This window comes from Mesorhizobium sp. M0633 (assembly GCF_040320645.1).
In the GTDB taxonomy this organism is placed as follows: Bacteria; Pseudomonadota; Alphaproteobacteria; order Rhizobiales; family Rhizobiaceae; genus Mesorhizobium.
The window spans coordinates 1-115,343 of the sequence record NZ_JAMYQC010000016.1; the positions used below are offsets into that span (position 1 = coordinate 1).

Below are 115,343 nucleotides of genomic sequence, written 5' to 3' on the forward strand. Positions count from 1 at the left end.
ATAGATTGCAGCGATGGGCGCGGACTTGATCATGTGCCGATGCATAAAGGACTTTATCCGCACCTGCAAGCAATCTGAAATGGCTACTTCGGGGAGCTGCCGAACCTTTGTCGCGACCCATTTTGCGACTTTCGCACCGTCGCAGAACTCAACTTTTGCGACAACATTTCCTGCTTCCCGCTTTCCTTCTGATGTCGAGCCCAGACGCGCTTCACCTGCGCTTCGCTGCAGCAGCCGGTCAGCTTTGCCGTCCTGCCGATACTGTTGCCGCCAGACCGGAAGACAATAATGCGTTCGTGTGTCACCAGTCAGCTTGGTCCGGCATATTTCCCGGTTCCGTCGCAAACTCCAGCTGAGGTCGGGCAGGTTGATCGTCACGCGGCGCTCATGCGGCGAGCATTTCGAACTGCTTGGGATCAATCGAGGCGGGAACCCTAGAGAGTCAGCCCTCAGAGCCTTTGGTATTAGACCGACCCCTCGCACCGGTTTGGGCTGGGTGTACAAGTCAGGTTTTCATCAGGTTCGACGAGTATGTCTGGCAGCCAGAGCGCGACCACTTCCGTGCCCGCCCGCTCGTCTGGCAGACACACACAGGAGAAAGATATGCTAAGGCGTTATCAACTTAACTTTCGGCATAGACCGATGGCCTGAACATCGCGACCGTCAGCTACAAGCAGCGCCATCGTTTCCTGCCGCAGATCATCGCCCATGCGGTCTGGCTCTCCTTCAGGTTCCCCTTGAGCCTGTGTCTGGTCGAGGAAATGGCGCTGGAGCGGGATCGTGGTTTCGTATGAGACAATCCGCCGGTGGGGCAACAAATGCGGTCCGCATACGGAGCCATTACGTGACGGCACTTGATATTGCAGTGCAGCAAGCGTAGAGCACCGCGCGCTTATCGGAGTGTCGTCCATGGCCCTTACCAATGCTGGTAACGAGGCAGAACCCGTCGAACAATCGAGCCATTCTGAGGTCGAGCAGCACAGCACCAAGGTGCTGATGCTGGGCGCACTCGGCGTGGTTTACGGCGATATTGGCACCAGCCCGATCTATGCTTTCCGCGAGGCATTGGTGGCATCGTCGGGGGGCGAAGTCGCCAACCGTGGCGACATCCTCGGCGTGTTGTCGCTGATCATCTGGTCGCTGACGATCATCGTCACCATCAAATACATCATGTTCGTGCTCAGGGCCGACAATCGCGGCGAGGGCGGTGTGCTGTCGCTGATGGCGCTGGCGCGCAACAGTTTCCCGACCCGCTCGGCGGTGATCCTCGGCATCGGCATCGTCGGTGCCTCGCTGTTTTTTGGTGACGCCGTCATCACGCCGGCGATCTCGGTGCTGTCGGCGGTCGAAGGCATGAACGTCGTCACGCCGACGTTCCAGCCCTATGTGGTGCCGCTGACGCTGGTCATCCTGGCGATTCTGTTTTCGGCACAGCGGTTTGGAACCGGCGGCGTCGCCCTGATCTTCGGCCCGATCACGGCAGTCTGGTTCCTGGCCATCGGCCTTTCCGGTCTCAACCACATCATCGCCGATCCGGAAATCCTGCTGGCAGTCAGCCCGCATTACATCGTCGCGTTCCTGATCAATTCACCCGACGTCGCCTTCGTGACGATCGGCGCCATCTTCCTCGCCGTCACCGGCGCCGAGGCGCTCTATGCCGATCTCGGCCACTTCGGCCGTAAGCCCATCGTGCTCGCCTGGCTGGCCATCGTGTTCCCTTGCCTGCTGCTGAACTATGCCGGGCAGGGCGCATTCGTGCTGGCGAAAAACGGAGTGGTCGGTCATCCCTTCTTCGAGATGAACGAAGGCTGGACGCTTATTCCGATGGTCGTTCTCGCCACCGCTGCGACCGTCATCGCCAGCCAGGCGGTGATCTCCGGCGCTTTCTCGCTGACCAGGCAAGCGGTGCAGCTCAACATGCTGCCGCGCCTGGAAATCCTGCATACGTCGGAAAGACAGTCCGGCCAGATCTACATGCCGCGCGTCAACATGCTGCTGGCGTTGGTGGTGATGCTGCTGGTGGTCGGCTTTGGCGAATCCAGCAAGCTTGCCTCAGCCTACGGCATTTCGGTGACCGGCAACATGCTGGTGACGACGGTGCTGCTGTACGTGATCATGAGCCGCATCTGGAAATGGCAGCTCTGGCTGGCCATCTCCCTGACAGTGGTATTCGCGTTCATCGACATTGGTTTCTTTGCCTCGAACATCGTCAAAGTGTTCGAAGGTGGCTGGGCTTCGCTGGCGGTAGCCTTCACCATCGTGCTGGCGATGTGGACATGGATCCGCGGCAGCCGCTATTTGTTCGACAAGACCCGCCGGAACGAGATCCCGCTGGATTTCCTCGCCGGCAATCTGCTGAAGAAGAAGCCGCATCTGGTGTCGGGCACCGCGGTGTTCCTGACCAGCGATCCGCTGAGCGCGCCGACGGCACTGATGCACAGCCTCAAGCACTACAAGGTGCTGCATGAGCAGAACGTCATCCTTTCGGTTGTGACGGCGCCGCAGCCTGTCGTGCCCGACAGCGAGCGGGTGAAGATGGAGACCGTCGACGAGCTGTTCATGCGGGTGACGCTGACCTTCGGCTACATGGAACAGCCGAACATCCCGCGCGCGCTGGCGATCTGCCGCAAACAGGGCTGGAAGTTCGACATCATGACGACATCCTTCTTCCTGTCGCGGCGCTCGCTCAAGGCATCGCCCAATTCCGGCATGCCGGTCTGGCAGGACAAGCTGTTCATCGGGCTGGCGCGCACGGCGGCCGATGCGACCGAGTATTTCCAGATCCCGACCGGACGCGTCGTCGAGATCGGAACGCAAGTGACGATTTAGGGCATGCCGCGGTTGAGAAGAATCGGTGCTGTCACATTGATTGAGCGGTAAGGAAATTGAGGTAGCAGCGCGCCCGGCACTGTAGAGTTTCAGCGGCTTGATGCAGCGATAGCTGGCCGGGACGGCTGTCACGCTGCGGCGACACACGCGCCAACGGCCAGTCGGGTGTCGCGAATTGAGGCGCGCTGAAGCCGTCCGGCTCAGCCGATCATGGCGCTTCGGTTGCCGGGTTCGAGGTCGTGGCCTCTGCCGCTGCGCGATTCTAGCATTTGCGCCTTGGAGAGCTCTGCTTCAGCCTCGGCGAGGCATGGCTCGGCTGTGGTTCTCTGCCGCAGAAGGTCCGATTGCGAATTCTTGAGGTTGTCACGACGTAGGCGGGCGGCCTTGGCGAACGTCGGATAAGCGAAATGATTGATATCGGAGATGCCGGCCTTCGTTTCCTCGGCGTTTATCTGGAAGTCCAGTTCTCGCGCCATGCGTTCGAAATCGGCAATCATCATGTCTAGCTGCTGCAACTGTCGCCGCTTCTCATTCACCTGAAATTGCTTCAGTCGGACCAGATTACCTCGTGGCTTCATGACTCGGTACTCCGGTACACATTTCGTCCAATCAAACCGCTCTCTCCCAGCCCCTTAACGTTAGGCCTACAGCGACTCTCACGGTTTCTGCTGCGAGAGGAAACATATTTTCCAAAATCCTTGGCCGATGGCTATGAGTTCAATGGCATCGACAAGCATGCGAGCGAGGGACTTAAGGGGCGGTAAAAAAAGGCGGAATAGGGCGATTTCACATTGTCTGCATATGAACGCGTTGAGACCTGCGGCGGGCTTGTCACACAAACCAATCGTCAAGATTTGCGACATAGACGCCGGGGGCATGAATACGCCCGCCGTCAGCTACACGCCCCCCCGATTCCGCCGCCTATTATCGCCCACGCGGTCTGGCTTTATTTCCGGTTTCCGCTGAGCCTGCGCCTGGTTGAGGAAATGCTGCTGGAACGCGGCATCGTGGTTTCGTATGAGACAATTCGCCGGTGGGGCATCAAGTTCGGGCCGGACTACGCTCGCTGCTTGCGCCGCAAGCCGCCGTGCCGGAATGATGTCTGGTACCTGAACGAAGTGGTCGTCACCATCGCCGGCAAAAAGCTTTGGTTGTGGCGCGCCGTCGACCAGGATGGATATGTGCTGGACGAAATCGTGCAAAACCGCCGCAACACCAAAGCCGCCAAGCGCTTGCTGACGCGGCTGTTGAAGAAGCAGGGGCTCGCGCCGAAGCGCATGATCACCGACACGCTGCGCTCGTATGGAGCGGCAAAGCGACAGGTGATGCCGGACGTCGAGCACCGGTCGCACAAGGGGTTGAACAACAGAGCGGAGAATTCCCATGTGCCGCCGCGAAAACGGGAGCGGATGATGGAGGGGGTCCGATCGCCGGGAGGCCTGCAACGCTTCGTCTCGACCTTGTCAGCCCTCCGCAACCTCTTCGTCCCGCCCCGCCCCAAACGTTCTTGTCGAGCCGCTTCTGGCGATCGTGGCAACGATGTTGCGCGAGTTCGGGCGACTGACAGAGCAGGTCTTCAATATCGCCCGCAAGGAGCAAGTCTGCCGGCGCCTCATGTCCGTGCCCGGTGTGGGACCCATCACCGCGCTCGCCTTTCGTGCCACGGTCGATCAGCCGGACCGCTTTCGCCGATCGAGGGATGTCGGCGCGCATCTGGGTCTGACCCCGGCACGCTACCAATCTGGCGAGACGGACTTTCAGGGCAAGGTGAGCCGATGCGGTGACGAGCTCGCCCGCACGGCCCTCTATGAGGCGGCTCATTCACTGCTTGTGCTCAGCAAGAAATGGTCGAGCCTCAGAGCGTGGGGTATGAACGTCGCCAAGCGGCGCGGTATCACGCGGCTTCCTACTCCAGAACGAGCATGCCCCTCCTCCTTCGCGGCCTCGTCAAAGGCCTACGGACATCCTCGGGTGACACTTGGTCCTCAAAGGCGTCGATGCAGGACAGCACCGCCAGCTTCCACTTAGGTCCCTTCTTGGTCCACTTCATGAGTTCCTCGGCGGCACCCTCGACGTGGCTAATGCCAGGTCTGTCGCTCCTGACATAGACTGGAGGGTTGAACCAATGGAGAGCCATACAGGGAAATTGGAGCGGAACCAGACTGCCGACCAACCCAGGTTGTAAGGAAGAACGCAGGCCCTCGCGGGTTTAGAGTTTAGAGGTGGCAGCGGGTTCTTCTTGGATGTGCAGCCGCTGTGGGGGTCCGTCGCCTTTCTCACGGGCGGCGGGCTCCTTTCGCGAAGGCGGTGTTGGTCAGAGGTCAGAGAACCTTTACCGCAGTTCAAGTTAGCTGGTTGTCATTGGGGGAAGTAATGTCCCCTCCTCTTTTGCAGCAGCCAGGAATGCCTTACGAGCCTCCTCAGGTTCCATCTCGTCGAATATCACGGCCATGCAAACGCGCACCGCGAGGTCCCAGCGAGGGCCACGCCTGGTCCACTTCATCAGCTCCTCGCCGGCTGTCTCGGCGTTCTCGACGTTGCGGATTTCCCCTGGACGCTCGGTCTTGACGGGGACCGGAGGGTTGAACCAATGGCGAGCCATGAGAACTCCTAATCAGGAAAGATCATGCCCTCCTCCTTGGCAGCCTCCTCGAACGTGTCACGGGCCTGTTGGGGGGACACCTTGCCGCTCATGGCATCCACGCAGGCGCGCTCCGCCTCTAGCCACTTAGGGCCACGCTTGGTCCATAAGACGAGTTCCTCGGCCGCAGCCTCAACGTGGTGGACCCCGTAGTTCGGCGGCTAATTTCAGCCGAGCCTTCAGCAAGGAATTCGGTTACAGCCCCCGCGAAGGTCGCAGTGCTGTGGTGTTGTCGCGCCCCGCCCACTCTGTTTCGCATGCCGGATACGAGGAGGCCTCTTCCTTTGAACGTTGGCTCAAAGCGCTCGGAAGCTGAGTACAAGATCGGCGGTGGTTGAGATGGGGCGGGCTCAAAACAGGGGAAGACCACGCCGCCTCATGGACCAGAATATTTCGTGTCGCGTCCACCACGCCATCAATCATATAGCCAATTCGCAACAATTCCCGATTTAATAACCAACTGCGATTGTTCATCGTTGTCGCTGCCAATCACAGCGGAGCACACATTGCAACTACGCAGCATGCGGCAGTTGTTGAGACTGCGACTTGCAGGTTTGCCAAGCTTGACAGTTATGCTATTTCTGGGCTGGGGACGTGGATTCTCACCGCCTATGGAGATGGCTATTGCACCCGGAGGCATCAGGCGTGGGCACGGAGAGCGAGGGGGCTTCCTCAAGCGATGCACGTCCCGCCGAAGCGCTGCTTGTTGTTCTTTTGGCGAACACGACCGAACTTTTGTCGTTCTATGATCGCGACTTCTGTCTGACCCACTACGCAGCTAAGCTCAAAAGCGTGTATGGGAGCGCGGTGGTGCCGGGTGCCGCCATTTGGGAGATCTACCCGAGCTTCCTCGATGCGAGATATCGCGACGAATTTCTTCGTGTGTTCCAGGGCGGCTCTCCGGCAAGCATCGACCTGCCGCGATCGTCGGGCGAAGCGCCCCGGTCCGTTTTCGTCTTCGGCACTGCAAATGGTGTGGGAATCATCGAATCAAGGGAACGCGGCGGGCGGAGCGCGGCGGAAGAGCAGGAGCATGTAGTTCTGCTCCATCAGGCGACGCACGACGTGCTGACCGGACTGCAGAATCGGCGGCGATTCGGTGAACGGCTGCAGCAAGCACTGGCGGCCATCGGCGGACCAAAGCGGAAAGCCGCCCTGCTGCAAATCGACCTCGACGATTTTAAAGCGGTCAACGACACGCTCGGTCATGGAGCAGGCGATACGCTTCTTCAACTCGCGGCAGGTCGAATCCGCGACGCGCTGCAGGACGGCGAATCCGCGTATCGGTATGCGGGCGATGAGTTCGCTGTCATCCAATTGGGAAAGGAGCAGCCAGCAGAGGCTGAACGCCTCGCCGGATCTCTAGTCGACGCGTTCAAGGACCCGTTCGTCATCAACGGCATTCCCGTGTTCGTCGGCTCGAGTATCGGAATTGCTTTCGGGCCGGAGCACGGGACCGATGGCGAACAGTTGATGAAAGCCGCTGACATTGCTCTTTACGCGGCCAAGACAGATGGACGCGGCTGCGCTCGAACATTCAACCGTTCGATGCTGCTCTTGCTCGAGCAACGCGAGAATCTCAGGCGCAGCCTTCGAACCGCGCTGGAGCGCGGCGAGCTTTATTTGGAGTATCAGCCGCTCATTCGGCCTCCCTCGTCAGTGACCGGTTTCGAAGCGCTGCTGCGGTGGCGGCACCCTGAGGTCGGAATCATTCCACCCAACGTGTTCATACCGATCGCCGAAGCCGACGGTCTGATGGACGAGATTGGACGATGGGTGCTCGAGGAAGCCTGTCGCCAGGCGTTGACGTGGCCTTCCTCGCTGACAGTCGCAGTGAACCTGTCGCCGGCTCAGTTCCTTAGCGGTTCGCTGACGGACACCGTCGCTCAGGTCATCGACGCAGTTGGGATTGAAGCCGACAGACTTGAACTTGAGATAACCGAGAGGGTTCTACTTGAGAAGACGATCGACAATATAGACACATTGAATACGCTGAATGTCCTGGGAATACGAATATCGCTAGACGATTTTGGAACATACTATTCATCGTTGAGCTACCTTAAAAATTTTCCCTTCGATACTTTGAAGATCGATCAGTACTTTATTGCGGACTTGGAGACCGATCTCAAAAGCCAAACGATCGTGCGATCGATCATGAATCTGGCGCACGGCCTCGGGATAAATGTCACTGCCGAGGGGGTCGAGACCCCGGCACAGGCACGGTGGCTGATCAAGGAGAATTGCGATTGCCTGCAAGGCAACTTCCTGGGTAAGCCGCTTGGAGCCGAGGCGATCAGCGGTTTCATCAGGCGGTCCCCGCTGAGGGTGGTACGCGCGATGGAGGAATCAAAACAAGCGCTCTAGCGCCTTGCGCCCTTCGTTAACGGTGAGGCGGAGATTTCTAGAACGATCGAGGCAGATATCGCGCAATTCTTCTAGTCAGTGCCAGACTGACTGACCACGGGCGGTGAAATTTTTCGTCGCGGAGGCCATCACCCCGCGGGGGTTCAATACTGATGGAACAAGTGAGGATGCCGATGGGACCTGTTCATCATGACCTGGCTGGCGGCGGACCGACCTTTGAACCCATGATCCAGATCGACATGGAAATCAAAGCTTTTGTCTCCGCTTGGAGACACTGCGATTATGTCTCGACATACATGGCCCGGATGATCAGTCAGAACAGGTCTGACTCGGTCCGGCATTCAAATCTCTTTTCCTCCGCCTTCAACGAATTGCTGGAAGTCGCCTTTCGCACGCGCCATGCCGACGGCGAACTGGCATGCAGGGTGTCTCGCCATGGCGCGACGGATAGGATCGAGTTGACATTTCCTTGCGTGCCGGAGGAGCGCCAATTCTACGAAGAAGCCGTGTCGCAACTTGCAGGAATAGAGGCCAGAGAGCGATACCTCAATTCGGTGTCTGGGGATCTCGCGCCGAGCCGCGAGGTCATACTCCTGGAACTGGCTGTCGACTACAACGCGACACTCTGGATCGAGGAAGCCGACGGCGATGCAATCAAGCTTGTCGTGGATCTTCCGCTCGAGGGCTTGCAAAATTGAGCCCTTACGGCCTTCTCCCGCGCTTCAAGGCGCAATACGACGCGAACAACCAGGAGTTCTCCATATCGGGAGTGGTCCGGCCTCAGGCAATCGATGAGCTTGGGCCTAGCATGGCATTACTTCGCGATGCGATCGGCCGTGTGCGCGGCGTTCTCTACGTCAATGTCAGGCGCCTGACGCAGATGAACAACGCTGCGTTTCACACCTTTTCGAGGATCATCATCGACGCTTGTCGCGCTCGACCCGATCTCAAATTCGTCGTCATCACGTCAAGCGTCGTCGGATGGACCTCGCGAAAATTCGGTCGCCTGAGCGGAATTGAACCGAACATCACGGTCGAGGAGTATGACACTGAATTCTATCCGGGGCAGGGCTTCCTTGAGGAAGGCGGGTTCGTACCGATCCTGCGTACTCAGACAAAGATGACATGGCGCCACGAGCGCGCAATCTTGCCGCGACACGGGATGAGGCCCGGGATCGTCATGGCCGACATCTGTTGCGGGATCGGCGATTTCGCTGTGCTCGCGCAGAAGGAGTTCCAGCCATCGCGGATCGTCGCCCTCGACCACTCCAGATCAAGCCTGAACTATGCTCGACGAGTGATGCGGGAGTTCGACATCCGGGGCATCGAATATACGTATGGCGATGCGTCGGAGATGCTGCTCGACGAAGCGCAATTCGACTTGGTCACCTGCCGACATTCCCTGCAAATCTTCAATCGACCTGAACTCATCCTCAAGGAGCTCTACCGCATATGCAAGCCAGGCGGTCGGGTCTATATCACCAACGAAAAGAATTCGCATTGCCTCGGCGAGCCGCGCGCCGAAAGCATTCGTTGGACCTACGACGAGGTGGCGAAGCTGTTCGGGCATTTCGAGATGGACGTCGAGCTTGGGCCCAAGAGTCGGCGATACCTGGTGGAAGCCGGATTCGAAGACATCCGTGTGGAGACCTTCATGGTCACTAACCTGGACGGCGATCCGCAGGACTTCGCCGACGTCATTGCGGCCTGGGCGGATGTCTATGCCGGGGAGATGGCGACCAGACGCGGTGACGGACCGGAGTTCGTCGCACGGTTCCGGCAGGGCTTCCAGGATCACATTTTCGCTGCACTACACCCCAAGGGTTATGCGGGTTGGCCGATCTGGGTCGCATCGGGGCGACGGCCACAATGAAAGCCGATAACGAGCCTACACCGCGCTTCGGCCTGCGCTCCTTTCGAGCGAAATTCGTATTGGTCGTTGGCGGCGCCGTACTGTTCGACCTCCTGCTGAGCGGTGGCCTGGCGCTTTGGAATGTTCAAAAGCTGTCGCGCGACGCAACCTCCGAAGTCGGTGAGGGCCTGACGATCGCAAACCAGGAATACATTCGTTCCTATGCCGAATCGACAGCGTTAAGCGTCGACCTGCTGCTCGATCGAGTCCATGGGGACGTCAAGGCGTTGGCCGGCGTGCTGCAGGCCCAGATCGACGATCCAAGCAGGCAACAACAGGTCGGAGCCACGCTTTCGCAGGAGGCGCCGGGCTCCGTGAAGGTCGTCTACGACTCGCGGGGCGATTGGGCGCAGAACCTGCCGGGAGCGCCTTCCGTGGTCAGCGTCTGGGGCTACCTGCTGGGCGCCGACCACAGTCCGCTGCCAAGCGTTCAGCAGGAAATAGAAGACAGCACCGTGCTGGACCTCGTTGCGCCGACGCTCATGGCCAGCGGGTCATCCAAGCTGCAAATGTATTATATTGGTCCAAAGGAACGGCCGATTTTCAGGACGGTACCGTATACGGACCAGGCACAGACCTTCGACCGGCTCTACCCAGGCCACAACAAGGCAGAGTTCTGGGAGTTCTTCTTTCCGGGAATCTATGGGTCATGGCAGCAATGGGCCAGGGATCCAGCCTCACGTCCGGTCTCTGACGATATCACCCAGACAGCGCCTTACACCGATGCGATCACGGGAAAGCTAATCGTCAGCTTTTTCCACCCGCTGTGGACGCGCGATCGCACCGGTATCGCTGGTACGGCGGGAGCAGACATCACTCTCGATCAACTCGCGGAAGTCGTCGAACGTGTGAAGATCGCTGAGACCGGGTTCGGCTTTCTCACAATGTCGACTGGCAACGTCGTGGCGATCAATCCGTCAGGCCAGGCAATCATCGGCCTGACTTCATCGAGCGATGCGGGCACCCAGGGCGTCACCGGCCTGGAGAGGTCCCTGCGGGGAAGTACGCAGCCGGCTATCGCGTTGCTGCCTCTCGACCAGAACAATGACGGTGTCATTCAGCATGTCATGCTCGCCGACAAGGGCGAACGCGTACCCTACATTGTTGTCCTCAAAAGATTAAAGCCGACCAATCTGTGGAGTTCGGGACCGATCAAGTCCGAAATGATGTCGGTCGGGATCGTCGTTCCCGAACGAGAGATCTATGCATCCCTGTTCGCCGCGCAGAGGAGTATTTCCCGCGCAACCAATCGTATCCTGCTCTTTCAGATCGCCGCGATCGTCGTTTCGCTTCTGATAGTTTTTGCCGCCGTGCTCGGAATTTCGAAGCGGATCACCGCGGGCCTCAGGGCGCTTGCCAGCGCCGCCCAGCGGCTCCAGTCCAAAGATTATTCAGTCCGCGTGAGCATTCCGACGCGCGACGAGGTTGGAGCGGCAGGAATCGCTTTCAACCGGATGGCCGAGCAGATCAGCTTTCACACGGAAAACCTCGAGCAACTCGTCGACGAACGAACCAGGGAACTTGGGGACGCAAATCAGGAGATTTCCGCACTCAACGAAAAGCTGCAGGACGAGAACGTCCGACTTGGCGCCGAACTCGCGGTCGCCAGGCAGATCCAGATGATGGTCCTGCCGAAACAATTCGAACTCGAAGCTATTCCGGGGCTGGAGATAGCGGCCTACATGCGGCCGGCCGACGAGGTCGGCGGTGACTATTATGATGTCCTGCAGAACGGGTCGCGGGTCAAGATCGGCATCGGCGACGTGACCGGCCATGGTCTGGAGAGCGGCGTGCTGATGCTGATGGTCCAATCCGTTGCACGGGCGCTGCAGGAGACCAACGAGGAGGATCCGCACCAATTTCTGGATCGGCTGAACAGAGCGATCTACAAGAACATCGAGCGGACGAACACCGGCAAGCATCTCTCGCTGGCCTTTCTTGACTTCGAAGATGAGCGGGTAACGCTATCCGGCCAGCATGAGGACGTTCTCGTCGTGCGTGCGGACGGAGACGTCGAACGTATCGATACGATGGATCTGGGTCTGCCGGTCGGCCTCGAGAATGATATCTCGAAGTTCATTGCCACGCGTGACATCCTGTTCGGAAGCGGGGACGTGATCGTGCTGCACACCGACGGTGTGACCGAGGCCGAGGATCAAGACAAAACTCTGTTCGGGTTCGAGCGCCTCTGCCAGAGCGCGCAAAAACGTCACGGCAGTAGCGCCGAGGACATCAAGACCGGCATCATCGACGATCTGATGGCTCATATCGGGATCCAGAAGATCCACGACGACATCACCCTCGTGATCATAAGGCACAAATAGCAATGACAACGCTGTTCGGTACCCCTGACATTGCAATCGGGATGAAAGAGAGCGTCAGTCGCGTGCGGCTGTTCGACGGACCTCTCGACTTGAGTTGGCGTCATTGTGCCACGACCTCGGACTTCATCGCCGATCTTTTCGCGTTGCGCTTCCGGTCGTCCCGCAATGACTACTTGGAAGTGCGGCACAGCATTGGATATCTGGTCAACGAACTCATCGAAAATGCCGTCAAGTTTCGCGCACCGGGTGAGATCGTGATCGAGGCGTCGATGGATTCGGAGTGCTTCAAGCTCAAGGTGTCGAATGACGTCGATGGTGAAGATGCGTCTGAGTTCCAAAGTCTCCTGGCGGACATCACGGTTGGCGACCCCGTGGACCTGCTGATACAGCGAATTGAAGAGAATGCCGCGAACCCCGACATGGCAGGCTCCGGACTTGGATTGCTGACGTTGATGAGCGACTACGGCGCACGCCTGGCTTGGATATTCAGCGCCGCCGATGAAAGCGATCGGATTTGCCTGGAGACATATGCGTCCATTCCGATCTCGCAAATTCACAACTAAATGAAACGAAGCAAGACCATGGAAATCAAGACAGACGACTACCGTGTGTGGACTGAAGGAAGCGAAATTTTCTTCGACGGTGCGATGCGGCTTGCCAGTTCCGAGGCCGGTGCGCCTATCTCGGCGTTGGCGACCAGTGTTCTTGCCTGTAATCCGGCTTCCATTACGCTCAATCTTAAGGATCTTCACTTTCTAAACTCTTCCGGCATCAACCTGCTCGCGAAATTTACCATCGAGGTGCGCAAGCATCCCGATGTTCGACTCGTCGTGCGTGGAACGCCAGACATACCCTGGCAATCGAAATCATTGCCGAATCTGAAGAAGCTGCATCCCGCTGTGGTGCTTTTGATGGACTGACCAGGTCCCGAAATTTGCCAAAGGACTGCGTGGTGCAAGACCGCCGCAACGAGCGAGATATGTACGCCAGGACAAGTATGTGGATGCGAAGCTAACGACAATCCGGCCTGGTGCGCAGATGCTCGCAATGGCTCGGCGGGGGCTCGGCACAGGCGGCAGGCGTCCAAGTTGGGGGGATGTCGGGCTACCTGTGCCGAGCAGCCGCCACGCGATCAAAGGTGGCGTCTTGAGTAAGCGTGCCAAGGTGAACGGCGGTCAGCCGGAGTTCATTCCGCCGCAGATCCCGACTCGGGTCACGGAGCCGCCCGAAGATGAGGGATGGGTTCACGAGGTCAACCTTGACGGCTACCGAACGCAGATCATCATCGATAAAGGCGGCGTGCGTCTGTACAGCAAGAACGGCCGTGACTGGACCACGAAATACTGGCCCATCGCGCTGGCTGTCGAGCTGCCATGCCGGGCTGCCATTCTCGACGGCGAAGTCATTGTAACCGACGAGCGGGGCGCTCCCGATTTCTCTGCGCTGGAAGCCGCGATCTGGAACGAGCCGAGCCGGCTGGTATTCGTCGCGTTCGACATCCTCCATCTCGACGGTCGCAATCTTGCCCCCTTGCCCCTGCTGCAGCGCAAACAGGTGCTGTGGCAACTGGTTGAGCCTGGCGTCGGCAAGATCCAGTACAGCGAGCATTTCGAGGGCGATGCGCTAGCGATCTTCCGCGCCATCGAGAAGATAGGGCTGGAGGGCATCATCTCGAAGCGCGCCGATAGCCGCTACAGGAGCGGACAATCGGAAACATGGCTGAAAGGCGAAATATTTCGAGGAAGCCGATTCTGAGCATCGAGGACAGCTTCTGTGAAGGTCTCGGATGCCGGCCTTTCCGTGGGCGGTGCCGCGCGCCGGGGCCGGCGTCCGGGGAAGCCTCCAGGGAAAGAATCCGCGGGATCAGGAACGCGGTTTCTGGCCTATGGGGATTTGACGACTTCGCATTGCGCAGCTGGGCAGTGCTGATGGGCGTGGCGCGTGAGAGCAACGGGGTGGACGGGCGGTTGGAGCTTGCCAAGGCCGGGGCTGTTGCGGCGTGGCCATTGACGAGCGGAGCAATTGAGCGTTGTCGGCGCTGTGGTTGGCGCCGTGCGGGTCAGACGCACGTCGTCGCCCAGCCACCGACAGCGAGCTTCGGCAGGTTTGCGATATGTTGACGGGCCGTTCGCAGTCATGACGTCCTATGGCGGCGCGCGGGCGGCTTTGCCCCGCTCGAAGGCCTCGATGATGATCGTGCGACCACCGCAGCACGGACATGGCGGCCGCCAATCGGTCGGAGCAGCGTCGGCATTGTCGGAGCTGCCGCGTTCGACCTTGGGCGGGGGCGCTGCGAGTAGTTCGCGAGCGCGCGCAATGTTTGCCGCGCGGGCGGCGCTGGCAAGCAGCCCATAATGGCGAAGCGGTGGAAGCCTCTGGGCAGCACAGGGAGCAGGAAGCGGCGGATGAACTCGCCGGGATCGAGCGTCATGGTCCGGTCCCGTTCGTGCCCGTTGCGGCGGTAGTCCTTGTAGCGGAAGGTCACGCCGGCCTCATCGAGCGCGATCAGCCGGCTGTTGGAGATTGCGACGCGATGGGTGTAGCGCGACAGACAGGCCAGCACGGCCTCGGGCCCGGCGAAGGGCGGCTTGGCATAGACGAACCAGTTCTTCTTGCGCAGCGGCGCCAGGAACGCTAGTTAGGCGACCCTCCCGCGAAGCGGGTCGTCTAATCGCTCGAGCGTCAAGGGGGTGAGTGCAAGGCTGTCGTCCTTTCTGTCGATTCTCGTTCGTCCGCATGCCGGGTACAGGGTCGTCTACGCGGTCGACGCGATGATCGCCGCAGGATGAGTTTCGCAGGTGAGATCTTCCTATGTTCGTTGCGCAATCTGCTTACCGAGGCAGTTGCTTCCCGCTTCGCGGAATGATCTCAGCCACGTCCCGGCAGGGACAGCTTGATGCGTCTGTAAGAACGCTGATGGTGGAATGGTATGGCGGAAACGTCGCAGGCGAGCGACTGAAGTATCAGGCCGCGGCTTGCGTTCCTCCGTGCGGATCAAACAGCTCGCCCGTCCGAAGCATCGCATGCATGATCACCGCCAGCCGCCAGCTTGCGCGCCAACGCTACGGCCGCTCGCTTGAAGCCGAGCCGATCTTTCAGCTCCAACGCCCAGGTTCGCAGGCTGCTGGTATCCGTCGACCGGTTCAGGATAACCGCGGCCGCCTCATATAGCAGTCCGCGCAACTGATTGTCGCCACGGCGCGAGATATGACCATCATTATCGACCTCGCCGGACTGGTAGCGCCTCGGGGTCAGGCCCACCCATGCGCCCACGGCGCGCGAGTTCCTGAAGTTGGCCGGATCCTCCACCGCTGCGGCAAAGGCGGTGGCTGTGACGGTGCCTACACCGGGCACTGACATGAGCAGACGGCAGTGCTGGTCGTTACGCGCCATCGCTGCCAGCTGCTTGCTCAGCTCTGCGATTTGGTATCGGATACCACTCCATGCCTGCAGCATTGGCACAACAATGCGCGCCAGCTTTTCTTCACCCCGCAGAAGGTCGCGAACGTTGCGTTCGAACACGCTTCCGGCGCCCTTGGGCACGACAAGGCCGAACGTCTTCATCAACCCACGGATTTGATTGGATATCTGCAAACGCATCTTAAGAAGTTGGCGCCGTGCGGTGATCAGCGTGCGGATCAGCATGCTGTCGAAACCTTTGACGCGGACCTCTCGGTAGAAGCCGACCTCGGCCAGATGTGCCAGGCCATCGGCATCGTTCGCATCGGTCTTGTTCGCGGCCATGTCGAGCGCGGCTTTGGCATGCCGCGCGTCGATGCAGATCACCGGCAGGCCCTCTGCCGTCAACACATGGTAGAACCACACCGACAGCGGCCCCGTTTCGAACACAACCCGCCGGACATGGGGTGCGCGCTTGCGGATCACCGCCGCAAGCAGTTGCGGATCGGATGCGCACTTGCCCCGCCAAATCCTCTTACCGTTCTGCCGGATCGATATTGCCGTCTCTTTCATGGATACGTCGAGACCGATATAGTGTTCCATGGCTGTCCTCCGTTCGGTGGCTGGGCCCGGTGTCGAATCGAGAGCCCGTTCTTCATCCTATCGGAGGACAGCCAGCCGGCCAGATGTTCGAACATCGCCGCCACATCTCAGGTGGCCACCGCTTCCGCGATTACTTCATGTTCGTGCAATCGGCGCAAAGCGGCCGGCCATTGTCGGCTGGCGGAGTCGCATTTGCATCAACAGCGCCTACCGTGATCGTCCTCTCGAGGAGGTCATGCGCGACAAGCAGTCCGTTTCAACCCAAGCCACTTTCTGCTTGAATACCCTCGATATCCCGGAATGGAGCACAGCCTCATCTCAAACGACCCTTTCGCGCCTTGGCGGCAACGCTTCCTTGCCCGTTGCGACGATCAACTCGCGGAGCTGAAGACCATCGCGCGTGAGGGCGGCCCCCTGCCCGGGGGGCCCGCCGATTCACTGGTCAGGATCGCCCACTCGCTGGCAGGGGCGGCGGGGACGTTCGGCTTTGCGGAGATCAGCGCGCGGGCGTCCGCGCTGGAGACGCTGCTGATCGAGAAGGGGAATGAAGCGGCGGCCGAAGCCGCGCTCGATGCGCTAGTTGCGGAGATCGAGCGGACGCTGCAATGATGCGTCCGGCCATGCCTATTTCTTGGCGCCGGAAAGGCCGGTCCTGGTCATCTCGCCCCAGTTCTGGTCTGCCCGCAAGAATTGCCACCAGCCCCTCACGCGCCAGAAATTGTTGAGCTGGCGATAGCCAAAATTCTCGATCACGGCGACCGCCGTCAGCACGGCCAGGTCCCGGGCGCGCGGGAAGCGCTGGAGCTCGGCCTCTTCGAGGATGAGGGAGCATACGCTGACGCAAACGCCATAGGTGAAGATGAGCGAGGTGAAGGCCAAAAGATATTCGGCCGACAGGATGCCGAGCAGCCAGAAGGCCGGGATCAGGATGTAGCCCAGCACCTCCGCCACGGGCCCCAGCACGTCGGCAATCAAGATGTGGCCGAAGCCGAGGAAGCCGACGCGGCCATAGCGCGGATTGAAGAGCATGGCGCGGTGGCGGAAGAAGCATTCGAGCGCGCCGCGCTGCCAGCGCGTGCGCTGCCTTGCTAGAACGCTCAGCGTTTCCGGCGCTTCCGTCCAGCACACCGGTTCGGGAATGAACTGGATGCGGTATTTGCGCCGGGCGTTCCGCATATGGCGGTGCAGCTTGATGACGAGGTCCAGGTCCTCGCCCATCGAACCTGTGGTGAAGCCGCCCACCGCCACCACTTCTGCGCGGCGGAATACGCCAAAGGCGCCGGAGACCAGCATCAGCGTGTTGATGCGGCTCCAGGCAAGCCGCGCCATGAGGAAGGCGCGCAGATATTCGACCACCTGGAGCAGCGGCAGCAGGCGGCGCGGCAGATGGACCTCGCGCACCCTGCCCGCTTCGATTTTCGAGCCGTTGGCGATTCGGATCGTGCCGCCGACGGCGATGGTGCGCTCGGGGTCGTCGATGAAAGGCTGGGCGGCGCGCATCAGCGCATCGGGCTCGAGGATGGAGTCGCCGTCGATCGCGCAGAAGAGCGGCGCGCGGCAGACATTGATGCCGGCGTTCTGGGCGTCGGCCTTGCCGCCATTCTCCTTGTCGACTACGAACAGCCGCTCGGTCATCGGCGAGGAATAGAGGGCGCGGATCGGCTTGTGCGCGAGCGCCTCCTCATAGGGCCGATGGAACTTCACCAGCCTGAACGCCTCGATCAGGCGCTGCAGCGTCTGGTCCTTCGAGCCGTCATTGATGACGATCACCTCGAAACTAGGGTATTGGAGCGCGAGCATGGAATGGACGCTCTCTACCACGTTCAACGCCTCGTTATAGGCGGGCACCAGCAGCGCGATCGGCGGCGCGACGTCGCCATAACGGTGCCAGAGCAGCGCCGAGCGCGCTACCGGTGGGCGCTTGGAAAGCGCATAGCCTGCGACGACGAGCTGCAGGAGATAGATCGTCGTCTGCGCCAGCCCCGCTCCGATGATGAACCAAGACACGATGGTGGCGGCAAGAACGATCTGGTTGCTCCAGTCGGCGATCATAAGGCCGGCCCCTCGGCAAGAACGAGCGAGGCGGTGCGCTGGCTGCGCGAGACCTCGCTGTCGGCAATCTCGCGCAGCCGCCGCTCTCCCGGCTGGCCGAAGGAGCGCAGCGCATTGGCGGCGGCATAGCGCACGTTCCACGCCTCATCGTCCATCAGTCTGGCCAGTGGCGAGGCGAGTCCAGACAGGCCGAGCCGGCCGGCGGCATCGGCGGCGGCGCTGCGCACGTCCCAGTCGCCGTTTGCCATCGCGGTCGCCAGGATCGCCGGCGCGTCGGCGTGTCCTGTGAGGCCGAGCGCGCGCAGCGCCGCCGCGGCAACCTCGGGCGATGCGTCGCCGGCCAAGCGGGCGAAGAAATCGGCGAAGCGAAAGCCGCCGGCGCGGGCAAGCGCGTCGATCGCGGCCGCCCGAATGAAGGGCACGGCGTCAACACGCGCGGCATGGTCCGCGAGCTGGTCGAGGCGCGCCGGCGGAAAGCGCCTGAAAAGCTCGATCAGGCGCCGCGAGCGCTGCCCCGCCACGCCGATCTTGCGCAGCGCAATGCCGAGCGGCGGCAGGCTGCCGAGATCGCAGAGCGCGATGGCGACGGCGATCCTGACCTCGCGCGAACGGTCGTGGTCGAGCGCCGAAAGCAGGCTTGCCACCGCACCTTCCGAACGCAGCGCTGCCAGCATCTCGGCCGCGTGTATGCGATCGGCCACGTTGCCTTTTTCCAGCTGCCTGCCGACAAGGGCCGGCAGGCCGCATTCGTTGAAGGCGGCAAGGACGTCGTCATGCTCCCCGCCGCGCAGCAGCGAAATGAACTCGAACCCGGCATTGATCGCCACGCCCGCCGGCACCACGAGCACCGCTGCCTTCAGGGCCTCGCGGTGGCGGTTTTCGGTGAAGGCGATCAGCGCCGTCAAAAGCTGGCGCCGCTGGTCGGCCCCAGCCCTGCCCCAGCGCTCCTGCAGCACGCGGCGCGCGATCAGGAACAGCATGATTACCAGGGAAAGAGCGGTGAGCAATATGGACAGGTCCCAGATGTACCACATGGTCAGAATCGCGCGGTCAGTCCGAGCCCGAATATGCTTCGGTCGAATGTCGGGCGTTGCTCATGCGCGATGCTGGCGCGCAGCGTCAGCGGGTCGCTGACGTCCCAGGAAATACCGCCGAAGACGGTGCGCGTCGGCACCAGCGTGCCGTTGGAGATTTCGGGGGCATCGGCACAGCCGCCGAAAACGTTGAAGTGCGGTGTCACCACAAGGTCGGCGCGAAGCACATAGCCGTCCGCGCGCGTGCCGATATCGTCCTGCGCATGCACCCAGCGGGCGGAAAGCCCCAGGCGGCCATCAAGGATATAGGTCTGCACCCAGGGCGAGATGCTGGTGACATTTGTGTTGGCGAAATTGTCGTAGCGGGCGTCGATGTTGAGCAAAAGCGGGCCGAACGCCTTTGCCGGCGCCACGATCTGCCACGAAGCGCCGGCGCCGATCGAATAGCGCGCCAGGAAATCGGCGTCCGGCGTCGTCGCCGCCAGCGCATAGCCGGAGAACGCTGGCGAGAAGGCCTGGTCGATGCGGCCCTCGACCTGGACGTCGGTATGGCCAAAGCGGGTGGCCAGCCGGGCGCGGCCGGAAATCGTCGTGCGCGGCGACAGCCGATAGGCAAGGCCGGCCGAATTGTCGGTCCAGTCGCCGAGCCCATTGGTGAGATCGCTCACCTCGCTGCCGAGGTCGAGCCGCCATTTGCGCGGCGGCGGCACGGCCAGCCTTTGCTCGATATCGGGAGAGCCCGGCTCGATGGCGAGCGCTTCCCTGTAGGCCTGCCGCGCGGCGTCGTCGTCACCCTCGGCGCGGCGCACATCGCCCATCCCGACCAGCGCTTCGGCGTTGCGCGGATCGGCCGCAAGCACGCGCCGGAACGACTGCCCGGCCCGCTTGTAGTCCGCATCGAGCAGAGCAATTCTCGCATCCAGATCGAGCGCCTCGACATTCTCTGGCGCCGAGGCCAGCACGCCGTCGACCAGGGCGCGGGCGCGCGGCGCGTCGCCCTGCCAGATCGCCAGGCGCACCTTGCCCAGCCGCGCGTCGAGAAGGCCGGGCTTGATTGCAAGCGCGCGGTCGAAGAACTGCCCGGCTTCGTCGAAGCGCTGGCTGGAGCCGACGACAAGGCCAAGGGCGACCAGGATGTCGGTGTTCTTCGGCGCCAGCCTCAGCGCCTGGCGATAGACCTTCTCCGCCTCGGGCAGCTTTCCCGCCGCCCGCAGGCGCCTGCCCTGCTCTATCAGGCCGGCGACGGGATCGGGCCGCCGGCTGGCCGGTTTGTTTGCCCGCGCCGGAGTCGCGGGAGCCCGTTTCGCATCGCTGGCGGCGGCCTGCTTCGCCTTGCGGATGTTCTCGACAAGCGCTGCGGCGTCGGCATTGCCTGGATCAGCCTGCGCAACCTTCTCGGCGAGCGGCAGCGCGGCATCCGGATTGCCCGAGCGGAACTCGACCTCGGCTATGCCGAAGCTGGCGTCCCGATAGGTCGGGGCGAGCGAGAGCGCCCTGGAAAAGGCGTCCCGCGCCGCCGGCAGATTGTCGCGGCCGAGCTCGGCGAAACCGAGCTGAACCAGGGCGTCGGCATTGTCGGGCTTGAGCGCCAGCGCGCGCCGGAAAAGATCCGCCGCCTCGCCGAAATGCTGCGCTTGCCTGGCCTTGACGCCGGACGCGTAGAGCTCATCCCCCGTCTGCGCCAGCGCCGCGACCTGAGGCGCGGCGATCGCCAGGATCAGGCATGCGGCAAGGGCAGCGCGCCGGCCGCGCCGCATCAGGGCTTCCCGCTTCTGCGCGCAAGCAGGCGCGCCAGCCGCGCCAGAAGCTCCTCGGGGATGAATGGCTTCACCAGATAGTCGTCGGCTCCCTTTTCAAGGGCCGAAACGATGTCCTTCTCGGCTTTGCGGGCGGTCAGCATGACCACCAGGGTCTCGGACAAAGCCGGGTCGCCCTTGATGCGGGCCAGCACCTCAATGCCGTCGGCCTTCGGCATCATCGCGTCGAGCACAATGATGTCGGGGCGGTCCTGCTCCGCTTTCGCCAGCGCTTCGGCCCCGTCCACGGCCTTGATGACCTCGTATCCCTTCGCCCTCAGCCTGAATTCTATCAGCTCGAGCAACAAGGGATCATCATCGCAGATCAGAACTCTTGCCTTCGTTCTATCCACCAGTCCTGCTCCGGTTCCGTCGCCCCCCGGAGTGATCAACCCATGAACCGACATCCGCCAACGCGGTCCATGCGGGAAATTCCGCGCGGCTTTTCCCGCGCCCGCCAACGCCGCGCGATCATAGATAAAGCTGATTCGCGACGGTTGCATTTCGATACAATCACTAGATGAATATCGGCCCATGGTATAGGAGCCGTAAACGGCAAACGGCACTTGCCGACAGGCTTCTTGCCGTCGCCTTGCCCTGGCGCGCCTAGGCGGGGCCATCGCGCCGCGGGAGCAGCTTCCTTACTTCGCCTGCAAGCGCCAGCGGATCGAAGGGTTTGGCGATGACCCCGACCGCTCCCATGGCGAGATAGCGCTCGATCTGATGCGTTTGCGTGCGCGCCGTGATGAACGCCACGGGTATCGATGCCGTCAGCGGCGAATCGGCCAGGCGCGTCAGCGTTTCCGGTCCGTCCATGTCCGGCATCATCACATCGAGTAGGATGAGGTCGGGCTGCCAATCGACGGCATCGGTCAGCGCCGCAACCCCGGAGGAGCAGGACCGCACCTCGAATTCCGGATCGAGCTCAAGCGATATCTGGGCGATTTCGCGGATATCATCCTCGTCATCCACATAGAGTATCCGTGCCGGCATCATCGTCGCTCCTTGGCAGGGGTTGGCGCGCTGCCGTCGCGAGAAGCGATCAGCATGCTTCTGACCAGCTTCGCGACGTCGATTTCGGAGGCCTTGGTCTTGGTCATGATCGCCTGCACCCGGTCGCCGAGTTTCTGGTCCAGTTCCGCCGCCGAGAACACGATGACCCGGGTCTCCAGCGGCAGATCGGCGAGCAGGTCCAGACCCGATCCGTCGGGAAGCGCTATGTCCAGGATGACCAGGTCAAAGCGACGCTTCGCGACCGCCCGCCGGGCGTCCTGCAGCGTTTTCGCCGAGGCGATCGAGACGCCCGGACCCAGCCCTGCCGACATCACGGCAAGCACGCCCTCATCGTCCTCGACATGCAGAATCTGAGCCTTCGGCTCGACCCTGCGGCCGACGATCTTGGCGAGAGCGGCGTGAAGCCGTTTCGAATCCACCGGCTTCTCCAGCCAGTCGACGATGCCGACGGCGCTGCCGTTGAGCGACCGCTTGGCCTCGTCGGCGACGGCGGAGATGACGATGACCGAAATGTCGGAATTCACCCGTGATGCTCTTATATCGTGGAAGAGCTTGATGCCGGATTCGCCCGCCAGCTTGATGTCGAGCGTCAGCGCCACGTAATCGCGGGACCGCAAAAGCACCTTGGCGGTGGCGATGTCGGGTGCGACGTCGCTGGAAAAGCCTTCCGCGTCGAGAAGGGCCGCGATTACCGCAGCGACGTCGGGCTCGTCCTCGCAGATGAGGACACGCAGACGGCCATCGCGCTTGCGCGCCCGGCGCTCGACCAAGACCGGCTTCTCGGCCTGCCTGTGCGCTTCGGCAAGGTCGATGTGAAACGAGGTTCCCTTACCTTCGTCGGTCTCGAATGAAACGGCGCCGCCCAGCTTCTCCACGATGGTCTTGACGATGCTCAAGCCCAGGCCCGTGCCTCCCTTCTTCCGGGTGCTGGACCCGTCGGCCTGCTCGAACTTGCCGAATATGCGGCTGCGGAACGTGTCCGGGATGCCGGCGCCCTGGTCGATCACAGAGATGCGCAGCATGTCGCGGTCGCGGCGCTGGAGCTTCACCGTCACGGTGCCGCCGGCATCGGAGAACTTGATCGCATTCGACAGCAGATTCGCCATCACTTGGTGCAGGCGGTCCGGGTCGATATTGGCCTCGGCGCGCGGGGCATCGTCGACCAGGACGATGCGGATCCTGCTCTCGGCCATGTAATTGGAACTGGCGGCAATGGCCTGCTCCAGGACCGGGCGGACGGCCACCTGCCTGATCTTGAAGGCGATCACGCCAGATTCGATTTTCTCCATGTCGAGGATGTCGTTGATGAGAAGAACCAGCCTTTCGCTGTTGTTGTGGGCGATGTTGACGAGATTGGTGGCCTTGGGCGACAGTTCGCCCGCGACGCCGGCCGCGATCAGGCCGAGCGAGCCGCGGATGGAGGTCAGCGGTGTGCGTAATTCATGGCTGACCGTCGAGATGAAGTCATTCTTGAGTTGGGCGTTTCGCTTCTGCTCGGTGATGTCGCGGTTGTAGGTGATGACGCCGGCGATCTTGCCGACCTCGTCGCGGAACGGCGTTTTCAGCGTATAGAGCCAGCCCTGCCTGCCGTCCGGGAGGAGAGCGGGTTGTTCGATCCGCAATGTCTGCCCGCCCTCCAGCGCGCCCGTCTCATCCTGCCTGAAGCGCTCGGCCACGTCCTTGGGATAGAAATCGAAATCCGTCTTGCCGATCAGGTCCTCGACCGAGGCGGCGCGCACCAGTTCGGCGGTTGCGGGATTGGCGGCGATGAAGCGGCCGTCGACATCCTTCACGTTGAGGCTATCCGGCAGCTCGCGGACCATGGCGCGATAGATCATGTTGGACATGGCGAGGTCACGCCGCCGCTGCTGGCGATCGAGCAGCACGGCGATGATGAAGGTGCTGAGGAAGCGGAACACCAGCGATGGGAACGTGCTCTGCTGCACAAAGCCGGCGAAGACTTGCCGGGGGATGATCAGAAGGGTGATCAGCCCGGCAAGCGCGACCGACACGCCGAGGCCGAGTATATCGAACATGGTGCGTGACCGGGCCGCGACGATGTGGTGCCATGCCAGACCGGCGACGGCGGTGATCAGGATGCTCACGACTCCGACGCTGGCACCCTGCCCGCCGAGATAGAGCCGATAGGCGATCGAGCCGGCGGTAGCGATCAACATCGCCGGCCACCCGCCGAAGAACGCGGCGGCACCGACGAAAGCAGCGCGCAGATCGACGACGAAGCCGGAGACGGACAGAGCCGTCGCCATGGAAATGATCGCGCCCACGCACATGACGACGCCGAGAAGCAGCGACTGTGCCCGCTGCCGGAGACGCCCCGTGAAGTCCTCCACAAGATCCCAGGCGACGACCAGGATGGAGACGAGGGCAAGATTGGCGAGGAGTGAGTGCCAGATCTCGGTCATTACTTCCGGCTCCTTTTCTCCGATAGATATCGCCAAAACCTGTCCAAGGTCTAAAGAGGGCGCGCCAGTGTCGGACGCAGCCCGACGAGACGATATGGCAGGCGTCTGGTCCGCGCCTCATTCCGTACCCAAGCGACCCTGTTTGGCGCGCGACGTATATGTTGCCACCGAACAAGCACTATGACGACTACATTGCCGCTCGTGATGAGTCGGGTTCATCGAACCAGCGACGTCGGTGAAGGGGTTGGACATCGCTGATCAAGCGTATCAGCGATGTCCAAGTTAAAAGGTGCTAACGCTGACTGAGCGCCACCGCCCTAACGATTGAGTTCCACACTGCCGATTATGCGACTTTCGAAGCACAACTAGAGAACATCCATGGGCTAGGTCTCTAGCTCATCACCTTGAGGTCAGCCTCGCGCCAACTCCTGACGTTGCGCTGCACGCAGGGAAGGTCGCGAGCCGATCCGTTGCCGGCCGTCAATGACATGGGCGTTGGACGCCTGGATGGAGCCTAAGGCGGTCATTTGCACCAACGGAAGCGTGCACAACTATCCGAGCTCATGGATCATCACGCTCGGAATAAGGGCCTTGGCGATCTCGCGTTTTCCGGCCGCGGCGGGAATTCTCGTCCTGGCTCTCGGCCTTGCAGCAGCATGGTGGCAGCGATGGGAGAGGCCTGCACAGCCTGCCGTTCCGACCGTCAGCGAGGCAGCCGACGCTCGGCCCTCGCTAGTAGTCCTGCTCTTCGACAATCTCAGCGACGACAAGGAACAAGAATATCTCGCCAACGGCTTCACTGAGGATCTGACGACCGCACTGGCGCGTGTGCCGGGTCTTTTCGTCTTCTCCCCCACCGCGGCCTCCGCTTACAAGGACAAGGACCCGAAGCCGGAGGAGATAGCGGCGGCATTGGGCGTCCGGTACCTGCTGAAAGGCTCGATTCGCCGCGTCGGCGACGACATGCGCATCAATGCGCAGCTAATCGATGGCGGGACTTCCAGACATCTCTGGGCGGAGCGTTTCGACGGCCGGTGGGCGGACGTATTCGCGCTGCAGGACAGGGTTGTCAGCAGCATCGCGGGTGCGCTCCAGCTCCGCCTGGTGAGCGGCGCGCCGGCTGCCCGGGCGGGAGGCACCAGTAATCCCGAGGCCTATGAGGCCTATCTCAAGGGGATGGACATCTACAACCGTATCAACACGCCCGAGGAGTTTGCGCACGCTGTGAAGTATTTCCAGCAAGCGGTGCAACTCGACACCGATTTCGGCGCGGCGTACGCCCAGCTCGCCTGGGCCTATTGGGACGCGGATGTCGGTCGGGTCGTAGTAATGGGGCTTACGACCGACGTGGCCCAGGGCAAGATCTATGAAACCCTGGAAGCGGCGGCTAGGTATCCTTCGCCGGGCTACTATCAGCTCGTTGCCGAGTTGATGGTCCGCGAGCACGACTCGGACGACGCAGTTACCGTTCTTCTGAAGTCGGTGGCGCTCGATCCCAGCGATACTTGGAATTATCTCTCGCTGGCCAATGCTCTGAATTTCAACGGCAGGCCGAAGGAAGTGCTTAGCTATCTCGATGCGGCTGCGCGCGTCGACCCAAACTCGTGGATGGACTCCAGGCGCTACCAAGCCGGACTGGCCGAGTTCGGCCAGGAGAAGTTTGAGGACGCGGTTCGCTCTATCGAGAAGATGGACCTTATATCGGCCGATCCACGGGCGATTTTTATGCCCTGCAGGTCCTTATTTCGGCTTATGGGCATCTTGGGCGCACAGACCAGGCCGCGGCGGCTTTGGAAACGCTTAGGAAGGTTGTTGCGCGGAGAATGGAATGGGAGCCGAGCCAGTTGATGACCCAGGATTACATGGTGTTCAAGAATACGGCCGATATCGAACGCCTTTTGGCCGGGCTGACCAAGGCAGGTGTGCCAGAGCTGTCGGCATTGGCAAAGGCAGGCATGAATCCGAAGGACCGGCTCACAGGGGCGGAAATAAGGTCTCTAATGTTCGGCCACGAAACGCGCGGAAAATTGGTAATGCCCACGTTCCTGCCGATGCAGCGCACAACCTCGGTCGACGGCGCCGTCAGCGAAACAGTTGGCCAGAGGACCCGCTCAGGAACCTCCTGGGTGCAAGGCAATTTCCTGTGCAATGCCTTGTCGCGAAAACTCCCGATCAAAGCGACGGTTTTGCAACTGACTTTTGCACAGTCGCAGAACTCAACTTTTGCGACAACATTTCCTGATTCCAGATTTCCTTCTGATGTCGAGCCCAGACGCGCTTCACCTGCGCTTCGCTGCAGCCGGTCAGCTTCGCCGTCCTGCTGATACTGTTGCCGCCAGACCGGAAGACAATAATGCGTTCGTGTGTCACCAGGTCAGCTTGGTGTCCGGCATATTTCCCGGCCGCCTTTGCCAATTCGATGCCTTGCCTCTGGCGTTCGCGGCGATCCTCGAAGTCGTCTCGAGCCATTTGCAGGGCGAGCTTCAGCAACATTTCCTGAATGCACTCGAGCACGATCTTGGCAACGCCGTCGGCGCTGGCCGCGATGTCGCTAAGATCCACCACACCAGGTACGGCAAGACGAGCACCCTTATTGCGAATTGTTTCGATCAGCTTTGCAGCTTCAGGCAAAGGCAGCCGACTGATGCGATCTATCTTCTCCGCAACGACAACCTCCCCCGGCTGAAGATCCGCGATGAGACGAAGCAGCTCCGGCCGGTCGGCGCGAGCGCCGGATGCCTTCTCGCGGTAGACGCCGGCGATGTAGTATCCGGCATCCCTCGCCTCAGCTTGCGCCCGTGCGCGGCCGTCAGCTCGAATTGTGGCTTGCAGGGCAAATGCCCGTTCGCAGCTCGAACAGGGGTCTGGACCTCCGGAGGCGCACACCGGATATAGTTCAGGGCCGCATCAAATTTTGGCGCATCGAGCGCTTCGAGATAGCGGATCGCAGTTTCTACCGAAAACGGCTCGGCTACCTTGTCGGGCTCATGGAAATTAGTAGCGAGCGCTGTCCATATTGCCGCATCAAAGCTGTTTGCCTGCGCCCAGGCCCTGATGGCCATAACAGCTTTCGGGTGGCGTTCCATGGCTTTGGCGCTTTGCTGACCCGTGGACGCGTGGGCGAAGCCTACCCGCCCATGCGTTCGCACATCCTTGGGCCGGGACTCTATACAAGAGCCTTCGCGAACCCAAGGGTTCTCGAGCGCGTCGTTGAGATCGTCGAAACTGCTTTGGGCTACATATGTGGGGCCGGACGCGCCAAAGGCTTCGTCGATCACCAGCGTGAGACGCCCATCTCCAGACACACGGCAGAATTCAATAGGCACAGACGGGCCGCTTGGCCCGAAGTTGTCGGCTATCGCCAATTCGCGACGATCCCAGACCAGCGAGCCCCAAGCAAGCACCGCGATCTTCATTCGTCTTCGTCGGTTTCAGCGTCGCCGATCCGATATTTAATATCATAATTCCTTATGAAATCTAGCTCGTCCGACGAAAAGCCATAATAATCCGCTAGCACAGCATCGATTTCATCCACAATGCTTTTCGACTCCTTGAAGTAGAAATACTGCTTTCTCATGACAAAACTGCGGCCTCGGGACGAGTAATTTCTTGTTTGGATTTTACTTCGGCCCACGACGTCTCCCATCAGACGTCGTGCAAGTTCCGAAAGCCTCTCGCCATGCTCTTTGGTGAGAAGCGTTATGTCTGCTGGAAACATCATGTCAGGAGAGTTTACTACCTGACAACTTGACCAAATAACATAATATAGAGAAAACAGGTTGCTGGCTAGAACTGCCAAGGCCGCATCGCGTTGTATCTCACTTGGAAACGAAAGTTCCTTCATCTCGCCAGTCGGTGTCTGTATGCCATCCTCCTCCATTACTGGAGGGTCGATCAGTACCTTGAACCAATATAAGACAGCGCGAAAGTAATATAAGGAATGTGTCCCGCCGGTCGCGGAATATAGGATGTTTCCACCGCCCGCTCTTTCCGCACATTTTTCAAGGATGCCGACGGCACGTGCTTCCGGTAATTTTGGAATGCGAAATTCAGAGACCAGAGAAGTCGCTTCAATATAACTCAAGGTGCTGAAAAGCGAGTCACGATAATCAGCTAGCCATCGATGATACTTCGTCGAAAAACATTCGTCATTAATATGCGGGCGAACAAGCCAGATGGCGAGCAACATATTTGCCCCGTCAAAGAGCTTTGAAGGACGCCACGCAAAATTACTAACCCAACAGATTGACTCCTGACGAAACATGCGTTGCAATGGCTTCATTTTTTCAGCAGATACGCTGCTATTTGGTAGAATAAGACCAATGGCCCCTCGGCTGTTAATCAGCTGACGACACCGTTCGGAGACAAATGCGAAGAGGTTGTTAGTCGAAAGAGTCTCCCCCCAAATTACGCGGTAATACTCCTTTACTTTCGCATACTCTACATAGGGCGGATTTCCGATGATGACATCAAAGCCGCCGCTTTGCATGATCCGAGGAAACTCGACGAACCAATGAAACGGCTGATGTGAATCGAGCCAATTCGTATAGTCCTGAATCTTCGCGCTGCTAACGCCGTAGTCATCCGCGAGGTAGCGGTTGAGGGCCTCCTCAAGTGCCCCGAGCCGTTGTCGAACCTCCGCCTTGTCGTCGGGTGGAACCGATCCATCACCCTCAATCTGGCGCTTGCGAAACTGATCAAACGTCCGCTGCAAGTCGCCTGCCTTAGCCTTGATCTTCTCGAATTCAAGCTTGCGAAGCATGTCTTGACCGGCGAGCGCTTCCGCTCCCGCATACGTCGCATAGCCGACCAGCGTGTTACCTGCGCGTATGTTGAAATCGATATCCGGAAGCGGCTCGATACCGAGGTTCTCGTGTTTCTGGTCGGGATCGACCTGGGCGGCGAGCTTCAGAAACAGGCGAAGCTTACAGATCTCAGCCGCTTCTTCCATGATATCAACGCCGAATAGATTGTTCAGGATGATGCTCTTGAGGACGAAGTAGCGGGTGTTGGGGTGCTTCTCAATCTTTTCGAGTTCGGCCCTGAAGCCCTTGGGGCGGTCCTCGACTCTGCCGCTGGCGCGTTCGTGGTCCCGGACAAAGACCTCCATGCGCGACAAGCAGGTCTCGTAGAGCGGCTCCAGAATTTTGAGCGCGGCGAACAGGAACGCTCCGGATCCGCAGGTCGGGTCAAGCACCGTGACGCGTGTGATCGCTTTCCAGAATGCTCGAATCAGCTCCGAGCCTTCGCTTTGCACGATCGTATCTTGGGCAAACTGCAATATGTCGAGATTGAGCGTGATGAGATCGTTGATCTCGCCGATTTCGCCGGCTGTGAGCTTCGCGTGGACTTCGCCGTAGCGAGCGCGCCGCGCCACAACCTCCCGCCAAGTTTCGGTCGGCAGCGCGAATTCGGCCGATGCCCTCTGATTCCAGAGCGTGCGCGCCGAAACGTCTTTGATCCCCGCAGCGATCTCCGGAGGAAGCGGGTGCGGCTCTTCAAGAGCTGCGCTGGCGTGCACGTCCCAAGTCAAGCCGTGCTTGACCGCCGGATAAATATAGCGGTCAGGATCGTCGCGCAGGTGATCCCAGACGGTCGGCCCGCCCGGGTTCTCGAAGGCGACTTTACATTCGGATTTCGCGGCGTCGAACAAGAAGGGGATTACTGTGTTCTTCGAAATGTATTCGGTGATGTCTTCCTTCGTATAGTAGGCGCCCATTTGCTTCTGGTTGATATATTTTTCGAAGATGTAGCCGAGAACGTCTGGATTGATTTCGTCGTCGTCGCGCAACGGGCGCTCGTCGAGATGCCACTGATACCGGTCGAAATAGTCGAAGATGCGCTTGAAGGCTTCGTCTGGAATCTTGATGTCGGGGCATCGCTCCTCGATGGCGTGCTTCTCGAACAACCCTCCGTTGAGATAGGGGATGCGGCCGAGCAACCTGTCGAGTTCCTGGGACCGGGCCTTGCCACCGAGACCGTCATGGAAAAGTCTCAGGAGGAAGGTGCGGTAGAAGGAATGGAACTTGTCCTTGCCCAACTCCGCCTTGCAGGCCGCCAGCCGGTCGGCGAGATAATCTGTATTATTGTCGAGAAAGCCCTTGCGCTGCATGAAGTAGATAAACATCAGGCGGTTCAGCATCAGAGAGGCGTACCATTCCTTGTCTGCCACCTCGGTGATACCACTGACGAAGCCGAGGAACGCTTTGTGCTCGGCCTTGAACTGGTCGTAGAATTTCTTCGTGACCTTCTCGACATCGAAGGCGGAGCGCACTTTGCCAAGAACGCCGGGCAATGTCAGCGCGTCTTCTTCCTCGAAAGCGACAAACAGCCGCTGCAGTTTCTGCAAAAGGGGGCGGTTTCCGGACGCGGTTCGCCAAACATGCTCGGTCACGGTGACCGGCTTGCCCGTCTCGCGACGCGACCAGCACCACATCTGTTCGTCGCGCAGGGCATCGGTAAAAACGATCAGGTGCTCCAGCGTCGTCTTGGCGACTTGAGTTTCGACCTTTTTTCGGATCGCGCGATCAGGGATTTGCTGCCCAACGGGTGCCTGGCAAACCCAGGCAACCATCCCGCGCTTTTCGGCGACTGCAAGCAGCGTAAATGTCGTGCCCGCCACTAGAACAGAAAGGGGGGCGCTGTGCCGATCCCATCCCAATTCCTCGATAAAGAGCTTGGTGAACTCGAATTGTTCCAGCAGTATCCTGGCATTCCCTGCGTTGAAGCCCATCCCGTTCTAGTCCCCTTTGCCCTTCATCGCGCCGTTAGACGCGCAAGCCCCAACGAGCAGATTATCTGCGGTTCGCCGGATTGTTGTTCTTCATCCTGGATCAGGCAGAGCCGATCCTCCTCTCGCAGCGCCAAGACCAGCTCGGCCAGCTTTTCGTCGCTGATCCCGGTCTTCATCTGGCGGTTCAGAGTGTCTGTCGCCGATTGTCGGAGCGGAAAACGGTAGATCTCTTCGATAGCTTTCCCGAGCTCGGGCAGATCGAACAATGTCCCGTTCACCTTGTCGGCATGGCGCTTCAAACGCTCGTAGGTTCGGAATCGCGCGCCGGAAGGGCGTCCGAGTTGCCCACCGACCTGTTTCTCTTCGGCGGCGATGTGCTCGACGCCTTTTGCGACCCTTGCGTGGTGCTCTTCCTGTCGCGGCAGCGCGGGCGTATTCGGCTCGCACGCCGCGACTTTCAGGATTTCGAACTGAGATTGCGTGACGCTTGTGCCGTCCTTGTCGACCCAGGCCAGGGCGTCGTTGCCCTGGGCGGTGCGCAAATACACGAGCGCACCTTCGGGGCGCCCATCCTGAGGCGTGTATGCCTTCGTTGAATATACAACCGATGGAAGCTCCGGGATGGCCTTCTGCAGCGCCGGGTTAGCATCAATCGCGTTTTTCCATATCTGGTAGGCATACGATGCGAGATCGACCTCGGTATCGGCCTCGCCGTCGAGAATCCCCGCGTTTTCGCTATAGAGATCGACAAGCTCCTGACGTTCGCCTTCGTCCTCGAAGAACGCCTCGTCGGTTCCCACGACTTCCGCGTTTTCCTTCAGGCGCTGCCGGACGCGCGAGCGCAACTGGATCAGGCGCTCCACACCGTCGGCGGGTAGGAACGAATAGCAGAGGATTTTATCGGCCTTCTGCCCGATACGATCCACACGGCCGGCACGTTGGATAAGCCGAATGATCGCCCAAGGCAGATCGTAGTTCACCAAGATCGCGCCGTCCTGAAGGTTCTGGCCTTCGCTGAGCACGTCGGTAGCGATGAGGACGCGCAGTTCCTCTTCGGGTTTGACCTTGTCGCGCTTATTGTTGCTGCTCGGACTGAACCGCCAGGCAACGCTAGTCGGGTCTGACGTTTCCCCGGAGACAGCCGCCATTGCCTTGAGACCCGCCCCCTTCAAGCGCCGCTCAAGGTAGCGAACCGTGTCGGCAAACTGGGAGAAGACCAGGACCTTCTCTTTTGGATGCTTCTTGGTCAGCAACTCGACCAGCGCGGCGAGCTTGGTATCTTTCGCATGGTCCCAGTCGCCGCATTCGTCGAGAATCTTCAGAAGTCGATCGCTATCGGTCGTCAGATCCCTCTTCAACTGCGCGACGAACAGATCGGGTCGGAGCCACTTGAACCGCCGCTTAAACTGGCCGGCATACAAACGATAAGTTTCCGCCGCCCTTGCCCGAAAGGCCGCATCGTCGCGCAGATCAAGCGTCTCGGAATCCTGCGTATCCTCGTCCTCGCCTTCCGTAAAGAGTTCGGCGTCGGCGCTCTGATCGTCGACATCCTCGTCATAGTTCGCGGTGTCCAAAAGCCCGGCGTCCTGGGTGCCAAGTGGCAGCGGAAGATCGTTCTCGATAGCGTGCAGGAAGATGTAGTTTCGGAGGACGTGGCGCTCTAGCGATTGCTGAAACGCCTCGCCGCTGCTTTCCAGCCGCTTGAAGAGGTTGGTACGGCAAAACCCCATGAGGCGCTTGCCAGCCCGGGAAAGGTCATCGAGCTGCTTCGCTTCATTCGGCGTAGGCGGCTTGTGTGGTTTGGGCGCGACATAGTTCCCGAGGCCGTAGCGCGGCAAATGCATAAGGTTGATCGCATCCACGACTGGCGAGGCGTATAGGCTCGCATATTGATCGCCAGCGTCCTTGTCGTTGATCTGGAACCGAAGCGTTCGCGGCACGCGTTCGGGGAAATAGGAGCGTGACCCGTCTTCGAGCGTCAGGAATTTCCGTCCGTTGGCCGGGTCGGTCTGAGCGTAGTTATCCTGTATGAACGTGCGCGTGCGACGAACCATGTAGAGGCGCATCAGTTCGCGCCAGTCATCTGTGTATGTGCTTTTCTCGAAGGCCGCGAGTGACCGGACCGGACTTTGGTGGCGCCTGATGAACTCGGTTTCACCTATATCTTGAAGTAATCGCTCGGGGCGGATGCCAATATCGCGGTCCTCAGGAACGAAAAGCCGCAACTGGTTGGAAAGGTCGCCATACGTCTTATTGTAGGGCGTCGCCGAGAGCAGGATGCAGCGGCTTTCATTCTCCGTGAGATATTCCTGGATCGCGCGATATCTGCGGCCCTCGCGGTTCCTGAGGTTGTGGCTTTCGTCGATCAGCACGACACGATAGCGCCGAAGCTCGGGCAGCTCGCGCGTAACCCGGGTGATCGAGAGGACCTTTGCGATCAGCCGATACTCGGAAACGTAGTCCCCCCACATTTTGACGAGGTTCTTCGGGCAGATAATCAGCGTTTCTGTAAAGTGATCGTCCTGGAAGATTTTCGCCAGCGCCGTCGCCATCAGCGTCTTGCCGAGGCCAACGACATCGCCGATCAGAACGCCACCTCGCTTGTTCAAGTGATGAGCCGCGATTTTGACCGCAGCTTCCTGATAGGCGAAGAGCCGCTTGCCGAACTCAGAGGGAATTCGAAACTCGTTCAGGCCAGCACGTGCTTCCTGGGCAAGATGGTAGGCCATCTTCACATAGATCATATAGGGGTCGAGTGTCTCTTCCCGCGCCCAACTCTCCTCAATGACCTGGATCAGTTCTTCGGTGAAATCGATGCACCAGCGATCCGACCAACGGTCGTCGAACCATTTCGCGAGCTTTGTCGTGGCATCGTGATCGAGCACGTCGACGTTCAGTTCGCCCTGTTTGGAAAGGCCCGAGAGGGTCAGATTACTGCTTCCCAAGAAGCCGGTAATCGGATTGTTCGCATCTGGCCTGAACAGCAGGTAGAGCTTTGCATGGAGCGGGTGTTTCAGAAAAAGACGAACCGACACCTGCTTCGCCTTGAGTTGGGCAGCAAGGCGACGCAACCCCGCCTCATCGGCGTTACTCGGCATGCCGAGGGTCAGTTGAACGCGGAATTCTTCTGCCAACTTCCTTTTCAGGCGAAGCGCAGTTTGGTTATCGAGCGCCTGTTCTTCTTTTCCAGTGCCGAGTCCGATCCGCAATTCCTCTTGTGGGAGACGTTGCATCCCAACGAGCAGCCGACACTGATCGCCTTCGCCGCCGGGCCAAGCTGAAATCAGATCGTCAATCGACTTCCAGCCACGTAGATTGAAATAGCCTACGCAAAAATCACCTCGTGCCGAGACTTCGAGCGTTTGACGCAAGGCGGGAAGCAAGCCGGTTTCAATGTTGTCAAATATTCGCGGCAATCGCTCCCCCTAGATGTGCGCCTGCCGCTGCTGCGGTCATGCGATCTTCTCGCCCCAAGCCGTAGTGCCACAAATACCCTGGAATTTGAATTCCAATAAAGGCTAGGAGTTTAAGGGAGGTACCACAAGCATGGAGACTGATGCCGGACTGGACGGTTTCCTGTCGGAAAGCCACGCCTACGATGTGAATCAGCGCCGAAGGCTGACCCCTTCTCAAAAAGGAATAAGTACCTGACTTTGCGTGCAAATTCGCGACGCGTGGGAGGTCAGGTCATCGTCGGCACCGATCCTGACCCAATCTCCTTTTCATGCTAGCAAATCAAGGCGTTACCGAATCTTTGCACGGGGTCAACCTTCGGCGCCGATTCACACTCAGCTAATCAACGTCGGCCGCAATCGCGGCGGTCATTCTGAACTGATATTGTTGAAAAAGTCCGCGTCGCGGTCGCCCGTGGCACTTTCGTAGCATGGCGTTCCGCAGAGACCCCAAAATTGAATCCTGATTCCATGCAATGCGCCGGGGTGGAACTGGATTCTAATATCGGTGGCGATTTGTGGTGCGCCGGACTTTTTCAACAGTATCAACTGAAAGGAGCCGTCGCCGGCTTACGCCAGGACGGCTCCCCCGCGGTGTATGACAAGAAGGGCTAGCGACTTGCCATCACCAACTCAGAGCTATCGTGCGGGGGCGCACTGTGCTGAATTTGTTCCGCGCTGTAAACGGCTGATACCGCCAATTTGGTTCACTGATAATGACGATCCGGCTGCGAAGCAGCCTGCACGGGCGATCGTTACGCGAATGGGCGGAGACCGGTTGAAAACCGGGCTCCGTGCCGCTAGCCATAGAGCGCGGCCGGGAGGCGCAGTTATCGTCAAAACCGAAGGCGGTTTGAGAGCCATGGCCCTGACGGTTTTCACTGGATCGGACGAGTTGGACGGCATGACTACGATCCTAGCGTTGGCAGTTACACGTTGATGCCCGAATTGGAGCCGCGAGCATTCTGCGCGCTGTTGAGGAGTGGGTGCGGGGATAGCTAACCCGGCCGGTCGACCGACGATCGGCGATAGCGGTACAGATAATGTTCGGCGCAAGCTGGTAGACGGCCCTCATGCCGCGCTTGAAGATCGAATAAAAAGCCCTCGAGCGTCTGGCGTTGATGCCACCAGCCTTTCCGTACTCGCCCGCGCCATGCTCGACCGAACGGTATGAGTACTAGCGCTATACTGCAACCCCAATACCGCGAAGCTCGATGGCGGCTTTTGCGCTGCTTATGGCGAAATTCGATCTTCCGGTCGCGCCGCTAAAATGCAGGCCAAAGGCTGGCGATGCCGGGTTCTCCCATGCAAGGAGCGCCGATCCCGATGCGCCGCCGAACGTCGTGGCCTCGTGGCCAAAGACGACATCCAACGTGTCCCGCTCGATGTCGTTGATCTGGCCGATACGGCCCGGCGCAAGCCGTTTCACGCCGAACAGGTCGCCAAACAGGGTGCGGATAACGAAATTCCAGTCTATCTCGCCCTTTGGCCCCTGATTCTGCTCAGGCGGGCCAGGAAATCCGACCGTGCAGAAGGTCCTTGCCGCGACCTGATTGAACACCATCGCCGTGCCGTCGAACGCAATGGCTTGCGGCATCTCGGCGTCGTCGATCTGTTCGATCCGCAGCGTAACAGCGTCCATATGGCCGAAGCCGCGCCCAGCGCGCGGCGGCAGCCTCGCTTCGACAACCCGGAACCGCCTTGTGGCAAAGCTCGTCGCCTCGCCTAGGAAGTCGATTTCCATCCAGCCATGGATGCGGACGATGCCGTCCGCCTCGTCCATCAAGATCCCGAATTTTTTGCGGGCATCGTCAAGCACGTGAAAATTGGTGAGCACGATGCCCATCGCGGCGTCCACCAAACAGCCGGTGCCGATGAAATTGCCAGCGTGCCCATAACGCGGCTGGATGCGGCCGACCGCATCGCAGATCGGCTTCAGCAGCGGCATGGCTTTCGCCACCTTGTCTTGCCAGGTCCCCATGAAGGGGTGGTTCGCCGGCGGCAGGCTGTTCTCTATCAGGAAACTGGGTCGCGACCCGTCGGCGATGATAATCGCCTCCAGCGCGGCCGAAGCGGAACCGTTGAGCTGAGTTTCGGCGGCGGGATCTTCACCGACCAGGGTCTTGAGCGCGTTGCCCCCGTGGTCGCTCAGAAGCTGGAGCGCAGTGACGAAGGCCTGCTTATCGCGAACCTCGTTGGCAGGCATTTTCTGGGCAAGGCTAAGAACACGGTCAAGCGTCGCATCGGCGCCGTGCCGTGTCAGCGGTTGGCTGGCAACCGCCTCTTCGGTCAATGTCGATTCCAGAAAGCTGCCCTCTTCGATCGCGGCGCGCACGGCAATGATGCGCCTTTGCTGCTTTAGCCGCTCGGAGACCAGAGCTTCGGGGCGGGGACGCCGCAGTGCCGGGGCGGCGAGCGGGTCGCCGAGTTCCTGGGCCTCAGGGCGACGCTCGTCGGCTGGACGTTCGGTCGCTCGAGGGCGCTTTTCAGTGGGAACCAGCGTTTCCAGGACGGCTGTCGCCTCGTTGGCCGTGGCGGGCTGAGCGGAGGACTGGCGGCGCAGCAAGGCAAGGCTGATCTCGGTGCCATGCTTTTGCCAATCGAGCTCCGCATCAACGACAACGGATCCAAGCTTTTCGTAGGCGAGGCTGCGAACGGAGCGGCCGGGTGAGTCGCTGACGACGCTTTCGGTCGGCCCTTCCGTGCCACGGCCAAGATCAAGGTCGGCCTTCAGCAGTGCCACGGCGTCAACGACGCCGGCACCGAGGTTGAAGCCGTCCCAGCCGGCCGGCACGTGGGCGGTCGCCTTGAGCAGACGGCGGAACATGTCCTGCGCACTCTCGCCGCGCTGCCGGGCCGCGGCGATTACGTTGGCGCGGCCGTGAAAGGCGAGCCAGCAGGCCGCGACCCCCGCCGTCAGGGCGACGGCGTAACTCGTGCCTTCGCCCTGGGCGACATCGTAAGTCGTGGCTTGGCCGGGGGCGGCAGGCTTGTGCGCGAAGGCCCGGTAGACGTTTTGCGCCGGCGCCGATATGTCGACCGCCGATCCCCTGCAACTGCCCTGCCATATCTGGTTCTTGGAATTGACGCCGGCCACGGCGATGCATTTGTCGTAGCGGGCCGGCCATACCACCACATTCACGCAATTCCCGGCGGCAGCGAGCACGAGGACGCCGGCATCCACGGCACGCGACAGCGCCCGCCACAGCGTGAAGGAGGCGATGCCGCCGAGCGACATGGTGATGATCTGCGCGCCGTTGTTGACGGCGTAGTCGATTGCCTCGGCGACCTTGATCTGCGAGAGGCGCACAACGCTGTCGATGGCGCGGATCGGCATCAGCTTGGCAAGCGGAGCGGCCCCCGAAATATCCAGTGACTCGGGACTGAGCAGCACGCTGGACGTCGCCGTGCCGTGGCTGGGATTGCCGGCCTCTGTGAGCGGGTCGGTGGCGTCGTTTGGCGAAGCGCCGATCAGATTGCGCTGCGCAACGATCATGACGCCGGCGAGCTCGGGATGCCTGGTTATGCCGGTGTCGGGTTGGGCAATCACGATGCCTTCGCCACGGCTGGGACGGCCGCGACTTTCGGCGAAAGCCCAGGCTTCCGGCACATGCATGGCGGCGATCGCCCAGTGATTAGCAAGCCCCGGCTCTTCTCCCACCCAGCAGCCCAGCCAGTCGCTGACACCCTCTTCGGTAATCTGGCCAACATCCGGCTGGACAGGCATTGCGGTAAAGAAAATCTCAGGCTCGGCCGCGTCCAGCGCATAGCTGCTGACCAAGGCGTCGGCAGCCCGAAACGCGGCCGTCTCGTCGGCGATCCGAAAGCCTTTGAGGACGAGCAGAAGTTCGTCGGGAGAGCGCTGCTCGACCTGAGCGGCGAAGGGCGCCAGGTCGGTCCTGAGGCTGGCGGCGACTGCCTCGGCATGAAGGCTGTCCATCGCGACCAGGGCAAAGCGGGCCTCGCCCCCCGGATCCGACCTCACAGCTTCAAGGATTGCATTTCGAACCGCATCGACGTCAGCCATTTTCCCCTCCGCGCCTCATCCGAGGCTCCCGTCCCCCAAGCTTCGCCTGTGCGCAGCACAGACCCAGCAGCCAAACCGGCTGTCGGGCACGCCAAGCCGAAGGCAAAGTTTTGAAATATATTTCTCCCCGCCTTGTGCTTGGGCAATTTTCCTTTTCGCTAAACTTGCCGCTCGAAAGATTGATGATAGTATACCTGCCGACGCGATCCTGGCAATAGTGGGGCTACCTGCATAGGGAGGGGAAAGCATGGGACGCATGACCGGCGTATGGCGGGGCGCATCGACCTTCCTGGTTTTTTTGTTCTTCATTGTCGCGGCGCTGAAGACCGGCGTTTGTCCGGCCGGGGCGCAGGCGACCGCGGTTCCGGACAATTTCCTGGTCGAGCCCAAGCCGGTTCATATCGATCTCGGCTTCTTTGAATTTGAATGGCTAAGGCCGCCGGGAAAACGCCTGGTGCGGCTGGAGGGCGTGAACGCGACGACCGGTCCGATCAAGCTCGGCGCGTCAATGGCGGGAGCCGTGCTGCGCGCCGGCAGTCCCGACACGGCCATCGCCACCAGCGGGGAACCGGGATTCGGCCAGAACACGTGCACCGGAGCCATCCTCCAGCCCAAGCAGATGTGCGCGCTGACGCTGCAGCTTCCCGGCGGCATCGGACCCGGTGCGTACAGCATCGATGTCGCGCTGCTGGGAGCGGATGCCGGTCAGTCGCTGAGGACGGTGAAGTTCGAGATGCGCTCGTCGGCGTGGCTGGCCGGCATCCTGATCGCGCTCGGTGTCGTTCTCGGCGCGGCCGTCACCGACTGGCGCACCACCGGCTTGCCGGCGACGGACCGACGGATCTTGGCCGCGGACATGCGGGCGCGGGCGCAGCGGCTGGCAGGTTCGGCCACCAAGGCGCCCGTGCAGCGCCAGGCCATCGAACTCGGCCGCGTGTTGCGGACGCTCGATCCTGAGCTCATTCAAGGCAAGGATTCGAGCGCCAGGCTGACCGAAATCGAAGGTCAGCTCGAAAGACTGGCGTCATGCGAGCAGGCGCTCATCGCAGCGGACAAGGCAGGCGAGACATCCGACGTTTTCGGCATGCTGACCGCCCGTCTGGTCAGCGCGCTGGATGCGGACGACTGGAGCGTGACCGGGATCGACGCGTCGCTCTCGGCCCTTCGCTCGGAACTGGCGCAGTTTCCGCAACTGGTCGCGGCCGCCCGCCGGCTCGATGCCGAAATTTTGCGCGCGCAAGGCGCGGTCGCCATCCTCGGCGCCGACCATGCCGCCATCGCCGTGGAATGGCGCAAGGCGCTGACGGAAAGGGAAGGCGCGCTGAAACGCCTGATCGGTACGAGCGGCGCCACCGCCGAATGCTTGCAGCGGGCCGCCAAGCTGGATACGGCAGCCGCCGCGCTCGCCGACAAGGCCGGCGCGCTCGTCGGCGCCTTGCTCGACAAGTCCGACAACGCGGTCAAGGCAGCGCTTGCCGGCCCGGCTGCCCGCAACGCCGGCACTAAGCAAAGTCTAGATGCGCTCGGCGAGCAGTTGCTGGCTGTGCGCAACGCCGGAGGCGGGGACCGATTGGCTAAGGCGATCGCGCTCTGGAGCCAGATAGCGCCGCTGGCGAAAGAACCCGTCGTCGCCACCGAAGCGGTTACTGAAGGCGCACCGGCGTCGGCGCCGAAAAGCTTCCTGCCGCAGGACAGCGAGCTGAAGTTCATCTTTGGTCCGGACGTGTTCCAGCCGGCGATCGGCGCCTCAGCCCACGAATTGCGGGCGGTGCGCAAGCGCTGGAACATGATTACCGACGTCGTGGTGCTGGCTGGCATCGCGGCAACCGGCGTGCTGGTGCTATGGGCGCAGAACCCTACCTGGGGCAGCGTTACGGACGTGGTGGGCGCGCTGCTCGCAGGTGCGGCGACACGCATGGCCGTCGGCAATATCGCGCTCCCGGGGAAGCCGTAGCTGCATAGTGCTGGATTGTTGCCGCGGCCTCTCGATTGGCCTCGCAGGTGAATGGCAAGAAGAGAGTTTTGCATCTTCGCCCCGTTCGAACGGCCTATTTAGAGCCTGTTCCATCCCGATGGGATGGGCCTCTATCTTTCTGCCCATGATCTTTTCCCGGAAACTGGTTTCCACTTTTGCTTCGCTGACCTTCGGTTCGGGATCATGGTCTTAGGTGGGCTCGATGCCTACGGCGCCGACTGCGCCTTTGCATCCGGCAATGTAAACAGCCTTAATTGTGCGATTTCGCTCTTCTCACCGGAGTTCCAACAAAAACTCGGCTCGCTGTCTTTTGGTATTGGATGGCCGGGGGCCTGCGGGCTATAGGGCAAGATATTGCTGATCTGTGTCGTTCCTTGAAAGGTGTTTCTGCTCGTGCTACATTCCGAAATAGCAGGGAGCAGAAGCCGTGACCCCAAAATTGATCGCAATGGTTGTGTTGGTCCTGACGCTGGTTGTAATTGGCCATAGATTTGGTCTGCCTACGTTGGTCGCGCCACCGGCATCGGCCGGATGCATACAGCAATGCTAGTGGACCAGCGTTCGACAAATTAGGTCGGACATCTCTGGTCAGGAGCTAAAACCTGCGGCCAGCGTGCTTCAGTTTGAACACCTATTTTCTGCACAATTTTCTGATTATCAAAAACAAGCTTTTTTAATCCATGGAGCTCATGGGTCGGCTGGTAACCTCCGTTGGTTATTGCCGCGTCCAAATTCGCCATCCACATTGCTTCGCCGATAACACCCGATGCAGACTGGGCAATGGCATAGCGGAAGAGGGAGTCCGGCGGCAGGTTTTTATAACTAGAATTGCTCTTTTTGAGTTGCTCAAATAGGGCAATTGCATCATTCGGCCTTCCGCTCTGTAGAAGAATGTATGCTTTTGTGTCCAATATCGTTGCCCATATATCGGTATATGCATCGCTGCCTATTTGATTCGCTTGCAGTTGCTCAATTGTGGCCAAGGCCTGGTCAACCGCGTCGATTGCCGTAGGGGCAATTTTGTTACTGTTCTGGACCTCGCCATCCACAGCCAATAAGTCGATACCCCAGACCGCTCGTTTCCATGCCATGTCAGCCAACGCACGGACTTGACCCGTGCTGCCGAGACTTGAGACGTTATACAAATCCACGCTAAAATTGATGTCGTCGCGATAACCGTAGGAATTTTTGAGGCTAGATCTCAGTTTAGCATTCTCTGTGTCGGTATTTTTTCCGGTTGAGTTCGTAAACCTTTGAATTTCCGCCCACGACCACCCCTCGGCCAGCCACCAAGCAGTTTGCTTCAGTGTCTCCAGAGTCGCTGTATCGATTTCAGCGCCCCAAAAGGATGCACGCTGGAGGGCTGCGCCAGAAAAATTAACTTTGCATAGAGCCGACCGGTCAAAAACTGCGTTGTATAATTGTGCACCTTCGAATGAAGTATTAGCAATTTTTGCGCCTCGAAACTGAGCGAGATTCAGGCGAGCCTCTCGCATATCATTGGGCTGCAACCCGGTTGTGAACGAGAAACGGCTGCGCGCGAACGAGGCACCTATAAGCTCTGCCTGTGGGAAGGACACCCCCTCAAAATTATCTGCCGAGAAATTTGGAGCTCTCATCTTCAGATCAAATATCCTAATCTCTTTGAGAGCCACCGGAATCGCCGATAGATCATAAGGATCGGTGGACGACCACTGCTGCGCCCAATCTAAAAACTCAAGTGCCGCAGTTTGCTCTTCAGATGTCGGAGTCGCATCTGTTTTCAGGAATGTTATAGTCCTGTGAGCTTCCCGTGGGGTAACCCAGAATATATAAAGCGAGGCGAACATAAAGAAGGCTGTAACTAAAACCGACGCGATTGCACTCCCTATTATCAACTGTCGCCTTAGATCCTTTACGTTATTTTCGACACGCTCACTTTCACCAATGAAATCTTTTAAAATAGGATCGGATTTACGAAACCGCATCGCCTGTTCTAGTGCTTTTCCATTCAATAGGTAGCCTGCTCCGCGGCCGCTTTCGTCCCAAAGGCGTGCTGCCGCGATGAAGCGAATTCGATCGCGTGAAAGTTGGTCGGGGAGAAGTATCTGATTTGGTGCTTCACCGGGATTTTGGGGTCCACCGCCGTAATCGGCAAGGCGGGGCGCTACAAGGGCTTCAGCGCGAGTGGTGCCGACCATTACAAGCTCGGCCGCCCAATATTCCAACATTGCTCTGGCTGCGCGTCTGTCTCGTTCGTTGCCAATGACTGTTCCAGTCGCGCTGGCGCGTTCAATAAATGCCTTTATCCCTGCCTTATGCCCATTAGCTTCTTGGTCTGGAACGCTGTCAGATTTGCGTTGATTGTTGCACCAATCCTCGTGGGCCTTGCGTTCGGCGTTGTGGGCCTCTCTAAGCGCATCGAAATCCTTGAAACGAACATCCGCCCCGGAGAATTCAATATCTGCGTCACTCATGCCCGAGAGCCTCCAACACTGCGTTGACCGAAGTGCGAAGTTTCACGATCTCCTCGCAGTCGCTCATCAGCAATTGATCTATCACGAAAAATCGAAAGCGCACCTCATAACGGAAATCGCCGTAGCGAAGGATCAGGCCATCAATCGCGTCAGTTAAATCGGCCTCGGTGACGGCTGGAGTTGCTGCCAACTCAATGGCGCCGGACAGCGCTTCCTTCATTCGCTCGCCATATTTGAGAATGTCTAACGCCCAAACTTCGTCAGCCGAGGGGCGGACAAGATTCAGCACCACAGCTTCCGCGTTTAGCCACTCCTCGCTGAGGATCTTTAAAATGTCGTTTCCTGCCTCTGTCAGCAACACGTCTACGGCCCAAAGCGTATCATCGACATCCTGCCAGAGGCCGTGTTCTACCACGTGGCTCTGCAGCGTGGCAGCGAGTAGATTTGCGGAATTTGCGGTCGATAGAAGTGGTAGCTTAACAAGAGGCGCAATGTTTGCAGCGTTCTCTAGTCCGGCCGCTAGCGCTTTGAGAGGCAAATTGCTGGCTGACAAAAAGATAAGGCCGTTGAGACGTGACGACTCACTCTCGATGAGTTTTGCAGCAATCCGCAGTGCAATGCGGGCGGAGGGTATGTCCATACCGTCGATTGCGGTACGAAGCTCTTCCACCGCTCTTTGGTCTAATTTGTCAATCCACAATGTCTCTTGCGGACGAACATCTATTGGCAATCGAGCTGCAGCCTTCCGTGCTAAAACCACGCACTCGCGCATGCCGTTCTGGAAGTCTCGCAACCTGCCCTCAGCGGCATGGTCGTCGTCCATTGTTTCAACAGCGTCCCGAAGATCCACGAAGCGCCGGACTTGTAGTAGATGCAGCGCGTCATGCAAAAATTTATAGATCTGCAGTACTCCAACAGCGACTGAGAAATTTGCAAAAGTGGCAGAAGAATCTTTGAGCGAACGTCTTGCGGCATCATCCGTCAAAGCGTCCTTAGTTTTTCTGAGGTCTTCATCAAGTGCTTCGACACGCGCCTTTAAATTTCGTTCCGCAGCTTTGATTTGGGGGTCTACTTTGTAGATGAGTGAAGTAAGGTATGCGTCACAGCGCTTGTCAAATAGTATCTCTGAAAGAAAAAATTTAGTAGCTTCGTCTCGTTCTATTCCATCAATAACATCGCGAGCGACCTGCCAACGTGGATCGTCCTCGTTCGCATAGTCATTGATCCTCCGTTCTCCCAAACATTTGTAGACAACGATATTCAAGTCATCAAAGGAGAAAATGTCGCCAATGGCCTTATAAATCGGCTCGTAGATAGCTGGTGGGATGATCGTCATCTCGCCGCGCTCTTCTAACTCAACTTCCGCCAAGCATCGCCGAATGCCCATGCGTGGTAATGCTGTTGCGAATCAGATGGGCCGGAATCCCCTGGTTGAAGACAGGCTTCTGCCAGGAGGGATCGCCAAAATGATGCAGTGCAAGTAGCTCCCAATCCATTGAAAAACATGGCGAGCCGGATGAACCTGGATCGGTATTCGTGTGGTAGCGCAGTCGAAAACCATTTGCGACGGTACCGATGATGGCTGCGGTATCTAGCGCAAGCTTCATTGGCCCGCCGTCGGGATGTTGTACGATTAGAAGCGGCGCATCCGTCTTAGGGATGGTCGCCGTCGTGGGCAAACTTATCCAGCCGCGTCCTTGCCCGTTGCGTAGGTCGGCGCCGATGGGATCGCGCAGCCGCAGCAGCGCGTAATCAAGCTCATCGTCGTTTGGAGCGGGGTTGTCCGGGGTCACCGTCGCTTCGGCCGGCGAATACGGCGCGTTATCAACGATGCCATCTGCGTGGACTGCCACAACAAAGCCGGTCTGTCGTGACGTATCGGATAGTAGAAGGTAGTCGAAACGACACCCCAACTTAGCGGCGGAGCCCGCCGTTGCGGCAGCCTCGACCACGTGCCAATTCGTCAGCACAGCATCTGGTCCCACCAGGAAGCCAGTACCGAGCGAATTGCCGTCCTGCTCTACGCGACAGACTTGGCGCTGGATTCGCGTCATTCGTTCAATCCAGACTCCGATCGACACCATCGAGATATTCGGCCTAACATTGCGCTGCAAGCCTGGCGCGAATGCCGTCGTCGGCTCGCCGGCTTGCTGAACCCCGGCCTTCTGTACTGACAGCGTGGTATTTGGTGCGTCCCCTTGGCTCGCGACGGCGGGATACACAGCTTCTAGAGCTTTGCGAAGCCTCTTGTTGAAGGGCTTCCGAACATAGACTGCCGACAAGAACCTGTCTGTAATCTCCTCCCTTTCAAGCGCGATCAACAGATCGACAATTTTCGGTCTCTTCGGGAGGTTCTGATCCACGAACGCGTCATAAAGCTGATCGCCCGTGGCCACGTAAACAATCATGCGCAATTCAGGTTCGCTCAGGGAGGCCGTTAACAGTTGTGACAGCTGCTCGATTAAATCGGGCGTTAACGGCTCCATCGCAGCGCGCCTCCTCAGTGAATGTTGCAATCGCGGCGAGGATCAACTTAAGCCGCGATGTACCCAATCTGCGCTCTGGTGTGTGGGTCCAGGCAGGCGAAAGACCGATGAGATGGTATCGTGTGCTGCCGGCCGTGCTGCAATGCTCTCAGAACCACAGGTCACCAGGATCAATACTCAATTACCATTTTGCAACGATGTCAAGTAGATAGCTCAAATTGCCAGCGGAGTAGTGCGATATTGCACTTGCCTCTTTTTAGTGGTACGTAATAGATAATTGTGGAAACTTGCGCGGCGATAGCCGGCCCAATAATGGTACTTTTATAGCTTCACTTTTGTGAAGATGCGTTGCGTCGTGGCAAATTTAATCTGAAGAAACGTTTTCTGTAACATATCGAATCGTGGCGTCTTATACTGAGGGAGAGTGTTATGGCGAGGTATCGAGACGCTGTGTGGATGCCTATTAGTGGATCATCAGGATCTTTTACTGGTGGTCCATTCAAGATCGTCCATCACACGACGGAGGGGTCGAGCGCTGGCGGTGCCTTTAGTGCATTTCGTGCCAACCGGTCCGATCCTCACTTTACGGTCGGCGAGGGGAAGGTCTATCAGCACATCGACACCAATGTCGCCGCGCGGGCGTTGAGAAATGCTGCGGGCGGTGTGCAGACCAATCGGGATTCAGCCATCCAAATCGAAGTGGTTGGCTTCGCCCATCGTCCGAAGTCGAAAGCTACCCTCCGCAACGTCGCCAGGCTCTGCCGCTGGATTGAAGCCACTCATGGCGTGCCGAAGGCTTGGCCGAACGGTCGCCCCAAGTCCGCTCGCAACGGCAAGGATCCGGGGGGCCACAACCGCGATGCGCGCACGTGGGATACAAAGGGCGGCCACTATGGCCATTCGAACGTGCCCGAGAATACGCATTGGGATCCGGCCTATACAGACGACGAGGTCGAATTCCTGATGCGTTTCTCCGGCGAGGAAGCGATGGCACTGACCTACGAGTTCCCGTCAATTCCCGAGTCCGATCCAGGACTGGCATCGGACTACAGCCGCATTCCCGACCACAGCCACGTCGACGACTCAGCTTCAACTCCCGTTTCTCCGTCGATCCCAAGCGCGCCGGCGCGCGAGGAGTCGCGCTCTCGTCTGGAAACCATTTTTACGGCCCTGCGCGGTGACGTAGCTACTGCAGTAGCTCGGGCCGTCGTTGAAGGACGCATTGATCCAGCTCGGTTCGGCGTCGATTCGTCCGAGCTTGTGTCGCTGGAGCGGTCTCGCAGCGGCCTGGAAAGTGTGGCGGCGGGCGGCGTGCTCGATGCGGTCCGCAATCCCGTCGGACTAGAAGCGATCGTGCGGCGGGTTGGGCGCCCGCCCATGCTCATTCGCAACGACCAGATCGTTTTCGAACAGGTTGATCTGCTGCCGCAGCTCACGGCATCTATGGTTGGCCGGATCAATCGTTTCGTTCCGTCCGTCGGCCGTGTCGAGTTCGTGAACCATTCGATGCGATGGGGTGGCACGGGCTTCGTCGTTGCCGAAGCTTCTGGAGGGCGCCGCAAAGTCATAACTAATCGCCATGTCGCCAAACTTGTGGCGCGGCGCGCCCGGGACGGCTCGGGCATCTTCCTGCGGTCGCCAATCGGTGCGCGCTATGGCGCCAACCTCGACCTTCGCGAGGAAGTGGACTCGACTTCCGACGACGCATTCACCCTCCCTGTGATCAAAATCCTCTATCTGGCCGACGATACGGAAGCCGACGTCGCGCTGCTCGAGATCGAGGTTCGGGATGGGCTGGCGCCGGATCCGGTCCCGCTCGCGCAGCGGCGCGGTCGCGACGGAGAACTCGTCGGGACCATCGGCTATCCCGCCTTCGACGACCGAAACGACCTGTCGCAGATGCGGCAGTATTTCAACGACCTCTACGACGTAAAGCGGTTTGCTCCGGGTCTGATCATGACTGGTGAGGACGGGACGGTCCTGTCGCACGACTGCACAACCCTTGGCGGCAATTCGGGCTCCTGCCTCGTCAGCCTCGAACAGGAAGCCGTTGTCGGCCTGCATTTCTCCGGTGAGTTCGGCATTCAGAACGCGGCGGTCAGCTCCGATACACTGAAAGAACTGCTATCCGCGTCGCGGCCGACCGTGGGAGGAGTGGCGCTAACCGAGTCCACCGAAGAACTGGCAGACGGCGTCCACTCGACCGACGATTTCTCCAATCGCGCAGGCTATCAGCCGGGGTTCCTTGGAGAGGGCATGGAGGTACCATGGCCCGAATTCGGAGAAGAGGTCGCCACGGATCTCGCACAGCCGTCGGACGCGACCGAAGAACGCAAACACGAATTGCGCTACACTCACTTCGGCGTTCTTTACTCGAAAGGTAGGCGGTCGCCGCGCGTCACCGCCGTTAACATCGACGGAGAAACGTCACGGCGCATCAAGCGTGGCGACGACAGGTGGTTTTTCGATCTCCGTATCGATCGCAATCTTCAACCAAGCCAACGTGCCTATCGCGATCCGGAGATCGACCGTGGGCATATGGTGCGGCGCGAGGATCCGAACTGGGGCGAAGATGCACAAAAGGGAAACGACGATACGTTCCACTACACTAATTCAGCATTCCAGCACGCGAGCTTGAACCAGGGAAAGACTCTGTGGCAAGGGCTCGAAAACTACATTCTAGAAAGCGCGCGTACAGAAGGATTCCGCGTTTGTGTTTTTACCGGACCGGTATTCCGGGACGACGATCCGGAATTTGCGCTGGATTCCAATCCTGGCGGACAGGTACACCTTGTACCACGGGAGTTCTGGAAAGTCGTCGTCATGCCCAAGATCGGCGGTGGGCTGCACGCAACCGGCTATGTGTTGAGCCAGGGCGATCTCATCCGCGAATTGCTTGAGCGCCGCAGCCGTGCCGAGGCAGTAGAAGGCTTTGTTCTCGGTCCCTACCGAACATTCCAAGTCGCGATCAGGCATATCGAGGAGATGACCCGTTTCAAATTTTCCGCACTGCGCGGCGCCGATCCACTAGCTCCGGGCGGCGACGAGTCAATGGACGCCGGCCAGGTCACCTATCTGCCGCTCGAAAGCGTCGACGATGCACTCTTGCTTCCCCCGGTCGGCCCGGTGAAAGCCAGTACTGAGAGCGGTGCATTCGCTGCGCTTGAGGCCAAGGTCGCAGCACTCGAACCCATTACGCTGCTTCACCGGATCGTTGCGCTTCAGGAAAGCGTAGGCGACGATGATGCTTCGATGGCGGACGAGGTGGCGCGGCTTTTCCAGACCTACCAGCGCGAGGTGGCATCCAGAATACCCAGCGACGAAGCACCCGCGCCCGACTTCGCCAAATTGAGAGGCGAGTACAAGGCGCTTTACCAAAGCTGCACGGTTCGCCCAGAACGGAAGGGGGAGGTAACCTGGTATGTCAAGAAGCTGAATGATTTCCGCTCGCGCTACGAAAAGGTCAGCAGCGTGCTGGACATTCCGTGGTGGTTTATAGGTGTCACCCATGCGTTGGAGGGCAGCTTCAACTTCAAGGGGCATCTTCATAACGGAGATCCGCTCAGTGCCCGCACCGTCCAGGTCCCGAAAGGTCGGCCTAAGAAGTGGAACCCGCCGAACGATTGGGAATCCAGCGCCGTCGACGCGCTGACGATGAAAGGCTACGCTTCGCAGACGGATTGGTCGGTGGAACGGGCGCTCTATCGCTTCGAAGCCTACAACGGCTGGGGCTACCGCAGCCGCGGTATCAACACGCCCTACCTCTGGAGCTTCTCCAATCACTATACGAAGGGCAAGTACGTCAAGGACGGCAAATACGATCCTTCCGCAGTTTCGAAGCAATGTGGCGCGGCAGTTATGCTGAAAGCGCTGGGCGTATGAATCCGTCTTCACCCAATGCGCCTTCACTTTTGAGGCCGTGGCGCAGACGCGCTTAACCGGTCTATCCGAGCCAGCAAACGTCGGAGAGACTCTCGGCGAATCCGATGTGATCGAGCGGATTCTGGTCCTGAAAATGAGGTTGCAGCCGTTGCTCGCAGAACCACCCGACTCGGCAGGCGCTGGCGATCCGGTCGGGGGTGAACCGGCCACTGAAGTTGTCGCCGAAGCAGAAGCAGGTCGCGTGAGCGAAAACGACAAGGCTGCCGAAGCGCCCGACAGTTCGCCTTGCGCCACGCGGTTGGCAGACGCTGCGGGCACGTCTGCCAATAACGATGCTGCACGGGCTTTATTGGCTCGACAGACGGGAGCGCTGATTGGCGCCGCCGATGAGTTGCTCAAAGAATTGTCAGGAATGAAGCTGGCTGAGCTTCAAGCCGCCAACGAGGTAGCACAGCTGGCAACAGCCGTTGCCCGCGCTTACCTGCTCTCCGCGAAGTTCATCAAGAGCTGCGGGCATTATCGGGTAAGAAAGCATCTCTTCACCACACTGTTCACAGGCGATCAGCTCAGCTATCGCGGCGGAACGTCGGTTGGATTTATATTGACCGATCTTAAGACTATGGAACTCGCCGACGGTGATGTCCTCTCCCACGCAACCTCACCAAAAGGTAAGCATTGTTGAATATCAGCAACATATTAAAAAGCGGTCCCAGGCCTCGGAGCGAAGGAACCGCGTGAATCCGTCTTCCGCCCAGTGATGAGCAATTTATCTCTGCTGACCGAGCGCCAGATGGCCCGAATATTGCCGTCTTTCCGCTGCCGAGAGTCGGATCATCGACGAGTGGTTGGCGGCATTTATCAAGCACGGCTCGCATGGAAAGTGATAAGTTGGCTGGCTTCGGCCTGCATTTTAGTGGCGCGACGGAAATCTCGAACTATGCCATCAGCACCGCTAGAGTTGCCGATCACCTTCAAGCGATTGGCCTTCCAATCTAGTAGTGATTCTAGTAGTGGGTCCGCAAATGTCCAAAGTCCACAAAGTAACGCAAGCTAATCTGGAGCGCCTCGGCGTCTCGGAACATGGTGAGCTGCATTGGGATGGCAAGAAGGTTGCGACAGAGCACAGGCTAGGTACGTTAGAGCGCTTCATAATTGGCGCAGCAAGCGTCGCAACTGTGGTGGTTGCAATTGTAGAGGTCGGCCGGACGTGGTGGGCCTGGGCCGGTGGTTAATCCGCTGGCGCGCTCTCCGAGAGTAGCGATCTCTCGAGATCGCCACGTACCAGCACGCTGATCGAGCGTACATTTAGTGCTTCCCTTGCTGCGCTGCTGCGCTGCTGAGCGTGTTTCTGCGTGTTTCGTCATTTTGCCTTTGAGCCGCGGAGCGTCTGTGACCACCAACGAGGCGTTGACGGTGGTCGAGGCGGATATCGCCGTACATGCCCTTCAGGATCCGACAATCCGCCGTTCGAAGATGCGCGACAGCCTCTCGCTCAGCAGCGGGCGTCACCATTTTTTTCCGAGAAGATCTTTCAAAGCGGCATTGTCGAGCATGGCGTCCGCCAGGAGCCGCTTCAGACGAGCGTTCTCATCCTCCAGCGTCTTCAGCCGCTTCGCTTCCGACACGTCCATGCCGCCATATTTCGCCTTCCATTTGTAGATGCTGGCGTCGCTGACCCCGTGCTTGCGGCACAGATCGGCCACCGAAACCCCGGCCTCGTGCTCCTTCAAATCCCGATGATCTGCTCTTCACTGAAACGGCTGCGCTTCATTCTCTGGTCCTCGCGTTGGGCCAGAGGCCAGAGCGAACTTCAAACCGGATTAAGCGATTAAGCCAAAGGGGCAACGTCATCGCGGCCGCGCGGCCGGCCACCGAAAAACGGACACCCCTCCGCGACAGCCTGAGCTGCCTGGCCGGCGAAACTTGGGAATTGTACTTCGGCACTTTTGGGGAATATTCGAGCGGCATTGACAGTTGTGCCGAACCGTCTGGCGTCGTCGCGACTGGGGCAATGGTCCGGGGATCAAAGATCGCCGCGATGACCTTCATTGATAGGAAGCGATCTCGCGGTTAAATGCTTCGAATTCTCCGGCATCGAAAGTTCGAAGAGCCTCCTGCAGAATCCAGGTTCCGCGGTAGAATTTGGCGCGAGCAAGCGTAGCCTCGTCCACCGGAAAGTGCCGCGCTAGGCGCCCCACAAATTCCTCCCCGTAGAGAACTGGCTCAAGCGCAATCGACCAGTCAACGGCTGGATCACCGAAACCGGCAAAATCGAAATCAATGATCCCACTAAGGCTACCCGATTCCGGGTCAAATAGGACGTTCCCAGGCCCCGGATCACCGTGGCGAAAGACGGGAGTATAATGAAAATTTGATGAATCATCGAGGAACGACTCAAAATGGTGTTTTATAGCGGTTCGGCCCCGCGCGCTCATATAGGAAAACAGCTTGTACTCGATATTCATGTACATCTCAGACACATTCTGACGACTATCGAGATTCGTCTCGCTGTGTAACGGCATGATCGATGGATTTACTTGGTGCAGACTGTTTAGAAAGGTCCCCAATTGAGTGGCCAACCGATCCAACGTCCTGGTATCCAAGGACGTTACAATCTCGCGCCAGAGCGGTCTGCCCGGGATAAATTTATAACGGAGGATGGAACTTCCGAACTCGCAATGCATGTGAGTGGGTACGGGGATCGGAAGGTAAACCCTATCGCTTAACGCCCTCAACATTCGAAATGTCGCTGGACTCTTTTCAGCGATCCATGCGTATTTCGGAAAACGAAAAACAATCTCGTCATTGACTGTCACGATATCGTTGAATTGACCAGCCATCCTGTTGATAGTATGAATCTCCAACTCGGGAAAAGCTGTTTTTATCTGATCTACGAAGCTCGCCAACAAGAACGTGTCCTAATCCTGCCGAGACTAATATACTATAAATCTGGCGATACGGCTCCACGTCTTCTCAGAATGCGCCAGACCCGCGTCGTCGTCCAGCCCTGATGGATCTGCGGCGGTTGCTCTCGAAAGTGGAGCCTGCCGTCTCGTAAATAGGTGAGACTTTCACGGTTGATGGAAACCCGCCCGTCCAAATCGCCTCTGAAGAATTCGGGGAAATCGCCGACTGTTGCGCATGCCGAAATAATGCGATTCTCAAGATCGTCGGCTTGTTCGACATAGCCGTGCTGTCTCAACCCGTCCGCGATGACACCCGTATCCATCGGCCAGACCGAGCCATTATGATACGCGCCTGGCCGGAACAATGGATCGCGTGTTGATTTCGTTCGAATTCCTGCGCCTGCTAGCATGTCGTCCTCAAGCAGGCGGGAGGCAAGGGTGTCTCTCAAACGGCAAAATTCCGCGCCATCCAATATCTTTGTCGCAAGCAGATGACCCGGGGCGGAGGCCACGATGCGGACTGGGGTGGCGACCCCATGAGCGTCAATCGTAAGCGCGTGAGCAAAGGTTCGAAGGTCTGGCTGCCAAAAATGCCTCAGGGTCATCGCTCGCAGCTGCACCGCCCGCCGCCGAAGTTCAGAGGGCGACCGGGCTGAGAGAACGTTGCTGTGTTCCAGAAGGTTTGCAGCACCTAAAAGAGCATCGTAGGCATATCCTTGAGCAGCCACCGGCGCAAACGGTCGCGACGCGTCGAAGAGAATCCCATTCTCGTCATGGAAGGCGTCCGAAGAGTCCTCCCAGACTTGACTACGGTTACCGCTGTCGGACGCTCGGCGAACCCACAAGTAGCCGGCTCCGGAAGCATCGTCGAGACGACCCAGAAGCCATTCCACGGCAGAAACGAGGCTGTCGCGAATACTTACTATCCGCGATCGCCGGTCTGTCAACTCTTCCCTTAGGATGTCGAAGCCTTGGACGGCCGTATACATCGTAAGGAGGTTAATCCACTGAGGCGTAGTATCAACAGCACCGTAATAAGGCCAATCCCAAAACTCGTTCAGGCGAACAGCGTGAGGATCATCCGGCATACGGTGCTCATGGAGAAAGCGCCCAGGCTCCTCCTCAGACCGTGCGTTCATGCGAACCCCCTGAAGCATAGCGAGTGTCACCAGCGTCGTGCGCGCCACCTCGGGAAAATCTTCGAGTAGGTCCAAGGCCATGCGGATCGCGTCCCTGCCAAAAAGGCAGTGAAACAAACCAGTGTCATCGGCGGATGCCCTCATAGGTCCGGCCGAGCCAAGATCGCGAACGTTGCCTACCCCACCCAACTTGCAAAGCGTGCCGGCCAGAGCGTCAAGATCGATGGTGCCATTGATTTGGGTCAATTGCGCGGTCTCAGTTTTGCCGCTCTTCCGCGACGGCTGGCGCACGAGCGAGCGATGTCAGACGATCTCGAACTCTCAACGTCGAAGGGTGCTGCTTGCCAAGTACTTGTTCGCGTATCTGAAGAGACCGCGCGAAACACGCCTGCGCTGCTGTTATATTGTGCTGCGACCGGAAGACAAGACCTAGATTGCTCAAGGCGTCCGCCACGCGCGGATCGTTCGGTCCAAAATGTGCCTCGTGGATCCTCAGGGCTTTCTCGAGCTCGTTGCGCCCTCCATTCAGGTCCCCAAGAGCGTGAAGGGCGCGGCCGAGGTTCCCCCTGTCTCGAGCCACATCCGGATGAGATCGGCCATGAATACTCTCATCGATATGCATTGCCCGGTAAATAAATTTGATGGCACTCTTAGGCTTTCCGCATGTCAGGAGGACGCTACCGTAGTCGTTATAACCGCGAGCGACTTGCGGATCGCTGGTCCCGTAGCATGCCTTATAATCTTTCAACGAACGATGGAAGGCTCTCCTCGCCTTTGCGTTTTCTCCCAAGCTATGAAGAGTTCTCCCAAAACTGTTGATTATGGCCGCGACTTCCGGGTGCCCTTTCGGGTAAGTATTGTCTGCGATCTTCAGAGCTCTCTCGAGGACGCTCTTGGATTCCGCGTATTGGGCTCGTATTCTCAAAAAATGCCCCACTTTCGTCAGCAGCAGACAGGTCTTCTCGGCTTGCACGTTCAAAGCTTCGGCCCACCCGCACGCCGCAAGCGCGTGTGGGAGGAGGCTCTCACATTCCCGCAAACTTACAGAACTGCCTTCGTCACGCGGAAAGGCATCAGCCACGAGCCGAACAGCGACATCAGCCCAGAAGCACCGTTCGTCAGGCTTCATCCGATGAAGGAGTACGAATTGCACGAGACGGTGAATTCTCAGAACATCATCGCGTCTGTAAAGCAGCGAGTAACGGCGCAGCGCCTGCATGATATCGTTCCACTCCAGATGATCCGTAACAGATCTCGCTAGCGACAGAGGCAAGCATTGCGCGCCGTTTCTCAGCAAAGCCCGTGAGATGCCTTCGGGGGCTAGGAAAGTGCACAAATGGAGGAGTTCAGCTGCTTCCGAAGGTATCCTTTTGAAGGCCAGCTCCCAAGTTGTTGCTATAGTAAAAGGATAGCCAGGGGGAGCCTCGAATCTCTGAAATATTTGCTCTTTTTTTGTAACGAACAGAGTCAAATATTCACGAATAAGGCATCCTGAAGAGTCTATGTAGGCGCCCGCATGCTCAAGCGCCAGCGGGAGTTCCCCCAACGCAGAGGCAAGCTGTTCAGCCGACGCCGCATCCTTCGATTTCGTTCGCTTCAGAAGGAATTCGACTGCACTGGATGGCGTGAGTTCTGGAACGACAACAACTTCCGCTTGACCCTGCCAGGAAAGGTTTTGGGTTGTTATCAATACATGCCCAATCTCAGCTTGCGGAAGATAGGCGCTTAGCTCCTGGGGGCCAGCGGCGTTATCGAAGATCAAAAGCCAGCCGTCGTTTGTCTCCAACCAGCGACGAACAGCAGACACGAGGTGGGGCTGGTCGTACGTTCCCGTTTCTGCGAGACCGACCGAAGCTAGCCCGAGCTCATTCGCCAGCCTCGCAAAGTCCGACGCAAGGGTGGCCAAGCTCTCCGCCTTTATCCACCATACAAGGCGATAGTCGCCAGCGTTCTGGAAAGCATACTCGGCAGCAAGTTGCGTTTTGCCAACACCACCCAAACCGCACAGAGCTTGGACCGATAGGGTTGGGTCACCGCTGCAAAGCGCGTCTCGCAAGCTCTTTAGGAGGTCTGTCCGCCCGGTGAAATAACGATTCTGCCGTCGCGGAACGTTCCAAAGTTTCGGTGGCGGTTCAAGCTGCCTTGCCCGGTATCCAAGCGTTCTGGCTGTAAGCTCTTCTTCGAGCTGCTTAAGCGCAGGATCATCCGGAACTTGCTGCCGCGCCTCGCCAATGAGGTCAAGCAACCACCCTTTGGCCTGAGCCTCACCGATAACAGACTGTATCCGGTCCGGAAACCTATCTCGTGTGCTGGAAATATCCGCAAGAGACGTATCGAAAAGAAGCAGCAATGCGTCGAATCCAGCCTCGTCGACGAATATTGTGCGGAGCGCCTTGCGGAGCCTCAGCTGTTGCAAACCTGTGAGCTCGACGAAAGGCATCACATCATACCGTTAACGGGGGTAGCATTTGAGCCTTTCCCCGCTTCGTTAGCAGGTTCACAATCGTTTCCGTGGGGATGCCTTGATTATACTCAGGTTTCTTGCCTTCTTTCCAATATTTCGGATCGCCCGAATGGTGCAAAGCAACCCACCGCCAGTCTGCCCCGAAACAGGGCGAACCGGACGAGCCAGGCTCGGTGGTGGTGGTGTAGCGCACGCGAGATGGCGTCGCTTTAATCACCGCTTCAGAATCCAGCGCCACCTGCATCGGCTTGCCGTCGGGATGCTGGACAATGTACAGCGCGCGCGACTGCATGAAGTCGTGCGCGATCGACGGCGCCTCGATCCATCCGCGCCGAGTGCCATCGACAGCGTCGTCGCCGGCTGGACTTTCGAGTCGGAGCAGAGCGTAGTCAAGTTCTTCGCTGTCGGCATCGTCCCTGGGCTCCGACTCGAAGTCGGTTACACTGTAGGGGCTGTGGTCAACAAGCCAGTCACTGGCCAGCCGGTGCTTCTTTCCACTACCAATTGTGACACCATCCGCAAGGACTTTGTAGTCGAATCGGAAAACAACCTTGTTGGGCGCGGTCAGACCTTTCAGGACGGACTCAATGACATGATAGTTTGTGAGCACAAGCTGGGGGGCGACAAGGAACCCCGTTCCGCGCGCGTCCAGTTCCGGAACCTCGACCCGACAGACGCGGTTCTCTATCTCGGCAACCCGTTGACGCCAAGTCACAATGTCGAAGGTGGTTCCGGAAGCCTTGATCCTAAGTTCCAGATTGCGGCCTTTAAGTACATGGATGCCGCTTGCGTCGACCGCGACGAAATTCGGCGCAAATCCAACTACGTCCGCAAATTGGTGCAATTGGGGATCCGCGACTTCGTTGCATGCTTCGCGGAGGAGATCCCTCCACCAAAGCTGAGCGTTAGCGTGCTTAAGACTGTCAAGGATGGCGGTCGGATATGCCGTATTTCTGGCGGTAAAATCGTCGATATTCTTGTCCAGTAGCATCAGCAGTTCTGCAAAGCGATCATACGGAAATGCTTCTTTTAACAGGTTTCTCAAATTGAGAAGCTGCGGGTTCTTCAGTCGAAGCAGTGCCATCATTTCTTCTCCCGTGATCGAAATTCCGGGGAACCGACCCTGGTAAAATCGGATCATCATCGCGAGCAAAGGCTACAAATGTTGTCGAGCCCCGCTCTGATTTTTTAAGCGGCGGCTGGGCTTCATCATCATCACCTATTTAGCCGAATTTCTCCAATCAAGATATTGTTGGCATGTACGGAAAAGGATGAAAAAAATAACACCGAGTCAATAACTCTAAAGCGCAAGTGTTTGTGCAAAGCAAAGTGGTCGACTTGAATTGTCCGGCGTCAGCACCAATGGGACAAAATCGGTTTAACTGAGAGCCTGACCCGAAACTCGGTTTTGAGCGTGGAAGCGGTTGAGTGGCCCCGTCCGTTGTGATTCGTTTGAGTTGTCTAGACTTGAACGGGACTACGACATGGGTTGGACGGAGACCACCCGCCGGCGATATTGCCGCGCGGGACAGCGAGATGCAAACGCGTTGACGGACAAGGAATGGGCATTGATCGAGCCGTTCCTGCCGGGAACGAAGGAAACGGGATGACCGCGGACGACAGAACTTCGAGCGGTCGTGGACGCGCTCCTCTACATCGCCTGGACCGGCTGCCAGTGGCGGGCATTGCCGGACCGGTTCCCGCCGGTTTCGACGGTTCAACGCTATTTCTATGCCTGGCGGGACAACGGGCTGTGGAAGACCATCAACTTCCACTTGGTGGCTGCGGCACGCCTGGCGCTTGGTCGCGAGGCGAGCCCGAGCGCCGGTGTCATCGACAGCCAATCGGCAAAGACCACGGACGTTGCCGGTTTGCGTGGTTACGACGCCGGCAAGAAGCTCAAAAGGCCGCAAGCGCCATATCATTACCGACACCGAGGGGCACTTGGTCGGGCTGACGGTGCATACGGCCGATATCCAGGACAGGGATGGGGCAGTCGGCGTCATCGCCTCTATTCGACGGCTTTATCCCTGGTTGCGCCATCTGTTCGCCGACGGCGGCTATGCCGGAGAAAAACTGTCGCAGGCTCTGGCCAATCTCGGCACATGGACCATCGAAATCATCAAGCGCTCCGACGCGGCCAAGGGCTTTGAGGTGCTGCCGCGACGATGGGTCGTCGAGCGAACTTTCGCCTGGCTAGGACGTTGTCGCCGGCTCGCCAAGGACTTCGAGGCGACCATCGCAAGCGCCGAGGCATGGATATTCATCGCCTCGATCCGCCTCATGCTTCGCCGCATGGCAGCTCCGCGTCGTGCGTAACCGAGTTTCGAGTCAGGCTCTTACGTGTGCCGGGATCAACGACGACGGTCCGATTGTCGACCACCACGTAGCGGTATTTGGTGTTGGGCACTTCACCGCAACCGGCTCCGACGCTGTGCTGATGGAAGGCTCCGCGCCTCCGCCGGTTGCTCAACTCGCGCCAAGAGGCGTAACAGAAACGGCCAAGGCTCTAATCGCCACTGGATGACAGTTCAGTGGCAGGTCAGAACTTCGCAAATGGTGCAGACGGTGCGTGCCGAAAATACTGGAGCATGAGCGGCTCAGCTCTCGGGTGGTTGACGCCCGCCCTGATCCTGCCGCATTGAACGCGGAAGGCCAGCTACTGGCTTTTGCCTAGCCCTCCCGCGGCAGCGAACTCTGTTCCCGATGTGCCGCTACGTGCGGACGGCTATGTTCGAAGTACCGGCCTGCTAGCGTCGGAAAAGGAGTGACCCCATTTTTTTGCGTGCAAGATCTTTTCCCATCGCGGCAAGGACTGCTTTTCTGGTCACACTGGCCGGTGTCCTCCTGCTCGCACTCTTACCGGAGTGGCTTTTGCAGAATTTTGGCTTCGGCTTCACCTCTCATGATGACAAGCTCAATCACGCCGCAGCGTTCGTCGTGTTGACGGCTATCGGCAGTCTCGGTTGGCCAGAGCACAGGGCAAGACTGACCATTTTTCTTGCTCTTACCGGCGCCGCGATCGAGATCCTCCAGGGCATGCAAATGATAGGCCGCGACATGGATATGTTCGACTGGTTTGCCGATTGTGTCGGCATCGCTTGCGGGCTCGCAATTGCAAGCTGGACAAAGAAATTAGTCAGCGGATTCTTTTAGGTCACGACCTGTCAAGCTGGGGCTAATCGGCCGCGTAAAGCCAGTTATGGCCTTCTCTTTTTCATCAGAGCGCGGACTTTAACAATCATCGCTGCGTTAGACCTCAATTGAGAGGCATGTATTTTGCGCGCGGTTGCGATGAAAGAATTGCGGATCATGAGAGCGTCTCCTTTGGCGGACGGGACCGCGGTTGAACGGCTTCTTTTTGGGAGATGCCGTTCGAACGCTCGAACTAAGGCTGAAGGCGGCGTTCAGCTGGGGTTCAGGAGGGCTTGCGCGGGTCGTGGCTGCGGCGGTCAGGCCGCTATTCGCTAGGGCAATGGGTGGAGCACACTCGCCAAGGGCGGCCGGTGTTGGGTCATTTCTATACTTAGCGATTGGCCGCTTCCGGCCCACAGGCTGCCGGACGGCAATGCGCCTCATGCCGGTCGTTCAGGTGGGCGCGAGCGAGTTCCAAAAGCAGCCGCCAATCTCAAACCGAAATGTACGACCGATTGCCACCTGTTACGACGCGCCGGTGCAGGGTACATCGAACGATTGTATATTTGGGGGAATTCACCACACTGCCGTCAGTTGCGAATCGGGAGGGGACGTGGCGGACGATATGGCGCTTAGCCTGATCGCTGAGGTGATGGACTGGGACGACGCGCGGGCCACTTCCGAGTACGGCTGGCTGCGGATGATGTCCTCCATCAAGTATGACGGATATTCCGACTTCAGGGCAGGGGTGCGGTTCGTGGAGAGCCTCGCTGTGTGGCTGAAGCAGTTCACGCCGCCGGACCGGCCGACCGCATACGACTTCTTCAAGGCGCGGGTGGTCTACGTCTCCCCGGCCGAACTGCAATGCCTGATAGACATCTTCTTCCCGGAGGTAGTGACCCCGGCACTGCGGGCCGCGGTCGCCGCCAAGCTGGCGATCGAACCATATGAGGTGTGGGAGACACAGGAGGGCGCCGATTGCTTCAAAAGCATGCTGCGGCGCACACTGTTCGTGGGCATGAGCGACGGTAGCCGCACTGACATCCTCCGGCGGGCGAACTCCGGGCGAATATCGACCGAGCAGGTGGTAGCGACCCTGGCAATCGACGACGACAAATGGAAGGACCTCAACAAGGAGTTGGTCAAGGACGAGGGCGCCGGCGCGAAATTCGAGCGGGTCTACCTGGTCGACGATTTCACGGCTTCGGGCACGACGTTCGTGCGACAGGGCGATGGCGGTTGGGAAGGCAAGCTGTCGAAGTTCGACAAACGCGTGAAGGATGCGCGGGAGCACTGCGGCGGGGAGTTCCCCCTGGTCGAGGGCTATGCGCTCCACATCCACCATTACATCTCCAGCGACCAGGCCCGGACCAAGCTCGACGCGATGCTCGCTTTGGCGATGGCCGGTTGGAACAACAGGACGTTCGGGCATGTCATCGTGACCGAAGGGCTGAGGCTGCCCGCGAGCCTGAAGCTTTCCGTGCCGCACGACGGGGGTATCCTCGATCTCTGCGACCGCTACCACGATCCGGCGCTGGACAAGCGATTGGAAAAGCACCTCAAGAAGTCGGGCATACCGTCGGTCAAGCTGGGTTACGCGGAGTGTGCCCTGCCCTTGATCTTGGACCACAATACACCCAACAACAGCATCCCGCTCCTTTGGGCCGAGACGCCGGACGAAGGCCACGGGAAGGCCATGCGCCCCTTGTTCAGGCGCCGCGATCGCCACGGATGAAACTGCCATGAATCCCTTCCTCCGCCGGGCGACCGAATATCTGCGCGATACCGCCTCGTTCCTGCAGATCACCAGTCCCGAACCGCTCAACACGTTCATAGCGTCTCACAAGCGCGTACACGACCTGCTGGACGTTCCCGTCCGCGTAATAGGTAGCCCTGGCACCGGGAAGACCATGATGGCCTCGCTGGTGGAGTTCCGCCTCGTCGAAGCCGTTCTCATGGACCAGTCCACTGCCGGGAACCGTGCACTGGCCGCAGCGCTTACCGATGCCCAGTTCGCGGACGGTGAGCGGCCGAAGGTCGTGGCCATTCGGATCCCGATGGAGTCAGAATACCGCGACTTCTGGGAATTGCCGTACGACGCCGCGATCAAGACCAAGCTGATGCTGGGGCTCATCCAGGCCCGCGCCGTGCTCGGGCTGTTCAGGACACTGACGACGAACGGTTATCGCGACGTCGACGGCATCGAGGTTGCCACCAAGTCCGACAAGGACGCGCAGGCCGCCCGGATCGGCGGCCCGACCAGTCGCGGGATGCGCGAGCGCGCCCGGCTCGTGGAGGAGGTCATATACGGGATCGGGGCGAGCCTAATACCGCCGGAGCTATCGGACATCCCGGAGTTGGCGCAGGCCCCTTACCAGCCGTTCGAATCCATCCGGGAACTCGAGATCGATTGGAAGGGTGAGCGTCTCCGGCTCCGGCCGCTGGTGATCCTCGACGACGTGCACAGCCTGCATCCGGAGCAGTACGCGGCACTTTTCCGGGCGCTGACCAGGCGCGAGATCAAGATCGGCCGGTGGATGATGATGCGCATGGACTCCCTGAGTCCGAGCGCGGTCTTCAGGTCCACCGACGAAGATGCGCTGCCGGGCCTCAAGCACGACCGGGACTACCTGGACATCGTGATGGAGGGCTCCCGTAACGGTGACCGCAAGCAATTCCGGAAGATGGCTAACGACATGGCCAACCGGTACCTGTTGTTGGTAGACCCGCTACGCGAACGCGGCCATCAGACATTCAGGGGACTGCTCAGCACCCAGCCGCCAACGCTGTCCGATGCGCGGCAAGGCGAATTGATGAAGCTGCTCGATCGCGACCAGGCGGGGCTTTCGATCGCGGCATCGCGCAGGGCGAGGCTCGAGGAAGTCGTCCACCGCTATTCGCAGGGTACCCGCGCCATCGATCGCGGCAAGGACGTGGAGGCCGCCATGACGCGCGTCCTCATGCATAGGTACGCCGGTCGGGTGCAAGGTCAGACGCTCTCGCTCTTCGACGACCCGGAGCCGCCCACTCCGGTGAAGGCGAAGTCGCAGATACTCGATGCCGCGAGGGTACACCTCAATCATCTCTACGATAGACCCCTGCATTTCGGCCTGGACGACCTTTGCGATGCCGCCGACGAAAACGCCGAGCTCTTCCTGCAGCTCGCCGGCGAACTTGTAAGTCGGATGGAGACGAAGGTAATCCGGGGTCAGGATCCGACCTTGACGCCCGCACAGCAGGCCGACGTGCTGCAAGCGAAGGGAGCCGATATCATCGAGAAGTGGTTGTTCCCCTATGCCCGCAAGGTAAAAGCGCTAGTCGAGGGATTGGCGGCGCAATGCGTCGAGAACGCGACCCTCCCGAACGCGCCTCTTGGCGGTGGCGCCAACTCGATAGGCGTGCTCGAAAGCGAGATGCAGCAGCTGCTCAAGGACGGCGGCGAGCTCCCCGCGGTCCTGAAGTATGCCCTTGCCTACGGGGCCTTGTCGGCGGTGCGCGATTACGGGCAAGGCAACAAGCTGTGGTGCCTGCTCGAACTATCCGGACCGGTCTGCCTGAAGTACGGACTCGACCTCGGACGCGGCAATTTCCTCGAGCGCACCGCGAAGGAGCTCGCCGGACTCATCGAGGAGGACGAGTGATGCGCGAGCACTGGAGCAACTGCGTCACCCACTTCGATTCTACCGCGCTCGACTTCATCGCGCGATATTTCGCGCGTCCGGACCGGAAGTGCCTGCTGATAGGCGGAGCCGGTTTTGATCCGCGCTCGCAGATAGTCTCGAAAAACCTCGCGGCGGCGCAAGGCGGGCGTTTGCGTGCCATCTATATCCGGGAGGAGCGTGGCCAGCCGGACCGAGACCTGGTCGAAGTGGCGGAAGGCAACGAGGCCGCGCTAAAGGCCATTGCGCCTGGTGCGGAGGTCTGGGCCGTCCCGATTTTCGACGAGCAGGACAACGCTCCCATCGGGGGCGCCAGGATCGCGGAGCGGCTGCGACGGTACAAGATCCCGGACGACGTCACGGACATCGTCCTGGACATGAGCGCGCTGTCGTTGGGTGTCGCGTTCCCCGCGGCGAAGCTAGTGCTCGAAAGATCCGAGGGGCGACCGACCCTAAACTTCCACCTCATGATCGCGTCTGACCCGGATCTCGATGCCAGGATAGTAGCCGAACCCTCCGCCAGGTCCCAGGCGGTCCGCGGCTTCAGCGGCGCCCTTGGCATGGCTACCAGCCTCAGGCCCGCCCGCATCTGGCTTCCGCAGCTCGCCCCGGGGAAGAGGGCGACCCTTGCCAAGATCAGGGTCGGACTGGACGATATCTACAAAGTCTGTCCCATCCTTCCGTTCCCGGCCACCGATCCGAGACGCGCGGATGCCCTGATCCAGGAGTACGGAGAGGAGATCAGGGGTGACTGGTCGGTCGATCCACGGGACTACATGTACGTCTCCGAACGCAATCCGCTCGATGCCTACCGGACCTTGGATACGTTGAAGCACCGTTACGACCGAACCGTAGAGGGCGTCTTCGCGCCGCAGCTCATTCTCTCGCCCGTCGGTAGCAAGGTCATGGCTGCCGGAGCGATGATGGCCGCCATACGCCACTCCCTTCCAGTCCAGTACGTGGAGGCGCTGCGCTACGATATCAACCCGCAGGTGCAGGCTGTCCAGCAGGACCGGATGACACTGGTGCACCTCTGGCTGGATGGGTCGATCTACGACAGTTACGGCGTGGCCGCCGCAGCGTCTGCCTCGTCCGGCCCGGTCCACGCATGACCGGGGTTTTCCGCGAGAAGCTCAACGGGCTGCACCTCACGGTCAGGGGCCGCAACGATGCCGCGATCGCGGCGGTGGCCACCGCGATGACCGATGGCGCAGGTCTCCGCGCCGTCGCCGTGGGGTCCGGCGGATCGCTCGCGTCAGCCCATTTTCTTGCGACCTGCCGCCGCGACGTGTCCCCTCGCCCTACCCAGGTCGAGACACCCTTGGACTTCGTGCTCGGGACCGAGGACCTCTCGGATGCCCAAGTGTGGCTCTTCACCGGCCGGGGTGACAACCCTGACATCCTCGCCGCCGTCGAGGCATGCCGCACCCGCGGCGCGCGCGAGGTGCGGCTGATCACCAGCAATCCCGCCGCCCAGGCCCTCAAGGAGATCGCGGTGGCGCCGAACTCGACCGGCCACGTTTTTCCGGTTGCTGACGAGAAGGACGGCTTCCTCTCCACCCATTCGCTCGTCGCGACGGTAGCGGGCCTGCTGCTGGCCACCGACCGGGCGGTCGATCCTTTCGGCGCCGGCGACCGGGGTGGCGCCTTCGAGGCGGCGCTGGCCGAACGCCTTCGACCAGCTGCCGGGTTCTTCGACCGTCACGCCATTGAGGCGCTCGATGCCGAAGATGCATTGATCCTGCTGGCCGACCCCGCGCTCCGGGCCGCAGCCGTGACCATCGAGACTTCCATCTGGGAGACCGCTCTCAGTCCGGTCCAGCGCACCGACCTGCGGAACTTCGCGCACGGGAGACACGTCTGGCTGGCACGCCGCGGCACCCGCTCGCTGGTGCTCGCGCTGACGACCGACCTGACGGCGGATATTTGGTCGGAGTTGTCCGGCGCCTTTCCGGAAGTCACACGGACCGCTGCCCTGCACTACGGGACTGGAGGCCGGTTCGCGGCTGCGATTGCGATAGTGGATGCGCTTGCCGTCGTGGGGGCCATAGGGGACGCCCACGGCGTGGATCCGGGCAAGCCGGGTGCAGGGCCGTTCGCCAAGGCGGTCTACGAGGGCCGCGGGCTGGTGACGACGAGTTCGCGGTTGAATCCCGCCGTGCGCCACAAGATCGAAGCGAGACGGCGATTCGATCAGCCGGCGGACCTACCGGACGACCTCGACGCAGAATACGCGATCATGATGGACCGCCTCGCTGAGGCGGCCTTTCGTGCCGTCGTCCTCGACTACGATGGGACCATCGTCCACACGCATGATCGGTTCGTGCTCCCATCCGCGGGAATCGTAGAACAGTTTGTCAGGTTGCTGGAGCACGGTGTGCGACTCGGCATAGCGACCGGAAGAGGTGGCTCTGCCGGGGAGAGACTGCGCGACGTGATCCCTGCGCGGCTCATGCAGAACGTGGTCATGGGCTATTACAACGGGGGATACGTGCAGCCCCTCAATATCGACATCCGCGACACCCCGCCCCCGGCCTCGGACGTGATGGATCGCATGCGGGAGTGGCTTGAGGCGATAGGCCTGCCGACCGAGGCCCGTATCAGCCCGGTGCAGATCTCGATCGATTTCGCCGCGCTTGCCGATCCGGGACTGTTCATGGCACGACTGCGGAACGCTCCACTTGTCATCGCTGGTGACATCGTGCTCGCCCGCTCTATGCATTCGGTCGATATCATCCCCAAGACCAGCTCGAAGCTGCGCGTGATCGAATACATCCAGCAGCGCCTGCACGTCCCGGATGCGGCGATGCTGCGCGTCGGCGACAGCGGACATCCGGTGGGAAACGACTTCGACCTGCTCGGCAAGCCTTTCGGTCTCAGCGTAGACCAAGTATGCCACCGACCTGACGTCTGCTGGTCGCTCTTCGGGGCAAACCTTCGAGGCCCGGATGCGTTGTTACGGATACTGCAGGCAGCCGTTCCGTCGCCCGACGCGACTTTTCGCTTGGATATCGCTTCGTTGCGGGGTCCTATCCGTATGTGATTCTTTACGTTGGTGAGCACTCGATGACCACGACACGCGATGTGCAGATAGCGGGGACCGGCTTCGCCGTCCTCGATCGGATCTACCAGGCCGGGGTCTTGACCGCGGAGGGACTTGGCGGGTCCTGCGCCAATGTCCTGTGGTCCTTGGCCATGCTCGACCGGAGCGTGGCGCCGATCCTTCGGTTAGGCGCGGACGAGGTGGGGTCCCATCTAGTCGACGCGTTCCGGGCAGCGGGCGCGGTCACCAGCTACATCTACCGCCGCGAGCATCAGCTGTCTCCGGTGCTGGTCCAGTACCTGGACACAGAGAGGGGCGAGCACAGCTTCAGCTCGATATGTCCGGAGACGCTGACCAGGCTTCCGAAATACACGCCTATCATGAACCGGCAGGTTGACGCCTCGTCGGCTGTCACCAGGTCGTGCCGGGTGTTTTACGCCGATCGCCTCAGCCCTGCCATCGTCGAGGCGATGGAGGCAGCGGCAAGCGCGGGCGGCACGGTCTATTTCGAGCCGTCGGAGATTTCGGACCTCGCTCTCTTCCGCCGTGCCTTGCAGGCGACTTCGATCCTGAAGTTCTCCAGCGACCGGTTAGACCGGGCGGTGCTCGACGACCACATGGCCAGCCACCTGTATGCCGTCATAACGAGAGGCTCGGAAGGGCTGGAAGTCGTTCACCGGAACCGGGCCGTCTCCTGCTCCGCGTACCACGTGGAAGAGGTGGTAGACACCTGCGGCTCGGGCGACATGGTGAGCGTGGGACTGATCGACCACCTGGTGTCCCTCGGGGTCGGAAGGATCGGGCTGACCGTCGAGGCGGTCGTCGCCGGCGTTAGAGCGGGTCAGCGACTTGCCGCCGCGAACTGCCGACACGTGGGCGCAAGGGGCCTGTTCACGGCCGAGGGAGCCAGGGCCGCCAGGGACGCGCTGCGGGAATAGGTAGCTTATTCCGCGGCGACGAGGCTCAGCCAGTTATCCATCCGCTCCGTCGGGCTGCGCAGCTCCGTGCGAAGGTCCACCAGCATCTTGCCGAGCATGTTCTGGCCGACCCCGTTGACCTCGCCCCAAAGGCGGTTGACCTCGTTGTCCACCGTCGCCGACTCGATGAGCGCGGCGTCCCCGGTGGAGAGCAACAGTGCCCGTAGGTCTTCGTGTTGGGTGTACTTGGCGGCCAGGACCTTGCGCATCCGGTCGAACTTGAACTTCGACCATCCCGGCGCTACATCCCAATAGTATAGGCCGTGGGCGGCCATCGCGAGCAGTGACGGCGACGGCGCGTCCATGAGCCATTTCCGGACTTCGGGCTTTCGCGCCTTGCCGGCCTGGTAGGCGTGCTCGGAGGTAGCGAACACCTCTCCCTCGAACTCGACCGGGCGTCGATAGAGGTTGCTGAACGCGCCATAGGGCTTCTCGCTCGCCCTGTAGAACCTGATCTCGTTGACCTGGGCCACCGCGCTTCTCCGCCATTGCAAATTCCTGACAACAGTATTATGCAAATTTGCATGAAACTCAACGAGAATGATGCGATCGCACTGGGTTTACGACTTTCCGCTGCTAGGCAAGCTCGGAACTGGTCAATCGCTGAATTGTCTAGAGCATCTGGCGTGGAGGCTAGCCAGGTCTCAAAGGTCTGCGCCGGAAAGTTTCGTTTTATCAATGCGAGCGTGATGCAAATTTGCATTACAGTAGGTGTCATGCCCGAGGCAGTCCCTGCCTTGCCCGCTACCGACCTAGTACTGGTCGATGACCTGGCTGCTGCATGGGCCGCCGCGCGGCCGAACGCCGTGTTGCTCGGTGATTTGCTGGACAGGCTCGCTGGCCTCCGGGGGTAGAAATCGTCAGAAGCGCCACCCTGCGTGACGGATTTAAGGCAGATCGAGAAATGTGATGAGCGAACCGAGGTCGAATTTCTTTGTACGTAACGGTTCTGGAGCACGGAAGAAGAGATCCCTATCCGCGACGATGCGCCGGAGTGCCTTACCTCGCGAAGCTCGGGGTCAACTTGTATCCCTGCCCCTCTTGGGCCTGGGAGTTGTGGCTACTACAATTGATGTCAGCTCGCGTTGTCACCGTTGAGTCGCCGGGAGGCCGTTTATTCGTACGTCGAGTTATGTCCATTGGATGCGTCGAAGCTCGGAAACGTGCGGTGTATTTGTGGCAGCTATTTTGTCCAGCGCGCAAAGAGCGGCCAGTCGGCTGTCGGCCGATATTGTTGAAAAAGTCCGCGTCGCGGTCGCCCGTGGCACTTTCGTAGCATGGCGTTTCGCAGAGACCCCAAAATTGAATCCTGATTCCATGCAATGCGCCGGGGTGGAACTGGATTCTAATATCGGTGGCGATTTCCGCCAGTGACCACCGGCGTGCCAGGTTCTGGCGCTGTGCCCGACCGACATCGGTCGGCACACCCATTCGAACGGCATTGTCGCCTCTGAGATCGACCAGGCGCAGGTCCGCGTTGGTCGGGATCTGCGCATGGGTCAGTTCCACCTCCTCTATTGGAAGATCGTCAAGGATTCCTTCGCGGCGATCGCGGAGCACGGTCTCGAGGAAGCACACCTTCAGGGAGTCGCCGAGGTAAAGGACGCCAAACCGGTTGGCGTCAACACGGCGTCGAGGATCGCTGAACCGGCTCGGCGACTTCCCGTACCCCAATGGATCAGGATAGGTGCTCCAGTAGATCCGACCGAACGTCCGACCGCGCGGTATAGTCTCGATTTCGAGCTTTGCGCGCCCGAAATCGGGTGGAGGAGGAACGCCGGGCATTCAGTCGAAATCGCCCCTGGCCATACCCTCCGCTGCGGCCAACACCGCGGCATCATCGCCTTGCTGAAGGGCTCTAAGGCCCGTCCGGCCATCAAGGGCGCCGTGGCGCGACGCCAGAAACCGATAGACGGCCCAGGCACTGTTGCCGAGAGTCTCGTGGAGCGCCGGCAATGCGCCGAAGGGACGACCGTCCTTGTCGAGTTGCCAGACAGGAAAGCGGAATCCGCGCTTGGCGCCATCGATCCCGAGCACCTGTCCGCTTTGCCGCTTGGCGTTGACCGTCACCCGCGACGTGCCGATCAGCTTGGCAAAGGCATCCGCGCTCAGCATGTCTTCGCCGGCGACAATTTCGGCAACACGCTTGCGGCCACGCGCGCGCGCTGTGGCAAGCGCCGCCTCGAGTTCGGCATCGGGCTTGCCGGTGTCCTCGACGGGAAAGGTATCGATCGGTTGCTCCTCGACCGGCGTGATCGTCTGCGCATCGGCCGCCGGATCGACCTCTACCCGGAACGAGACGCGGTGGCCGATCTTGCGGCTGCGTGCGATCGCTTCCTGATAGCGTTCGAGCAGCACCTTCTTGAAGTCTGCCTGTGCCGGCAGCTTTGTCGTGAAGCTCAGGGCGGCGACTCCCGCCTGCGACGCGGACCCGCCATGATTGCTGCGCTTTGGAGCGGCCATGATGAAAACCTCCTGCTGTCACCAATATGGTTAGAGAGCGCAAGTTCGTCAAGTTCGATAATTTCGTAAAGCCAGTGGAGAATGGCTGCGCATTAAACAATTCCCCAGGCGCGAAACCTTCCCCTGCCCGTCATCTCGCGCAGGCCGAGCTCGCCGACAAGATTGAGCGCCCCCTGTTTTGTCACTTTTAGCCGCTCCTGGATCATGCCAGCCGAGACGAGTGGCCGCGACAGCACCAGCTCGATGAGGTCCGGCAGTTTCGAACTGGCGCGGCGGTCGCGGAGTTTTCGCTCCATCTGGCTTTTTGCCAGCACCAGCCGGTCGTGCTGCTTCAATCCCGCAAGCGCGGCGTCGTGGATTGCATCGACGGAGGCCAGCAACCGGTCGGACCGATTGCGTGCCCGCCGCCGCTCGCGCGGAATGTTTTTGGCGCCGAGATGCAGACAGGCGAGATGGAGGGCGGAAAGATCCTCCTGGCGCAGCAGCGCGGCGCAAAACAGCGGCCCGAGCCAGGCGGCATGCTGCAGCACCTCGATGTCGGTCCAGGCCTCGAGCAGGATCGCGCCGCTCAGGACGACCGGCAGATCCCGCGTCCTGTCGATAACGTCCTGCCATTCGGCCAGCCGTTCTTCTTCATTCCAGTCGAGATCGTAGATCAGGCCGTTTTGCGGCTCCGGCCGGTCACGTCGTGACGTTTCCTCCTTTCGAGCCGGCACGTCGGCGCCACTCAGAATCCTGGATGAGCGGGCCAGAACGGCATCGATCTCGGCAAATTCTTCGGCCAGCAGATCGTCCTCAGCGTCATCCCGACCGTCGGTTTCAACGGTGCTGCTTCCAGCCCCCTCCCCTTCCCGGCTTTTTTGTCCCGATGCCGGCGTCACGCCGCCGCGACCGGTCAGGGCCAAAAAACCTTCCCGGCTGAGCGCCCAGTCCGGTTTTTGCGCAAAAATGCGCCGGCGGGCGCGCAGCACGGCATGCGCCCGGGTGAGTTCGTGGGTCGGCGTGCGGATGTCCATGTGGGCGTCGTGCAGGACAAGGTCCTCGAGGTGCACGAGTTCACCCTCGAGCCAAAGTGCTGCGGCCGCATCGCCAAAATGCTGGCGCTCGACAAAGCCGTCGCGGACGGGGGAATGAGCCAGCCGCTCGTCGAGCCGCGCCAAGGCTTCGGTCACTGTCGTTTTCACTTCCCGATTGCAAACGCCCGAACGTCATATGCTGTCTATGTTTGGCTGCTACGAGAGGCACAATTTCTCGCTAACGATTTCACTGACCGCTCATTTTGTCGAACCAATTGCAAAGCCTGAAACCGGTGCCTGCTGCGTCCCATTCCAAAGAAGCGTGGTCGACGGCGCGCCGCATTGCGAGCGAGATCGACAGGGTTCTGGACGGTTCGGGTTCCCGGCGGACGGCAATCGCACGCGCGGCCGCCGAGCTGCGCCTCTCGACGCGACAGGTCTACAATCTGCTGGCACGCTACCGTGTCGATCGGACCGTGACGTCGCTCTTGCCCGGCGGGGACAGGACCCGGAAGAAGCGCCTTCAGCCAGATATCGAGGAAATCATCGCGACGACACTGCGAGAGCAGTGGTTGGTGCTGGAGGCTCCACCCCTCGCTCCGGTCGTGGCCGAGATCCGTGCCCGATGCGAGGAGGCAGGCCTGGCTGCTCCGTCCTACCTCACGGTCGCCCGCCGAATCCCCGCACTGTTCGGCCCCGAGGAAATCGCGAAGAAGCGATCCGCGAACCCGAAACATCTCCATCGGCTCAAGGCTCGGCCCGGATACATCCATGCGTCGCATCCGCTGGATGTCTGCCAAATCGATCACACGCCGACCGACATCAACTTCGTCGAGGTCGTCGAGGGCGGCGGAACGTTCGTCGGCCGGGCCTACCTGACAATCGTCACCGACGTTGCCACGCGCTGCGTTCTGGGCTTCTGCCTCACGCTCGAAAAGCCCTCGGCGCTGTCGGTCGCCTTGTGCCTGGCGCAGGCGATGTGTCCGAAGGAGGAATGGCTGACTGCGCGTGGCATCGAGCATGGTTGGCCGATGTTCGGCCGACCGCGGTCGCTGGTCACCGACTCCGCCAAGGAGTTCAAAGGGAATGTCTTCCAGCGCGGGTGCGAGGACTACGGCATCCGCATCCGCTACCGGGATCGCGGCCGGGTTCATCACGGCGGCGTGGTCGAAAGGCTGCTCGGGAAGCTCAACGGGGTTCTTGCAACGCAGCCCGGCTCGACAGGCAGCTCCGTGGCGGATCGCGACCAATACCCCGCGGAGCGGCGGGCGCGTCTCAGCTTCGCCGACCTCGAGCGATGCGTCGCGCTCGCGGTGATCGACCACAACCTGCAGCAAAACGCGAGGACCCTGAAGGTGCCGGCGTCAGAATGGGAGGCACATGAACTTGCACGCTTCGACGATGATCCAATGCGGGTCCTGCTGGCATTCATGCCCGGAACGGAGCGGCGCATCTCACCGCAGGGCGTCAGCATGTTCGCGCTCGATTATTACTCGCCTTGGGTGGGCGAGCTTGTTCCGCAGCGAGATCGGCTAGGCAAGCTCGAGCTTCGATACGACCCGCGCGACATCAGCCACATCTATGCCCGCGATCCCGAAACCAGAGAGTTTCGATCGTTGGAGCGGCGCGACGGCATGCTCGCTCCGATGACATTGTGGGAGCACGAGGCCGACCGGCTCCAGCGACGCACCGCGAACACGCGCACGAACGTCGAGAAGGTGACCCTGCGGCGTCAAATCGCTGAGATCGCCGGCGGACCGAAGCCGTCGAAGGCCGAACTGCGCAATGCCGTACGCAAATCCCACGCCACAGACGCCCCCAAGCCCTATGACGCGATGCGGCAGGCGACGCCGGCGCCTGCCCATCATCCCGTTCGCCCGAAGCGCCACCTGCCCGTGGAGGATTGGTGACGTGGCGGACCATCTGCTCGATCACGTTCGTCCCCACCTCGACCACGGCACGGCCGAGCGGATCGCCTATATCCAGGCGCCGCGATGGATCGGACACCAGGTGGCGGTCCAGGCGCACGAGCGCCTTGCCGAGCTTCTGTCGCGGCCGCCATCGTTGCGGACCCGAGCCCTGATGCTCGTCGGACCCTATGCCAACGGCAAGACGATGATCGCCGAACGATTTGCCGTCGGGCATCTGAGAGCAGCCGAGCAGCAGCGGGTGTGGGTGGTGCAGACGCGTGAGGGCGCCGGTCTCGCCCATTTCTACGGAAGCATTCTGCAGGCGTTGCGCGCGCCAACGGGCAGCAGCCGGGACGTTGGCCGCAAGGCAGAACAGGTCGATCATCTGCTCGACAGGCTGAAGCCCAGAATCCTGATCTTTGATGAGTTCCACAATGCCCTGCGCGGCCGGGCGCGCGACGTCGAGGCCGTGCTTGCCTTCCTTCGGAGGATCGGCCGCCAGTTCGACATCTCGCCGGTTCTGATCGGTGAGGTCGCCGTCTACGACTTCGTCAACCAGACCGCCGAAATGGCAACACGGATCGACCTGCACGCAGTGCCGCGCTGGCAATATGGCGAAGAGTTCCTTGCGCTGCTCGACAGCCTCGAGAGCGCCTTGCCGCTCGCCCGCCCGTCCGATCTCTCGGATGAACCTACGGCGCGAACAATCTTCCAGCTCTCCGAGGGACTGATCGGCGAGATCGTCGCGATCGTCTCCGCGGCCGCCTCGACCGCGGTGAAGTCCGGAGAGGAGCGAGTCACGAAATCGGGCATCGAGGCGCTGCGCTACGTCCCGGTCTCAAAACGCCGTCGGGCGCTCGTGCGCGCCGAACTGCTGTGACAGGGAATGCGGGACGGGCCTTCGCGATCGAGATCCGCGAGCGATATCGTGACGTCGCTCCAGATAAGTGGCCGGTTGCCGTCGAGCCGCTTCCGGACGAACTTCTGTCGAGCTGGCTGCACCGTCTTGCGATGGCGAACGGCATCGCGCCGCGGTCGTTCCCTAGCGTCCTCGGGCTCGGCGAAGGGATGTGGTCGCCGCGGCTCGACCTTCGGTTGCCGCGCAACGTCGCCACGTTGCTCTCCGATCAGACGGGCCTGGGGATCAAGAACCTTTCGGCGATGACGATGAGCGGCGGTGCGATGGCCCCGCTCCTGCTGCCGTTGCGCGACAGCGCGCATCGGAACCGTTCGACGTGGATGCAGTATTGCCCCCTTTGCCTTGCAGCGGACGAGGCACCATATTTCCGGCGGCAGTGGCGGCTGGCATCGCGTGTGTCGTGCTTCGCGCATGGCTGTGGTCTTCGAGATAGATGCCCAGCCTGCCGCGCGGGCATCGCGACCTTCGACCAGGGCGAGTTTGTCCCGCAGCATTTTTGCGCGCGATGCGGGTTCGACCTGCGCGCTGCTCCGAAGGCCTCAGTGAAGGCGACTGCACGTCGGCTGGAACGCGCGATCGCGGATATATGCATGGTGGAGTCGGTCAAGGGTTCGGCGAAGACCAGTGACGCGGTCTCCCGCGTACTGCGTACGCCGGCGGCCGCCAATATCCGCTCGGGGAGGACGCTCACGAATCTCTCGACCGCCGCGCGCGTTGGCTGCTTCGAGGCGCTCGCGGCGAAACCTCTTGATTGGCTTGTGAACGACATGGACGGCGCCGACGCATACCGACGTTGGATGATAGTGGCCGCAGGCGGCCATGAGGCGCTGATCGCACGCTTTGCAGACTTCCTGGAGGGACATAAGGGAGCGCCGCGATCGAAGCGTACCCCTGGTATGTGTGCGGATCGATCCGAATTATTCGGCGCTTATTTGCGCGTCATGCACTCCGATGGCGCTCGTGCCTCAGCAAAAGGTAGCTGCGGCTCAAGCACGCGCCATTCGAAGTCGGTGATATGAAAGCCGTCGGTCAGTAAGTGACCTCATTGTCGCCGTTCGGGATACTTACGACGCAGTTCCATCTTGCCATTCGTTCGGTTTTACCGCGAACGGCAGAGTCGGAGCCGTGAGCTGACTGGCGGCTTTGACTCGTCGACTGAGGAAAGCGGGAGCATACTTTCTATTGTGAGTTGACACTTATCGTTTCGATCTGCGGCGAAATGGGCATAGAAGATTTCCGGCAGCAGCTGGTCGAATATCGACGGTGACGGAAAATCTTAACGTGAGCCCTCTGACGCCTACACCAGCCCAACCCAGCGCCGGAGCGTTTTCCACAGCCGTACCCACCACCGTGAATTGCGGGCGGCCTCGCGGTAATGCGCTTCCCGCCTGCGATGATCTGAGTTCAGTGCTGCGACCGTCTGCGCAGCGCTCATGGCAGGCGCCCAATCGACCTGCCCTTCCGTGATCAGATAGTGGGAGCGGCACGGCAGTTGCCCGCTGCCGATCGAGGGGCGGATAGTCGGCCGCCCGTTCCGCTCGGTCAGGGTCCATCCGGTCGGCCCCAGGGAAACTGGCACTTTGCTGCCGCAGCCACACGCGCAAAGGTGCACCGCGACCTTGTACTCGTCGGACGCGTAGACGACGCCGGGTTCCAATTCCCGCGGGACATAGTGGACCTTCTCGAGGCGGAAATCGCTCACTCGGTCGGTTCCACGAACAGTTTGGGCAACGCGGTATTCATCAGCAGATGATACGCTGGCTGCGCCTGTGCGTAAAATCCGCAATGCTGCTTGAAGCACAGCATGGCGAGGCTCGCATTGAGTGCGTTCAGCTCCGCGATCTGGATGTTGGCGCGGTACTCGTCACCAGGCGGATCGGTGAGGGGGATCAGCTTCTTGCTTCGGACCTCCTCCGCTTCGCCGGGCAGCAGCACGTTGGTGCGGACCATGCCGGCGAGGGCGCCGTTGGTACGGACAAGCCCCATGCCGACATCCACGAAGGGTATGCCCAGACGGATAAGCAGATCGAAGATGTCAGCGCGCGCGCTGCCGCTGTCGATGCAGACGAAGGCGAAGGTCACCCCGGCGAAATCAGCGTCACAGGTGCCGTCGATCGCCTTGGCCTCGAGCTTAAGGCCCTTGCGGAACGTTTCATAGCGCCTCTGGTAGACCTCGGCCTTCGGCTTGCCGAGCTCGTCCTGCAGCAACTGTCCTGGGGAACGGAAGGCGTTGTGGACATGAAACGGCTTCGGGTCAAAACCCCGGATCTTGTTGACGTTCGTCTTGACGAGGTAATCCAGGACATAGGCGCCGGTGCCGCCTAGTCCGATGAGGGCGACGTCCTGGCCGTTGAATTTGGCCGCGAGATCGCCGATCAGCGCGCGGCTGGTCAGTGTGTCACGGTAGTGGAAAACGCTCTCCGGGCCTGCATCGTCGTCAACGTTGAACGTGAAAGGGTTCGCTTCCGGAAAACGGTGGCGCGCAGGCCCGGACAGGATCGTTAGGTAGTGTTCAATCTTGACGAAGAAATCCGGAAGGCCCTGCGGCGGCTTGTTGGAGAAGGAGCGCTGGACGACGACGTCCGTCTTGGCCAACGGGACGCTCGCCGTGCCGCCCCCCAAGAAGGGGATCGGCTTACCGTTGAGGCCGTGGGGCACGCCGCCTGCAAAGAACACCTGGTGGTCATGCGGCGTGACGCGGGTGCCGTCGATATCCTTCATGGTGGTGACGATCGCGCCCCAGCACAAGTTGCCCGCGGCATCTAGATAGGGGATGTCGCGGACGACGAGGTAGTCGCTGTCGAGCCGGAGCGCGTAGCCCCGGTCGATCAGCTTCTGAATGTCGGGATTACGACTCGCTAGTTGGAATAACATGGAAGTCTATCCCGTCCTTGGCCTTGACCGAGCCGCCGGGGGAAAGGGTCCCCTCCTTAGGCTTGTCACCGCGGGTGTAGGTCACCGAATAGACGGTGTCCGGATGCTGCGGGTACGTGGGATCGAAGAGAGTCACGACCTCCGCATAGGTCAGCACTTCCTTTTTGGGGACGTCGTAGGGCGTGCCGTTCACCGTGATGGTGATCGTCTTGTTCGGGCCTTTGTTCTCGTCAGACATAGGAGATCTCCTTGATTATCCGCGGGGCGGGTTAGGGTCGTTGCCGTGGCTGTCGCTCTGGGCGATCCGGCCGTCGAGGTTGTGGATCTTGAGCTCCGTCGACTGGTTGCGGCTGACGCCGCGGCCGTAGTCGATGGCCTCGCGCTTGGTATCGAAGTGACCGGAGGCCCGCCACGCTTGACGTCCCAACCCCCGTTGGGGTTATGGACCACATGATGTGTCTTGGCCTGAGCCCTTAGAGGCCATATCTAGTTCTCCTACGTCACTAACAAGATGAAAAGTATGCCTACTCCGAACAACATGGGGTGACTGGGATCGGTTGTCAAGGACTCTGGGTGCTGCTATTCTGAACTTTCCAATCGGAAAGGACTGACGGTGGCCACGCCCCTCGGCGAAAAAATTCGTGACCTGCGGAAAAGTAGGGGTTTTACGCTCGATCGGCTTGCCGAACTGAGTGAGTCCAGCAAGAGCTACATCTGGGAACTTGAGAACAAGGACCCGCCGCGCCCCTCGGCCGACAAGGTTGCCAAGATCGCCGTCGCGCTCGGCGTCACCCCCGACTACTTAATGACCGAGGAAGTGACCGTGGCGGACGCGACGGACACGGCGTTCTTCCGCAAGTACCAAAGCAAAGATCCCGTTACCAAGGATAAGATTCGCAGGATGCTGGACCTCTTGGACGACGACGAATGACGGCACCGTTCACGCCAGAGCGCTGGGCTTTTGAAATCACACACCTCCTAAACGCCGTTCTGGGTGCGGACCGCTATCCCCTCGACATCGGGATGATTGCGCGAGATTACTCGAGCCAGCGCTTTCCGCAGGATCCCATCCTGAAGGTGGCGGGCGGTGATATCCCGAAATTCGACGGCGCGTTGTACCCATCGCGCAAGCGCCCCGGCTGGCATATCTTGTACAACGACACGATCACGTCACGCGGCCGCATCAATTTCACATTGGCACATGAGTTCGGGCACTATCTCCTTCACCGTCGGAAATATCCGACGGGGTTCGAGTGCGGCCAGCAACAGATCGTAAGGTGGGATTCCGAATACGGTCAGGTGGAACACCAAGCCAACGTCTTCGCCGCAAATTTCCTCATGCCGCTTGACGATTTCAGGCGCCTCCTGCCGGACAGGTCGCCCGCGACCCTGGCCGTCCTGAAGCAATGCGCCGAGCGATACAACGTGTCGCTCATCGCCGCGGCGCTGCGCTGGCTCAGTTACACGACCAAGCGGGCAATCCTGGTCAACTCCCGAGACGGCTACATCCTATGGGCGCGTTCGAGTGAGAGCGCGCTCCGGACAGGGGCATACTTCAAGACGGCGGGTCGCCCCCCCATCGAAGTGTCGGCGACGTCGCTGGCGGCCAACCCCGGCAGGCTCGCGGCGGGACAGTCAGAAATGGATCATGCGGCCGGCGTCTGGCTGCGGGAGCCGGCCTGCGAAATGGCATTGCACGCCGAGCAGTATGACTTCGTGCTGTCGCTCCTGATCCTCGACGATGCGCCGCCGCGGTTCGTGTCCGAAGACCCGGATGAACTAGAAGACACCTACGACCGGTTCGTCCGATAGCTACCTCGCCGTTCGCTTTGCGCGAAAGAATCCTTAATCGCTTTAGGTAGCGACTTCTGCGTTGTTGTAAGTATCGGCCCATTTTGTGGGCATTATGTGGATTTACACGACCAGAGGCGCATTGCCGCTATTCTGTGACTTTTTGCTGACGGCCTAGTCATCGATTTCGAATCCGACGCCCAGTGCGTCGCCGCTGGAGAACTCCGGCATGATATCGCCGGCCAGCAGCTTTTCCTTGCTGAGCAAGCCGGCATCCTCGAGCGCCTCGAAGTCGGGGAGATCGCGAAGGGTTTCAAGCCCGAACTCCAGTAGGAATGCCTGCGTGGTGACGTAGGTGTAGGGCGCCCCCGGCCGCGGCGCGCGCGGGCCGGATGCGATGAATCCGAATGAGCGTAGATTGCCGATCAGGTCGCGGCTGATCTCCTTGCCGAAGAAGCTGGACAGCTCGGCCCGGGTGATCGGCTGGAAGTAGGCGACGCACATGAGCACGAGCACCTCCGATTGCGTCAGGTCAATCGCCCTTTCACTGCTGCCGACCGCCGCACGGATGGCGTCGGCATAGGCGGGCCGGGTCAGATGTTTCCAGCCGCCGGCAACGGAAACCAAGTCGTAGGGGCGGCCGCGCAGTTCCTCGCGGATGTCGTCGATCAAAACGTCGATGCTGCAGCTCTTGCCGACGATGCGCGCCAGCGTCTCGCGCCCAACGGGCTCGCTGGCAGCAAAAATGGTTGCTTCGACGCGATGCATCCATTCGCGCCAGCGCGCCTCCGGCGGCAGATGATCGAGCTCACGGTCGAACAAATCGTCTTCTGGTCGTCCCTTGCCTCTTTTCCCACGCGCCGCCTCCGCCATCGTCCCTACAACCCGTAGACGCGAAAGGTCGGCCGGCCGGAGAGTTCACGCACCGCGCTGAACTCGACCAAGCGGTCAAATAGACGGCGCAGGCCGCGGTCACTCATGCCAGCGATCTTTTCCGAGGCAACGATCGCATCTTCGGAGAGCAGCCTTTCGACAACGGCATCCGACGCCTTAGCCCTGAGCTTTGGAGCGACGGCGAGCAGCCGATCGGCGCGGCGCCCAAGCTCGGTGGACAGATCGATGGCGCGGAGCACAGCTCGCGCCTGTGCGCCAAGCAACATGCTCACCTGATCCGGCGTCGACGGGGTGCCCGGCAAGAGGCGCGTGCAGCCGTACCTTTTGGCTCCGGCTGACTCACCGCCCAGCAGCGGCACGGCATGTTGCCAGCCGAGCCGTTGCGCCAGCAGCGCGTCGGCGATCCACAACGCGGCAGCGCGCGGCAGGCCGAGGCGCTCGGCGGCAGCACAGGCGTCGGCCAAAGCCGCGACCGAACCGTCGGTCGCGGCGATCTGCCGTAGCTCATCCGCCAGATCGCCGAGCGCCTCGCCGTCGCGGACAAAAAAGCCGAATTCCTCCAATGCCGCGGCGAGGTTTTGCTCCGTCAGAAGCTCCGCCGCGGGCCGGGCTGCCAGCCGTCGCCAGGCCAACAGCATCCGGCCAGCGGGGCCGACGTCATCGCCCGGTCGGGTGAGCAGCACGGCATCGCGCAGCGCGGCTTCATCCTCGATTCGGCCGCCCTGCCGGGCCGTAACCGTAGCCGCGGCGAGCGCCAGACGCTGCCGCCAGGCGCCGGCCCATCGTTCCTGCCGGCGCACAACCGCGTCGAGCGCGCCAATGGCGGCGCCGGAGATGAGCGCGACATCGTCAAACCCTTGCCCGGCACGGCCTTGCGAGTCCGATATCGCCCTGCGCAGCCAACCTGGAACCGGCAGCGCCGACGCGGCAGAGGCCAGGGCGAGCGGTTGGGCCGGCAGTCGCCGAGAGGATTTTGGACGCAGAATCATCGTCGACAGCATGAATCATGACGGCGCTTTTTGCAATTGAAATGCCAATATTCCGCCGCGCTTGTCGCCTTCGTTTTACGTCCGATAAGGTTGCATTATCGGACGTATGCGGATAGGCTTGCAAATCATGGAATCTCCCCCGCCGAAACCCACCGAAAGCGACGTTCCCGCCGACGACCCGCTCGACCGCGAGCTGCCCGACATCGTCGATCTGGTGATGGATATGGGCTCTTCGCCGCCCGCCCCACGGGCGCCGACGCGCCTGGAAGCGCTGGTCGAGACCGCGACAGGCTATGCCAAGGCCGCCAGCTCGGAAAACACGCGAGACGCCTACGCCAAGGACTGGCGGCATTTTTCGTCCTGGTGCCGGCGCAACGGCTTCGATCCCCTGCCCCCGGACTCGAAGGTGATCGGGCTTTATATCAGCGCGTGCGCGGCCGGCGGGCCGAAGCTCGGCGCCCCGGCGCTCTCCGTTTCAACGATCGAGCGGCGCCTGTCCGGCCTCGCCTGGAACTTTACCCAGCGCGGCCAGCCGATGGATCGCGCCGATCGGCATATTTCCACCGTGCTCGCCGGCATCCGTCGCAAGCACGCAAAGCCGCCGCGCCAGAAGGAGGCCGTGCTCGGCGAGGATCTGTTGGCCATGGTCGCAACGCTGGATCATGGTTTGAGAGGCCTCCGGGACCGCGCCATCCTGCTCCTCGGCTTCGCCGGCGGCCTGCGGCGTTCGGAAATCGTCGGCCTCGACGTCGCCCGCGACGACAAGAGCGACGGCGCCGGCTGGATCGAGATTTTTCCGGGCAAGGGCGTGCTCGTCACGCTCCGAGGCAAAGGCAATCGCTGGCGAGAGGTCGAAGTTGGCCGCGGCACCTCCGACCAGACATGCCCGGTCGTCGCTCTGGAAACCTGGATCAGGTACGGCCGCATCGCTCGCGGCCCCCTCTTCCGGCGCATCTTCAAGGACAACAAGACCGTCGACGTCGAGCGGCTCTCCGACAAGCACGTTGCCCGCCTGGTCAAGCAGACCGCGCTCGCCGCCGGCGTTCGCGCCGATCTGCCGGATGCAGAACGGGTACTCCTGTTTGCCGGGCACTCGCTGCGTTCAGGTCTCGCCTCGTCGGCCGAGATTGAAGAACGCTACGTGCAGAAGCAGCTCGGACATGCCTCGGCCGAGATGACCCGCAAATACCAGCGCCGGCGCGATCGGTTCCGGACCAACCTCACCAGGGCGTCAGGGCTCTGAAAAGCCCCCTCCCTCCCCCATTTCAGGCCGTCGCTTGGCGATCCAGGAGGGCAGGATTTTCACCTTAGCGTTTCAATTGAAATCAGGAAGTAAAACCGACAGCCGTGCAAGTTGCCGGCGACACGATCTTTTGGTGGTTTAAGCCATCCTTTATCCTTGCAATTCTGGAATCATACTCCATAAATGCAAGGATGATCGAGCGCCGCATAACAGCCGACCTCAATGAACTGCTCGACAGCATGCCCGCCGTCGCACTCATCGGACCGCGGCAAGTCGGCAAGACGACGCTTGCGCTCGCCGTAGGCGAACGGCGCCCCTCGATTTATCTCGACCTCGAGTCCGATGCAGACCGCGCCAGACTTGCTGAGCCGGAGCTCTATCTCGCCGAGCACCAGGACAAGCTGGTAATTCTCGACGAGGTCCATCGGCTGCCAGGGCTATTCCAGAACCTGCGTGGACTCATAGACCGCGGCCGCCGTAGCGGACAAAAAGCCGGCCGTTTCCTGCTGCTCGGGTCCGCATCGATCGATCTTCTCAAGCAGTCCGGCGAGACGCTGGCAGGCCGCATCGCCTATCTCGAAATGCACCCAATCGATGGTCTCGAATTGCCTGCCGACGACATCAGTTCCCTGTGGGTGCGCGGCGGTTTTCCCGACAGTTTTCTCGCCGCCAGTGACCGCGCCAGCCAACGCTGGAGACAGGACTTTATCCGAACCTATCTGGAGCGCGACATTCCTCTGCTGGGTCCCCGTATTCCTGCCGAAACGCTGCGCCGATTCTGGACCATGCTAGCGCATCAACAGTCCAGCCTCCTTAATGCGGCGGCATTCGCACGCGCTCTCGGTGTAGACGGCAAGACGGCCGCCTCGTATCTCGACTTGTTGGTCGACCTCCTATTGGTGCGCAGGCTGAAGCCTTGGCACGCCAATGTCGGCAAGCGGCTGGTCAAATCGCCGCGCATTTATGTCCGCGACAGCGGCATCACCCATACGCTGCTCGGCCTCGCCTCGCAGGAAGATGTACTCGGTCATCCCGTCGCTGGTGCGAGTTGGGAGGGTTTCGTCATCGAATCGCTCATCGCGATGGCACCGCAAGGGTCTCAGAGCAATTTCTACCGGACAGCCGCCGGCGCTGAGATCGATCTCCTTCTCACTTTTCCCGGACGGCGTCCCTGGGCAATTGAGGTCAAGCGGAGCCTGACCCCTAAAGTCGAAAGAGGCTTCCATGAGGCCTGTGAAGATCTTAATCCAGAGCGGCGCATCGTCGTCTATCCGGGCATTCAGTCCTTTCCGCTGAAGAACGGCGTGGAGGTCTTGCCATTGACGGTCATCGGCAAGGACATTCTGGAACTGCGGTGACGACTGCGGCAGCGCCTCATCACCTCGCCCGATCGGCTTTTCTTGCGCAGACGCATGAGAACAGGACTGATGGAAAACTGCCCTGCCCTGGCCTTGTTGGTCAGGCCGCGCAGATAGCCCGCCGACTTTGAAATATGCTCGGTCTGCGGCGCCGACGATCGACAAGGCCGCACTCTCTCGCTTGAACTAGGCGCAAAGCGATAAAACTGCGCGATCGGCGACCGTCATCCCGTCATCCTTGATACCGACCCATTGGCCTTCAAGGCGGCCATCAGCATCGGCCCGACCGAAAACTGCCCTGCCCTGGCCTTATCGGTGAGAACGCGCAGATATCCGCCCGCGGAATTGATGTGCTGTGCCCGCTGCAGAATGCAGGCGATCACCATTGCCGCGGTTTCCTGCCCCATCGCATGGCAGGCGTCCTCGTATGCGGAAGGCGACACGCCTAGGTAACCGCGCACCTGGGCCGCCGTGACCATTAAATCGCGCCAGTTGCCGATCCCGTCGACGGCGTAATCCGCAATTTCAGGGCAGGCCTTCAGCACAATCCCCAGCGGATATGTTTTCGAGGGCTCTGCGGTCCTCGTCCTTGGCTGGGCCGTCGACCCGCTTTTCTCCAAAGCAGGTTCAAATTCAAAAATAGAGTCGGTATTTGAATTAGATTGCTGCCGCTCGCTTTGGGAGTCATTGCCGCTCAGATTCGTGGATTTCATATGAATTTCCAGCAGCTTATCCACTTCGTCACGCAACACGGCTAGATCGGCCACGATACGTTCAAGGTCGGCAATGCAAGCTCGGCGCGGAATTCCCTCCACAACGCCGCGGAAACGCTTCCACAGGCCTCCCCAGTCGCCTGGCACATCTTCCTCAACGGCCGCCTCGATCAGCTTGTGGATGTCGCGGCGGTGCAAGGTGATCCGCTCGCGCATAAGCCTGAGCGCCCTGTTGTCGGCGCGAACACGCTCAGCCGCCGCCTCGAACTCGCAAGCACGGGCGAGCAGCGGCGCCAGTGAGAAGCCAAATGCTTCCTCGATCTCCCCTCCCCGGCCCTTCCGCGCATAACGCTTGCCGTTCGGGCTGTCCCGGCGGATGATCAGCGCGAGGTCCACTAGGGCCGCCAGGTGTCGCCTAACAGTGGTATCAGGCATTCCGTGCGCCCTGAGGGACAGCTGTGCGTTAGAGGGAAAGACGATGAGTCCGTTTTCCTCACACAGATCACTGTCAGGATAGAATGATAGCAACGCATTCAGGACGGCCAGAGCGCGATCGCCGATGCCGACGATGCTCTTGCCCTCGCAGAGGTTGCGATAGATCTGCCACTTGTCGACGACCCTGTCCTTGGGGATCTCACCTGACTCGTTTTGCGCTGCCAGCATGGCAAGCGACATCGGCCGCCGCCCAAAGGGCGTCGTTGCAATACCCGTCTCCATTTCTTCCTTCGCCTTCAATTAGGCAAAAGAAATCCGTCCGCCGAATCGACGCTTAAAACTCTTGACACTGATTCGCGGAAATGAGATTCTCGGATTGTCTAGATACGAGAAGGGCTTCCGCTACGGTGACGTTCGGGGGCCTTTTTCTTTTGCGGTTAAGTGCTCCTTAGTCCGTTATCTTTTGGCGGAACTCGTCATAGAGCGTTTGCAGGCGCTCCCGCACGAAGCTTGCGAATTCCGGTTCGATGCGCTTGTCGAAAGCGAAGGTCATCTTCGTTTCGCTGTCGCTGATGTTGACCAGGCGAGATCCGTTGGCGGCGGTCCACACCGTCCGCTCCGGCTTCTTTGCCGCGGTCTTGACGAGGTCGTGAATGGCCTGAAAACGCTCATCACTCGTGCGCGCCGCGAATTCAGGATCCTGGATGGCCTTAAGCGCCTTGGCCCGCTTGCCCTTTTCCTCGAGCAGATCGGCAAGCTCGGCCCATTTCTGACGCCCAACGGATTCCGCGGTGCCGATCGCCTCGATAATCTCGGCCGGCAGGCGCGCGACCAGCGCAATCATCCTGGACAGCGCCGCCTTGTCGACGCCAAGCGAGGCCATGATGATGTCTCGCGAAAAGCCCTTGGCCTCGAGCTTGGCCGCAAAATAGCAGCGCTCGACGTAGGAAAGGTCACTGCGACTGTTGTTTTCCTGCCCCTGGCTGACGACGAGCTGCTCGTCGGTCAGGTCCCTGACGACAGCGCGGACCATGCGGCCGAGCTGACTGACCGCAGCCAGTCTCCGATGCCCGTAGGCGACCTGGTAGCGAGCATCGTTTTCAGGATGCGGGCGCACCAGGATGGGCACCTGTTGTCCATGCTCGCGGATCTGGTCGACGAGGGCCGCTCGTCTTTCGTCGCTCACGCCCAGTCGATCGACCACGATGGACTGGTCGATGAGACTGGGCTCGAGCTCAACGACCGCCTGCCCTTCCGACAGCTTGCGCTCGATCTCCTCGGCCCGCTGAGCGCGCGAATTGATGTTCTCGAGCGATTGCGAGATGGCGCCGACCGGCCTGCCCGGCTTGAGCGGCCGATCCAGCCCCATCAGTGGCCTCACCAGTGCCGTCCTGGCGGCGTCAGGCGGAGTTTGCTCGCCGGTCGGTTCCGAGACTTCGAATAGGTTCTTGCGGGCCATTGCTATTTACGCCCCCAGGTCTTGCGGATCAGTTCCTCGATCTCGCCGTTGACGAGGGTCAGGCTCTCAAGCGCACGGTCGTATGTCCCGCGCGTGAATTGCCCGCGCTCGACCTCGTAAAGGGTCTGCTTGGTCAGCCCAGCATCGGAGATCGCCGTGGACTTGAGCATGGCGTTTTCGAGCACGCGATTGCCGAAGATCGAGCGCATGAACCCGGCCATCTGGCTTTGCGGACCATCGTTCGGCTCGAACCGCGTGACCAGATAACGCATCCAATCATAGTCGGTGTTGCCGCCGGCGTTCTCCACGACCGAGAGTAAGTCCGAGGTCATGAGCAGGAACTGAGACATCGACATGACGTCGAGCATCTGTGGGTGCACGGTGATGATGACGGCCGTGGCGGAGCACAAGGCCGACAGCGTCAGGAAGCCAAGTTGCGGCGGGCAGTCGATGACGACGACGTCATACGCGCTTTCGATCTCGGCCAGGCATTCACCGAGGCGAGCGAAGAACATCGTGCCAGGCTGCCGGCTGGACAACACCTTCGGCGTCTCGTGCTCGAACTCCATCAGTTCTAGATTGCCCGGGATGAGGTGCAGGTTGGGCGTATAGGTCGAGCGCACGATTTCCAGAATGCTGCGACAATCCTCGTCGTAACGGATCGCCCCGTAGATGGTCTCGTTGGGGCCAACATCCAGCTCAGGCTGGTGGCCAAACATGGCCGATAGACTGGCCTGCGGATCAAGGTCGATGGCGAGCACCCGGTAGCCGCGCAGGGACAGGAACTGCGCGAGATGGGCAGCCGTCGTCGTCTTGGCGCTGCCGCCCTTGAAATTCATGACAGAGAGAATCTGAAGCTTCTCCCCTGCCCTGCGATGTCGAATGTATTTTCCAGGCGCCTTCGAGTTCGCCTCGTCGAGCACCTGGCGGAGCCGGTCAATATCCCCCACGGAATAGAGCCGCCGTCCGTTTGGCTGTGGCTGCGGACCATGCCCCTCGGCGACGATCTGGCGAAGATAGCCCTCATGGATGCCGATGAAGTCAGCGGCCTCCCCCGGCGTGAATAGGCGTATGCCCTTCTGCGACGTCGGGGGGAATGTTCTTGCCTGATGCGCCTGCAACTGCCTTGACAGTTCCGCAGCATCCGTGGCGATGAGTTCGCGAAGGCTTTCGCCCGCGGGACTGCTTTGGCTGACCTTGTCCAACACCGGCCTCTCCTGATCTGCGCATTTTGGCCAAGAGGCGACAGAAATGCGCTGATCAAGATGGACTGATTCTGGATGGTCGACAAACTCTTTTTGGTTAATGAAAGGTTAACGCTGCCAAGCCGCTAAGCGAGTCCTCGTCCGCTTGCAAATTGCAAAGAATCAAAGCCGCGCACTACTATGTCGCCAAGGTATTTCCCGGACGGGGCCGGCATACGACTGCATTGCAGGAATTTGGAGCCGCACCGCTTCCCCTGCCGATAGATCGCAATTTGAAGAGACCGCCAGTGGTCGTCGGCTACAGGCGGAACCGCGGGTGCCGGCACAACAGTGATGCCTATATTACGCTGGTTGTACGTGTGCAACTCCCTCTCCTGGTCGCTCGTTGAAATCGTCACCGCCCACAGGATTGACGTGTTGCGCCGAGGATTTCCGACGCCTTGCCTCTCGCAGGCAGTCGCATCCGGCCGAGGGCGGCAAGGTTGCGTTGCTGGACGGGCGCCACCGTTTTGCAGCCGACGTTGTACGTGTGCAACTTCGTTGTCGGAGCTCCTTCACAATCATTTTCGATTTGCATCCGGGCCTCGGTATCTGTCGCGGTGCCCGAGCACACTTCCAGTCAGCATGAACCTCGGCACGCTCCGGCACCAAAGTTGTACATGTGAAACTATTGCGGCTCTTTAGCTCCTATGTCCGCCGGCGAAGCTAATGGGTTGACCGGCAGGATCCATATCGGTGCCCCACCGTGATGCGTCTCATCGGAAGCACGCAAAGACCCAGCTGGTGGCGTGCTATTGATCGCGCTGCGCGCGGTCGCTATCCGCCGCCGGATCTGTCCGCTCCTCACTGACCCCACTGGCCTGTACTTCGCGGCGCCCGCGGCGGTCCGCTGAACCGGGCTATCGTCCAACGCGATCTGGCGAAGCTCCGTTCGATCAGAGACCGCGAGGTTGCACGCCTTGCGCCATTCCTTGCCACGCATTTCCTCGGCGCCAGCGGCGACCTCCGCAACATCCAGGCACTGTCCTGCGGCTGAGCCTATCGACCGCCCAGATCTATCCGGTCGGCAATATGGCAAGGCGGTTCACGTTTGCTTTGTGTCCGCACAACCGAGAGCGGAAGCCTTGGGCAGGTCAGCGTTTGACGAATGCCTTCGATGAGGGAGCTTCAGTTCTCGGTGCCGAGCAGGGGCCCGTGATTGTTGGGCCGCCTGCAACTCACACGGAGCACATGATCCAGTCTCCACCCAGAGCCCGCGGGAAACCACACCATACCAATTTGCTGTTCGGGCGTCGGGCGAGAGAGTTGCACGCGTACAACCAGCCAAGCCATAGCAGCATCATCGGTCTGGCATTACCATCTTACGACGTGAAGCGGCCACAGTCGATGCACCCGGGGCGCCAGGCGGGTTTCGCGAGACAAGACGTCGACGCCGATGTAGTCGTCGTACCCTTCATCGCCGCACGACGCGCAGGGCACCTAGTCTGGGCTTCGAAGCGATTGGCCACCACCAATTTCCTTCGACAACGGTCGATCCGCAGGCATCTAATGCCGACTCTTCAGCCTACCACCTCTCGCTGGCAACAGAAGCGGGCTTAGGCCAATTTGCAAAATACTGACCGTCATTCCATCGCGGGCTTCCACCCTGGACCACCCAAACCGGTTGGGGGCAGTGGTTGCACACGTACAACTGAAATGTATGGCCGTTTCAGCCCCTTGATCGCTTGTTGCTCATCGCCGCTTCGTGCTTTCCAGCGATTGCCATCTATGTGCGGTCCAGTAACCTTAACAGTTCGTTAAAAATGGGGCGTGCATGCCAGTCGCGACCCCAGTTCCTACTTGGGGCGGGGAGGGGAGGGAGGTCTATCCATCCTGACATGAATGTGCTGGGCGTCTTGCTAACAAGTGTCGTTGATGGTGCGACGCCCGATCGGGCTTGCCATGAAATGAAGAGGAGAGATCACCACGTCCAGGATCAACCGCCGCGCCGTGCTTTTCCACTCCGGCAGCGCCGTCTTCGCCTCGACGGTTACCGCGGTGGCTCACGCCACCGAGGCACCAAACCCACAACAGAATCTCTCAAGCGAACTGCGAGCATTGATTGAGTCGCACATGACCGCATACGCGGCCTTCGGCAAGGTCGTACACGAAGTGGGCGGCAGGGGCCGCGACCACGACAATGCCAACCGAGAGGAGGAGAGGGCGCTGCTGGCTATCTGCGCCTATCCTGCTGTCACCCAAGGCGATCGTTTGGCCAAAGCCCGATACCTTTTGGAGATCGAGGCGCGCGGCGAACTCGACGTGCCAGAGCAGATGCAGGCTCTTCTTCGCTCGATGATGTGGAAGGGATGAAGCCGACCGCTGTATAGCCGGTCAGCCTCGATCAAATCGTCCGAAGCTCGCCGGCTAACGTCTTTCCAGAACGTTTGTCCTGCACCAGTTCATAGCTGATCTTCTGACCATCATTGAGGCCCCGCAATCCGGCGCACTCCACGGCAGAAACATGCACGAGCACATCGGGGCCGACTTGATCAGACTGAATGAAACCAGAACCTTTTTGGGAATTGAACCACTTTACCTACCGGTGCCATGCAAGCCCTTTCTGACTAATCGACTGCCGATCGCCGGCCGTTTCAGCACGATCAGCAGCCAACAAATTCACGACTGTCATCCATTGCCAATTTGCAGAAGCCCATCCGACCGGGATCGAGTATCTGGAATGCCGCTGCATATTCTTGTCGTAGGCAATCACATCTTCAGCTAAATCCAAGAGAGAACGCTAACAATTCGACGGTTGGTCACCAGCGTTAAGCGATTGATACTGCAACATTATCGTTCGTTGTGTGCTGACGACAGCCTGTGCGTTTTCAGGCGAAAAACATGGCATAAAGCGCACTGGCAGTTTACCCTCGAAAGCATGATTCGCCTCGATCCCGCGACCGCCAGCACGTCTGCGCCGCCCACCGTCCGCCTTGGGCGCTAGCTGCCGGCGGCGCGCTGCATGAGGCCGACGCCGCCTTTCACGCCGGCGCTGCCTTGGCTTCGCTCGACGTGCTTGCCCGCGCGCAAGCCAGCTGGGCCGGCGCCTGGCGGCAGCGGTTGGCGCTCAACTGCGCCGCCGCCTCGATGCGGCTCGCCGGCCGCGCCGAGGACGCGGCCGCCTTGCGCGACGCCTGGCACCTGCGCCCGGTCGGCGTCGATCCCGGTCCCGCCGGCGCCGTCTTTGACGCCTGGCGGCAACTGGCGCTACAGCCACCCGCCGCCAGTACCGAACGTCTAGCGAAAGTGGCCGAGCTGCTCGGGCTCGCCTGGGATGACGAGGCTCTCGCCGACCTGTGCGCGGCGATCGACGAAAAGGGTCAGCGGCGGCCGGCCAGCGCCGTTCGCGGCTGCGGCGATTGCCGCGCACGTTGTGACGACGCGGCCTGACTCCGAGCTGTTGGCCTGGTGGCTGGCCGACCTGGTGCTGGCGCAAAGCCTGCGCTGGCCGCGACCGCTGCCGCTCATCATGGCGCAGGCCTTTGGCCCGGCGTTTCGGTCCGAGGGCGGCGGCGGCAAGCGGATCCGTTCGGGAGAGAAGGATTTTGAGCGGGCGGTCTGCGTCACGCTGGTTCATGCGGCGGCCGATGCCTGTCGGTTGGCCGGCGAGCTCTCGCGCCGCGCCGAGAAGCTCCTCGCCGTCGCGCCAAAACTGCGCGCCAAGGGTGCCGGCGACGTGATTTTTTTGCTGCTGAATGAAGACGCGATCTCAGGCTCGCTGACGCCGAAAAACCTGTCGCGTTTTGCCGCACGGCGCCTGTTCGAGCGACTGCAGCAATTGGATGCCGCGCGCGAGCTCTCTGGCCGCACCAGCTTCCGGCTGTTTGGGCTCTAGCAATGAACGAAGCCTTCGCCCGCCGCAAGGCAAACGATCAGCCTGCCTTGCTGGACACCGAGCTCGAGCACTTGCCGGCCGAACTGCGCTGGCGTGAATGGATGGGCCGCGTCGAAGCTGTCATCTTTGCTGCGAGCGAACCCGTGCCGCGCGAGATGCTGGCGCGCGTCGTCGGCAAGAACTGCAATCTCGACCTAGTCATCGACGACATCCGCGCAGAGCTCGCCAGTCGTCCCTACGAGCTGGTCTCGGTCGCCGGCGGCTGGCAGCACCGGACCAAGAAAGCCTTTGGCGACGCCATCCACGCCGCGTTCGGCACCGCGGCGGGCGAGGGGACAAAAGACCTGACGCAATCGGAGGCGCTTGTGCTGATGTGCATTGCCTATTTCCAACCGATCGCGCGTGGCGAACTGTCGTCCTTCTTCGGCAAGGAGGTGTCGCGCGATCTGATCGGTGTGCTGCGCGCGCAGGAGCTGATCGCCTCGGGGCCACGCTCACCGCAGCCGGGCGCGCCGTACACCTATGTGACGACGAAAACCTTCCTGTCGCAGTTCGGGCTCGACACGCTGCGGCAGCTGCCGGATTTCGAGGCGCTCGAGGATGCAGGCCTGCTGTCGAAGGAGAAGATGCTGGCCGGCGATATTCCGGCCGGGCTGGCAAGCGGGGAGGGCGAGGACGATGTCGTTGAGGACTAGGTGTCGTGAGCACGCGTTGTCGCATTGCGACCACAGAGACGGTCGCTGACTCAGGACCAGGAAGACTGGTCGTGCGGGAGCCGGTCATCGGGATCGTGAACCGCGACATGATCGCCGTCGACAAGATTGGCCGGAAAGATCACCAGATTGGTGCCGCCGGCGTGACGCAGCGACGGGAACAGGATGCCGCGAAGCCCGGCGGTGATGACCAAGTCCGCAAGCTTCCACGATGGCGGGATCTTCTTGTCGATGCGTGCCATCTGGCGCCAGGCACAATCCCATTCCTTCCAAGCACTATCCCATGCATTCGGGTCGAATCCCTGCGAAAGGTCGGCCACCTCGGCGAGCGTGATCTTGTAAGCGGCAAGGGTGGCTGGTGGGACGATGCTCGTACCCTGCCTGTATTCATCGAGCGCCGTCTGGGTTGAACGGGACAGATAGAGCGCTTCGACGCCTGGCCGGTTGAAACGCCCGCCGTCAATCGCCGCGCCTGCACCACTGGTAGGCAAAAAAGCCCATTTGGGTGTAAGATAGCGATAGAAGATCTCGTCCGGCCCGACGCGGGTGATCTTCACCCGCGCGCCCCGTTCTCAAGATCCCGGATGAAGGCCAGAACCGCCTCGACCTGGCCGTCCGCAACGAGCTCGGCAGCCGTGCGATGGCCATAGTCGGCGATCGGCTCGTTGCGATACCAGTAGATCGCCTTGTCGATATCGCCGGTGAGCTCTGTCGCGGCCGAAATCACCTTGACCATCTCGCGCATCCGGCCCTGCAGGCGCTCCGATGACGGGTTACGGAGCGTGTTGCGGTGGACACCGGTCAACTGCGCCAGGTTGGCCACCTTCACGCCAAGCGCCTGCGACAGGCGCTTTGGCGAGATATAGGGCGTGCGCGGCTCCTGCAGGCTGTCGACAAAGCCTGAGACCATCTTTGACTGTGCGAGCTGTGCGTGGGTCATGACATATCTCCGACCTCTCTTCCGCACAATATATGCACATTCTAACGCTTAGCAAGTGAACATAATTCTGCTGGCGCTGCGCGTCTTGATGCTGAGAAGCCGGCTGAGCTGGACCTTGTTCGGATTGAAATTCTGGCGGTGAACGGTTTGCGCCATTGAAAGGCGCGTTCATGCAGCGCCCGAGCCTCTTGCAGGGTCCACATCCGGCGGCCGTCGAAGGATTGAGCGTCAGGCATGGTCTTTTCGAAATCGCTGTGTGCTTTTCCATGCTGTTTCCTTGCGTTGTGGCGGCGTAAGCGCCTTGAACCTGACGGCCCGCGTCGAGAAGAGGCCGATCGACGGCCGATGGTCAGCACCGAAGGTCAAAGCTCGCGGTAGTCGAGGTACGGGGAGCGAACCCGTTGGAACGAGGCGTGCCGGCGCGAAGAGGCAATCCGCAAGCTCGTGGAGCGCTATCCAAAAAGCCTGAGCGGTCAGGCTGTAGCGGATCTGGCGTGGGAACTGGACCTGAGCCGGGCCACTCTCTACAGGATGATCAAGCTGTTTCGAGCAGGTGGCACTGTAAGTTCGCTGATGGACCGCAAGCGCGGTCGGCGCCAGGGACATCGTGCCCTCGACAAAGATCGAGAAGCTCTCGTGCGACGAACGATTGAAGGCTTTTATCTCAAGCCGACACGCCCGTCCTTCGCGCAGTTGGTTCGCCAGGTCCAAATCGCCTGCGCAGCGGCCGGCCTTGCTCCACCAAACTGGCGCACCATCAAATCCCGGGTTGAAGAAGTCGATCTACGGGTGAGGGGGCGTAAGCGCGGCGAGAGCGAGGTCGTCAAAGCTACAACGGCCACGCCAGGTGCCCTTTCGGCGTCGCGGCCGCTCGAATTTGTGCAAATCGATCATACCAAAGTTGACGTATTCGTTGTCGACGAAGAAACGCGTCTGCCGCTCGGACGGCCCTGGCTGACACTTGCGTTGGACATCTTTTCTCGGATGGTGACGGGCCTCTATCTGACCATGGAGGCGCCGTCGCGATTATCGACAAGCCTATGCATACTGCACTCAGTATTCGACAAAACCCAATGGTTGCAGGAGAGGGGTATCCATGAAGCGTGGCCAGTGGCCGGTTTGCCGGGAACGATACATGTCGACAACGGCGCGGACTTTCGAAGTCATGCATTCGAACGTGCTTGCCGGGACAACGGCATAAAGATCGATTGGCGTCCGCCGGGGACGCCTCATTTCGGCGGCCACATCGAACGGTTGATCGGCACGCAGATGGGCGCGGTTCATCTGCTGCCAGGATCGACCTCAAGCAACATCGAGGAACGGCGCCAGTATGATGCCAAACGCCATGCGACACTGACGCTTCGAGAGCTTGAGCGCTACATCGCACTCGAGATCGTTGGGCAATACCATCATGCTATCCATGGCGCACTCCGTCGGCCACCGATTGCGGTCTGGCGACAGCAGGAGAGTGAGTTGGTGTTGCGCCTGCCGAACGATCGTATGCAGTTCTGGATCTCCTTCCTGCCGGAGGCAGAGAGAACGTTGCGCCCGACCGGCATCCATCTTTTCAACATCCGCTACTGGTCGCCCGCCCTGGCCGCCGATATTGGACGAACCAAGGCCCGCCTGATTGTGAAATACGATCCCCGCGATCTGTCGCGCATCTTTGTTAAGCGGTCCTCAGGCAGCTTTGTTGAGGCTCGCTATGCCGATGTGACACTCGCGCCCATTACGTTGTGGGAGGCGCAGGCTGCCCGACGCAAACTTAACGCTCAGGGCAAACGCGAAATTGACATGCACGTCCTTATTCGCACTGCGCTCTCGCAGCGCGAACTGATCGAGCAGGCGAAAAACAAGACACAAGGGCGCCGGCTTGCGAAAACGAATGTGGATGACGATGAAGTGGGCTCGCTTCGTGGCGTCGATTCAAGCAAACCTGTTCCCTCCGTCGAAGATTTGGATTGAGCCCCTTTGAGCACGGATAACGTCCATCTGACGCAGGCGGCCAAAGACCTCCTCGGCGAGCCCGATATTGTCCGAGTTCGCGCGCTTCAGGCTCGCCGATGGATTTTTTATCCGCGCGCCAAGCAGGCACTCGATCGTCTCAACCTGCTGGTCGGCCATCCGCGCGGCACGCGCATGCCCTCGGTCGCCATCTACGGCGACAGTGGCATGGGCAAGACGATGATCATGGAAAAATTCTGCGACAATAACCCCTCCCGCTTTGATCCGACGACCGGCGTTCAGGCTATGCCGGTTCTGGCCATCGAGATGACGGGGAAGCCAGGTGAGCGCCGTCTATATGCCGAGATCCTGGCTGCACTTGGCGCGCCACAGGCACCCCGCGCCGACATCGTGCAGATGGAGCAGGCGGCGTTGCGGCTTCTGAAAACGGTTGGCGTCCAGGTCCTGGTGATCGATGAAGTACATAACATTCTCGCCGGCTCGTACCGCGAGCAGCGGGTCGTGCTGAACACGCTGCGATTTCTCAGCAATCGGCTTCAGATCTCCCTCGTTTGCTTCGGCGTAATTGAAGCCCGCGAAGCGATAAGTGGCTACGTACAGCTTGCCCGCCGATTCGGCGAGCTGACCGGCCGCAACTGCGGTACAGCGAAGCTGGACCGAGGGTTGGCGTATAACCTGTCCCGTTTGCAGGCAACGGCAGCAAGAGACGAGGGAGGGGTCATCTGCCCTCGCAAGCACGTCCTTGCCATTCGAGGATCTTTGGGTAGTTGCCGTCCAGGGCGAGCGGCTCATCGATCAGTCGCTGACGGGAGCATCTGTCGGTTGGGTGTCGCCAATCGATATCGTCCGTTTACTCCTCATCAGACGATGCCCGAAGCCAGTCCGCCATCACCCATCGATAGGCCGCTGCACCATCCTTGGCGCCGTCGTTCCGGGTTTCGATGAGCTTGTAGCCGAACAGAGACTCCCAAGACCTACGATTGCAAGACCGATCTTGCCTATTGGGCTCCGCATGGCGCTGCTCGCTGGTGTCTCAATCGTCTATCAGGCTGGTCCGACGTACGTCTCCGGACTCAAGCGCCAAACGCTTGGGGGCTTACTATACGCGGTTCGCTGCGATCGACGCCGGCATATCGGTTTCAACCAAACTCTCAGTCGCTGCAGGTGAATTGAGACTCAGGGCCATTGAATCTCATGATTAGGTGCAGCGGTTGAGCGAGCTGGGCGCAATCTCACATTTAAGTGCAGTGCGACATACGCCTCTCCGGCGGCGAGAAGCAGCAGCTTGCGTTGGCTCGGGCTCTGTACCGGGATCCGGAGATCCTGATCCTCGACGAAGCGACCTCCTCTCTCGACTCGATAGCCGAGGGGTTTGTCCTGCGAATCATTGAAGATCTTCGTCGGGCCGGTAACACCATAATCGTCATCGCTCATCGACTCAGCACCATTCGTAGGGCCGACAAGATCGTGGTCTTCGACAAGGGACAGCTTATTGAGGAGGGGAGGCATGCTGATCTGCTGGCAACTGAAGGTGCTTACGCACGCCCCCGAACAAGGCCGTTGTCGCACTCGCCGCCAAGATGGCGCGTATTGTCTGGGTTGTTCTGACCAAGCCGGGAGCGCTCTACGAACGCAGGGATCCTGCATTCGCCTAACGCTTCTGGCTCGATTGCAAGGCTCGCGAATAGCGATGACGAAACAGTTGATCAACATGCCGTAAGCCCTGTGCAAAAAAGCGGGCTTCGTGCCCGAACCATTTATTGGGAACGGCGTGCGCGGATCTCATCATGGCCTGGCTGCAACAGCAGTCCACTCGAGAGAGGCCGGATACATTTATGCAACTGGAATCGTCATCGGCGATGTCGCGAACCCTTGAAGGCCGGACTCTAATCTCAGATGGAGGAAATTACCCGTGGCAGGTCGTGACCATTAGGCTTTCCTCGCCTTAGCGAGCAATGTTGAAAACAGAGTCTTGGCATTGTCTGCTCGTTCCAACGCCTCCAGTAGCGGGGTCATCGCCTCTTCAAGGCGGCCATCGGCAATCGCGGCAGCAACTGCTTTTGAATCCAAGCTGCACACCGTGTAGAAGTTGCCGCTATCGCTGAGATGGAAATCGGTCTCGGCCAAAACCCGAGCGTGATCTTTCGCGAGGGGTTTCCATTTCCTCATGCCCGTGGAGTCTTGCCCGAACCAAAGACAAAGTTGGCCGCCTGCGACACCAAGATAGCGGGAGAGCCAGAAGTAAGGCTCCTGACCTATGCCTTCGCCGGTATCATCCGGTCCCTTGTCCGGGTAGAACCAAGCCTCCGGCTGACCTTCTAGAAACCATTCTTGGGGAGCGGTCCAAGGATTATCTCGCTCGAAAGCTCCTTTCCAGCCTTGTTTCTTTGCCCAGTCATCGAGATGCTCGATGATCGACTCCCAAATGTTTTCACCAATGACCTCAATTCGCTTTGCAGCGGCATCGAGGTCCAACAAGTTTTCTACGATCAATCCGTCAAGTTCTGCGTTATCGGTCATTCAAACTCCTTAGTGAAATCGGCCCACGTGCGCTGCGAAAAGCAGCGCTAGTCGCGTGGAGAAGGTTTGCGCGCCAAGATTTCGCGCGACGGATTTGATCGCCCTCGAAACGTCTGCCCACCGAAGCTGGATGCAATTTGTGGGGTCTGAGGGCGATGTTTCTGAGAGGTATAGGACGGCCCAATGCTGCTTGCGAAGGCTCGCCGCCTTTGTGGCTGCCAACTGCGCATATAGAGCTACTTGGTCCCTTTTGGTTTCCAGCGCGTCAATCTTGACTTCCAGGAACAGGAGGAAGTTCGCACCCGTAATCTCGATATCGACACGGTGATCCCCATTGCCAAGCGGATAGCTCTCACGAACCGCACCTTGAACATCCCTGAGCAGGAAGCCCGCCTTGCGCGTCCCGCCGATGCGGTTCCAAATCTCAATGAGGTAGGCATCCCCAGCCCCGTGAGAGCCACCGGGATCGAGCAGCCAAGTTAGAACCCTCGCTGTACGGACCTCATTGCGACCCAACCCCGCGACAGACCAGACGTCGATTGCGTCGCCGCGCTGCCGGGCCTGTAGCAGCGCGGGCGACAGTGCGCTCAGCATTTGGTCGAGTTGCGCTGGTACGAGCGTTTCAGGGGCCGAGACTAGGGCGCGGCGGTTGGCTTTCAACCCCGATCGAATCCGGAGAAGGATATCGCGCAAATTCTCGACGTCGACTGTTCTGTGCGGCTCCAGGTTCTTGCGCCAGTCCTTCAGAAATGAAGCGAGCCGTGCAAATGACGCAGAGGGCTGAAGAATCGGTCCGGGCAACGGATCTTCAGGCATCAGCCGTACGCTCGGCAAATCTCGCCGCCAGCTTTTCCCACTCGTCCTTGATCGCGAACGCATCCCGAAACTCGGCAAAGGCCAATGGATGACCGCCGGATATACTCGATGTGGAACCGTTTCTCGCCCGAGAGCACAGCTGCGGAACTTGCACAATAGCATTCGTGCTCACGACGAAAGAATTGCCGCATGGAGACACCCGGGGGCTCGCTATAGTAGCGCCACTGCATCCGCCAAATGCAAGGTTTCTCAATGCGGATGAAAAGATCGCCGCGGTCATCGAAATCATGCGCGCGAAGCACTGCGGGTGGCTATTTCGCCTAAGACAGCATGAAGAAGCGTTCCAACTTCCTGTTCGGCCAGCCCAGGTGCAATTCCTGATTCGGACAGTTGAACGAGAATTGTCTTGGCGGTGCTGCGCCAGAAGGCATTCCCGTCCTCCCCGTTCCTGGATTCCAGGACTTGGGCGATACCTTCGACCAATTTCCGCCGTCGATGCAGCGGAAACGCGCTTATGTTTGAATCACACATCGATCACCTCACCCCTTCAATCTCGCGAATAAGCATTGGCGGGTTAAAAAATTTGGTTAACAGCGCTTTTTTCTGACGGTGGCCAGCAATGGAATAAAGCGTCCGCTAGGCTCGGTGGACGGTGCGGCGAACGAATCGACGTCCATTTATTCACTTGCTGGGGATCGCCAGGTCGGTAGGAAATCTCCCGATTGTGTTAGGCATCCCTGTTCTTCTCGGAGGTGCTATGAAGGTTTCGTGCATTCCCGAGACAGTCTTGACGGCTATGTCAGAGGGGACCCACATCATCCGCGCTTGTCGTGAGCACCTTGGATATTCGATCGAGGACCTGGCGGTGGCGTGCGGGCTAGCCGCTGAGGAAATCCAAAACATCGAGTCGAGTCTGAGGTACAACAAGGGCTATCGTAATCGGATCGCGAGGTCGTTGTCCCGACCTGCGGGAATTCTTGAGGCGGAGTCGGAGCTTTCGGCTGCTGCGTGATGAGTGGGTATTGTGCAAGTGGAGTTGAATATCCGCTGCCTTTTGACTTGTAGTTTGCGACTGACATCGAAGCATTGAACCATGCCGCTTCCGACCGGAAGCATAGAATGTTAGTGGGTGCTGCCAACGTCGTTGAGTCCCTCCTTGGGGTCAGAACAAGGGCTGCTGACGTTGCCCCCAAGTTTTATTCAATCCTGAGTTCGCTCCGGCGATCAATGTTGCCCTGTTGCGCGGTTTGAGCGATGGGCACAGGCGCGGAGATGCACGCGAGCGCACGGTTTTGCCGTTCGAAGTGGCCGCGATCGACAGGGTTCTGCCGGGAGGGGGATTGGCTTTTGGCGGTCTGCACGAGGTCGCGGGCGGTGGCAATGGCGCCGTCGATGGCGTAGCCGCGGCACTCTTCGCTGCCGGTATTGCCGTGCGCACGGTGGGCAAGGTGGCTGTGGTGCGTTACCCGGCCCGATCTGTTCACGCCTGCGATCGAACAGGCCGGCCTTCCTCCGGGACGGGTAATCTATGTCAAAGCCGGCGACGAAAAATCCGTTCTCGCCCGTTTCGAAGAGGGTCTTCGTGGCGGTTTTGGCGCTGTCGTTGCCGAGATTGCACGGCTTTCGATGACCGCCTCGCGGCGGCTTCAGCTCGCCGCTGAAAGCTCCGGCGCCATCATCCCCATTCGCCGCTGGCGTCGGCAGACTGAAGCAACCGATTTTGGCCAGCCGACAGCCGCCGAAACCCGCTGGCGGGTGTCGGTCCTGCCGTCCACACCACTGCCCGTTCAGGGGGTCGGGCGAGCGCGCTGGCAACTCGAACTGATCCGATGCCGTGCAGGAGAGAGCGCAGATTTTACAGTGGAGACAGCGAGCCAAGGGTCGTATCGCTCTTCCTTCCGATGTGGCCGACAGATCGCGTCAGAAGGAAATCGGGCGACGCCGCGCCTCCGCCTGAGACGCCGCTCGTTTTGATCGGCCGCGACGGACGCCGCCGTGTCGTGCTTGCCGCTGATGCGGCAGCGCACGCAGCCGACCTGCGCATCGGCATGCCGGCGAGCAAGGCGCAGGCGCTGGTCTCGAGCCTGATGGTCCATGATGCCGAGCCCGATGCCGACGCCATGGCGCTCGAGCGGTTGGCGCTGTGGGCTCTGCGCCGCTACGCGCCGATCGTCGCCACTGATCCGCCGGACGGCATTGTCATCGACACGGACCGGTGCCGACCATCTGCATGGCGGCGAGGCGGCGATGCTCACCGAGATGGTGGAGCGGCTTGGCGCATCGGGCTTTGCTGCACGCTGCGCGGTCGCTGACAGCTGGGGTGCAGCCCACGCGCTGGCGCGCTTCGGCACGCGGCAGATCCTTGTGATTCCATCCGGTGAGATCGCACAGGCGATCCTGCCTTTGCCGATCGCGGCGCTTCGCCTACTTCCGATGACACCTGCCGAGCAGATTGGCATTATGAGGAGCTGCGTCGCCTTTTTTATGTGGGCATCATCACCCGGGTTAAGTCGGATCTCGCTCATGGCAAGCCGGGAACACTCGTTCTCACATATTCTCAGCAGATGCCCTTGGCGGACGCCATGCGTGCCGGGATAAATCCGGCCTATGTGAGCTACGGAACCGCCTTTTGCAGGCCGTCCCTATATCGCAGAAATGGCTCCAGCAGCTCCAGCGGCTGTTCCAGGATGACGAGATAAGAGCTGCCTGCTCTGCTACGCGGCAAACAATAGCTCCGCGCGAGTGACGACGGCTGCACCTAGTTCGCTCGATTCACGTCGTTGGAGATTAAACCGAACCGATACGCAGCTCTCCACCGCAGCAGTCTCACCGTTGGACGAATTCGTCATGACGTGCCGAATCGTGACCGAACTTCTCCCAATCTTTGTGACCGAAGACCGGATTTTGAGAATGGTTCCTGCGCTCACCTCCGCGCGAAAATCGGTCTCGGTCCTGACGTCTGCCCATCCAAGAGAGTCTTGGCGGTCATCAACATCTAAGAACCGCAAGACGACCAATGTAGCGTCGTCGAACATGGCCGCGTAAAATCGGCGGTTCATATGACCAAACTCGTCGCACATCCACGGCTGCGCGACGCCAATAAAACTATCGATCTCGTCAATCAAAATATTCCTCCCTGCGAGTTGGCGGAAATTGTCGTAGTCAGGCTAACCATGCTTGGCCATTCACTCCGACACCGCTGAATAGTCATGGGCAGCGCAGACGCTAGCTTCACTTTGAATCGCGCCCACTCACTCTTTTCGGACTACCCGCTGCGCCCAAATCGTCATGCTCTCGTCGGCTCTCTGCAGGTAGCGTTGAGAGTTACCCGAGAAGCATGCCCAACCGAGACAGCGGCAGGCATCGTGAAAGGAGGCTCGCGAGTCCAAATGAGCGACGACGGGCATCGGAATGCCTGAGCCCCAACTTAGATTCGCCCGACGCCGAGGTCGCGGGTCGCTCGCTACCAGCGTCGATCCATATCATCCCACCGGCAAGCACCGCCCTCGCAACGCGCGGGTCGTTTTCAAATTCTGCCATATTCGTTTCGTCCTTCTGGGGATCAACGCGCACCCCAGGAATTGCGGTCCAAGTGTTACGGTGCGCTCGATCTAGAGCTGTGCGCTTTTTGCATTTGTGGACAAAGCTGTCGCGATAGCGTCTCCAGCTTCCTGCAGGTCGGCGACCAGGTTCTGAACAGCTGTGGCGCTGTCGCCCGATCTCACGGCGGCAATTATTTCTGCGTGATGCCGATGCCCTGAGAACGACATTGGAGTCGCCTTCAGCAGGCTCAACAACGGCCCATAACGCATCCAAAGCAATTCAATCAGGTTCACAAGTTCAGGATTTCCGCATCGTTCATACAGCGAAAAATGAAACCTGTGATTTAGTTGCAGATACGCCCGCGTCCCTAATGCGCCACGCTCCGCTTCAGTGTCCATCCGGGCATTTATCTGGGCCAGCTGATCGGCAAGTCCGTTCTCCCCGCGCTCGATAGTCATCGCCACCGCTTTGCCTTCAAGATCTGTTCGAAGGGTAAGCAGATTGCGAAGACGCTCAACGCTCGCTTCGGGAATGAAGGGAGTTCGCCTCGTCTCGGCCTGCAGCGCGCGAGCCATGACAAGTCTATTGAGGGCCTCTCGAACCGGCATGTGGCTTGTGCCGAATGCGGTGGCCAGGTCATCGAGCTTCAGCTTCTGACCAGGTGCAAACTCGGCCATCATGATTGAACGAGTTAGCTCTGCATAAACATGTTCCAAATCTGAGTTTCTTGGCCGCGGCCGAAGCACGGGAAACTTGGTCGCTGGCATTTTCACTCCTGATCTGCATGACGCGGATGTGAGTATAGCGAGAATAATTTGTTTGATCAACGATCAAAAATGGTTAGGTACCCTTTGCGGATATCTCGTGAAAAACGGGGTTGACACAAATTTGTTTTATTGGCAAATTCTTTGATCAACGATCAAAAAAGGGGCAACTGGAATGTGGAAAGTTGGTATTGATGTGGGAGGGACTTTCACGGACCTCTTCGCGGTCAACAGGGCGACCGGCGAAGAGCGAACCGGTAAAGTTCTGACGACCCCTGGGGAAAGGTCGCGCGGTGTCTTGAACGTCATCGCAAATGCCGGCATCGCGCCGAACCAGATTGAGCTGCTTGTCCATGGCACTACGACCGCGACCAACGCACTGATCGAGCGAACCTTCCCGGATGCTGCGATGATCACGACGGAGGGCTTTCGCGACGTGCTCGAAATCGGCCGAATGCACCGCGAACATCTTTATCGGCCGTACCAAACCAAGCCTGAGCCTCTGATCCGCCGCCGGCATCGCTACACGATCAACGAAAGAACCAATGCGTCCGGGAAGGTTGAGAAGGAAATTGATGCTGCAGAGCTTCAGCCCATTATCGAGGCCATCGCAGCGGCTGGCATCAAGTCGGTGGCTATCTGCTTGATCAACTCCTACGCGAACCCGGCAAACGAGCGTAAGGTCGCCGAAATTATCACGGCGGCGTTGCCCGGCGTGCGGGCAGTTCCCTCGGCGGATGTCAAGCCGGTGTTCCGAGAGCACACACGCTTCACGCTGGCTTCGGTTAGAGCCACGATCCTACCGGTGATGGCCGACTATTTCGAGCGTCTTGAGGCCCGGCTCCGTGAAGCGGAATTTACCGGCAATCTCATGATCCTGAAGAGCAATGGCGGGATGATGTCCGTCAACCAGGCTCGTCTCCGTGTCGAGGAACTGGTGGAGTCGGGGCCTGCGGGCGGCGTCGGATATGCGTCCGAGATAGCGCGCACTGCGAGCTTGGTGAACATCATTCATACCGACATGGGCGGAACGAGCTTCGACGCGTCCATCGTCGAGGATGGCCAGGGCCTCATCACCCGCGAATATGAAATAGAGTTCGACATTCCGGTCGCAGTGCCGATGCTTGACATCCGCTCAATCGGCGCCGGTGGGGGGTCGATCGGCTGGATCGACAACGGTGGCTCACTCCGCGTCGGCCCCATGTCCGCAAGTTCGGTTCCCGGGCCTGCCTGCTATGGGCGAGGTGGAACGCGGCCGACGATCACGGACGCAAATCTGGTGCTCGGCAGGATTAGCCCGGACCTTTCGGGTAAATTCAAACTGGACGTCGCAGCGGCTCGCGCGGCCGTAGAGACCCTTTCGTCTCAGTTGAATCTCAGCATCGAGGAATGTGCCGAAGGCATGCTTCGGATCGCGACTGAGGCTATGGCACAAGCCGTCAAGCTTGTTCTTGCTTCTCGCGGCCGAGATCCTCGCGATTTCGCGCTTGCGAGTTTCGGCGGAGCAGGACCGCTGCACGCCTGCGCAGTCGCCGAGGCACTCGGCACGCCGACGGTCATCGTCCCGAGATATTCCGGTGTTGCCTCTGCTTATGGAGCGCTGCGACTGGCAATCAAGCACGACGAAGAAGTTTTCTACTACGCTCCGCTGGCCGCCAAGGAGCTCGATGAAATCGGCCTTCGTTTGAAGAAACTCGGTGACGCAGCCCTCGAAGCCCTTCTTGGGCAGGGCGCCAGCGCAGATGGCGTGCAGGTAAGCTTCGTGATGCGCATGCGGTATGCGGGCCAGACTTTCGAAGTGGACGTCGTGCAGGACCGGGATGCTATCGAGCGACGCGACCTCGATAGACTGGCTGAGGCTTTCCACAGCGCGCACAAGAGAGAGTTCGGTGTCCGGTCGGACGATTTCCCCGTGGAGATTGTCGCACTGGCAGTGACGGCGGAAGCGCCATCACCCGCTGGCGTTCTGCAATCCAGCACGAGTTCCGCGATCGGCTCGCCACGTCAGGCCGAACGCAAGGTCTGGTTTGGCGGCTGGACCGACAGCCTGGTTCACGACGCCGCCGGCGCGGTCGATGTCAGCGGCCCTGCTCTCATTGAAGATCCGCACACCAGCATCGTCATTCCACCGGGTTGGGTGGCACGCTTTGACTCCGCCCGCAACTGCATCTTGGAGAGGTCATAATGGTTACCCCAATCGACCCAATCACGTTCGAAGTCCTTCGCAACACGTTCGAACATGTCTGCCGCCGCATGACGGTGATTCTGCAGAAGTCATCCTTCTCACCGATACTTTCGGAAAATCTCGACTTTTCGAACGCGATCTATGATCCCACGCTGCGTCTGGTCGGTCAGACCGCGAACTGCCCCGTTCATCTGGCGGCGATGCATTTCAGTGTCCAGGCAGTGGCGCGGAAGTTCGGCATCGAGACGCTCCGGCCGGGTGATGTCGTGGTGCTGAATGACCCCTATGACGGCGGCACCCACATCAATGATGTGACGCTGACCATGCCTGTCTTCCATGAAGACGTGCTGATCGGCTTCGCGGTAAGCCGGGGTCACTGGATGGATCTTGGTGGTGGCGGCCCCGGTGGCCAGGGCTTCGGAACGCACGTCGCCGGTGAAGGGCTTCGCCTTCCCCCACTGAAGCTCTATCGCAACTATGAGGTCGATCCGGACCTTCTCGAAATCCTGCTGCGAAACACGCGCACGCCGCATTACATCCGGGGCGACCTGCAAGCCCATATGGGCGCCCTGTTGGCTGCTGAGGATGAACTCCAGGCTACTGCGCGCAAATACGGCCGTGCGACCCTGCTCCAGGGAATGGACGACATGATCCGCTACACCGAACGGATCGTTCGTGCGGAAATCGAAAAGATACCGGATGGGGTCTACGAAGGCGCCGACTACGCGGACTCCGATGGCATCACCGATGCCAAGGTCTGGGCGCGCGTCAAGCTGACCGTATCGGGCTCAAACCTGCACGTTGATTTCGCGGGCAGCGATCCCCAGGTTGCTGGTGCGATCAATTCGCCGTTCGCGAACACAACCGCCGCCGTGTACACTGCTTTGCAGTTCTTCCTGGCGCCTGACGCTCCGCCGAATGCCGGCATGTTTGCGCCAATCACATTGAGCCTTCCGGATGACTGCTGGCTGAATGCGCGCTGGCCCGCTCCCGTCGTCGGCTGCACCACGGTAACCTCCGGCAAAGTGCAGAGCGCGATCTGGCAGGCGGTCGCAAAGGCCATTCCCGATCTTGCGATCGCTCCTACATGCGCTGATGCAAACTGGTTCGTTGCCGCGGTTCGCGGTGCCGGTGGGCGCATCGATGTCTTCTCGGACATCCCGGCGGGCGGCTGGGGCGGAACGCCGTACAATGACGGGCTGAATGTGACTCTGGATCCGTTGGGCAACTGCACCAACATGCCAGCGGAAGCGGCTGAGTTGCTTTACCCAATCGTCGTCGAAGCCTTCGACCTTCGCCAGGATTCCGGCGGCCCGGGCGAGAACCGGGGCGGTCTGGGCGCGCGGTTCAAGTTCCGCTTTCTCAATGGCGGCGAGCTTTCGATCGAGACATCCAGAACGATCGAGGGAAGCCCCGGAGTAAACGGCGGCAGCAGGAGCCCCGTACAGATGCTGCTGCAGGAATATGGCGATGGGCGCCGCGAGATAATCGGCGGTCCAAGACCCGATGGCACATGGCGCTCTCCGCTTCTGTCATCCCACAAATTCGGGCCGAACGAGGCATTCGAGTTCTTGTCCACGGGTGGCGGCGGCTGGGGTGTTGCGCGCTCCCGCGATCCCGAGCGTGTGCGCGAAGACGTGATCGACGGCTACATTTCGGCGGAAGCCGCACGCCGGGACTACGGCGTGGCGATCGACCCCAAAACTCTTGAAATTCTTTCAGACGAAACCTCCAAGCTGAGACAACAGGCATGAACAACGAAATCTTTATCACCTGTGCCGTTACCGGCGCCGGGGCGGGCCCCAAGAAGAACCCGCATGTCCCCGTGACTCCAGAGCAGATCGCGGCCGACGTCCTGGCCGTCGCCGAAGCCGGAGCCGCGATCGCGCATGTCCATGTTCGCGATCCGGAGACGACGGACGGAAGTCGCGATGTCAAACTCTATGCAGAAGTGCTTGAGCGCGTTCGTGACCGCAACAAGGACATCATCGTCAACATGACGGCGGGCATGGGCGGCGATCTCGTTCTCGACGCCGAAGATCCGACCAAGGCCGTCGCTGGCACAGATCTCGTCAACCAGAAAACCCGGCTCCTCCACGTCGAGGCGCTGCGGCCCAACATCTGCACGCTCGACTGCGGCTCATACAACGTCGGTGAAGGCAATCTGGTCTACATTTCCACGCCCGAGCAAATTCGCGAAGGTGCGGCTTTGATCCGGGGTTACGGTGTAAAACCCGAGCTCGAGGTATTCGACCTCGGCCACCTTGACTTCGTCATGAAGCTCATCGGCGAAGGCGCGTTCGCCGGGCCTGCAATGATCCAATTTTGCCTGGGCGTGAATTGGGGCGCTCCGGCCACCACGACGGCAATGAAGGCCATGGCGGATGCAGCCCGCGGCGCCGACGTTGTCTGGTCCGCCTTCGGCGTTGGCCGCATGCAGATGCCGATGGTCGCCCAGGCCGTTCTGCTTGGTGGGAACGTGCGTGTCGGTCTCGAAGACAATATCTGGCTCGACCGGGGTGTTCCGGCGACGAATGTCGGGCTTGTGCAGCGTGCGCGCGAAATCGTCGAACGCATGGGTGTGCGGATTATGTCATCCGCCGCGACCCGCGATCGCCTTGGATTGGGAGCAGCAGCATGAGCCCTCTCTCTGGCAAGCGCGCGATCATCACTGCCGGTGCCAGCGGTATTGGCAGGGTCGTCGCGAAGAAAATGATTGGAGCCGGTGCGCGGGTCGCAGTCTGTGACATTGATCCCGCTTCGGTTAGCTCGTTCTCCTCGGAATATCCCGAAGCCACTGCAGTCGTATGCGATGTGGCTGACCCCGCCAGCGTTCCGGCCGCTCTCCAGTCGATGCTCGCGGGATTGGGTGGCGGAGTGGACATCCTCTTCAACAATGCCGGCATTGCCGGTCCGACGGCTGCGATCGAGGACGTCTCGCCCGAGGACTGGGCGCGAACGGTCGATGTCAATCTCACCGCCCAGTTCTTGTTCATTCGCGGTGTGATGGCCGGGATGAAGACACAGCGGTCGGGGGTGATCCTCAACATGTCCTCGGTGGCAGGACGACTGGGCATGCCGATGAGGACGCCTTACGCGGCAGCCAAGTGGGCCGTGATCGGCCTTACCCAATCGCTCGCGATGGAGGTCGGCCAGTTCGGCATCCGCGTGAACGCAATCCTTCCCGGCTCAGTCCGTGGGCCGCGCATGGAGCGAGTGATGTCCGCCCGGGCAGAACTTACCGGACGCCCGCTCGCCGAAATCGAGGCCGAGGAAGTGGCGACGATATCACTGGGTCGAATGATCGAACCTGAGGAAATTGCGGATCTGGCGGTTTTCGTCGCGTCCGACGCAGGCAGATCAATCTCGGGGCAGTCATTGGGTGTCTGCGGGAACACCGAGATACTCAGATAGAAAAAATCGGGGAACTTCAACAAAGGGAGAAGTGAAATGAACGTGCTTACAAGACTGCTGATCGCCGGCGCATTTGCCGGTGCTCTAGGAACGTCGGCGGCCGCCGAAGATACGATCAAAGTGGGAGTGGTCCAGCCACAGGCAGGCGAGTGCGCTCAATGGGGCGTTCCGATCACTCGCGGTGTCCAGATCTGGGCCGAAGAATTCAACGCGAACGGCGGTATCGCTGACGCAACGGGGAAGAAGCATAAGATCGAGGTAACCGGCTACGACAACAATTGCTATACCGCCGGTGATGAGCTGAACGCGTTCCGCCGTGCGATTCTCGATGACAAGGTGAGCTTCATTCTCCAGACTTTCACCCCTGCTTCACGCCAGGCCGTCGCCGAGATCACCACAGAAAACAAGGTTCTTACAACAAGCTATGGTGCTGGCTATCTCGGCGCCAAGTACCCGTTCCTCATTGGTTCGGTCACCGGTTCGCCGGCGTCGTACATGTTTCTCGTCAGCCATCTTCTGGAGAGCCGGCCCGAGATCAAGCGTGTCGCAATCGTAACGGCCGATCACTCCTTCGGCCAGGCGGCGCTTGCCTATTACAAGGCAGGCCTCGCTCCCTACCTGGATCGCGTCGAGATCGTTTATTCGCAGCCCTATGATCCGGCATCGACGTCGGACATGCTCGGTCTGGCCACACCGGTGATGGCATCCAATCCCGACCTTATCGTCGAGCTGGGCTTCACCCCTGGACAGCAGGCCCTGTTCATCGAGTCGATGGAGCAGTTGGGCTACAAGGGGCTCTACGGCAGTGAAGGCTGGACCATGGGCCTGGTAACGGAACGTGTTCCGGCTTCAGAAGTCGCTGGCCGTATCTTCAGCGCTTATGTCGTCGATGCTTCGGAGCCGAACTTCAGCCCGCGCGTGTCGGCATTCTATAAGACTTACGTCGAGAAGTTCGGCGAGAAGGAATGGTCGGCACTCGCGTCGGTCGCCTACGCAGCGATGACAACCATCGAGGCGGGGATTCAGAAGTCCTCCGATCCGACCGGTGCAGGTGTGCGGGACGCGCTTTTCGCAAGCGACACTGTGGACCAGCCTCTTTTCGGACCCTCGCGCTGGGGTGGATCGGAACTCTTCGGTGCCAACAACTGGCTGATGACCCCTCTTCCGGTCTACGTGACGGACGACAAGGGCGGTGTGAAGGTTGACGCCGTCGTTGATGTGGCTGCCTGGTGGAATGCTCACAAAGACGCAGCGCTGCCGGCACTCTCTGAAGGCGGCCAAGTCTCGGCAAAGTGAGGCTTATGGGCATACGTGGCCGCGGACTTACCGCGGCCACTCCGACCTCTCTCAGGTGATAGACCCGATGCAAATCTTACTGAATTGCCTATCGCTCACGTCCTTTTACCTTTGCTTCGCCCTCGGTCTGGCATTGGTTTTCGGAGTGATGCGGATCATCAATTTCGCCCATGGCGAATTCTTCATGATCGGCGCGTACGCAACATATCTCTGTATTTCGACTCTCTCACCCCAGGTGGGTGGTCCTGTCGCATGGGCCATCGGTGCAATCGTTGCGGCGGCGGTGACCGGGCTCCTCGGCCTGGTGCTACACAGAACCATGGTCGTGCCACTCGGCGACAAGCCTTTGGCGATTTTCATATCGACGCTTGCGTTGTCGTATGTCATTCAGACGATTGTCGTTCAAATCTTTGGGCCCGTTGGTCTTTCGATCGCCCCGCCCGTTCGAGGCGTCGTGAACTTCGGCGGCGCCATTCTTCCGGCATCGAGGCTCGTCGTCATCGGGGCGGCCGCAGTGCTGGCAGCCGGTCTGTGGGTTTTCCTCATGAGGTCCGAGGCAGGTCGGCGCATTCGCGCGGTAGCTCAAAACCCGCGCGGCGCCCTCTTGCAAGGTATACGAACCGAGAAGGTGGGCCGACTTACGCTCATCCTCGGATCGTCGATCGCGGGCATATGCGGTGCGGCAATGGGCCCGATCAGCCAGATCTCCCCCTTCATGGGCGCGGGTGCGCTATGGAAGGCGTTCATCATCATCATCGTTGGTGGTATTGGCAACATCTGGGGTGCGGTCGCTGCTGCTGCCATTTTCGGCGTCCTCGATACCCTCATGTCTCAGTTCGGTGCCGGTCGTTTTCTCGCTCTCACGAGCGCGGCCGTCATGCTGTTCGTCCTGAGTGTTAAGCCATCGGGCCTGTTCGGGGAGAAGGAATAATGAGTGCGTTCCGACGCGATTTACTGACCGTGTGCGCACTGGGCGCCGCGCTTGTCGTCGGCGGCTTCGTCGCTAGCAACTACATGCTTGGTGTCCTCGTGCTCTTCGGCATGACCTCCATCTTGGTGCTGTCGTATCGCACCATCACGACAATGGGAGGTTGGTCGTTCGCGCATATCGCCATCATGGGGATCGGCGGCTATTCCGTCGCAATCCTTACGAAGCCGCCATTCGACCTGCCGGTGCTTCTGGCGATCGTCGCAGGGGGTTTGTTCGCGGCGCTATTTGCGGGGCTGCTGTCCTACCCCGTGCTTCGGACCCGACAATATTACTTCTTCCTGTCGACCTTTGCGGCGGGAGAGGCCCTGCGCCAATGCTTCATTCAGTTCCGGGAAATCACTGGCGGCACATCGGGCATCGCCTTCATAGAGCGACCCGAAATCCTGCCCAACCCGTCGTCGACGCTGGAGTTCCTATGCCTGGTGGCCGCTGTGCTGGTCTTGCTGGGCATCTTCTACGCGTCACTGGATGCCTCCGACACGGGGTTGAAGATCAAGGCTGTCGGCGAGGACGAGGCACTATCGTCGTCAATCGGGATCGATGCCTGGGCGTTGCGCGCCTTGGCGTTCATACTTGGCTCATTCGGCGCCGGAATAGCCGGAGGGTTATTCGCCACTTACAACGGCATCGTCTCGCCGTCGGACATCAATGCCATGCTGATGTTCAAGGTTGTCGCGGCCTGCGTGATCGGAGGCACGACCCGTTTTTCCGGTCCAATTCTCGGACTGTTGTTTCTTACGCTGATCGAAGAAACTTTCAGATTTGTCCCTGAGTTCGTTCCGATGATCTGGGGGGTGTTTGTCATCATCGCAATACTCTTCGGACAATGGGCGCGTGGCCGCCTCATGGCCTGGAGGACTCAGAATGCTTGAGGTCAATAATATAAGCAAGATCTTCGGCAGCTTGAAAGCGGTAGATGGAGTGTCGCTCAAGGTCGGACGGGGCGAGATCCGCGGCCTTATCGGGCCGAATGGTTCGGGCAAATCGACGACGATGAACTTGATAAGCGGAAGCCTGAAACCTTCTGCTGGTGACGTCAGCCTGGATGGTGTCCGCGTCGAAGGATTCGCCTCGCATCGTGTTGCCAGACTGGGCCTGGTTCGAACATTTCAGCTTACGAGGGTCTACACTTCGGGGACCCTGCTGGAAGCCGTGGCGCTCGGCGTCCGAGCTGCACATGGATCGGCGTGGAACCCCAAGAGATGGATACCGACGGGAGAGACCGCGAAGATCAATATTGCTGCGTTCGAGGCACTTGAGCGGATGGGGCTTGCATCACGCGCCAATGAACCTGCCGGTAACCTTCCAGGCGGCCTGAGGCGCGTCCTAAGCATCGCAACCGCGCTGGCGACCCGCGCTCGAATACTGCTCCTGGACGAACCGTTGGCAGGGCTGCATGCAACCGAAAAGGCCGAGATCTCGACACGGGTGGAGCAGCTGCGGGCAGATGGAATCTCGATTTTGCTCGTCGAGCACGACATGAAATCGGTGATGCGTCTCTGTGACAGGATCACCGTTTTGAATTTTGGCCGCGTCATTGCTGAAGGAACGCCTGACGAAATCGGACGTCATCCTGAAGTGATCAAGGCGTATCTTGGTCAGAAGAGGAATAGTGATGCTTGAGGCGAAAAATCTCGTACTCGAATATGGTGGCGTCCGCGCGCTCAATGGGATGAGCTTTACGGCCAGCACTGGGGAAGTGACTGCAGTTGTCGGCAGCAACGGCGCGGGAAAGACGACCCTGATGAATGCTATCTGCGGTCTCGTCAAACTCGCTTCCGGCGAGATCCGGTTGGACGGTGCAAGGCTCAATGGGCTCGCCCCGGATGAGATCGTGCGAAAAGGCATCTCGCTAGTGCCCGAGGGACGCGAGCTTTTTCCGAAACTGTCGGTCCTGGAGAACCTGTTGCTTGGCGCGACCGTTCGGCCTGATCCCGCAGTGCGGCGCAAGACGCTGGAGCGGATTTTTGAACTCTTTCCTGTGCTCGCCAACCGTCAAAAACAACAAGCCGGTAGAATGAGCGGCGGTGAACAGCAGATGCTGGCTTTCGGCCGCGCCCTGATGGCGCAGCCGAAAATGCTTCTGCTTGATGAGCCGTCCATTGGACTCGCCCCTATGGTCGAAGAGCAGCTCATCTCGGCCATCAGCGACTATTCGCGCGAAAACGGGATCGGTGTGTTGATCGTCGAACAGAACGCCATGCTTGCGCTTGAGTATGCACAACATGCTTATGTCGTTGAGCAGGGGCGCGTTGCATTGTCCGGGCCAGCAGCAGAGATAAGGGACGATCCTGCAGTCATAGCATCCTACCTAGGCTAGTTATCCCGAGATGCAGGACTTGTGTCGATGCCGCCATGCGCACTTATCGCGGCGCAACTAACCTCTCTTCCTCCTAGCGGGTTGGCGATCAAGGCGCTCCGGGGGCCGGGACGCGGGCGTTGATCTGTTCGGTTGAACACCGAGAAGGCACCTGGTCGCACTAAGGCAAAATCTGGTTGTGCTCGGCGCCTTCTATCGCATCGGTCTGGCATCTGCCCCGCGGCCGCCAAAATGTTTGATTCAAAGGAACTCGTCGATGATCGACTCACCCTTATTTCAGCCCAGCGCAGGCCAGATTCACACGAGCGCAATCACGAGATTTCGCGAATTCTGCGCGTGGACCTACAAGGCTGATCTACCCGACCATGATGCCTTTCAACAATGGTCAATCGATGAACGCGGGACTTTCTGGTCTGCCGTCTGGGATTATTGCGGCGTGATTGGACAGCCCGGGCCGCGCGATCTCATCAACGGCGACGTCATGCTCGACGCTCGCTTCTTTCCCGACGCCAGCCTAAACTTCGCCAGAAACCTCCTAATCAAGCATGGTCCCGAGGATGCGCTGATCTTCCGCGGCGAGGACAAGGTCAGTTGCCGCTGGAGCTGGGATCAGCTCCATTCCACCGTCTCCAAGCTGCAGCAGGCATTCCGCGCGATGGGGCTGGGCAGGGGCGACCGCATATCGGCGATGATGCCGAACATGCCGGAGACCATTGCCTGCATGCTGGCCGCCGCATCGATCGGCGCCATCTGGTCGTCCTGCTCGCCTGATTTCGGCGAACAGGGCGTGCTTGACCGCTTCGGCCCGATCGAGCCCAAGCTTTTCATCACCTGCGACGCTTATTGGTACAATGGCAAGCTGCAGGATGTCGGCGACAAAGTCCGCGCCATGGCGCGGAAGCTCGGCTGCCCGGTCATGGTGGTCAAATATGCCGGCGATGCCGAGGCGCTGGCCGCCGCGCTCGCTAATGCGCGGACCTTTGACGCCGCGACGATTCCTTACACCGCCAAGCCGGTTGAATACGAGCAACTGCCGTTCGGCCACCCACTCTATATCCTCTTCTCCTCCGGCACGACCGGTGTCCCGAAATGCATCGTCCATTCAGCCGGCGGCACGCTGTTGCAGCATCTGAAGGAGCACCGCTTCCATTCCGGTGTCGGCGATGGCGACAAGCTGTTCTACTTCACCACCTGCGGCTGGATGATGTGGAACTGGCTGGCCTCGGGGCTGGCGAGCGGCGCAACACTCTGCCTGTTCGACGGCTCGCCGTTCGCGCCCACGGGCAACGTGCTGTGGGACTATGCAGCGGAAGAGAAATTCGCCGTCTTCGGCACCTCCGCCAAATATATCGATGCCATCCGCAAAGGCGGCATCGAACCCTTGAAGACACATGATCTCTCCGAGCTTCGCCTCATCACCTCGACCGGTTCGCCACTATCTCCGAAGGGCTTCTCCTTCGTCTATAACGGCATCAAGCCGGACGTCCAGTTCGCCTCGATTTCCGGCGGCACCGACATCGTCTCCTGCTTCGTGCTCGGCAATCCGGTTAAACCGGTATGGCGCGGTGAGATTCAGGGCCCAGGACTCGGCCTGGCGGTCGATGTCTGGGACGACGAGGGCAAGCCGGTGCGGCGGGAGAAGGGCGAGCTGGTCTGCACCCGCGCCTTCCCCTCGATGCCGGTGGGCTTCTGGAACGACAAGGACGGCGCGAAATACCGCGCGGCGTATTTCGAGCGTTTCGACAATGTCTGGTGCCACGGCGATTTCGCCGAATGGACCGAACATGACGGCCTGATCATCCACGGCCGCTCGGATGCCACACTCAATCCCGGAGGCGTCCGTATCGGCACCGCCGAGATCTACAATCAGGTCGAACAGCTCGATGAAGTCGCGGAAGCCATCTGCATCGGCCAGGACTGGGACGACGATGTCCGCGTGATCCTCTTCGTCCGCCTCGCACCCGGGCTAGAGTTGGACGCCAATCTCGAAAAGAAGATCAAGACAAAGATCCGCACCGGCGCCTCGCCGCGGCATGTGCCGGCCAAGATCATAGAGGTCGCCGACATCCCGCGCACCAAGTCCGGCAAGATCGTCGAACTCGCCGTCCGCGAGGTCGTGCATGGCAGACCGGTGAAGAACAAGGAAGCGCTCGCCAATCCGGAAGCGCTGGAGCTCTTTGCGACCGCGAAAGCACTTCTCGCCAAGTAGGCAATTATACTGCAATACTATTCACTTCAATAAATCCTGCATCCTAAGAACATCAGCACAGTTTTCTTTCGCATAGAATACATATGTCCGTTATTTTTCCGACGGTTAAGTCGAGTACTCGTTATTTCCGTCAAAATGGTTAGAATGTCTATGGTCATCGATGGTAAATTTGATCAACCGGAATAAAGGAGATGCTTCATGGATAATGCACTCAAGGTCAGTGGATCGGTGGCCGCCGCGGGCGAGGGGTCTTTCCTTGAAAGTGTCGAAAGTTATATCGATCGAGCTTTTGGCCACCTCGATCTGCCGGAGGGGCTGGCGGAACGGATACGCGCATGCAACTCCATCTACACGGTTCGCTTCGGTGTCGTGGGAGGATGTACAGCTTCACGGGATGGCGATCAGTCCACAGCGAGCACGTCGAGCCCGCGAAGGGCGGAATTCGCTACGATTCCGCTGCCAACGCTAGCGAAGTAGAGGCGCTAGCAGCCCTGATGAGCTTGAAATGCGCATTGGTCGATGTGCCTTTCGGTGGATCCAAAGGTGCTCTTTGCGTCGACCCGAAGCAATGGGAGGTCCATGAGCTCGAGCGCATCACCCGCCGATTTACCCAGGAGTTGGCGAAGCGAAACCTGATCTCACCAGGTCGAAACGTTCCCGCGCCTGATATGGGAACGGGCGAGCGCGAGATGGCTTGGATGGCCGATGAATACAAGCGCACCGGCCCGTCGGATATCGTCAATGCAAATGCATGCGTTACGGGAAAGCCGCTTTCGCGCGGCGGCATTGCCGGGCGAACAGAAGCGACTGGCCGCGGCGTACAGTACGCAATCCACTGCTATCTACGCGATCTCGCCCAAGGTGACATCGATGGCCGGCGCGATCTGTCTGCAATGAAAGTCATTGTGCAGGGTTTCGGCAATGTTGGCTACCATGCAGCCAAGTTTCTCAGTGAGGAAGACCGTGCGAAGATTATCTGCATCGTCGAACGCGATGGCTTCATCTTCAATCCGGACGGGCTTGATATCGAAGTAGTGAACAGTCACCGCATCCGCACCGGGAGCATCCTCGATTTTCCTGGCGCTCAGAGTTCCACCGAGAAGGAGCGTGGGCTCGAAATCGAGTGCGATATCCTAATTCCCGCGGCGATGGAAAATGCCATCACGATCGATAACGCCAGCCGCATCAGGGCGAAACTCGTCGCAGAAGCAGCCAATGGACCTGTTTCCTTCCAGGCGGAAAGGATCCTTCAGCAAAATGGGATCGTTATTCTGCCCGACCTGTTCGTGAACGCCGGTGGCGTGATCGTCAGCTACTTTGAATGGGTGAAGAACCTGACCCACATCCCGTTTGGCCTGATGGAGCGTCGTCGGCGAGAGCGCCGCAACTCGCAAATCACAAGCGCACTTGAATCGATGACAGGTAAGCCTTTTCCCGAGGACATGCGGGGCGAATTTCTCGAGGGCGGTCGCGAAGTCGACTTGGTGCGTTCGGGCTTGGACGACGTTATGCGGGGTGCATACGACAGGATGGCGAAGGTTCTCAGCGAGAAGCCCGAGATCAAAGATTTCCGCACAGCTGCCTACTACATCGCACTTCACCAGATCGGCGACGCGTACAAGGCGATTGGAATCTAGCATGGCTCGAAATCGTGCTCCCGAAAGTCCTATCGCGACAGAGGCGGGTCCAAACCCGAAGGACGACGCTGTCTATCGACCGATCGCGCTGGGCGCAGTCTGTGCCGCCGCTTCCATTGCATCGTCCGAGAAGCAAGCGAGCACGAGCAATACTGCATTCGA

Annotated in this window: 82 protein-coding genes and 18 pseudogenes; 53 read left to right on the top strand and 47 right to left on the bottom strand. The window is 60.1% G+C overall.

Annotated elements, in window-relative coordinates:
- On the bottom strand, nucleotides 1-378 hold a 378-nt coding region (locus NKI47_RS17995; RefSeq protein WP_352592114.1), incomplete at its 3' end, for a hypothetical protein.
- 304 nt (nucleotides 379-682) lie between these two features.
- Here NKI47_RS17995 and NKI47_RS18000 point away from each other — a divergent pair.
- Nucleotides 683-825, top strand: a pseudogene (locus tag NKI47_RS18000) (IS6 family transposase); the annotation flags it as partial.
- Nucleotides 826-909: 84 nt separating this feature from the next.
- On the top strand, nucleotides 910-2,829 hold the full coding sequence (locus NKI47_RS18005; protein WP_352592117.1) for a potassium transporter Kup: 1,920 nt from the start codon (nucleotides 910-912) through the stop codon (nucleotides 2,827-2,829).
- 200 nt (nucleotides 2,830-3,029) lie between these two features.
- Here NKI47_RS18005 and NKI47_RS18010 read toward each other — a convergent pair whose 3' ends face one another.
- Nucleotides 3,030-3,407: a flagellar export protein FliJ gene (locus NKI47_RS18010; RefSeq protein WP_352451800.1), complete on the bottom strand. Its 378-nt coding sequence runs from the start codon at nucleotides 3,405-3,407 to the stop codon at nucleotides 3,030-3,032.
- Between the two features lie 298 nt (nucleotides 3,408-3,705).
- Between NKI47_RS18010 and NKI47_RS18015 the strand changes: the two are divergent.
- Nucleotides 3,706-4,332 (top strand): annotated as a pseudogene (locus NKI47_RS18015) (IS6 family transposase); the annotation flags it as partial.
- A gap of 3 nt (nucleotides 4,333-4,335) precedes the next feature.
- Nucleotides 4,336-4,731 (top strand): annotated as a pseudogene (locus NKI47_RS18020) (transposase); the annotation flags it as partial.
- Nucleotides 4,732-5,176: 445 nt separating this feature from the next.
- Here NKI47_RS18020 and NKI47_RS18025 read toward each other — a convergent pair.
- Complete coding sequence (locus NKI47_RS18025) at nucleotides 5,177-5,431, bottom strand: DUF982 domain-containing protein (protein ID WP_352592120.1); 255 nt, start codon at nucleotides 5,429-5,431, stop codon at nucleotides 5,177-5,179.
- Between the two features lie 8 nt (nucleotides 5,432-5,439).
- Nucleotides 5,440-5,604 (bottom strand): annotated as a pseudogene (locus tag NKI47_RS18030) (DUF982 domain-containing protein); the annotation flags it as partial.
- Between the two features lie 17 nt (nucleotides 5,605-5,621).
- Here NKI47_RS18030 and NKI47_RS35135 point away from each other — a divergent pair.
- The 8 genes and pseudogenes from NKI47_RS35135 to NKI47_RS18065 form a co-directional block, all read left to right on the top strand.
- Nucleotides 5,622-5,786: pseudogene (locus tag NKI47_RS35135) on the top strand (helix-turn-helix domain-containing protein); the annotation flags it as partial.
- A 398-nt stretch (nucleotides 5,787-6,184) separates the two neighbouring features.
- Nucleotides 6,185-7,834, top strand: a complete 1,650-nt coding sequence (locus tag NKI47_RS18035; protein WP_502898050.1) for a putative bifunctional diguanylate cyclase/phosphodiesterase — start codon at nucleotides 6,185-6,187, stop codon at nucleotides 7,832-7,834.
- Between the two features lie 173 nt (nucleotides 7,835-8,007).
- On the top strand, nucleotides 8,008-8,532 hold the full coding sequence (locus NKI47_RS18040) for a ubiquinone biosynthesis methyltransferase UbiE (RefSeq protein ID WP_352592387.1): 525 nt from the start codon (nucleotides 8,008-8,010) through the stop codon (nucleotides 8,530-8,532).
- Complete coding sequence (locus NKI47_RS18045; RefSeq protein WP_352592126.1) at nucleotides 8,529-9,707, top strand: methyltransferase domain-containing protein; 1,179 nt, start codon at nucleotides 8,529-8,531, stop codon at nucleotides 9,705-9,707. The genes NKI47_RS18040 and NKI47_RS18045 overlap by 4 nt, the downstream gene beginning before the upstream one ends.
- Complete coding sequence (locus tag NKI47_RS18050; protein ID WP_352592129.1) at nucleotides 9,704-12,070, top strand: SpoIIE family protein phosphatase; 2,367 nt, start codon at nucleotides 9,704-9,706, stop codon at nucleotides 12,068-12,070. The genes NKI47_RS18045 and NKI47_RS18050 overlap by 4 nt, the downstream gene beginning before the upstream one ends.
- 2 nt (nucleotides 12,071-12,072) lie before the next feature.
- Complete coding sequence (locus tag NKI47_RS18055) at nucleotides 12,073-12,633, top strand: slr1658 superfamily regulator (RefSeq protein ID WP_352592132.1); 561 nt, start codon at nucleotides 12,073-12,075, stop codon at nucleotides 12,631-12,633.
- Between the two features lie 18 nt (nucleotides 12,634-12,651).
- Nucleotides 12,652-12,990, top strand: a complete 339-nt coding sequence (locus tag NKI47_RS18060; RefSeq protein ID WP_352450368.1) for a slr1659 superfamily regulator — start codon at nucleotides 12,652-12,654, stop codon at nucleotides 12,988-12,990.
- 190 nt (nucleotides 12,991-13,180) lie between these two features.
- On the top strand, nucleotides 13,181-13,825 hold the full coding sequence (locus NKI47_RS18065) for an ATP-dependent DNA ligase (RefSeq protein ID WP_352592136.1): 645 nt from the start codon (nucleotides 13,181-13,183) through the stop codon (nucleotides 13,823-13,825).
- A gap of 389 nt (nucleotides 13,826-14,214) precedes the next feature.
- Here NKI47_RS18065 and NKI47_RS18070 read toward each other — a convergent pair.
- Nucleotides 14,215-14,705, bottom strand: a pseudogene (locus NKI47_RS18070) (IS91 family transposase); the annotation flags it as partial.
- A gap of 328 nt (nucleotides 14,706-15,033) precedes the next feature.
- A pseudogene (locus NKI47_RS18075) lies at nucleotides 15,034-16,072 on the bottom strand (IS110 family RNA-guided transposase).
- A gap of 300 nt (nucleotides 16,073-16,372) precedes the next feature.
- Between NKI47_RS18075 and NKI47_RS18080 the strand changes: the two are divergent.
- Nucleotides 16,373-16,681 carry an Hpt domain-containing protein gene (locus tag NKI47_RS18080; protein ID WP_352592139.1) on the top strand — a complete coding sequence of 103 codons (309 nt, stop codon included), beginning with the start codon at nucleotides 16,373-16,375 and terminating at the stop codon, nucleotides 16,679-16,681.
- 15 nt (nucleotides 16,682-16,696) lie between these two features.
- Here the strand turns inward: NKI47_RS18080 and NKI47_RS18085 are convergent, their stop codons facing one another.
- The 6 genes from NKI47_RS18085 to NKI47_RS18110 are packed head-to-tail and all read right to left on the bottom strand — an operon-like array spanning nucleotide 16,697 to nucleotide 24,391.
- Nucleotides 16,697-18,124 (bottom strand): glycosyltransferase family 2 protein, encoded by a 1,428-nt coding sequence (locus NKI47_RS18085; RefSeq protein WP_352592142.1) that lies wholly within the window; start codon nucleotides 18,122-18,124, stop codon nucleotides 16,697-16,699.
- Nucleotides 18,121-19,158, bottom strand: coding sequence for a HEAT repeat domain-containing protein (locus NKI47_RS18090; protein WP_352592145.1), 1,038 nt, complete (start codon nucleotides 19,156-19,158; stop codon nucleotides 18,121-18,123). The genes NKI47_RS18085 and NKI47_RS18090 overlap by 4 nt, the downstream gene beginning before the upstream one ends.
- A gap of 2 nt (nucleotides 19,159-19,160) precedes the next feature.
- Nucleotides 19,161-20,915, bottom strand: coding sequence for a YaiO family outer membrane beta-barrel protein (locus tag NKI47_RS18095; protein WP_352592148.1), 1,755 nt, complete (start codon nucleotides 20,913-20,915; stop codon nucleotides 19,161-19,163).
- The gene (locus NKI47_RS18100; RefSeq protein ID WP_352592151.1) at nucleotides 20,915-21,520 is read right to left on the bottom strand and encodes a response regulator transcription factor; all 606 of its coding nucleotides are present in this window, start codon (nucleotides 21,518-21,520) and stop codon (nucleotides 20,915-20,917) included. Before NKI47_RS18100 ends, NKI47_RS18095 begins: the two co-directional genes overlap by 1 nt.
- Before the next feature lie 40 nt (nucleotides 21,521-21,560).
- The gene (locus tag NKI47_RS18105; RefSeq protein ID WP_352592154.1) at nucleotides 21,561-21,947 is read right to left on the bottom strand and encodes a response regulator; all 387 of its coding nucleotides are present in this window, start codon (nucleotides 21,945-21,947) and stop codon (nucleotides 21,561-21,563) included.
- On the bottom strand, nucleotides 21,947-24,391 hold the full coding sequence (locus NKI47_RS18110) for a hybrid sensor histidine kinase/response regulator (RefSeq protein WP_352592157.1): 2,445 nt from the start codon (nucleotides 24,389-24,391) through the stop codon (nucleotides 21,947-21,949). Before NKI47_RS18110 ends, NKI47_RS18105 begins: the two co-directional genes overlap by 1 nt.
- A 495-nt stretch (nucleotides 24,392-24,886) precedes the next feature.
- Here NKI47_RS18110 and NKI47_RS18115 point away from each other — a divergent pair, with 495 nt between their 5' ends.
- The gene (locus NKI47_RS18115; protein ID WP_352592160.1) at nucleotides 24,887-26,239 is read left to right on the top strand and encodes a hypothetical protein; all 1,353 of its coding nucleotides are present in this window, start codon (nucleotides 24,887-24,889) and stop codon (nucleotides 26,237-26,239) included.
- Between the two features lie 324 nt (nucleotides 26,240-26,563).
- Here the strand turns inward: NKI47_RS18115 and NKI47_RS18120 are convergent, their stop codons facing one another.
- The 5 genes from NKI47_RS18120 to NKI47_RS18135 all read right to left on the bottom strand — a co-directional run bounded on the left by NKI47_RS18120 (nucleotide 26,564) and on the right by NKI47_RS18135 (nucleotide 38,603).
- On the bottom strand, nucleotides 26,564-27,154 hold the full coding sequence (locus NKI47_RS18120) for a recombinase family protein (protein ID WP_502898051.1): 591 nt from the start codon (nucleotides 27,152-27,154) through the stop codon (nucleotides 26,564-26,566).
- The gene (locus NKI47_RS35140; RefSeq protein ID WP_502898052.1) at nucleotides 27,043-27,807 is read right to left on the bottom strand and encodes a hypothetical protein; all 765 of its coding nucleotides are present in this window, start codon (nucleotides 27,805-27,807) and stop codon (nucleotides 27,043-27,045) included. The genes NKI47_RS18120 and NKI47_RS35140 overlap by 112 nt, the downstream gene beginning before the upstream one ends.
- Entirely contained in the window at nucleotides 27,804-31,124 is a 3,321-nt protein-coding gene (locus NKI47_RS18125; RefSeq protein ID WP_352592163.1) for an Eco57I restriction-modification methylase domain-containing protein, read from the bottom strand. The genes NKI47_RS35140 and NKI47_RS18125 overlap by 4 nt, the downstream gene beginning before the upstream one ends.
- 23 nt (nucleotides 31,125-31,147) lie before the next feature.
- Complete coding sequence (locus NKI47_RS18130) at nucleotides 31,148-34,540, bottom strand: helicase-related protein (protein ID WP_352592166.1); 3,393 nt, start codon at nucleotides 34,538-34,540, stop codon at nucleotides 31,148-31,150.
- Nucleotides 34,541-35,759: 1,219 nt separating this feature from the next.
- Nucleotides 35,760-38,603, bottom strand: coding sequence for a S8 family serine peptidase (locus NKI47_RS18135; protein ID WP_352592169.1), 2,844 nt, complete (start codon nucleotides 38,601-38,603; stop codon nucleotides 35,760-35,762).
- Nucleotides 38,604-38,850: 247 nt separating this feature from the next.
- Between NKI47_RS18135 and NKI47_RS18140 the strand changes: the two genes are divergently transcribed.
- Entirely contained in the window at nucleotides 38,851-40,557 is a 1,707-nt protein-coding gene (locus NKI47_RS18140; protein WP_352592172.1) for a hypothetical protein, read from the top strand.
- A 590-nt stretch (nucleotides 40,558-41,147) separates the two neighbouring features.
- On the opposite strand, the gene NKI47_RS18145 is transcribed toward NKI47_RS18140, so the two are convergent.
- The 3 genes from NKI47_RS18145 to NKI47_RS18155 are packed head-to-tail and all read right to left on the bottom strand — an operon-like array spanning nucleotide 41,148 to nucleotide 45,520.
- Complete coding sequence (locus NKI47_RS18145) at nucleotides 41,148-43,034, bottom strand: pentapeptide repeat-containing protein (RefSeq protein ID WP_352592175.1); 1,887 nt, start codon at nucleotides 43,032-43,034, stop codon at nucleotides 41,148-41,150.
- On the bottom strand, nucleotides 43,027-44,403 hold the full coding sequence (locus tag NKI47_RS18150) for a hypothetical protein (RefSeq protein ID WP_352592178.1): 1,377 nt from the start codon (nucleotides 44,401-44,403) through the stop codon (nucleotides 43,027-43,029). The genes NKI47_RS18145 and NKI47_RS18150 overlap by 8 nt, the downstream gene beginning before the upstream one ends.
- Nucleotides 44,390-45,520 carry a trypsin-like serine peptidase gene (locus NKI47_RS18155; protein WP_352592181.1) on the bottom strand — a complete coding sequence of 377 codons (1,131 nt, stop codon included), beginning with the start codon at nucleotides 45,518-45,520 and terminating at the stop codon, nucleotides 44,390-44,392. Before NKI47_RS18155 ends, NKI47_RS18150 begins: the two co-directional genes overlap by 14 nt.
- 456 nt (nucleotides 45,521-45,976) lie before the next feature.
- Between NKI47_RS18155 and NKI47_RS18160 the strand changes: the two genes are divergently transcribed.
- Both NKI47_RS18160 and NKI47_RS18165 read left to right on the top strand, forming a co-directional pair.
- On the top strand, nucleotides 45,977-49,402 hold the full coding sequence (locus tag NKI47_RS18160; RefSeq protein ID WP_352592184.1) for a DNA/RNA non-specific endonuclease: 3,426 nt from the start codon (nucleotides 45,977-45,979) through the stop codon (nucleotides 49,400-49,402).
- A 37-nt stretch (nucleotides 49,403-49,439) separates the two neighbouring features.
- The gene (locus NKI47_RS18165) at nucleotides 49,440-50,084 is read left to right on the top strand and encodes a hypothetical protein (protein ID WP_352592187.1); all 645 of its coding nucleotides are present in this window, start codon (nucleotides 49,440-49,442) and stop codon (nucleotides 50,082-50,084) included.
- A 785-nt stretch (nucleotides 50,085-50,869) separates the two neighbouring features.
- Here the strand turns inward: NKI47_RS18165 and NKI47_RS18170 are convergent.
- The 5 genes and pseudogenes from NKI47_RS18170 to NKI47_RS18190 form a co-directional block, all read right to left on the bottom strand.
- Nucleotides 50,870-51,173 (bottom strand): annotated as a pseudogene (locus NKI47_RS18170) (transposase); the annotation flags it as partial.
- A gap of 274 nt (nucleotides 51,174-51,447) precedes the next feature.
- A complete protein-coding gene (locus tag NKI47_RS18175; protein WP_352592190.1) occupies nucleotides 51,448-52,308 on the bottom strand; it encodes a phosphotransferase family protein in 861 nt (286 codons plus the stop codon).
- Between the two features lie 35 nt (nucleotides 52,309-52,343).
- A complete protein-coding gene (locus tag NKI47_RS18180; RefSeq protein ID WP_352592193.1) occupies nucleotides 52,344-53,693 on the bottom strand; it encodes an amylo-alpha-1,6-glucosidase in 1,350 nt (449 codons plus the stop codon).
- Nucleotides 53,694-53,703: 10 nt separating this feature from the next.
- Nucleotides 53,704-55,887: a tetratricopeptide repeat protein gene (locus NKI47_RS18185; RefSeq protein WP_352592196.1), complete on the bottom strand. Its 2,184-nt coding sequence runs from the start codon at nucleotides 55,885-55,887 to the stop codon at nucleotides 53,704-53,706.
- Nucleotides 55,888-55,891: 4 nt separating this feature from the next.
- The gene (locus tag NKI47_RS18190) at nucleotides 55,892-56,998 is read right to left on the bottom strand and encodes a trypsin-like serine peptidase (protein WP_352592199.1); all 1,107 of its coding nucleotides are present in this window, start codon (nucleotides 56,996-56,998) and stop codon (nucleotides 55,892-55,894) included.
- A 397-nt stretch (nucleotides 56,999-57,395) separates the two neighbouring features.
- Between NKI47_RS18190 and NKI47_RS18195 the strand changes: the two are divergent.
- The 7 genes and pseudogenes from NKI47_RS18195 (at nucleotide 57,396) to NKI47_RS18225 (ending at nucleotide 66,686) form a co-directional block, all read left to right on the top strand.
- A pseudogene (locus NKI47_RS18195) lies at nucleotides 57,396-58,230 on the top strand (IS5 family transposase).
- A gap of 462 nt (nucleotides 58,231-58,692) precedes the next feature.
- On the top strand, nucleotides 58,693-59,067 hold the full coding sequence (locus NKI47_RS18200; protein WP_352592202.1) for a VanZ family protein: 375 nt from the start codon (nucleotides 58,693-58,695) through the stop codon (nucleotides 59,065-59,067).
- 592 nt (nucleotides 59,068-59,659) lie between these two features.
- A complete protein-coding gene (locus NKI47_RS18205; RefSeq protein WP_352592205.1) occupies nucleotides 59,660-60,781 on the top strand; it encodes a phosphoribosyltransferase-like protein in 1,122 nt (373 codons plus the stop codon).
- Nucleotides 60,782-60,788: 7 nt separating this feature from the next.
- The gene (locus NKI47_RS18210; RefSeq protein ID WP_352592208.1) at nucleotides 60,789-62,687 is read left to right on the top strand and encodes a hypothetical protein; all 1,899 of its coding nucleotides are present in this window, start codon (nucleotides 60,789-60,791) and stop codon (nucleotides 62,685-62,687) included.
- On the top strand, nucleotides 62,687-63,817 hold the full coding sequence (locus NKI47_RS18215; RefSeq protein ID WP_352592211.1) for a hypothetical protein: 1,131 nt from the start codon (nucleotides 62,687-62,689) through the stop codon (nucleotides 63,815-63,817). The genes NKI47_RS18210 and NKI47_RS18215 overlap by 1 nt, the downstream gene beginning before the upstream one ends.
- Nucleotides 63,814-65,748, top strand: a complete 1,935-nt coding sequence (locus NKI47_RS18220; protein WP_352592213.1) for an HAD family hydrolase — start codon at nucleotides 63,814-63,816, stop codon at nucleotides 65,746-65,748. Before NKI47_RS18215 ends, NKI47_RS18220 begins: the two co-directional genes overlap by 4 nt.
- A gap of 23 nt (nucleotides 65,749-65,771) precedes the next feature.
- Complete coding sequence (locus NKI47_RS18225) at nucleotides 65,772-66,686, top strand: PfkB family carbohydrate kinase (protein ID WP_352592216.1); 915 nt, start codon at nucleotides 65,772-65,774, stop codon at nucleotides 66,684-66,686.
- 5 nt (nucleotides 66,687-66,691) lie between these two features.
- Here the strand turns inward: NKI47_RS18225 and ybiA are convergent, their stop codons facing one another.
- Nucleotides 66,692-67,198, bottom strand: coding sequence for a riboflavin biosynthesis intermediates N-glycosidase (gene ybiA, locus NKI47_RS18230; RefSeq protein WP_352592219.1), 507 nt, complete (start codon nucleotides 67,196-67,198; stop codon nucleotides 66,692-66,694).
- A gap of 51 nt (nucleotides 67,199-67,249) precedes the next feature.
- On the opposite strand from ybiA, the gene NKI47_RS18235 reads away from it, so the two are divergent.
- On the top strand, nucleotides 67,250-67,579 hold the full coding sequence (locus NKI47_RS18235) for a helix-turn-helix domain-containing protein (RefSeq protein WP_352592222.1): 330 nt from the start codon (nucleotides 67,250-67,252) through the stop codon (nucleotides 67,577-67,579).
- A 145-nt stretch (nucleotides 67,580-67,724) separates the two neighbouring features.
- Here NKI47_RS18235 and NKI47_RS18240 read toward each other — a convergent pair whose 3' ends face one another.
- The 3 genes from NKI47_RS18240 to NKI47_RS18250 all read right to left on the bottom strand — a co-directional run bounded on the left by NKI47_RS18240 (nucleotide 67,725) and on the right by NKI47_RS18250 (nucleotide 70,360).
- Nucleotides 67,725-68,510 carry an RES family NAD+ phosphorylase gene (locus tag NKI47_RS18240; protein WP_352592225.1) on the bottom strand — a complete coding sequence of 262 codons (786 nt, stop codon included), beginning with the start codon at nucleotides 68,508-68,510 and terminating at the stop codon, nucleotides 67,725-67,727.
- Nucleotides 68,511-69,188: an XRE family transcriptional regulator gene (locus tag NKI47_RS18245; protein WP_352452669.1), complete on the bottom strand. Its 678-nt coding sequence runs from the start codon at nucleotides 69,186-69,188 to the stop codon at nucleotides 68,511-68,513.
- Nucleotides 69,189-69,280: 92 nt separating this feature from the next.
- Complete coding sequence (locus NKI47_RS18250) at nucleotides 69,281-70,360, bottom strand: RHE_PE00001 family protein (protein WP_352592229.1); 1,080 nt, start codon at nucleotides 70,358-70,360, stop codon at nucleotides 69,281-69,283.
- 107 nt (nucleotides 70,361-70,467) lie between these two features.
- On the opposite strand from NKI47_RS18250, the gene NKI47_RS18255 reads away from it, so the two are divergent.
- The 3 genes from NKI47_RS18255 to NKI47_RS18265 are packed head-to-tail and all read left to right on the top strand — an operon-like array spanning nucleotide 70,468 to nucleotide 74,052.
- Complete coding sequence (locus NKI47_RS18255) at nucleotides 70,468-72,114, top strand: TnsB C-terminal domain-containing protein (RefSeq protein ID WP_352592232.1); 1,647 nt, start codon at nucleotides 70,468-70,470, stop codon at nucleotides 72,112-72,114.
- Between the two features lies 1 nt (nucleotide 72,115).
- Nucleotides 72,116-72,994, top strand: a complete 879-nt coding sequence (locus NKI47_RS18260) for a TniB family NTP-binding protein (RefSeq protein ID WP_352592235.1) — start codon at nucleotides 72,116-72,118, stop codon at nucleotides 72,992-72,994.
- Complete coding sequence (locus NKI47_RS18265; protein WP_352592238.1) at nucleotides 72,991-74,052, top strand: TniQ family protein; 1,062 nt, start codon at nucleotides 72,991-72,993, stop codon at nucleotides 74,050-74,052. Before NKI47_RS18260 ends, NKI47_RS18265 begins: the two co-directional genes overlap by 4 nt.
- Nucleotides 74,053-74,330: 278 nt before the next feature.
- Here the strand turns inward: NKI47_RS18265 and NKI47_RS18270 are convergent, their stop codons facing one another.
- Genes NKI47_RS18270 through NKI47_RS18285 form a run of 4 tightly spaced genes read right to left on the bottom strand, consistent with a single transcriptional unit; the run spans nucleotide 74,331 to nucleotide 76,334 of the window.
- Entirely contained in the window at nucleotides 74,331-74,735 is a 405-nt protein-coding gene (locus tag NKI47_RS18270) for a ubiquitination-like system serine protease family protein (protein WP_352592241.1), read from the bottom strand.
- Nucleotides 74,732-75,907 (bottom strand): ThiF family adenylyltransferase, encoded by a 1,176-nt coding sequence (locus NKI47_RS18275; RefSeq protein WP_352592244.1) that lies wholly within the window; start codon nucleotides 75,905-75,907, stop codon nucleotides 74,732-74,734. Before NKI47_RS18275 ends, NKI47_RS18270 begins: the two co-directional genes overlap by 4 nt.
- Complete coding sequence (locus tag NKI47_RS18280; protein WP_352592247.1) at nucleotides 75,882-76,145, bottom strand: multiubiquitin domain-containing protein; 264 nt, start codon at nucleotides 76,143-76,145, stop codon at nucleotides 75,882-75,884. Before NKI47_RS18280 ends, NKI47_RS18275 begins: the two co-directional genes overlap by 26 nt.
- Nucleotides 76,146-76,160: 15 nt before the next feature.
- Nucleotides 76,161-76,334: a DUF2188 domain-containing protein gene (locus tag NKI47_RS18285; RefSeq protein ID WP_502898047.1), complete on the bottom strand. Its 174-nt coding sequence runs from the start codon at nucleotides 76,332-76,334 to the stop codon at nucleotides 76,161-76,163.
- A gap of 186 nt (nucleotides 76,335-76,520) precedes the next feature.
- Here NKI47_RS18285 and NKI47_RS18290 point away from each other — a divergent pair, with 186 nt between their 5' ends.
- Both NKI47_RS18290 and NKI47_RS18295 read left to right on the top strand, forming a co-directional pair.
- Nucleotides 76,521-76,838, top strand: coding sequence for a helix-turn-helix domain-containing protein (locus NKI47_RS18290; protein WP_352592250.1), 318 nt, complete (start codon nucleotides 76,521-76,523; stop codon nucleotides 76,836-76,838).
- Entirely contained in the window at nucleotides 76,835-77,719 is an 885-nt protein-coding gene (locus NKI47_RS18295) for an ImmA/IrrE family metallo-endopeptidase (protein ID WP_352592253.1), read from the top strand. The genes NKI47_RS18290 and NKI47_RS18295 overlap by 4 nt, the downstream gene beginning before the upstream one ends.
- A 153-nt stretch (nucleotides 77,720-77,872) precedes the next feature.
- Here the strand turns inward: NKI47_RS18295 and scpB (NKI47_RS18300) are convergent, their stop codons facing one another.
- Nucleotides 77,873-78,571, bottom strand: a complete 699-nt coding sequence (gene scpB, locus NKI47_RS18300; RefSeq protein WP_352592256.1) for an SMC-Scp complex subunit ScpB — start codon at nucleotides 78,569-78,571, stop codon at nucleotides 77,873-77,875.
- A 5-nt stretch (nucleotides 78,572-78,576) separates the two neighbouring features.
- Complete coding sequence (locus NKI47_RS18305) at nucleotides 78,577-79,581, bottom strand: DUF1403 family protein (protein WP_352592259.1); 1,005 nt, start codon at nucleotides 79,579-79,581, stop codon at nucleotides 78,577-78,579.
- A 127-nt stretch (nucleotides 79,582-79,708) separates the two neighbouring features.
- Between NKI47_RS18305 and NKI47_RS18310 the strand changes: the two genes are divergently transcribed.
- Nucleotides 79,709-80,824, top strand: coding sequence for a tyrosine-type recombinase/integrase (locus tag NKI47_RS18310; protein ID WP_352592262.1), 1,116 nt, complete (start codon nucleotides 79,709-79,711; stop codon nucleotides 80,822-80,824).
- A gap of 191 nt (nucleotides 80,825-81,015) precedes the next feature.
- Nucleotides 81,016-82,182 carry an ATP-binding protein gene (locus NKI47_RS18315; RefSeq protein WP_352592265.1) on the top strand — a complete coding sequence of 389 codons (1,167 nt, stop codon included), beginning with the start codon at nucleotides 81,016-81,018 and terminating at the stop codon, nucleotides 82,180-82,182.
- Between the two features lie 224 nt (nucleotides 82,183-82,406).
- Here NKI47_RS18315 and repC read toward each other — a convergent pair whose 3' ends face one another.
- The 3 genes from repC to repA form a co-directional block, all read right to left on the bottom strand.
- Entirely contained in the window at nucleotides 82,407-83,612 is a 1,206-nt protein-coding gene (gene repC / locus NKI47_RS18320) for a plasmid replication protein RepC (protein ID WP_352592268.1), read from the bottom strand.
- A gap of 166 nt (nucleotides 83,613-83,778) precedes the next feature.
- Nucleotides 83,779-84,789: a plasmid partitioning protein RepB gene (gene repB, locus NKI47_RS18325; protein ID WP_352592270.1), complete on the bottom strand. Its 1,011-nt coding sequence runs from the start codon at nucleotides 84,787-84,789 to the stop codon at nucleotides 83,779-83,781.
- 2 nt (nucleotides 84,790-84,791) lie between these two features.
- Entirely contained in the window at nucleotides 84,792-85,994 is a 1,203-nt protein-coding gene (gene repA, locus NKI47_RS18330; RefSeq protein ID WP_199645937.1) for a plasmid partitioning protein RepA, read from the bottom strand.
- A gap of 859 nt (nucleotides 85,995-86,853) precedes the next feature.
- On the opposite strand from repA, the pseudogene NKI47_RS35145 reads away from it, so the two are divergent.
- Together NKI47_RS35145 and NKI47_RS18335 are read left to right on the top strand one after the other, a co-directional pair.
- A pseudogene (locus NKI47_RS35145) lies at nucleotides 86,854-87,053 on the top strand (tyrosine-type recombinase/integrase); the annotation flags it as partial.
- Nucleotides 87,054-87,983: 930 nt separating this feature from the next.
- Complete coding sequence (locus tag NKI47_RS18335; RefSeq protein WP_352592273.1) at nucleotides 87,984-88,346, top strand: hypothetical protein; 363 nt, start codon at nucleotides 87,984-87,986, stop codon at nucleotides 88,344-88,346.
- Nucleotides 88,347-88,377: 31 nt separating this feature from the next.
- Here the strand turns inward: NKI47_RS18335 and NKI47_RS18340 are convergent.
- Nucleotides 88,378-88,572: pseudogene (locus NKI47_RS18340) on the bottom strand (cold-shock protein); the annotation flags it as partial.
- Between the two features lie 339 nt (nucleotides 88,573-88,911).
- Here NKI47_RS18340 and NKI47_RS35150 point away from each other — a divergent pair.
- A pseudogene (locus tag NKI47_RS35150) lies at nucleotides 88,912-89,868 on the top strand (DUF1403 family protein).
- Between the two features lie 2 nt (nucleotides 89,869-89,870).
- Nucleotides 89,871-90,563, top strand: a complete 693-nt coding sequence (gene scpB, locus NKI47_RS18355) for an SMC-Scp complex subunit ScpB (protein WP_352592279.1) — start codon at nucleotides 89,871-89,873, stop codon at nucleotides 90,561-90,563.
- Nucleotides 90,564-90,613: 50 nt separating this feature from the next.
- Here scpB (NKI47_RS18355) and NKI47_RS18360 read toward each other — a convergent pair whose 3' ends face one another.
- The 3 genes and pseudogenes from NKI47_RS18360 to NKI47_RS18370 form a co-directional block, all read right to left on the bottom strand.
- The gene (locus tag NKI47_RS18360) at nucleotides 90,614-91,138 is read right to left on the bottom strand and encodes an RES family NAD+ phosphorylase (protein ID WP_352592282.1); all 525 of its coding nucleotides are present in this window, start codon (nucleotides 91,136-91,138) and stop codon (nucleotides 90,614-90,616) included.
- Entirely contained in the window at nucleotides 91,135-91,521 is a 387-nt protein-coding gene (locus tag NKI47_RS18365; RefSeq protein ID WP_352592285.1) for a hypothetical protein, read from the bottom strand. Before NKI47_RS18365 ends, NKI47_RS18360 begins: the two co-directional genes overlap by 4 nt.
- Nucleotides 91,522-91,602: 81 nt before the next feature.
- Nucleotides 91,603-91,724: pseudogene (locus NKI47_RS18370) on the bottom strand (biotin synthase BioB); the annotation flags it as partial.
- A 241-nt stretch (nucleotides 91,725-91,965) separates the two neighbouring features.
- Here NKI47_RS18370 and NKI47_RS18375 point away from each other — a divergent pair.
- From NKI47_RS18375 to NKI47_RS18390, 4 genes and pseudogenes are all read left to right on the top strand, one after another.
- The gene (locus tag NKI47_RS18375) at nucleotides 91,966-93,486 is read left to right on the top strand and encodes a TnsB C-terminal domain-containing protein (protein WP_352592288.1); all 1,521 of its coding nucleotides are present in this window, start codon (nucleotides 91,966-91,968) and stop codon (nucleotides 93,484-93,486) included.
- A 6-nt stretch (nucleotides 93,487-93,492) separates the two neighbouring features.
- Nucleotides 93,493-94,431 carry a TniB family NTP-binding protein gene (locus NKI47_RS18380; RefSeq protein ID WP_352592291.1) on the top strand — a complete coding sequence of 313 codons (939 nt, stop codon included), beginning with the start codon at nucleotides 93,493-93,495 and terminating at the stop codon, nucleotides 94,429-94,431.
- Nucleotides 94,432-94,740: 309 nt separating this feature from the next.
- A pseudogene (locus NKI47_RS18385) lies at nucleotides 94,741-95,031 on the top strand (ATP-binding cassette domain-containing protein); the annotation flags it as partial.
- Nucleotides 95,025-95,141: pseudogene (locus NKI47_RS18390) on the top strand (IS110 family transposase); the annotation flags it as partial. The pseudogenes NKI47_RS18385 and NKI47_RS18390, both read left to right, overlap by 7 nt.
- 274 nt (nucleotides 95,142-95,415) lie before the next feature.
- On the opposite strand, the gene NKI47_RS18395 reads toward NKI47_RS18390, so the two are convergent.
- From NKI47_RS18395 to NKI47_RS18405, 3 genes are all read right to left on the bottom strand, one after another.
- Nucleotides 95,416-96,006: a hypothetical protein gene (locus NKI47_RS18395; RefSeq protein WP_352592294.1), complete on the bottom strand. Its 591-nt coding sequence runs from the start codon at nucleotides 96,004-96,006 to the stop codon at nucleotides 95,416-95,418.
- A 9-nt stretch (nucleotides 96,007-96,015) separates the two neighbouring features.
- Nucleotides 96,016-96,822, bottom strand: a complete 807-nt coding sequence (locus NKI47_RS18400) for a PD-(D/E)XK nuclease family protein (RefSeq protein WP_352592297.1) — start codon at nucleotides 96,820-96,822, stop codon at nucleotides 96,016-96,018.
- Nucleotides 96,823-97,107: 285 nt separating this feature from the next.
- The gene (locus tag NKI47_RS18405; protein WP_352592300.1) at nucleotides 97,108-97,353 is read right to left on the bottom strand and encodes a DUF6074 family protein; all 246 of its coding nucleotides are present in this window, start codon (nucleotides 97,351-97,353) and stop codon (nucleotides 97,108-97,110) included.
- Nucleotides 97,354-98,057: 704 nt separating this feature from the next.
- Here NKI47_RS18405 and NKI47_RS18415 point away from each other — a divergent pair.
- Both NKI47_RS18415 and NKI47_RS18420 read left to right on the top strand, forming a co-directional pair.
- Nucleotides 98,058-98,779 (top strand): annotated as a pseudogene (locus NKI47_RS18415) (ImuA family protein).
- Between the two features lie 13 nt (nucleotides 98,780-98,792).
- Nucleotides 98,793-99,249: pseudogene (locus NKI47_RS18420) on the top strand (Y-family DNA polymerase); the annotation flags it as partial.
- Between the two features lie 287 nt (nucleotides 99,250-99,536).
- Here NKI47_RS18420 and NKI47_RS18425 read toward each other — a convergent pair.
- Both NKI47_RS18425 and NKI47_RS18430 read right to left on the bottom strand, forming a co-directional pair.
- Entirely contained in the window at nucleotides 99,537-99,947 is a 411-nt protein-coding gene (locus tag NKI47_RS18425) for an acyl-CoA thioesterase (protein ID WP_352592305.1), read from the bottom strand.
- Between the two features lie 486 nt (nucleotides 99,948-100,433).
- Complete coding sequence (locus tag NKI47_RS18430) at nucleotides 100,434-101,132, bottom strand: GntR family transcriptional regulator (RefSeq protein WP_352592308.1); 699 nt, start codon at nucleotides 101,130-101,132, stop codon at nucleotides 100,434-100,436.
- Nucleotides 101,133-101,304: 172 nt separating this feature from the next.
- Between NKI47_RS18430 and NKI47_RS18435 the strand changes: the two genes are divergently transcribed.
- The 11 genes and pseudogenes from NKI47_RS18435 to NKI47_RS18485 all read left to right on the top strand — a co-directional run bounded on the left by NKI47_RS18435 (nucleotide 101,305) and on the right by NKI47_RS18485 (nucleotide 115,181).
- Nucleotides 101,305-103,314: a hydantoinase/oxoprolinase family protein gene (locus NKI47_RS18435; RefSeq protein WP_352592310.1), complete on the top strand. Its 2,010-nt coding sequence runs from the start codon at nucleotides 101,305-101,307 to the stop codon at nucleotides 103,312-103,314.
- Nucleotides 103,314-105,068, top strand: a complete 1,755-nt coding sequence (locus NKI47_RS18440) for a hydantoinase B/oxoprolinase family protein (protein ID WP_352592312.1) — start codon at nucleotides 103,314-103,316, stop codon at nucleotides 105,066-105,068. Before NKI47_RS18435 ends, NKI47_RS18440 begins: the two co-directional genes overlap by 1 nt.
- On the top strand, nucleotides 105,065-105,955 hold the full coding sequence (locus tag NKI47_RS18445) for a beta-keto acid cleavage family enzyme (protein ID WP_352592315.1): 891 nt from the start codon (nucleotides 105,065-105,067) through the stop codon (nucleotides 105,953-105,955). Before NKI47_RS18440 ends, NKI47_RS18445 begins: the two co-directional genes overlap by 4 nt.
- A complete protein-coding gene (locus tag NKI47_RS18450; protein WP_352592317.1) occupies nucleotides 105,952-106,728 on the top strand; it encodes an SDR family oxidoreductase in 777 nt (258 codons plus the stop codon). The genes NKI47_RS18445 and NKI47_RS18450 overlap by 4 nt, the downstream gene beginning before the upstream one ends.
- Before the next feature lie 36 nt (nucleotides 106,729-106,764).
- Nucleotides 106,765-108,024, top strand: a complete 1,260-nt coding sequence (locus NKI47_RS18455; protein ID WP_352592320.1) for an ABC transporter substrate-binding protein — start codon at nucleotides 106,765-106,767, stop codon at nucleotides 108,022-108,024.
- Between the two features lie 67 nt (nucleotides 108,025-108,091).
- On the top strand, nucleotides 108,092-108,955 hold the full coding sequence (locus NKI47_RS18460; protein WP_352592323.1) for a branched-chain amino acid ABC transporter permease: 864 nt from the start codon (nucleotides 108,092-108,094) through the stop codon (nucleotides 108,953-108,955).
- Nucleotides 108,955-109,887, top strand: a complete 933-nt coding sequence (locus tag NKI47_RS18465; RefSeq protein ID WP_352592325.1) for a branched-chain amino acid ABC transporter permease — start codon at nucleotides 108,955-108,957, stop codon at nucleotides 109,885-109,887. Before NKI47_RS18460 ends, NKI47_RS18465 begins: the two co-directional genes overlap by 1 nt.
- A complete protein-coding gene (locus NKI47_RS18470) occupies nucleotides 109,880-110,638 on the top strand; it encodes an ABC transporter ATP-binding protein (protein WP_352592327.1) in 759 nt (252 codons plus the stop codon). Before NKI47_RS18465 ends, NKI47_RS18470 begins: the two co-directional genes overlap by 8 nt.
- Nucleotides 110,631-111,335, top strand: coding sequence for an ABC transporter ATP-binding protein (locus tag NKI47_RS18475; protein ID WP_352592330.1), 705 nt, complete (start codon nucleotides 110,631-110,633; stop codon nucleotides 111,333-111,335). Before NKI47_RS18470 ends, NKI47_RS18475 begins: the two co-directional genes overlap by 8 nt.
- A 256-nt stretch (nucleotides 111,336-111,591) precedes the next feature.
- Complete coding sequence (locus tag NKI47_RS18480; protein WP_352592332.1) at nucleotides 111,592-113,544, top strand: acetoacetate--CoA ligase; 1,953 nt, start codon at nucleotides 111,592-111,594, stop codon at nucleotides 113,542-113,544.
- Between the two features lie 198 nt (nucleotides 113,545-113,742).
- Nucleotides 113,743-115,181: pseudogene (locus NKI47_RS18485) on the top strand (Glu/Leu/Phe/Val family dehydrogenase).
- Nucleotides 115,182-115,343: the final 162 nt, after the last annotated feature.

What these genes read in the sequence shown, in the direction of transcription:
- NKI47_RS18005 (WP_352592117.1), top strand. Translation starts at nt 910, where the DNA reads ATGGCCCTTACCAATGCTGGTAACGAGGCAGAACCCGTCGAACAATCG.
- NKI47_RS18010 (WP_352451800.1), bottom strand. Translation starts at nt 3,407, where the DNA reads ATGAAGCCACGAGGTAATCTGGTCCGACTGAAGCAATTTCAGGTGAAT.
- NKI47_RS18025 (WP_352592120.1), bottom strand. Translation starts at nt 5,431, where the DNA reads ATGGCTCGCCATTGGTTCAACCCTCCGGTCCCCGTCAAGACCGAGCGT.
- NKI47_RS18040 (WP_352592387.1), top strand. Translation starts at nt 8,008, where the DNA reads ATGGGACCTGTTCATCATGACCTGGCTGGCGGCGGACCGACCTTTGAA.
- NKI47_RS18050 (WP_352592129.1), top strand. Translation starts at nt 9,704, where the DNA reads ATGAAAGCCGATAACGAGCCTACACCGCGCTTCGGCCTGCGCTCCTTT.
- NKI47_RS18055 (WP_352592132.1), top strand. Translation starts at nt 12,073, where the DNA reads ATGACAACGCTGTTCGGTACCCCTGACATTGCAATCGGGATGAAAGAG.
- NKI47_RS18060 (WP_352450368.1), top strand. Translation starts at nt 12,652, where the DNA reads ATGGAAATCAAGACAGACGACTACCGTGTGTGGACTGAAGGAAGCGAA.
- NKI47_RS18080 (WP_352592139.1), top strand. Translation starts at nt 16,373, where the DNA reads ATGGAGCACAGCCTCATCTCAAACGACCCTTTCGCGCCTTGGCGGCAA.
- NKI47_RS18085 (WP_352592142.1), bottom strand. Translation starts at nt 18,124, where the DNA reads ATGATCGCCGACTGGAGCAACCAGATCGTTCTTGCCGCCACCATCGTG.
- NKI47_RS18090 (WP_352592145.1), bottom strand. Translation starts at nt 19,158, where the DNA reads ATGTGGTACATCTGGGACCTGTCCATATTGCTCACCGCTCTTTCCCTG.
- NKI47_RS18095 (WP_352592148.1), bottom strand. Translation starts at nt 20,915, where the DNA reads ATGCGGCGCGGCCGGCGCGCTGCCCTTGCCGCATGCCTGATCCTGGCG.
- NKI47_RS18105 (WP_352592154.1), bottom strand. Translation starts at nt 21,947, where the DNA reads ATGCCGGCACGGATACTCTATGTGGATGACGAGGATGATATCCGCGAA.
- NKI47_RS18110 (WP_352592157.1), bottom strand. Translation starts at nt 24,391, where the DNA reads ATGACCGAGATCTGGCACTCACTCCTCGCCAATCTTGCCCTCGTCTCC.
- NKI47_RS35140 (WP_502898052.1), bottom strand. Translation starts at nt 27,807, where the DNA reads ATGAAGATCGCGGTGCTTGCTTGGGGCTCGCTGGTCTGGGATCGTCGC.
- NKI47_RS18125 (WP_352592163.1), bottom strand. Translation starts at nt 31,124, where the DNA reads ATGGGCTTCAACGCAGGGAATGCCAGGATACTGCTGGAACAATTCGAG.
- NKI47_RS18135 (WP_352592169.1), bottom strand. Translation starts at nt 38,603, where the DNA reads ATGGCTGACGTCGATGCGGTTCGAAATGCAATCCTTGAAGCTGTGAGG.
- NKI47_RS18140 (WP_352592172.1), top strand. Translation starts at nt 38,851, where the DNA reads ATGGGACGCATGACCGGCGTATGGCGGGGCGCATCGACCTTCCTGGTT.
- NKI47_RS18145 (WP_352592175.1), bottom strand. Translation starts at nt 43,034, where the DNA reads ATGAGTGACGCAGATATTGAATTCTCCGGGGCGGATGTTCGTTTCAAG.
- NKI47_RS18155 (WP_352592181.1), bottom strand. Translation starts at nt 45,520, where the DNA reads ATGGAGCCGTTAACGCCCGATTTAATCGAGCAGCTGTCACAACTGTTA.
- NKI47_RS18160 (WP_352592184.1), top strand. Translation starts at nt 45,977, where the DNA reads ATGCCTATTAGTGGATCATCAGGATCTTTTACTGGTGGTCCATTCAAG.
- NKI47_RS18185 (WP_352592196.1), bottom strand. Translation starts at nt 55,887, where the DNA reads ATGCCTTTCGTCGAGCTCACAGGTTTGCAACAGCTGAGGCTCCGCAAG.
- NKI47_RS18190 (WP_352592199.1), bottom strand. Translation starts at nt 56,998, where the DNA reads ATGATGGCACTGCTTCGACTGAAGAACCCGCAGCTTCTCAATTTGAGA.
- NKI47_RS18210 (WP_352592208.1), top strand. Translation starts at nt 60,789, where the DNA reads ATGAATCCCTTCCTCCGCCGGGCGACCGAATATCTGCGCGATACCGCC.
- NKI47_RS18215 (WP_352592211.1), top strand. Translation starts at nt 62,687, where the DNA reads ATGCGCGAGCACTGGAGCAACTGCGTCACCCACTTCGATTCTACCGCG.
- NKI47_RS18220 (WP_352592213.1), top strand. Translation starts at nt 63,814, where the DNA reads ATGACCGGGGTTTTCCGCGAGAAGCTCAACGGGCTGCACCTCACGGTC.
- NKI47_RS18225 (WP_352592216.1), top strand. Translation starts at nt 65,772, where the DNA reads ATGACCACGACACGCGATGTGCAGATAGCGGGGACCGGCTTCGCCGTC.
- NKI47_RS18235 (WP_352592222.1), top strand. Translation starts at nt 67,250, where the DNA reads ATGAAACTCAACGAGAATGATGCGATCGCACTGGGTTTACGACTTTCC.
- NKI47_RS18240 (WP_352592225.1), bottom strand. Translation starts at nt 68,510, where the DNA reads ATGCCCGGCGTTCCTCCTCCACCCGATTTCGGGCGCGCAAAGCTCGAA.
- NKI47_RS18245 (WP_352452669.1), bottom strand. Translation starts at nt 69,188, where the DNA reads ATGGCCGCTCCAAAGCGCAGCAATCATGGCGGGTCCGCGTCGCAGGCG.
- NKI47_RS18275 (WP_352592244.1), bottom strand. Translation starts at nt 75,907, where the DNA reads ATGTTATTCCAACTAGCGAGTCGTAATCCCGACATTCAGAAGCTGATC.
- NKI47_RS18280 (WP_352592247.1), bottom strand. Translation starts at nt 76,145, where the DNA reads ATGTCTGACGAGAACAAAGGCCCGAACAAGACGATCACCATCACGGTG.
- NKI47_RS18295 (WP_352592253.1), top strand. Translation starts at nt 76,835, where the DNA reads ATGACGGCACCGTTCACGCCAGAGCGCTGGGCTTTTGAAATCACACAC.
- scpB (WP_352592256.1), bottom strand. Translation starts at nt 78,571, where the DNA reads ATGGCGGAGGCGGCGCGTGGGAAAAGAGGCAAGGGACGACCAGAAGAC.
- NKI47_RS18305 (WP_352592259.1), bottom strand. Translation starts at nt 79,581, where the DNA reads ATGATTCTGCGTCCAAAATCCTCTCGGCGACTGCCGGCCCAACCGCTC.
- NKI47_RS18310 (WP_352592262.1), top strand. Translation starts at nt 79,709, where the DNA reads ATGGAATCTCCCCCGCCGAAACCCACCGAAAGCGACGTTCCCGCCGAC.
- NKI47_RS18315 (WP_352592265.1), top strand. Translation starts at nt 81,016, where the DNA reads ATGATCGAGCGCCGCATAACAGCCGACCTCAATGAACTGCTCGACAGC.
- repC (WP_352592268.1), bottom strand. Translation starts at nt 83,612, where the DNA reads ATGGAGACGGGTATTGCAACGACGCCCTTTGGGCGGCGGCCGATGTCG.
- repB (WP_352592270.1), bottom strand. Translation starts at nt 84,789, where the DNA reads ATGGCCCGCAAGAACCTATTCGAAGTCTCGGAACCGACCGGCGAGCAA.
- scpB (WP_352592279.1), top strand. Translation starts at nt 89,871, where the DNA reads ATGAACGAAGCCTTCGCCCGCCGCAAGGCAAACGATCAGCCTGCCTTG.
- NKI47_RS18365 (WP_352592285.1), bottom strand. Translation starts at nt 91,521, where the DNA reads ATGACCCACGCACAGCTCGCACAGTCAAAGATGGTCTCAGGCTTTGTC.
- NKI47_RS18395 (WP_352592294.1), bottom strand. Translation starts at nt 96,006, where the DNA reads ATGACCGATAACGCAGAACTTGACGGATTGATCGTAGAAAACTTGTTG.
- NKI47_RS18400 (WP_352592297.1), bottom strand. Translation starts at nt 96,822, where the DNA reads ATGCCTGAAGATCCGTTGCCCGGACCGATTCTTCAGCCCTCTGCGTCA.
- NKI47_RS18405 (WP_352592300.1), bottom strand. Translation starts at nt 97,353, where the DNA reads ATGTGTGATTCAAACATAAGCGCGTTTCCGCTGCATCGACGGCGGAAA.
- NKI47_RS18430 (WP_352592308.1), bottom strand. Translation starts at nt 101,132, where the DNA reads ATGCCAGCGACCAAGTTTCCCGTGCTTCGGCCGCGGCCAAGAAACTCA.
- NKI47_RS18435 (WP_352592310.1), top strand. Translation starts at nt 101,305, where the DNA reads ATGTGGAAAGTTGGTATTGATGTGGGAGGGACTTTCACGGACCTCTTC.
- NKI47_RS18440 (WP_352592312.1), top strand. Translation starts at nt 103,314, where the DNA reads ATGGTTACCCCAATCGACCCAATCACGTTCGAAGTCCTTCGCAACACG.
- NKI47_RS18445 (WP_352592315.1), top strand. Translation starts at nt 105,065, where the DNA reads ATGAACAACGAAATCTTTATCACCTGTGCCGTTACCGGCGCCGGGGCG.
- NKI47_RS18450 (WP_352592317.1), top strand. Translation starts at nt 105,952, where the DNA reads ATGAGCCCTCTCTCTGGCAAGCGCGCGATCATCACTGCCGGTGCCAGC.
- NKI47_RS18455 (WP_352592320.1), top strand. Translation starts at nt 106,765, where the DNA reads ATGAACGTGCTTACAAGACTGCTGATCGCCGGCGCATTTGCCGGTGCT.
- NKI47_RS18460 (WP_352592323.1), top strand. Translation starts at nt 108,092, where the DNA reads ATGCAAATCTTACTGAATTGCCTATCGCTCACGTCCTTTTACCTTTGC.
- NKI47_RS18465 (WP_352592325.1), top strand. Translation starts at nt 108,955, where the DNA reads ATGAGTGCGTTCCGACGCGATTTACTGACCGTGTGCGCACTGGGCGCC.
- NKI47_RS18470 (WP_352592327.1), top strand. Translation starts at nt 109,880, where the DNA reads ATGCTTGAGGTCAATAATATAAGCAAGATCTTCGGCAGCTTGAAAGCG.
- NKI47_RS18475 (WP_352592330.1), top strand. Translation starts at nt 110,631, where the DNA reads ATGCTTGAGGCGAAAAATCTCGTACTCGAATATGGTGGCGTCCGCGCG.
- NKI47_RS18480 (WP_352592332.1), top strand. Translation starts at nt 111,592, where the DNA reads ATGATCGACTCACCCTTATTTCAGCCCAGCGCAGGCCAGATTCACACG.